Consider the following 115343-nt stretch of genomic DNA (forward strand, 5'->3'; position numbering starts at 1 on the left):
TTAAACAAAGCGGTGAGCAAAGTCAGCAAATCGTTTCTACATTGACTCAATCCATCACAAGCATGGAAGGACAGTGGGAAGGTATGACGAAACAACGCTTCTTCCAGGAATTCCAGGAAGCCAGCAAACAAATGCAATCTTTCGTCCAAACGCTGAATAGCATCAGTGCGGAACTGACGGCTATTGCCAACAAATTCCGTACGGCAGACCAAGCTCGCTAATCTGCGATACATAGTTCGGGCAAGTTCCATATCCGAATTCGCCCAGAATCAAATGCAGGAAGCAAGCTGAAGATTTACAACTACAGCAAAAACCGGGCGTTTTCACAACACCCGGTTTTTGTTGCACTATGACAGAATGACAGAGAGAGGGATGAGCATGTCTTTTCAACCAAATCCCGGGGATGAAGTGGTGATTAACGACATTGCCTATATCATTGGGCAGCATCCGGCTGCACCTGGTCTGGCTTACGCCCAAGCTGGAAGGCAGGGTATCGTCTATCAGTTGTTACCCCGTAACGGTTCCATAAGTGGGGCCAAAGCACTAAAAGTATTTTTCCCTAAATTCCGTATCCCGGCTATGGTGTATCAGTCTGAGCATATGGATTCTTATAGTGAACTGCCAGGTTTGCAGGTATGCAAGCGTGATGTGCTCACTCCGGAAAGAAACGGAGCGCTCATTGGAGAACATCCTGATCTGTTGTATGCGGTATTGATGCCGTGGGTACATGGTCTGACCTGGTTCGATGTAATCAGCGATCAGAAGCAGCTGACAGCAGAGGAAAGTCTGAAGCTGGCGAGAGCTCTGGCCGGGATCGGCTCGGCTATGGAACAGCGTGGACTGGCTCATTGTGATTTGTCCGCACCCAATGTGATGATTCCGTTTTTTTCCGAAGTGGAGAACCTGAGAGGGGTTTCAGCAGTTGAACTGGTAGATGTTGAGCAGATGTATGGTTCCAGAATGGATCGTCCGGATGCGTTGCTTGCCGGTTCACCGGGGTATGCGGCCCATCGGACAGTGCACAGCGGTTTGTGGAGTGCTTATGCCGATCGTTTTGCCGGAGCAGTGATCATTGCTGAAATGTTAAGTTGGTCTGATGCAGCGATTGTGGAGAAAGCATGGGGAGAAAGTTATTTTGACCAGCACGAAATGCAGACGGTAAATGAACGTTATTATGCCATGAGAGAGTCGCTCCAGAAGCGCTGGGGCTCCAAGGTGTCCGATCTGTTTATTCGTGCCTGGGAGAGTCATGATCTCAGCAGCTGCCCTACGTTTGGCGAATGGTTTGTGGCGCTGGCTGCTGTGGACATCCATCTGGTAAGTGCAGCTTCAGTTGAAGAATCTGAAGTCAAGGCTTCAGACCAAACAAATGCAGTAGAGACGAACCAAATTAAAGGGACAGGAGCAGCAAGCGGTATATCGGATAAGCAGGGAAATACGGAGCAGAACGTGCCGGCTGTGGAACCTTCTCCTGGTCAGGAAGCGGTAGTCAATCGTCTCTTCCTTCAGGCGAGAGCATTGGAGAATGAAGGCAAACCGGCTGCGGCGCTCGAAGTGTATCGTTCACTCCATCATTTCATTCCGGATAACAGTGCGATGCAGATGGAAGTTGAGGCTGCGATTCAAGAGCTGGACGCGAAGCTAAATCCCAAGCATGATGATGCAGCTCAGCCAGCCAAGACACCTTTTTACCGATCCAAAAGGTTTATGATTTCTTCGGCGGTGTTAATTGTTCTGCTGGCTGGAAGCGTGCCAACGGTTAAAATTTTGGCCGATCAGGCTGAGGTCAAACAGAAGGAGCAGGAGGCGGCTGTCAAACAGGCCGAACTAAAGGCTGCGGAAAAGGCCGAAGCTGCGAGGGTGGCTGCGCTGAAGCAGCAGGAAGAAGAAAAGAAACAAAAAGCGGCAGATGCGGCGAAACTTGATGCAGATGAAAAGAAAAAGCTGGCTGAAGCGGAGAAAAAGCAGGCAGAGGCCAAGAAGAAGGAAGAAGAGCGCAAAGCACTTCAGGCCAAGTATGATAAGCAAGCGAAATATGAGGCTTATCTGGCCAAGCAGAAACAACAGAAGCTTGAAGCAGCCAAGAAGGCTGAACAGGAAAAGTACGACAAACAGGCGAAATATGAGGCTTATCTAGTCTGGAAAAAAGAAAATGACGCTAAAATTGCGAAGCAGGAAGCCGAGCGTAAGGCAGCAGCCGAGGCTCAGCGCAAACAGGAGGCAGCTCAGAAAGCTGCGCTCAAGAAAAAACGTGCCCAGAATGTCGTCACACTGATAGCGCATTACAATAAAACGTATAATGCGCAAAAAGGCAGAAAAATTGAGAATGCCGAATCATACGCGCGTGATTTCAAAAATCTGTACAACACCGACGCGTCCTATTTCAAAGGTGTCGGTAAAGTGGCTGCACGAATGAATGCAATCAATAAATTTCTGAGCAATACGGATTATACATTACCCAACTTGTAAAATAACGTGAACGACGGAGGTGACACATCCCAGATGAACTACACAATTCAAGCATCCCAGCGCACTCCCGCACTGATTATCTATTTAATTGATATTAGCGCCTCCATGAATATGGTTTTGGACAACCGTCGGCGGATTGATATCGTCTATGATGCCTTATCTCTGGCTATTCGCCAAATGGTGTTTCGTTCGACCAAGGGGAACCGACTGACACCCCGCTACAGGATCGCGATTCTGGCATACAGTGACGATGTATACGATCTGTTGAACGGGGTTAAGGGGATTGACGAAATCGCTGCTGAGGGTTCCTTGCCCGACTTAACGCCAAAAAGATTCTCGGATTCAGCGAAGGCTTTCCTGCAGGCCGAAAAAATTCTACAAGCTGAAATTCCCAATATGCAGGATTGTCCTGCACCGCTTGTATGTCATATGACCGATGGGATAGCTACAGGCGAAGATCCGGAGCCCATTGCCAAAAGAATTATGGGTATGAGTGTGCCTGATGGCAATGTACTCGTCGAAAATATTTTTATATCCGATCATCTGCTGGAAGGCCCCATTCCGGAGCCGCGAAGATGGAAGGGAATATCCCAGGAGACGGTCCTTCAGGATGAACACGGGGAGAAGCTGCGCAATATGTCCTCGGTTCTGCCGGAAAGTTATCGTGAAATGCTGGTTGAGGCGGATTATTTGCTTTCACCTGGTGCATTGATGATGCTTCCTGGTACTTGTGCAGAACTGGTATCCATCGGGTTTCAGATGTCCGCTGCTACGCCTGTGAGATAGGAGGGGAATCATGAAAACATTGTCTGCTGGAGATAAGGGAAGCCGTGTGGAGCATCATCAGGGCAACTTTCGCTATGTGAGTGTCCAGACAGGGGAACAGCCGCTGACCCGTTATCAAGGTACATTCAAGTGCAGGTATGGTTATGGAAGAGCGGCAGAGACCGTTAATCAGGGAGACACCGGACAGGATTTTGCTGCTGTTCGCATGAATGGTAATGTGTGTACTTTCGTATTATGTGATGGGGTAGGCATGAGTTACCTTGGTGATTTTGCTGCACGCTTTCTGGGGAACGCCTTGCTGGAATGGCTGGAAACGACTGATCATCCTTCTTTGGAGGCTATGGAAAGTTTGCTTCATGATTTGACCCGTCCAGCATCCGAACAGCTGGAGAAGCTGCAGCCTTTGGAAAACTCGCCTGTACTGCTGCGGGAAGTGCTGATGGAGAAGCGGAGCAAGGGAAGTCAGGCCATGTATGTGTGTGGACGCATCGAGCTCTCGGCAGGCAATCGAAAATGCAAAGTATGGCTAGCCTGGCAAGGGGACTCCCGCATCCGTCTTTGGCGTAACGGTCAAGAACAATCGGCTGCATTTCAGATGAACTGCCGTACGAATGAACGTTGGTCTACACTGGAGGGACCAGTGGGTGGCCAACCGCATATCTATGAGGCAAAAATGCCTGCTAATGAAGCGATACGTCTGCAAATGTACACGGACGGTCTCAATGACCTGGATGCGATCCAGGCTTATATTCCGGATGAGCACATCCAGGTGCTGCTGGATGCAAGGCATACGGGCGGGCTTGAAGATGATGCCGCTTTCATTGAGTTGGAATGGTGAGGTCGGGTGAAGCATAACTGGAGGACCTAATCATGCTGCTGAAAAGGGTGAGTATCACCTACGAAAAAACTTGTCCATGTTGATTTAAAAGACACTCTTTTTGGGTAATCTTGTGAAGAATCTACTTACAGATAGGCATGAACGTACATTCTTACATAATTACTGAGCGAGAAGGAGTGGAATGGATAATGACACAACATAACGGCAAGTCACGGTTCGAAGGTAAAGTCGCCATTATTACAGGTGCTGGTTCGGGGATTGGTAAAGCGGCAGCGCTGAAACTGGCGAGTGAGGGAGCATATGTTGCTTTGCTCGATCTGGTTAATGATCGGATTTCGGAGACGGAAGCCGAAATTAACAAGCTGCGTGCAGGTGCGGCAAGAGCATTCGATGTAGATATTTCCGATCCTGCCCGGGTGGAAAAAGCAGTTCTGGAGACTATCGAATTGTTCGGCGGTCTGGATATCGTTTTTGCCAACGCAGGTATTAATGGTGTATCGGCACCGATTGAGGAAATTCAGGTTGAGGATTGGCAGCAGATTATTACGACCAATTTGAACGGTACTTTTTTTACGATCAAGTATGCACTGCCTCATATGAAGAAACGTGGTGGGGGCAGTATCATTATCACGAGCTCCATTAATGGTAATCAGCGCTTCTCCAGCTTCGGCATGTCGGCGTACAGTACGTCCAAGGCGGGGCAGGTTGCTTTTGCGAAGATGGCTGCGCTGGAACTGGCCAAGTTCAAAATTCGTGTCAATGTCATCTGTCCTGGAGCGATTGCGACGAATATTGACCAAAGTACGGTTAAAACGGATGAGTTGCAGCAAATTGTCATTCCGATGGAATTCCCGGAAGGCCAGCAACCGCTTGCGGATGGGCCGGGTCAGCCAGAGCATGTCGCTGATCTGGTAGCTTTCCTGGCTTCTACGGAGTCCAGACACATTACAGGTGCGGAAATTGTCATTGACGGTGCAGAGTCGCTGCTGAGCTAACTGGATGTATCAGTGATGAGCCTGTACCGGAAGTGATCTCTCTTATGGGTCAACATGCTAAGGAACCACCTACATCTTAAAAAGTGAATTGTTGAGGATTGTAAAATGTAACGAATCTCAGTCACGCTATTCCTTTATACCAATGGCGTAAGTATCTAAAAGCGACCCAAACGACGAAATAACGTCTTTGTGATTCGTTACATTTCAGACCTGTGCCAATAGGAGCTACTAGCATGTGCTCGGTTCATTAGAACGACATAACGTTAACTGGAGCTATCCCCCGTCATGTTTATGACTTCTGGGAGAGCTCTTTTTTTGTTATAATGCTAACATTCGGAAAGACACGTGAAGCATCAATTAGGAGAGATGAGATGAAGACGGATTTACCGATACAACCAATTATTCCTGAGCTGAGGCGGTTATTTCAGGAGAAGGATACAGGTGTGTTAATTGCGGAGCCGGGTGCGGGTAAAACGACCGTAGTACCGCTGGCACTTTTAGAGGAGCCATGGGTTGCCGGACGGAAAATCATGATGCTGGAGCCCCGCAGACTCGCTGCTCGCTCGGCAGCTGCACGAATGGCAGCTTCACTTGGTGAAAAAGCGGGACAGACCGTAGGATATCGGGTGCGGATGGATACGCGTGTAAGTCCGTCCACTCGCATAGAAGTGGTGACGGAGGGTGTATTGACCCGGATGTTTCAACAGGACCAGGGCCTGGAAGACACGGCGATGATTATCTTTGATGAATTTCATGAGCGGCATCTGCAGGGTGACCTAGGTTTGGCGCTTGCGCTTGAATCCCGGGCCATGCTGCGTCCTGATCTGAAATTGCTGGTGATGTCGGCTACGCTGGACCCAGCTCCTGTCTGTGCCTTGCTTGGCGAGGGAACCAGCTGGATTGACTGCCCTGGACGAACATTTCCGGTGGAAACCCGATATATATCCAGACCGGCATCCGAGCAGATCGAGACTTTTACAGCTCAGGCCGTCGTTAAGGCATTGGCAGAACAGGAAGGGGATGTGCTGGTTTTCCTACCGGGTGCAAAAGAAATCCATCGCACAGAGCGAGAGCTGTCAAACCTCATGCTTCCTGCTTACGTTCAGGTACATACTCTATATGGCAGCATGCCTGTAGAACGGCAGGATGAAGCTGTGCGACCCGCAGATGAAGGTAAACGGAAGGTTGTGCTGTCCACGTCCATTGCCGAATCCAGTCTTACCTTGGCTGGAGTTAAAGTCGTGGTGGATGCAGGGCTGAGCCGTGCGTCTGTATTCTCGCCGCGGACCGGCATGAGTCGGCTCGTCACCCTGCCGGTGTCCAAGGCGTCAGCCGATCAGCGGCGGGGCCGCGCGGGGCGAATTGCCCCGGGCGTGTGTTACCGGCTATGGAGCGAAGAGGCCCATGGCGTGCTGCCTGAGGCAGCAAAGCCGGAGATTGCCTCCGCGGACCTTGCGCCGCTGGCGCTGGAGCTTGCCGCCTGGGGTGTCCAGTCCCCTGCAGAGCTGCAGTGGCTGGACACCCCGCCTGCCGCAGCCTACGGCCAGGCACAGGCGCTGCTGCGCCAGCTGGGCGGCCTGGATGACGCAGGCCGCATCACGCCCTTCGGGCGGCGGATGAACACGCTTGGCGTGCATCCGCGACTGGCCAGCATGCTGCTCCGCGCGGCGGAGCTTGGGCTGGCCAGCTACGCCAGCATGCTGGCGGCACTGCTGCAGGAGCCTGCCGGCCTCCGCAGCAGTGGCAGTGCAGGCGCGGCGGGCACCGATCTGCGCCCGCGCGTGGAAGCGCTGCTGACTGCGGACAGCAGCGGCATGCCGCAAGCGGCAGCGTCTGTCGCAGACGGTGCTGCCGTGCGGCGCATGCTCCAGGAGAGCCGCCAGCTGCGCTCGGCGCTCGGCCCGGCGGCCGATCCGGTACGGCCGGATGAGGACAGCTGCGGATGGCTGCTGTCCTTCGCTTATCCGGACCGGATCGGGCAACGCCGGGAGGACGGCCGCTATCTGCTGAGCAGCGGCCGTGGGGTACGGCTCGCAGCGACAGAATCGCTGAGCCGTTCAGCCTATCTGGTCGCAGCCGAAGCCGACGACCAGGGCGCGGATGCGCGCATCCTGCTGGCTGCGCCAGTGCAGGAGAAGAGATTGCTGGACTTTGGTCCACATCTGCTGCATGAAGAGGTTCAGGTCGCCTGGGACCGAAACACCCGCAGTGTGCGGGCACATCGAAGGCTGCGAATTGGAGCCATTACGTTGAAAGAGAGCGGCATTGCACAGCCACCCGAAGATCAGGTGCTCGAAGCATTACTCTCGGGAATACGTATCGAAGGGCTGGATTGTTTGCCTTGGACAAAATCATCACGACAGCTGGCGGACAGGATGCGCTTTTTACATCATCATTTGCCAGAATGGCCTGATCTCATCGAAGATCATCTGACCGAAGAACTGGCAGAACATCTCAGCCCTTTTCTGACAGGCATGAGATCTGCTGCGGATCTTAAGAAATTGTCGATGCAGGATGTGCTGCTCGGCGGACTCAGCTGGGAACAGCGACAGCAATTGGATCGTGAAGCTCCTACACATATTCAGGTGCCTAGTGGTTCGCGCATTCCGGTGGACTATAGCCGACCTGAAGATCCTGCGCTCGCGGTGAGACTGCAGGAGATGTTTGGACAGCAGGAGACCCCGCGTATTGGCGGTGGTCGAGTACCACTGACCATACATTTGCTTTCCCCGGCGCAGCGGCCTGTACAGGTCACACGAGATCTGGCCAACTTTTGGCGGGAGACTTATTTTGAGGTCAAGAAAGACTTGAAAGGTCGTTATCCCAAGCATTATTGGCCGGATGACCCGCTGGAAGCGATTGCTACTAACCGAGCTAAACCACGAGTTTAGCTAGAATGTGTTTGCCAGCCTCGGTCTGAAAGTTGGGTCTGAGCGTGCTCTGAATGGGCGAGTATGCGATCGGCGGATTAGGCGTTTTGAGCACTAACGAACCACGTGCAGGCCCTAGCGCGGTGACTCGCTGCATATCAATGGTCGGCCATCCTCCTAGGCCTTCAAGGATAAGATATTGCGGTCGAAGCGTTTGAAAGAAAACAAGGCGGGTAATAACATAGCGAACCACTCAATTAGATGAGGAGGGATTCACTATGCAGAAGAAAATCGTAGGTGTGTTTAATACAGAACGTGAGGCATCATCCGCAATCGAGGGACTGAAAGCGCAAGGATTTACTTCAGATGAAATCTCGGTCGTCACACAAGATCGGGATGAACTGAAAGCTATTCGCGAAGAGACGGGTACAAAAGCGCCCGAAGGTGTTGCTGCAGGTGCGGCAACAGGCGGAGTGCTAGGTGGAGTCGCTGGATTGCTCGCTGGTATTGGCGCATTGGCGATTCCGGGCATCGGTCCTATTCTGGCCGCAGGCCCTATTGCCGCAGCCTTTACGGGTGCCGCTGTAGGTGCGGGAGCAGGTGGACTTGTAGGTGGGCTCGTGGGTCTCGGCATTCCGGAAGAGGACGCCAGACAGTATGAGGAATACGTGCAAGGTGGTAAAATCCTGCTACTCGTGGACTCTACGGATCGGGATACTGATGTGTATGACGTGTTCAGCAGTAACAGTTATGTGAACCGGGACAGTATCGATGTCTATCGAGAAGATGTGCCTACTGAGCGCACGGATCTCGATATGGAAGAGCGCAGACAGGAAGCTCGGGATAAGGCCGCTCGATTTGGCAACAATACTTTTCTATAAATTCGGATCATTAAAGACAGGATTCTTCAACTGGAATGATATATGTAAACCACCAGGTGGTCATTAGCCGGTTTCCTTAGAGGAAGCCGGCTTTTGTACCTGTGTATGATGCATCAATGAAAGTCAGAGGTTCAGGTGTTAAACCTGCCAGGCAGGGAATAACAATACATACAGTAATACGGCCAGGGCCAATCCAATCACCAGCAACATCAGTGTCAGGAACCGAATCAATTTCGTGGATGCCTGGAATGTTTGTGAATTAATCTGATTGCGTTTTCGATGGTAAGCAGCTGCCGAACACAGGATGACCAGAATACCGCTGACCAACGAAGTAATACCAATGATGATTGCCGCGATATGGGCCATCCGATCATAGGCCGTTGAACTGAAACCGAAGCCGGCTGCAAGAAAGCCAATGCCAACCATGGCAATGCCGGTACGAACCCAGGCCAGAAAGGTCCGCTCGTTAGCCAGATGCTGTTGTACATATTTAGAATCAATGGTAGTTATGTCTTGGTCTGTATCTGAGATGTGAATCACCCCGTTCATCCATATATGGCTTCATTGTACGTCGTTTTCATGGCAAAACCAAGAAAGGAGGCTGTCTGTTATGCCTCGTAAAGAACGAATTACAGAAATTGAGAGTCTGAGGGGAATTGCTTTTGCGGCAGTCGTCCTTCAGCACTCCATAGCACATTATTCCGTGGTCCCGGAAGCGGGACTGGAAGACGGCGTGTTGCTCGCCATCCTGCTGATGCTATCCAAATTTGCAGTACCTCTATTTATTTTTATCACAGGTATGGTGCTTTTCTATAATACAGGAGACAAGTTGAATTATGGACGTTTCATGCAAAAGCGATTAACCGATGTAATCGTCCCCTATATGATTTGGTCACTGATCTACTTCACACTCGCGCCTCGCGGCTGGAACGGATTTGGTTGGCAGGATATTCCTGACCTTGGTTTGAAATTAATCACGGGTAAAACGACCTCGCATTTTTGGTACATTATTATGCTTATTCAGTTTTATCTGTTATTTCCCCTGTTTTTGCGAGCAATCCGTTATGTCTATAATCGATATGAGGCGAAGGGGCGCACCCTAGCTCTTCTGATCTCTGGTGTGGTGTACCTAGTGCTCGCGGATCAATTGCGAAATATCGCCAGGTTCATGGAATGGTTGAATGTCCCGGTGCTGACCGATGCCTTTACAACCTATGCCGATCGAAATTTCCTGTATTTCTTTTTTTATTTTGTACTTGGAGCGGCAGCCGGGCTTTCGGTTCAACGCTGGAATGAGTGGATTCAACGTTTGCGCTGGGGATATTGGTCCTTGTTTATTGTCCTTGGTCTTCGGTTTATATATAAGTTAATGCAGGAGTTCCAGAAGCCGGAGGGCATACAAATTACCTTCTATACCGTCAGTCTCATCCGGCCGGATATGATCTTATTGCTCATTGCTTCCATCATGGTGATGTACCAACTGGCTGGCAAGCTCCACAATATCAGAGTAACACGATTGCTGGTATGGATTGGCGGGGTTTCATACGGGGGCTACCTGATGCACATGCTGATGTTGCGCTACAGCTACATTCCGGATGAACAGTTGTATGTGACATGGGGTTTAAACCCCGTAGTACGCATGATCATCACCTGGTTGCTGGCGCTTACGTTATCCTGTGTACTTACATGGCTCATCTCTCGCGCAAGCTGGGGCAAGTGGATTGTGGGAACTGTACCGAAGTCCAAACCCGATTAACAGGTGAATACATCATTATATGAAAAATTCAGAACAATAGTGAGTTGAGGGCCGATAAAAATGAAGGCAACAACCTGAAAAAAAAGTGACGCCAATACCACGACGAACACTTTTGAAGTGAATTTTAAAATTTCATTACATGAAAAATTCATAATAGAAAACCTCAAATCCCGCTCTACCTTACGTCCTGCCTATCCATCATTTCTCCTTCTTGCTTTCCAACGCCCATGGATTAAAGGGAGAAGGACGGATAAAGATGGCAGAAGGGGAACATAAGTTTTATAATACTAGATATATAGAGCTGACAGGAGGGGAATGAACGTGGCTTTTATGATTGCGCAGCGGGCATTTATTAAGCTGTATCTGATTACGATGGTTGAACAGCATAGGGGATACGGCTATGAAATGCTGGAGGCCATGAAGCAGGAATTCAAAGCCTACGGTTATGTACCACCCCAGAGCGAGATATACCGGGCGCTGCATGAATTAGTTCAACAGGGTGTCTTTTATCGGACAAAGAAGCTGAAGGGCAGTGATCCCAAAGTCGATTTTCAGGAAATCGTTTTATATCACTTCACGGATGATGGTGCGGAGAAAGCTGAATTATATAAAAAACAGGTTAAGGCCGATCTCGATCGTTGTCTCGGCATGTTACACAAGGCAGAAGAGGACAATTACGGAGTGAAAGGAAGATAAGCATGGACAGACACTTACAATGGGGAGTACTTGGTACATCCACAATCGCGAAAAATGCAGTCATTCCGGCGATTCAACAATCCGAACGTGGTGAGGTCTTGGCGATAGCCAGCCGCAGCAAGGAGAAGGCGGAAGCTCTTGCGAATGAACTCGACATTGCCAGAGCGTATGGCAGCTATGATGAACTCATTGCGGACCCGGATATTGATGCTGTGTATATTCCTCTGCCGAACCACATGCATAAGGAGTGGACGATTAAGGCTGCTCAGGCTGGAAAACATGTATTATGTGAGAAACCGGCTGCTCTGAATTCAGAAGAAGCGGCGGAAATGATTGAGGTTTGTCAACAGCACGGCGTGCTGTTTGCAGAAGCCATCATGTATCGATACCATCCCAAGCATAGACGTGTGCAAGAGATAGTAGCCAGTGGGGAGATTGGTACGGTCAGAGCCCTCCATGGCAATTTCACCTGTAACACCGCTAACGACAAAGACAATGTAAGGTTCAAAAGGGAGATGGGCGGAGGATCATTATTTGATCTTGGCGTATATCCAATCTCGGCAGCCCGCATGTATCTGGGGCAGGAGCCGGAAGCGGTAACGGTACACGCTCTTTTTTCGCAAGAGCATGATGGCGTCGACATGATGGCTTCGGGACTTGTGGAGTTTCCCAATTCAGTAGCATTAACGTTTGACTGCGGCATGTGGGCCTCGGGACGAGCCGAGATGGAGATTCTCGGTACCGATGGGCGGATTGAACTGCCCAAGGTGTTCGGCTGGGAGAACAGTGATATTCCACCACAGATTATCGTGCACACCGATTCCGTCAGCCGTGAGGAACGTGTATCGGTATCCAACTCCTATGTTTTGCAGGTGGAGACTTTTGCAGCCGCAGTGCTTGAAGGAAAAGCGCTACCGTTCAGTCCGCAAAATACCATTCAGAATATGCGTGTCATTGATGCATGCCTGGAATCGGCGCGAACCCGTCAACGGGTGCAGTTAGTGGATTAAAGCAGGAGCTAACATGCTAGCATGTTAGATGATAGGAAATGATCGAAATGGCAGACTCCATCCCCCGGGATGTGAGTCTTTTTTTATATTTAAATGTTATATTTATATATTTTTACAAAAATTGCAGTTGAATTTGATCTTTCCTCCAAAATGATGTGATATAAATAGTAAATAGATGGCTTGTTCACTATAATCTAGCAGAACGTACATCCTGGTAGATTTCACATCTCATATCACTTACATAGTGGCAACGTTCATCCATTTTAAATCATTGGGAGGCTGGATTTATGAAAAAGTTTTTGTCTACAGCTTTGCTCGCGGTAATGTTAACGATTGTCTTTTTCACCGGTTCACAGATCGCTCCAGTTGGACAGCAGAAGGCTTCAGCAGCAACGTGTACTATCATCAATACGTTTACGGGTGTAGCCAACTACCTCAGCGCCAATGGGCAACTGCCATGCAACTACATTACCAAAGCGCAAGCAACGGCCCTGGGCTGGGTATCGTCCCAAGGCAACCTCGCTACGGTTGCTCCGGGCAAAAGTATCGGCGGAGATGTGTTTAGCAACCGGGAAGGCTTGCTTCCAGCAGCGAGTGGCCGCACTTGGCGTGAAGCGGACATCAACTACACTTCCGGTTTCCGTAATTCTGACCGCATTTTGTACTCTAATGACGGCTTGATATACAAAACGACAGACCACTATGCATCATTTACTCGCTTGAAATAAGGAAGGACAGGACAGACATGAAGAGGGTAGTACTTAACGGTGAGGACTTTTCCAGCACAACAGAGCTGCATGAGCTATTGAAGCAAAAGCTTGAACTGCCAGACTTTTATGGTGCAAATCTGGACGCCTTGTGGGACTGCCTTACAGGCATGATTGAGCTGCCGCTTGAATTAACCTGGACGAACTACCAGATCAGCAAGGAACGGCTGGGTAGTGAGGCAGAGATGGTATACAAGTTGATGCTGGAGGCAGAAGAAGAGAGTATCGGATTTCAATTCAAGACTGAGGACTAGTACATGAATTACGAATCATAGCAGCAAATATTGGTGCAAAGAGAACAGACCCTTCGGTCTGTTTTTTTTGTATTTTATAGGGATATACACAACGTTAAAAATATTTTCACGAAAGGGTTGATTTTCGCATATCATACGTTAAAATAAAATTAACATTAAAAATATTTTCACGTTGAGAGGCGGAGTAATCATGAGCGAAGGTACAGTCGCACACAAACAAGGGATCGGGGAATTAATTCGGATTAAACCATATGTGCAGTTTATGGTGAGCAAGGTAGTATCCAGATTCGGCGATTCGATTGATTCCATTGCCTATAGCTGGATGGTGTACATTCTTACAGGTTCAAAGCTGCTAATGGGAACACTGCTGGCTGTTAACTTTTTGCCGAGTATCTTTCTGGGGTTGTTTGTCGGCGCACTGGTTGATCGCATGTCGCCCAAAAAGGTGATTGTGCTCACGAATACGGGTCGAGGATTATTTGTTGGCATTACAGCACTATTGTTTGGTCTGGGTGAGCTGCAAGTGTGGCATCTGTTCGTCATCACCATTTTGAATTCCCTTCTGGAATGTTTCACGTCACCCGCAGAGGTATCCACTGTACCGCGATTACTTCCCAAATCAATGCTGCTGTCTGGTAATGCCATGGCCTCATCTGCAACCCGGGTTGCAGAGCTCGGAGGACTCGCAGTGGCGGGAACGTTAATTGCAACGGCAGGGATTACATGGACGATATTAATCGATGCGGGCTTGTTTGCTTTAAGTGCACTCCTGATGAGCCGTGTGGGGTACCCAAAAACTCAAACATCATCTAACAATGGAAATAAAACATTAGAGTCATCTGATTCTCCTCCAGCAAGAAAAAGTATATTTTCTGAAATGACAGAAGCCTTTCATTTTATGCGTAAACATGTGTTGTTACTGATCGTTTCCATTCTGTTTGCCTTCGTTAACTTTTGTCTGATGCCATTCAATGTTCTTCGCACGCCATATGTCATTGAAACGTTGCACGCCGGAGCAGGAGGATTAAGTCTACTCAGTGGGCTGATTGTGGCAGGCATGGTACTGAGTGGCTTGTGGCTGTCTCATCGAGGATCGAATTACCGTAAAAGTGTGCTGGTCATTGTAGGCATTGTCATGTTGGGGCTCAGTTATGCCATGACTGCACTCCCGGCTTACATGACGTCCTACCAGCTGCCTGTTGCTGCTGTCTTTTGTCTGATGATGGGCATGGGAATTCCACTCGCTACTACACCCCTTGCATCCTATCTGATGGAAGTTACGCCTTCCGATATGCTTGGGAGGGTGTATGCTCTTCAAAGTATGCTCGTCGTCAGTGTTGCTCCTTTAGGGAGCTTGGTTTCAGGAGCCCTTGCCGATTGGGTGGCATTGCCGATTCTGTTTATTGTGTTTGGTGTTATACTTGCCATGTCAGCCGCACTGGTGCTTCTGAGCAAGACTTTCCGCACGGTTCTATAATAAGGCTTCCTCAAACGTGTTATCGCTAGCCTGTTTTGACCGAAACCCTGTCCGGACGGTATAATATACACATGATGGGCAACAGGTACCCCGGAAATGAGGATACAGGTATGCAGCGCAAAGTACTTTCAACGATTGAAGAAATCAAGGTCTACTCCGATCCGTATCGGATACAGATTATGAATATGTTTAATAAACAGGGCAGACCCTCTACGGTTAAAGAGATCGCAGACCAGATGGGCGAAGTACCAGCCAAGGTACATTATCATGTGAAAAAACTGGAGAAAATCGGTCTGCTCACCATCGTATCCACTCGTGAAATTAATGGAATCATCGCTAAATATTATGAGCCCTTCAAGGGAGAAATCCAGCTCCGTAACGGAGATGAAGAGAATTCACCTTTGAAGGAGGTATTTCGTTCCGAAACCTTCAAATTGTTAAATGAAATGTATGATCAGAGCCGTAGGCGATTTATGAATCAGGCGGAAAACGGGGACCGTATGTTCATCTCGGATATGACGTTGTATGCTAGCCGGGAAGAAGTAGAGCAGCTGTACAACGACATTACGAAGATGTGTGAACCCTATTTAACGAAAGATAAGCATAATGCAGACCAGGAAGTCTTTCATTTATTCAGTTCCCTATCCAAAGATACGGTGAATAAGCCTGCTTCGGAAACCGCTGGGAAAATGAAAAAGAAGGCTACACCCGATAAGGGCAAGCCCGCTGCAAAAACGTCAAGACCTGCTAAAAAGCAGAAGGAATCCTCGTCTGGTGGTCAGGCGGAAGAGTAATTGAAGCATATTTATCGGCTTTATTGAAGTTTCGTTTGTGTAAAGATGATATGCTGGACCAAGAAAAAAGCCGCCATTGGCGGCTTTTTCATGCGTAATTTGGCATGATGGAAGACATGAATCTATTACTGCGAAAACGCCTTAATTCGTTCATAAACTACATGTTTTCATCATAATCTTTCACGTCACGTTTGGCTGCTGTTGCGGGGGAGTTCGATGTGCCATATTCCTCGACGGCTTCCCAGGCGTCAGCGTTATCGAACTTGCCAGCATTGCGCTGTCTGACTTCTCCGGCACCGCTCGGCGGCATCGTCATGACTTCCTCTTCGACCGGCCGTTCGTTGCTTAACTCGCGGTTAGGCGTATCATCGATACAGTAGGCTGTGTAAGGGATCGCTTCGAGTCGCTCAAAGGGAATATCCTTACCACAGGTCACACAGGTTCCATACGTTCCTTGTTTGATTCGCTCCAACGCTTCATTCACTTGATTGAACTCGTCGGTTAACGTATCATCTATCGCCAAGTCACGGCTTCGCTCAAACGTCTCCGTACCGGCATCTGCCGGGTGATTATCGTATGATGACAGCTCGCCAGTTGAATCTTTCAGGGACTCGGCTGGAGCACCGTCTTCCATGCTGGATTCAAAATGGCGCTGTAGGTTTTCGCGTTGCTGCAAAAGAGCGTTTTTCAGCTCTTGAAGTTGATCTTTGGTTAATGTACTCATAAGGACAGCTCCTTTCCCGCAATGGGGTTGTAGTCAGTCCTTACCCGAATTTCATAAGAAGCAATCAGTTTTGCGTGTAAAGAGGGTCGTTCGATTTTCTATCTGACGGATAATGTGTTATAAAAAATATAGAGAGAAAATGCGGCGGTATCAAAGATAAAAGATATTCTTGTGCTTACCGCGGCGCTTTTTGATAATGGAGGGTTGTCAATATGGATGAGCATATGAAACGAAGATTGGACAAACAAAGACAATTGTTCAAACAGTTGGGCGTGCAGCTCGACGCTTTATCGATTCATGAAAAACAATTCAATTATAAACTTCGTGGTTATGATCCGGATGAGGTGGATGCCTATCTTGATTTAGTTATTAAAGATTACGAACGTTTCTATGCCAATATAGCGGATTTGATGGACAAGTGGCAAGAACAGCAGTTAACGATTCGGGACCTGAAGTCATCGGCGAAGCCAGTGGAGGATCCAACGAAGATTGATCGCAAACAGCTGGATGATATTGTGAAGCAATTGGAATACAGCGTTCGGCAGTTGAAAATCCGGGCACGCCCTGAACAGGACCTGTTCTCCGAATAAGCCTGCACAACTGGGATGATATAAAATCAGCATTTTAATGCTCAACTAAAAGGTGGTTAATCATGAGTACTCATTTTTCGGTCAGTGTGCATTGTTTGTTGTTGTTGTCTCTCAGCGCGCCTGAACGAATCACTTCGGCACTGATTGCAGGCAGTGTGAATACCAACCCTGTCGTGGTCAGACGAATTCTGGGCGGGTTGAAAAAGGCAGGACTTGTGGACTCCTCACCAGGAACGAGAGGATTTTACCTTGCCAAGCCGTCAAGCGAAATCACATTAGCCATGATCTATCAGGCTGCCAAGGATGAAGGTCCATTGTTTCCGATTCACGGTAACTGTAATCCGAATTGTGATGTTGGCCTTCGTATTGATGGCCTTTTGACCAATTTGTATCAGGTTGCCGAAGCAAAGGTAGAACAGTTTTTCGCATCCATTACCCTTGAAGATATGGAGCGTTCCTGTTCCCAACTTGAAGTTCTTCCAACACATGCCGAATAAAGCGTAATGTAAGGGAAAGGGAAGGTGTGCTGTACTATGAAAATTATTGTCATCTCGGACACTCATTTACCTCGAAGAGCACGTAAATTACCCGATCCCTTGGTTGAGGCGCTATCAGATGCCGATCTGATTCTCCATGCGGGGGACTGGTCAGACTGGAGTGTATACAAGCTGCTCAGCGCTTATGCACCCGTTGAAGGTGTCGCAGGTAATACGGACCCGCCTGAAATAGGTCAAAAACTCGGGTTTTCCCGCATCGTTGAGGCGGACGGTTTGCGTCTTGGTCTTGTACATGGTCATCTGGGATCGAAGTCTACCGAGCAGAATGCGATCCATACCTTTGCAGGGCAGCAGGTGGATGCCGTGATTTTTGGACATTCGCACATTCCAGTGATGTATACGGTCAATGATGTGCTGATATTTAATCCGGGCTCTCCTACGGATCGGCGCTTTCAGCCCCAGTATTCTTTTGGTATCATGACTACAAATTTAGGGGAATTGCAGGCGGAACATGTTTTTTATGATGTAAAATAGAAGTTGCAAATCAGGCATCTCGAATCAGAAGGCTCTTCTGTTATTCGGGGTGCTTTTTGCTATGTATGCATTCAAAAGGGAGCTTGCAAGTTATCTCTGAATGGGGAATATGGTCTGCTGTTTATCTGTCATTCATCTCTTCTCGTTGTCCCCTATGGAGGCCTTCGTATGAATGATACAATGCGTTTACAACACTAAATTGAATGCGTTTACATAAGGAGATGAGAGATGATGAGATTATCTGTATTCACTGTTGCCACACCGGACTTGACGGCAGAAGAATTGGCTTCTGCTGCAGCCGCAGCCGGCATTGAAGGGATCGAATGGCGATATCGCGGAATTCCGGCAGATGCTTTGTCCGAAGAACCTTCTTATTGGAGACATAATCGTTGTTCAATAGATCCAGGCCAATGGGAGGAACAGGTGCCTGCATTTCGTGAAGCGGCAAAAAAGCATAACAGACAGTCGATTGCATTGGTGCCGTATCTGAGCTGTGGAGATCTGCTTGCTACAGAGCAGGCATTTCAAGCTGCTCAAGGCTTGGGAGCATCCATGATGCGTGTTGGGGTTCCGGGTTATGATCGCACAACCAGCTATCCTGAATTATACAAGCAAGCAGTGCATTATCTGAATGAGGTTCAAGAGATGGCCCAACAGTATAAGGTAAAAGCTGTAGTAGAAACCCATCACCAAACGATTGCCCCCACTGCATCACTAGCTTATCGGCTCGTGCAATCGCTGGATCCACAGCATGTAGGGGTATTGTATGATCCAGGTAACATGGTCCATGAAGGATATGAGAACCATCGTATGGGACTGGAATTACTGGGACCTTATCTGGCACATGTGCATGTGAAGAATGCAGCTTGGTTCAAGGATGCATCAAACAAGAATTCGAATTCCAGTGTGAAAGAACCAAACACAGAAATCTCGCTAACATCAGACTGGCATTGTCAGTGGGCCCCCTTGACTGAGGGCGTGGTGAACTGGTTGCAAGTATTCCGTGACCTCAAATCCGTTGGATATGATGGATATTACGGGATTGAGGATTTTAGCGGAGTTTTGGAATCGAAGGCGATGTTACAGCATTTTGCAGATGTTTTTGCCGAAATTGAACGTCGTGTGGACGAGGAGGTACAGGTATGAGTTTGGTTCGAGTAGCCGTTATTGGAATTGGAAATATGGGTGCAGCCCATGCCAGAACGTTGGTAGCAGGAGAAGTACCGGGTGCAGAACTGGTGGCTGTGTGTGATGTGAGACAAGAAATGGAGAGCTGGGTATCCAGCAACCTTCCGGCTTCAGTCACTTATTGGCAGGATGCGGAGCAGATGATGTCATCAGGGACGATTGATGCGGTAATTATAGCGACCCCGCATTATGACCATCCCGAAAAGGCCATTCAGGCTTTTCAGTATGGCCTGCATGTCATGATCGAGAAGCCTGCCGGAGTATATACCAAACAGGTACGCAAGATGAATGAAGCGGCGGCTGCCAGCGGCAAAGTGTTTTCAATGATGTATAACCAGCGAACCAACCCTTTATATATCAAACTTAAAGATCTGATTGCCTCGGGAGAACTGGGTGAGGTACGGCGCACCAACTGGATTATTACGAACTGGTATCGCTCTCAGAGCTATTATGATTCAGGCGGCTGGCGGGCAACGTGGGCTGGTGAAGGGGGCGGTGTCCTGATCAATCAGGACCCTCATCAACTGGACCTATGGCAATGGACCATCGGCATGATGCCGGTGCGTATGCGTGCCTTCTGTTCATTCGGCAAATACCGGAACATTGAAGTAGAAGATGATGTAACGGCATATGTCGAGTATGAGAATGGAGCAACAGGTGTATTTGTGACCACGACAGGTGAAGCACCAGGCACCAACCGGTTCGAGGTCAATGGGGATCGCGGCAAAATTGTCATTGAAGAGGGTCAGTTGACTTTCTGGCGTCTTCGTGAACCCGAGCCTGAATTCAATCAAAGATTTACCGGAGGATTTGGACAGCCTGAATGCTGGAAATGCGAGGTGCCAATTACGGGTGTGGAGACCGGACATCCTGGTCTGATTCGCAACTGGATCGATGCCATCCTGAACGGGACTCCGCTCATTGCTCCGGGAGAAGAGGGTATCCATGGTTTAACCTTGTCTAATGCCATGCTATTGTCAACCTGGACCGATAACTGGGTGGATCTGCCGATTGATGAGGAATTGTTCTATGAGCATTTGCAGCAGCGGATTGCCAGTTCAAATACAAAGAAAGACAAGGCAGGCAGCAGCAGTCAACCTGCTGATCTGTCACAGACATTTAAATAAATGGAGCTTATACACCAAGCTGAACTCAAGGCGTGCAAGAGGATAACGGAATCGATAAACGGAAAATCCAATTGAAAAGGTGGAGAAGGTATGGCTAAAGACGGTATGTTTTATGCACCTAAAAGTGTAAAAAAAGAGGTAGTATGCAGTCCGGGTGAGTTTACCATTGCTGCTGTGGCGTTGGACCATGGACATATTTACGGTATGGTTGGTGGACTGGTGGAGGCTGGGGCAACGCTCAAATGGGTATACGATCCTGACCCAGCTAAAGTTGAGGCTTTTCGGAAACAATTTCCTCAGGCACAGATTGCGGCATCTGAAGCGGATGTACTTGCCGACGATGAAGTGCAGCTCGTGGCCGGAGCTGCCATACCATCGGAACGTGCGCCACTCGGCATGAGAGTTATGGCCGCAGGCAAGGATTATTTTACGGACAAAGCCCCCTTTACCACACTGGATCAACTAGCCCTTGCGCGTGAAGAGGTTAAACGCACTGGGAAGAAGTATATGGTCTATTACAGTGAACGTCTGCATGTGGAAAGTGCAGTCTATGCTGGACAACTGATCGAACAGGGAGCCATCGGGAAGGTTGTACAGGTTATGGGGACGGGGCCGCATCGATTGAATGCGGGTGGTCGGCCTGAATGGTTCTTCCAGCATGAAAAGTATGGCGGCATCCTCTGTGATATTGGGAGTCATCAGATCGAGCAGTTTCTGACCTTTGCTTCATGTACGGATGCAGAAGTAGCGTTCAGTCGGGTGAATAACTTCAATCATCCACAATTCCCGGAACTAGAAGACTTTGGGGAAGCATCACTGATCGGCAACAACGGGTCTTCCGGTTACTTCCGCGTAGACTGGTTTACACCGGATGGTCTGGGTACGTGGGGCGATGGACGAACGGTTATTTTGGGAACAGACGGATACATTGAGCTGCGTAAGTATATCGACGTGGCCAGAGAGCCTGAGGGCGATCAAGTTTATTTGGTTAACCATGAAGGGGAATACCGTTATAGCGTCAAAGGACAGGTCGGCTATCCGTTCTTCGGTGAACTGATCCGGGACTGTCTGGATCGAACAGAGAATGCGATGACACAGGAGCATGCGTTTAAAGCGGCAGAACTCTGCTTGATTGCGCAGCATAAGGCAATGAGCGATAGAGTGGTATGGAGCAGTGGTGCGAAGTAAAGGGTTTTATCTGAAGTAGTAATAGAATATGTAGGGGAGAGCGGCTGATACAATGGCCGCTCTTTTGTTTGTTGTAGTACCTTCGCAAATGGAACAATATGGTTTATTATGTATGTAGTTCAGAAATTGAGCTGAATGTGTGGTGTTTACAAAGTACATAGATTAGATGTTAGATGAAAGAACTGCAAATCTATTAGAAGGGAATATAAACCATGAAATTCGCTAAATTATTTGATTGCTCACCGGTTTTCGAAACACATCGTTTGACTTTACGAAGGTTAAAAATAGAGGATGCTAGTGATTATTTTACGTTTGCATCTAATCCTCTAGTTACAACATTTACTTGGTGGGATTATCATAAGTCAATAGAAGATTCATTAAAATATATAAACTACGTTATTGAAAAATATGAATCCAAAGGAGCATATCATTGGGGAATAGTTTACAAAGACACAAACAAGTTAATTGGAAGAACTGGATTCGTAAGTATCGATGAATTTCATAAAAAAACTGAAATTGGATTTGCGTTGTCAAATGACTTTTGGAAGATGGGAATTATTACGGAAGCGACAAAACCGATAATAAGGTATGGATTTGAAGAATTAGAATTAAATCGGATTGAAGGTCGCTGTAATTTTGAGAATTTTGGATCAGAAAAAGTAATGAATAAATTAGGAATGACATTTGAAGGAACATTAAGAGAACAATTAAATATAAAGGGAAAATATACAGACCAGAAGATGTTTTCAATACTTAGAAGAGAATATGTCAGTTCTTTTGAAGAAGGCAGTTCCATCAGCTAACACTGTGTTCCCACTGCTCGGCTTACGCCCCTTGGTCTGCAAGTGGGATTTCAGGGAAGCATATTCAGCAGACACACCTGCACCGACTATCCGCGTCGCGGCAAGCCCTTCGGGCTTTAAGTCGGTGAGGCGTCGGGAACACAACAACGTTATAAGAAATTGGGAAAAGGATATAAAAACAACTCAAAGGAGTAATGTATATGGCGAAGACCTCTTTGGAAATGGTAGAAGAATTCAAAACGTTTATTGATTTTGTACGAGAGTTAAAGACTATAGATGAAGAACATTGGAATAGTCCAATTTCAGAAGGGAAATGGTCATTGAAAGATGTTATAAGTCATATCATGCTTTGGGACAAATATTTTTATGAGGAAGGCATAGAGAAGATCAAGCTTGGTCAGTTCGTGACTGTAAGGCATTTGAACTTTGATGAATTCAACGCTAATGCAAGGGAATATGCAAAGACTCAAACAAGAGATTCTGTCGTTAACCAATTCATTGAATACAGAAACAAGATCATTGATGATATCACCGGATTACCAGAGGAAGATTATATAAAGGAATATACAGACGGAGACAGAAAAAAGTTTTCGATTAGGGGATATTTAAGAGGATTTATTCCCCACGATAAACACCATAAAAAACAAATTGAAAAGTACGTAAAGTCAATACAAAAAGTGTAAGCGAATTCAGGGATGCCCCAACATCTTATAACACTATGTTCCAGCTTCGCGTCTGTCGCCACTCGGTCTGCCTGAAGAATTTCAAGGAAGCAGATTCAGGCAGATACATCAATTCCCATAAGATAAGAGCTATCTAAGGGGAATCGACGTCAGGAACAAAACAACGTTAGATGAAATTACGATGCAAGTTCTTATCAAAATCAAAAACTATGAGGTGCATAATGCCAAGACTAATTACATTGGCTGATGGAAGATCAGTAGAAGTTGAATGTGTAAGCTGCGCATTGACAAGTGGTTTGATTTCTTCAACAGGTGGAGTGATTTTTGAATCAAGCAACTTTCATGTCCATCAAGATATTGCTTACCCAATTAAAGGGTTAGTTATATTAGCTTCAAAGAGGCATTTTTACTGCATGGATGAATTAACAGATGAAGAGCGATTAGAATTTATTTCGTTAATCCATAAGCTCAGAAGTGAACAAAGAAAACGATTGGGAATTGATAAGGTCTATTATTTTTATAATGAAGATACAACACATCACTTTCATTTATGGATGGTTCCTAGATATGAATGGATGTACCAATTTGGAAATTCAGTAGAATCATTAAGACCGGCATTATTACATGCAAGGAATAATATGAATGACGACGAGAATATGAAGAGTGTAGAAGAAGCGGTTAGCATGCTAAGAGAGGGCATGAGGGATTTTGTGAGTAGCTCAAGGTAACCTTATCTAACACTGTTTTCAATCATCGGGCTGACGCCCTCGGTCTGGCAGAGGAGTAATCGTGGAAGTGGATGCAACCAGACAATCCTGCGAGGCTAAGTCTTCGACCCGGCTCCCGTTGGTCGCATTAAGCCTCTCGGGTTCGTGAACACAAGAACGTTATCTGCAATTACTTACAAGTCTAATGGGGAGGGATATTTCTATAGATGATTTCAGTTATTATATCAATATTAATGTATCAATCTCCCACCGTTGTTTTTACTAAGGAAGAGATTGACAAATATGAAGAGTTATCAAAATCAGTTAATGAAGGACGATTAATTGATTATTCTTTACAATACCCCAAGCACCGTTTTCTACATTATTTATCATTGAATGGAAAATACGTGTTTCACGGTTCTAATGATGGCAATATTGAAAGATTTGAACCACGTAAGCAGACGTTGTACAACAATGAACTAACGACAGCTGTGTTTGCAACGACAGAACCATTATGGTCTATTTTCTATGCAGTATTTAATCGAAGTGCATTAATTGGGAGTTTTCGAAATGGATGTATTATAGGGCGAAACAAAAAGTACCATTATTATTCGATAAATGACTCTACAATTAATAACAATCCTTGGACGGATGGCATGCTGTACATACTACCTAGAGATAAATTTCATATGTCTGGACATGGGAAAGTGCAATTTGATGAGTGGATTTGCAATGAATTTGTAACCCCAATAGCCAAGATAAGCGTATCCTTATCAGATTTTCTTTTCTTGAATAAAGTAGCAGTTCACAAAGATAAAGAGTCATTGACTAGTACTTGGATATTTTATAAAGCACGAACTTTATTGGCGAATTCGAAGAGGGCAAGTGACAGCACATAACACGATATCTACGCCGTGTCGCATTGCTCCTTGGTTGCCAAAGAATTTTCGAAGAAGGGAATCAATTGAAGATGAATGTATTAGGGGGGAAGGATGATGAATAATGGTATGGCATCATGGCAAGAACTGAAAATAGATTATGAAATTAATCAAATATCTCCCAATATATCAACTAGACTAGAAGATATTGAACGAATCCCTACGGGGCTTGGAATAAAAATACTTACTATCCTTATTGAATGGGCTTGCCAGCCACAAAATACCCACCCAATTGAAATAGCGAGGAAAAAGATTAAAACAATTCCTTCTGATTGGCTAATAGAACATCTTCCTAATGTAGCTAAAACAGCAATTTGTCTTGACGATGAATGGGAGTATCGTAGATTGTTAGAGCTACTTTCAGAGGCAGTTCCAAAATTACTAGATTGGGGAATTGAATTGGGAATTAATTCTAAAAATGAAGAAATTAAAGAGGCAGCAAATGACTATAAAGAAAAATAACAGTTTTGTAGAGTGCAATGAAATGAGAATGTAGATGTGGATCGAAGAAGTCGGAACAACATATTCACGCATCGTGCCATTCGGCCCTCGGTTCGCCCGAGGGACTTCAGAGAAGTGGGGTTCAGGCGAACAACACTGCAAAACTAACCGCATCGTGGTCGTCTATTGACGGAGCTTTAAGTCGGTGGGACGTCGTGAACACGGTAACGTTAATTGAAAGATATTCAGATCTAAATCAGAAGGGAAGTCAAACATAATGATCAGAGTCGATGTAGCTTATTCCTTAATTACTGATCCAACCAATTCCAAAATATTAATGGTAAGGAATGTAGATGATTCTAGTGACCGATGGTCACTTCCAGGCGGGGCTGTTGAAAGAGAAGAATCATTAGACCAAGCAGCGATAAGGGAAGCTAAAGAAGAAACTGGACTAGATATTAAAGTTCATGGAATAGTGGCAGTAAATGAATGTAAATTTCCGAAAAAAGAAGAACATGTAATATTTATAACATTTAAAGGTGAGGTAATCGGTGGGAATGAAGAAATAGTTAGACCTAATGAAATTTCTGAAATAGCTTGGATTGATATAGAGAAGGCTGAACAATTAATGCCTTACTATAAAGATGGATTAAGAAGATTAATAGATGGATATGAAATAACATATTTTAACGAAGGCAATAAGTGATTTTGTGAATTGTTCGAGACGGCATATCCTTCATATAACAAAAAATTCACCTGCGGGCCATTCGTCCCTTGATCTGTGCCAGGAGTGTTTTCGAGAAAGAAGAATCGGGCAGATACATCCATTCCCTTAAGGTAAGAGCTATCTAAGGGGGAATGGACGTCGTGAATACAGAAACATTAGCTGAAATCTTCATAAAAACTTTATTTTTGGGGGCATCTCGAGGATGAGTAAAAAAACAATAATTATTGAAGATTACAACAATGAATGGCCTGAAATGTTTTCTGATCTGAAATCCATCATAGAACATAGACTCGGGGATCTAGTACTTAGAATCGAGCACGTTGGTAGTACAGCAGTACCTGGACTAGCGGCAAAACCTATTTTAGATATTGATGTAGTAATTGATTCTATGGATGTGCTTCCAGATGTAATTCAAGGATTAGAAAGTTTAGGTTACTATCATGAAGGGAATTTGGGTGTTGAGCACAGAGAAGCTTTTGCAAGAAAAGATGCAAATGTTCCCTATAGTATAGTGAAAATACAGAAACCTGAACATCATTTATATGTTTGTAATAAAGAGAGCAAAGAGTTATTAAGACATATATCTTTCAGAGATGCATTAATTAGCAATCCCGAATTTGTAGTCGAATATGCCAATCTTAAGAAAGAACTGGTTATTAGATATAGAGAAAATCGCCAGTCTTATACGGATGGGAAGACCGAATTTGTAAATAAAGTACTTAATGAATGTGGAAAGACTTTGTAGGGAGCTCAAGGGGGCGAAAACATCGGATAACATTGTATACGCACTGTGGAGATAACTCCCCTTGGATTGCCAGAGGTATTTCGATTGATGGCAAGAGCTTCAGCTAGACCCAACAATTAGGGTGGATTTCACGGATATGACTCCATTTCATACATGAACACTCCAAAAAAGACTTATATTTTCATTGTACAACCCCATTTTGAAACATTCAATCATAGTGATTTCGAAGGAGAGCCAACCAGCGTATACCTTTTCCTGCTGCGTCGTTTTCGCTCAGATTTGGGATAAAGAGTTGAATCGAATATATATAAAGCTTCTTTCTAAGTTGGATAGAGAACCAAGAGCAGCACTAATCGAATCGCAGAAAGAATGGTTACATTATCACTTAAAGGAAACAAAATTTGTAGAGAAGACATTTATTAATAATGGTTACGTTGGATCAAAAGGATCGGTAAGCCTAGGCGCGGTTATACGGGAGAGAATTAGGGAAAGAACAATGCAATTATTTGAATATCGATATTTGCTCGATGGTGAAGTTGAGTTTTTATACCAAAGTAAAAAATAGAGTTGGAATCTTGATCAAAGGTTAATAGGTGATGATTCGAAGATAGTAACGGCACATAACAATGTATTCATGTTGCGGGGCTACCACCCCTTGGTTGTCAGATATATAATCATGGAAGAACACTCAGACAACAAACGAGCCAGCCTAAGATAAGAGCTATCTAAGGGGAATGGAACTCGCGAATACGAAACGTTATATAAAATTGGCCTAAAGATAATAAGCGCACTGGAGGCGATATTATGGTAGTACACAAAATTGAGTTATCCCAAGAAACACTAATGGGTTCATTTACTAAAGAAGTAACTCCTATCCTTTCGGTGTCATCTGGTGATACCATACGTTTTGAAACATTAGACGCTGGTTGGGGTACTGGGAGAAGTAATAGTGAGAGACGGAAACCATTTTCAAGAAAAGAAAAAATGGATGGAGGTCACGCTTTGTTGGGACCCATTTATATTGAAGGTGCTAAGAAAGGGATGACTTTAGAGGTTGAGTTTAATGATATTATACCTGGTCAATATGGTTTTACTGCTGCAGGTCAATATCCTAATTGGCAAAACCAGAAGTTACATTTGACTGAATATAAGGAAATTAGCCTTGATTGGAAACTCGATAATAAATCCATGGTGGGAGTATGTGAAATCAATGGCAATTCCTTCTCAGTTTCATTACGACCGTTCATGGGCGTGATTGGAATGCCTCCAGATGACATAGGAATTCACTCTACTTGGCCACCTCGATATTGTGGTGGGAATATGGATTGTAAAGAGCTTGTGAAAGGCAGTAAATTGTATCTTCCTATTTCTGTCGATGGGGGTTACCTTGCTATAGGTGATGGCCATGCTTTGCAAGGGGATGGAGAAATCAGTTGCCAAGCTATTGAATGTCCGATGGAAGTTGTTGATATAACTGTAAATTTGATTGAAGGGATAGATTTGTTGAACCCCCGAGCTAATACTCCCGCAGGTTGGATTACTTTTGGGTTTCATGAAGATCTAAATGAAGCAACCGTTCAAGCTTTAGATGGAATGCTTACCTTGATGGGGGAGTTGTATGGTTTAAATCGTGTTGAAGCTATTGCTTTAGGGAGTTCAGTTGTTGATCTACGTATAACGCAAATTGTAAATGGGGTTAAAGGGGTACATGCCTGTCTACCACATGGAATTTTAAAGTGATTCGAATGTAACTCAGTACCTAAAATAAAGAAAACATATATGAATATCTTTCATGATTACAATGTTTATGATCTCAATTTATTATTAATGAGAATAGAGCAAAAACGTACGATTAGTCATACGATTGTGCAATGAATAGGAATAAAAAGAAAGGTGGGGGTTCGCTTGTTTGCTGTAGAATTATTCTTCAATAAAGAATTTGACGAGTACGTCAGAAAAGCATGGATGCACTTTGACAAAGCGGGAATCAGTCATTTTATGAATAGATTTGAAAATTTAAGTCCCCATATAACGCTTGCCGTATATACGGATATTTCCGATTTGGAAGGATTTAAAGAACAACTGAGAATCTATTTTGATAATGTCTCTCCTCTTCGTTTACGATTTGATATCGTAGCTACCTTTCCGACCTCGGGAACGATATTTTTAGCTCCAACCATGACGGAAGAGCTTCAACGTATACATAAGGGTTTTTATAAAAAGTTAGACAAATATAATAATCAAGCGAGTATACATTATAGCCCAAATCAATGGAATCCACATTGTACCCTGGGAACACAATTAAGTAGAGAAGTGATCGCTAAGGGAATTCATGATGTAGTAAAGGAATTTGAACCTATGGATGGAATCATAGAAAGAATGAGTTTAGTGAAGATTGAGCTGTCAGAAGAAGGGAACAGGAATATAACCCTATTTGAACAATCTTTTTTAAGTTAATACAAAGAGTTCAGTTACTGCGTATAACATTATATTCACGCTGCGGGTATTCGCCCTGGTTCCGAAAGGAGTCGGAGCAAACGCTGGGTAGTGAATACAAGGGGAACTGACGTCGATTATATTAACTTTATATGAAATCATAGTGTGATATTTAATGAAAGCATCTAAAGGAGGCTTGTATGAAGACAATTATCTATATGGTTAGGCATGGAGAATCACCATACAACGAAGGAAATGAAAGAACAAGAGGGCTTACCCCAAAAGGAAAGATCGATATTGAAAAAGTAACGAAGTTACTTATAGGTGAAGGAATAGACATGATTATATCAAGTCCTTATACTCGAGCAATTCTGAGTGTTGAAGGATTGGCCAAGCTCTTAAAGTTAGATATTAAAGCATTTGAAGGTCTTAGAGAACGACATTTTGCATCTTATCATATTGAAAATGCAGAGTTAATGTCTAGTATCAGAGAGAGTTTTAATGATTTTGATTATACCTTGCCGGGTGGAGAGTCCAACGCTGATTGTCAGAAAAGAGCAATCTCAGTTCTAAAACCTTTATTAAAAGAGAATAAAGGGAAGAAAATAGCCATCGGAACTCATGGTCTTGTAATGACTTTGATGATGAATCATTTTGATTCAGCTTTTGGTTTGGAGTTTTTGAATCAATTAAAGAAACCAGATATTTATAAAATGCAATTCGAGGACTTAGAATTAGAAGAAGTAACAAGAATGTGGAATGATTAGATTCCTAAGGTCATCAAGGAGGAATGTGATATCACTTGATAGCGTATTCACGCTACGGGGAAAAGCTCCTTTGGTCTACCCAAAGCAATTCGGTGATTTATGATCAGGCAGACACCCCTGCGAGGCCAAGTGGCGATCCAATCAGTCGCATACGCGGAGGAAGGAGAAATAATTGAAGTGGACACAAACAAGCAGTATCCCATTGGACAATTTAGTCCACGTCATAACCTAACTTGTAAAGAACGATCAAACATGATTAATCAGATTCCAATAGTTACAAATACTTTAAAAGAAATATACAAGAGCCTTGACTCTGATCAACTAAATACACCTTATCGTCCTGATGGGTGGACTATCAATCAAATTATTCATCATCTAGCTGATAATGATATGAATGCCTATATCAGGTTTAAGAGGGCATTAACTGAAGATGAGCCCCTAGCTAATTCATATCGAGAAGACCTATGGGCAGAACTCATAGATTACAGGAATATACCAATTAAAAATTCAATTCGATTGCTAGAAATACTCCACGAACGCTTTATTATTCTTCTCAATAATCTAACTCCTGATGACTTTCAGAGGAAGCTAAGAACTCAAGTTCTAGGCGTAATAACATTAGACATAGCACTTCAAAGGTTTATATGGCATAACCGCCATCACACTGCACAAATTGAATCACTCGTAATATCAAAAGGTTGGTAAAGTGGAATTTTGTAAGTTTCAAAGAACACAACAACTACGCCTAACATCAGCGGCTCTTGGTCAACGAGAAGTCAACCGGCTGTGCATCGAATTTAGCAAATACCTCTGAACAAGACTAACGGCATCGCGGCCGATTCTTGACGGAGCCTAAGTGGTTAGGATGTCATGACCAGCAAGCTGAACGAAGTATATGTAATTCTAAATCTAGTGAAAATCTATAAATATTATAGAGTAGATTGAGTCTTCAATTTTAGAAAAAGGTGGTGATCCTTGTGTCGAACAACAGACAACTTACAAGATCTCAGATCGCAGCAATTGAATATATAAGTATTTGCGTGAGATCCCAAAAAAGAGAAGCTCAAGCATCACTCAAAGAAATTTTTCAGTTATCGAATATTCCTTGGAATACCTTTGAAGAAGTAGTTCAAATGATTAAATCCCATGCAAGGGTGGCTTTGCATTTTCATCCGGATCGTCCGGTTTTAGATATGAAAAGTGTAGCTCAATCTTTATTAGAGCAGGGAATCTATAAAAGTCAGTTCGAGACTTTCATATCTAATGGGAGCGTATCTGCATACGTAGGTGGTGCAAGAGATCTTTGCGAGGAAAAACTATTTGGCCGAGCATATCAGTTAGAAGGTGCAACCAACTTTGAACGGCCAAAGTATGGTAAATCGATTGCTGATCAGAGTAATTGATTTTTACTGGAAATACTGGTTGAATCAGTGAAGGCGGAGTTCGGAAGTACATTTTTAGTGGGGATCATAAGAATCATAGATACTTTAAATATAACTCGCGCAAAGGAAGATGAGAAAATGGATAAAGGGAAAATTATATTTCTGAATGGCGTAACTAGTTCAGGTAAAACTTCAATCGTAGAAGCGATGCAAAATTACACTGAACCCTTTTTTTATGTTGTGGCCAATGATCTTTTTGAAAATACGATTGGTGATAAACATTTGCAAACAGACTACTGGAAGTATTTAAGTGAAGCGATCATTCTAATGTATCATACAGCAAAGTTATTTTCGGATCATGGAAAGAATGTTTTAATCGATGGGATACTTGTTGAAAGACCGGAATTAAAGCCGCACTATGATAAAGTCCAAGATATATTTGATGGATATCCTTTGGATATCGTTGAGGTTTACTGTCCGTTAGATCTTTGTCGTAAGCGAAATATAGAACGTGGTGACAGAACAGAAGATCAATCCGATGAGCAAAATAAAATAATGTCGAAACACATTCGCTATAGCTTTTCAGTCGATACGAGTTTGAACACGCCGGAAGAATGTGCAGAAATGATTATCACATCAGTATTCCAAAAATAATTTAATAATTGAAAATATCAGTTCAAGGAAGCAGAATCAGGTAAAAAGACTTCAAACTTTCATTGAAGGGAGGAAGAAGTATGGGTTCAAGAATAATGCATCTGATTGTGGCGAATAGAATTGCAGATTCCTTATCTATTGTAGATAAGACGCCGTTTTTACTTGGGAATATTGCACCGGATGCTGTTACAACAAAAGATTCATCACATTTTTTTGCTGGTGAAATTCAGGATTATTCAAGGAACGTAGACTATAAAGGATTTTTACATAAGTATCGATCACAGGCAGAGGACCTTTATGTTCTGGGTTATTTCACACATTTAATTGCAGATGATATATGGTTGAAAGGTTTTAATTTACCTTGGTTAAGGAACAGAATGGAAGCTAATGAGAGATTATATAAGCAGTATCATAATGACTTTAGATTATTGAATGGGAAGTTGCTTGAACATTATGGATATAAAGAGGAATTAAGAAACAGGCTCAATTACATTCCAACAATACCGGATTTAGAGGAAGTTAAATCTACAGATGTCGAAAAGTTTGTGCCATATATATTTGACGATTTGAATTATGACAAAGAAATTTTGATTGAAGCCCTTAATGTTTTTACTTTTGAGCAGATCATTGGTTACTTAGAGACATCAGTCGATATGGGAATATTGAATATGAATTATATAAAGATAAAGTACAATTTGCAAGTAATTTTGTGAAGTCTGAGGTGTCCCTTATCAATGCATCCACGTAGCGCAACAGCCTCTTAGCTGCTCGCTCTAAAGACATGAGAAAAAGTCAATCGCAATGTCATGTGGCTCGAAGTTTTAAATTTAATAATTTATGTTGAACCTGTATGTACAATTCCGGAGTATCGGCGTAAGGGGCTTGGAAAAGCAGTAGTTTTAGAAGCCTTAAAAAGAGGCAACTCCTTAGGTGCTGAAAAAGCATATGTTATTTCGGATAGTTCTTTTTATAAATCAATAGGCTTTCAACAGCACTCTCATTATACGTTCTATTGGCATAACATCTGATACTTTGAAAGGATGAACGCATGAATATTCAGGACCTCCCAATTGAAATAATAGAACAAATCGGAAAAGTTCAGAGAATTACTTTTCCCAGGCAAGGTCATACTTCTATCGTGGCTATTTTGGATACACCCGATAAAAAGTACGTGATCAAAAAGACAGAAAGAGATCTCTATAATAAATGGTTGTCAGAAGAATACAAGGTGCTTCGATCTCTTTATCATACGGGATTACCAGTTCCGCAAACATATTTATATCATGTCGAGAATGAATCGAGATGGCTTTTAATGGATTATATTGATGGAATAAGTTTGAGAGAATTTCTATCTATAGAGCCCGATCTCAAAGATAAAGAGAAAGCTATTTTTAACTTTGGACTTAGTTTAAAGAAAATACATGAATGTTCTTGCCCTATTGAATTATTGAACAATGATAGTCCTTGGTTAGATACAATGCTGAATAAAGCAGAATATAATCTAACCCACTTTGCAGTAGACGGATCAGAAGAACGACTTAAGCGATTGAAAAAAGTAAGACCTAAACCAATAGATAACACTTTGATTCATGGCGATTTTACAATAGATAATGTATTAGTTAATAAATGTAATATAGTCGGAGTTATTGATTGGTCAGGAGCTGCGTACGGGGATCCAAGATATGATGTAGCATTGGCAATTAGACCAAAATATAATGCTTTCGATAATGATAGAGATAAAGAAATATTTTTTAACGGATATGGTAAGTTAAGAATAACGGATGAAGAGTATAGCTACTTTGAAGACGGGTTATATAGCTTTTTTTAGTATTGCTTCAAAAAGTGTTCCGATGCAGCCTTCTTAATATAAAAATCTAAAGGGTGAGCAAGATGAAACAATTGAGACTTTTACTTCTGTCTAGCTGTTTATTTTACTTAGCTTCTTTCGCTTATGTAGTAATGGCAATAATTCAAAAGGAGAAGGTATTGTGGATTTCATTATTTGTTGTTTTCATTAGCTTGGGTTCGTTATATTTAAGTTTATACGCTAAAAAGAGAGCAGGGAATAAATAGTAATTAGCGCATTCAAATTGGAGTTTAACAATCCTAGCTAACTGTTTTGGATCATAAATTAAACGTTCTAATCGAATGTTGGCAAGAAGGACTATATCTTCAAGGGATAATCCATGACATGTCTAAATTCTCTCCTCACTAATTTTTTCCATATGCACGTAAATTCTATGCAAATAAGAAGGACGAGAATACCGAGCTGAGGTGAAAGAATGTTTGGCTGAAGAATGATGACATCTGGAAGTACAATACTACACTACACCCAAAGACAAGGGAAGAACTTGGAAATTTCATGAAGAAAAAACAACAATACTAAATATAGTGAAGAAGGTGCACACTTTCATTGCTTAACCTAAAAATATCAAATAATAAAGCATTCATTGAACTGAATGAGTATGTTTCACAGGTAAAGAATAAAATATCTGCTACCGCTGCTGCGACATATATTATTCATAATGATCATATCGTGAATGAATGGTACTCAGGAGTACATGACAATTCTAAACATAGTCGATTAGTTGATGAGGAATCACAATTTAATGTTGCTTCAGTGCGAAAAACATTTTTAGGATTTGCTATTAGTCTTGCATTACTTGAAGATAAGGTCAGAAGTATAGATGATCTTGTTGTGGACTACTTAAATGAGGTAGATAGGGACGCATTAAGGCATATAACAATACGACATTTGTTAACCCATACTCATGGTTTAAGTGATCTGCATAATAGATTGTTTCTTCAAGGAACCGACTGGAAGTACAATAATACTGGTGTTAATCTGCTTACTGAGATTATTCGGAAAGTATATAAAATCCCTTTATCACAATTACTCGAAGAGCGTTTATTCTCACCTATGGGCTTTAGCCAAACAGGATGGAGAAAGGAAAATAATGAAAAATTAGTATGGCTTAATGAACAATATAAGGATGATCTAGGTAACCAAGCCAACTTATTTATGAGCACAAAGGAACTGGCATTTTGGGGTTATCTGCATTTGAATAAGGGAGCTATAAATGGGAAGCAGATACTTCCTAAAGAAATATTTGAGCAAACAACCACTATTATTAGTCCTCCTGATCTGGAACAACAATTGCCGAGAAACGGTTTTTTTTGGTTTGTGCAAGATGAGCCACGGGCTAATACAGAATTAGGTGATAAACTTCCACACGGTTCTTTTCAGTCTCTGGGTGCCACTGGATGTGCCTGTCTTGTCATTCCTAAGTGTAAAACTGTAGCGGTAAGAATGTATAATCAGACTGGACAAAATCCGTTAGGGTACGACTATCTTGAGGATATTAAAACATTTGGGGATTTGGTCTGTAAGTACATAGAAGATCTATAAACCGTGAACTTGGCTTAAATGATAATGATAAATTTTTACTGGATAAGAATATATGTTCTGATATAATTGAACTGAGAATAGTAAATCTCTTCCTCTAAATTTGGTTACAAATAAAAACAGTGAGGTGAGTGACAAGATGGAACAAAGGAATGCGCCAGAGGTAAGAATTGAACTATGGGACGAAGGAGATCTAGGTTTGCTTCGCCAATTAAATTCGCCTGAGATGACAGTACACTTCGGAGGACCAGAGATTGAGGAGAAAATCTTAGCTCGTCATAAGCGCTATTATGAAATTGCACAAAATGGAACCGGGAAAATGTTTAAAATCCTCTTGCTTCCGCATCTTGAAGTCGTGGGTAGTGTAGGGTATTGGGATCAGACCTGGAAAGAAGAATCTATTTACGAGATAGGTTGGAGTGTTTTATCTGAATATCAAGGTAGAGGAATAGCGACAGAAGCAACAGCGAAGGCCATAGCTTCTATCCGTTCTGAAAAGAAGAAACATAAATTCATTCATGCTTTTCCTAAAACCAAGAATCCCGCTTCGAATGCCATTTGTCGCAAGCTGGGCTTTTCGTATATTGGTGAGTGTGATTTTGAATACCCTGTGGGGTCGACCATACGATGTAACGACTGGAGATTGGCAGTGGGGGAAAATGAATAATAGCTGTGGCTTATCTTAGCAGAGGTATCTGTCATTGATATCCAACGTTTAACGCATATAATAATTATCGAATATTTGATGGACAGAGAGGAGAGAAGATCGATGGTTAAAAAATCGGTGACAACGCTTTTCTCCATCTTAATTGTAGTGGTGTTAACCGGCTGTTTAGGGCAACCCAACGTTGAACCATCGTTGAATTCTTCGTCTCAGGAATTGGTTGTCAAGGAGAAGATTGAAGAAAGCGAGGCAGGTGCATTTAAACCTTCTGACATTATCACGGAAGAAGAAAAAGAAGAAGAACTTACGCATATGCCGGATGCTCACACAATTGAAGGGGTGGAGTTATCGATTTTGGTCGGGGATGAAGTCAAATTGGAAACCTCATTGGAGCACGAAAAGGTGACGGTTGATGGGATGGAATACTCGATTAAGCCATATGGTGTGACCTTTGGTTTGCGGAAGGATATGGGCGAACCTGTAGTTAAGGATGAGAAAATTGTTTTTACAACAGATTTATCCGGAGAAGCAATAATATCCTATGAAGTAATAGAGAATACGACTTTGAATGAAGCAGTGGAGAGGGAGCTTCAAGATCGAGAGGGCTCTTTCTATGGTGAGTTTATTGAGACTAACTCGAATGGCGGCCTGAAGGGCAAACACAACCAATATAAAGATGATTCTGTCTTTTCCGGTGTCTTTTATTATGAGTTCGATCGGCATGTTCTTCGGATTGAGTATCGTTGTGTGATCGCCTCCGTCGACGTAATGGTTCGAATCATAAATGAAACCGTGGATTCAGTAAAGAAGAGTGAATGGTAGAGACGCAAATTGAAACTACTTAAACCATTAAGGAGAACTAAAATGTCGCAGTTTCCCAAGTTAGAAACAAAAAGACTTGTATTAAGAGAGCTATCACAGAATGATTCCCCTCATTGGATATAAACTCACACCAGAATATTGGCATCAAGGTATTATGACTGAGGTAGTTGAAAAGGTAATTGAATATGGCTTCAATAATCTTGGCTTAAACCGAATTGAAGCATTTGTAGAACCAGAGAATGTGGGATCAAGAAAGGTTCTTGAGAAAATCGGCTTCAGAGAAGAAGGCATATTGAAGGGGAATTATTATTGGAAGAATTGTTGATAATGCCATTTATGCATTTCTTAAGCAAGATTTTAAAGTTCATTAATTAATATCGAAAGAAGGATAACCAGATGATTACAATTCGATTTGTTTCAAATGAGGATATCCCACACATTCAATCCATAGCTCATGAAACATGGAATTATACTTATAAAGGCATATACTCTGAAGCTTACATTCAAAACTTTCTAACTAGAGCATATTCAATTGAGAATTTAAGTCGAACAGTCGAGAGAGATCTTCAAAGTGCCAAACGGAGTTTTTTAATAGCTGAATATAATGGCGAAGTCGTTGGATATGCTCAAACAAGACAAGTGAATGAAGAAGAATACGAATTGCTAAGAATCTATATACGACCTGAATATCACAAAATGGGAATAGGTAAAGAGTTTATTAAGAGATTCATTCAAATTTTAAAGCCGATAAATAAAATGTTTGCCTGGGTAGGGAAAGAGAATCATAGAGGAAGGACATTTTATGAGAAAAGTGGATTTAAAGAAATAGAAGAAATGATCGAAACCATAGAAGGGCACAGTAAAACGCAAGTTAAATATGAATTGGAAATCTCCAAGGGAAAGGTGGTTTCATAGATGTTTTTTCTTCAAATGTCGGGATTTCCTGGTTCCGGTAAGTCAACTCTTTCAAGAAGGATCGCTAAAATTACGGGTGCCATAATTATTGATCATGATATCTCGAAGTCTTCCATATTAAAATCCATTGGGGATAGTAATTTAGAATTAAAAGTTTTAGGTATGACTTCATATAATATTGATTGGGCCCTGATAGAGTTTTATCTCTCCCAAAGCTATGACGTAATATTCGATACTCCATGCTTTTATTCTGAGATGATTGAAAGAGGTTCGTCATTAAGTAAGAAGTATAATGCTAATTATAAGTACGTTGAATGTTACCTGAATGACTATCAGGAAATAAGTAAAAGATTACAACATCGAGAACGGATGATAAGTCAGATTTCGGATACATCTGAAGAAGAGTTTAAAAATAATGTTGATGAAAGTAAGAGACCTAACCATATTCAATGTTTGCGTGTTGATTCGTCACAACCTATAGAGAAGTATTTAAATAACGTTTTAAATTATATTAATAAAGAATAAGTGATGTCTCGTGAAATCGAAGATTCAATGAGAAAAAATGCAAACGCTTTAAAACACTTCCAACAATCGTGACTCAAGAATAAAGAAAGAAGGCTGAATTTGAAGGTGCTTGACATCTTATTACATTTGAATATTCCAGAATGTATATGGTTCAATCGTGAATACATTATTTTTAGCAAAACCGATTGGTGGAGAAATTAAATATTGTTTAAGGCCGGACAAAATATGTGAAGAACTGAGTCGCTTAAACTTTACGATTTTTTCAATATATAACTACATAAAGAATAATGGAGAGCTAATGGATAATCACTATGAACAACTAATTGCGGGGATCCCTTGTATATGGATTAGGCCTAACTGTCAATCTAGAGGGATACTCATTTTATATCATGGATGGGTTTCAAACATTAAGGATTACATTTTCTTTGGTTCATTGATTTCTGATTGGGGATACACGGTTATCATACCTGAAATTTCATATCACGGTACCAGAGGGGAACTTAACTATTTTGATCCTAAAGTAATACAAAAATATTTTTGGGAAGTCGTTATTCAGACAGTTGAAGAGGCTGGAGATTTTATTTCTGAATTAACCTTACATGACAAGATAGTGGGAGTGGTCGGTAATTCTACTGGCGGTTTTGCAGCTGCAGGTGTTTATGCAAATAACATAAGTATTAAATCTGCAATAATAATGAACGGTTCGTGCGCTTGGGAAAGGTTTGAAGAACACATCTGTGAAAGAGATATAAGAACACCTTGGACTTCAATAGATAGGGATAGAATCTTAAAGCTAGATCCGGCTAAATTAACAAGGAATATGAAGAATAAAGCGATGCTTATTTTGCATGGAACAGAAGATACAACTATTCCAATTGATAGTCAGAAGTATTTTATGAAGGTTATTGAACAGAACAATATACTAAATAATTCAGTGCATTTTGTTGAGTACTCCAAAGTAAATCATCAAATTACTTTAAGCATGTTAGAAGAATCTAAGAGATGGTTAGATGAGCGAACACATATTTAAAATCCTGAAAATACTAGTAGCTGCTTATAATAAAATAGTCCCTTATAAGGGCATTTGCACCTCCAGGTCTGGCAGGAGTTTGAGGAATATTAGAAGAACTAATTGGCAGTGGTTGTAGATTAGATCAAAATTATAGACTGGAGTGTCCTCATGGTCCTCATGGAAATTGAATTAGAAGTAATTCAGAGTATGTTAGTGAAATTTATATCTGAAAGAAAATGGACTCTCCAAGCCATCTCACAATTATCAGAAGAAGATATCACATGGTCACCAAATCAAGAAAGTAATAGTATTGCAAATCTCGTTGCACATATAAGAGGTTGTGTTCACTCAAGAATTGAAACGATATTTTATGATATTGCTGATTCAAGAGACAGGGATAAGGAATTTGAATTAGGACTTAAAATGTCGATAGAAGAAGCCTATAACATGACCAAGGAATCATTCGATATTATCATTCAATATCTCGAACACCTCAGTTTCAACCCAAACTTGTTGTTATCTCAACCTTTCATTAATCGTCCCCCTCTTACATTCAGTCAAGTAAATAATGAAACAACGGTTTTGAATCTAATGATCGCAATGGTAAGAGAAATTCACTATCACACGGGTCAAATCATATATGCAGCCAAAACAAGGAAAGGAGAGCTAGTTTGGCAATACGATTGATATCAACAGAACGCAATAGAAAACGTCTAATCCAAAAAAGGAGATGGCACCTATCTATTCTTGTAGATCTCTAATGAATGAAGACTTAAAAAGTATAAGTTCTTTTCCTCAGTCAAAGGAAGAATTGTTTTATATTAGTCCTCGGTTTAAATATCCTTTAACACCAGATCAAATATTAAAGCTTCTTGAGAATCGATACGAACCAACAGTTATTGTTGATGAGGAGTCAGGTCAAGTTGTAGCTTATGCCAATTTATATGACTATAAAGATGATGTATGTTGTTTAGGTAACGTCATTGTATCGAAGGATTTTAGAGGAAAAGGTGCTGCTAATTATTATTTGTTGAAAACGATGATAATGAAGGCGAAATCGATTTATAAAGTTAAACACTTATTATTATCATGTCATAGTACGAATTCAAGAGGTCTAGCATTTTATCACAAGCAAGGATTAAACCCATTGATATGCGAATAACGGAATTAGAAGAACAAAAAATATTAACTGTACTAATGAAGTTAGAAATTTAGAATGCATTCAAGAAGAACGAAACCGCATATTATACGTGTAATGTTGGGAACTAACATAGAAGCAAAACATTAAATTAGCTTCAATAACGGAGGATGATATGAAATGGAAGTCTCATTATCCAAAGCAGGTCTTAAAGAAGCTTCAATCATTCACGAAATGCAAATAAAAGCATTCATGCCTCTATTAAATAAATATAAAGACTATGAAACAAGCCCAGCAAATCAAACGGTAGAACAAATAGAAGATCGAATAAATCAAAGCTATACAGATTATTACCTAATAAGAGAAGCAAATATTCCTGTGGGGGCCATTAGAATAGTAAAAAAGGAGAATAAAATCTATCGAGTAAGCCCTGTATTTATTTTACCCGACTACCAAGGGAGAGGGATTGCACAAAAAGTATTTTCAATGATTGAAGATAGATATAGCGATGCGAGAATATGGGAGTTGGCTACAATCTCAGAAGAGCAGAGGAATTGTTACCTTTATGAGAAATTAGGATATAGACAGAAGGGAGATACGAAACAAATTAACGACAAGATGACAATTGTGATTTATGAAAAATGCATGATTTAGGTAATCAAGAAAAAGGTCAAAACATTGAAACTGATGAGCAGTTGAGATTTATTTATGGAGAATTCATTAGATTTTTCTGATGTTGATCGTGCTGGAATTAAGTATTACTTGAATCATCAAGGGTTTTGAGAGGAGCTGGGATTGATGGATTTTATATATGGAGAATACCTTATCAGTGATAACAAAGAACTTATGGACATTCATGCGGTGAAGGGTTTCTTATCTAGAAGCTATTGGGCCAATAAGAGATCCAATGAAAAAATTGAAAAGTCCATTCATTCTTCAATATGTTTTGGGATTTATAAAGAAGAAGTTCAAGTTGGTTTTGCAAGGGTTGTCACAGATGATGCGACAATGTATTGGCTTTGTGATGTTTTTATTCATGAGGAATATAGGGGCCAAGGACTTGGTAAGAAACTAATTGAAGTGATTACACAATCGGATCGCTTTAAAGATTTAATGGGGTTACTCGGAACATTGGATGCACATGAATTATATGAACAATATCAATTTAATAGAAATAGTGAACGATTTATGATAAGACTTCCTGATTATTTGAGGGCGTGATGACTATGAAGAAAGCTATTTTTTTTCTTTCTTTGATCATTGGAATCGTTTTTATAGCCCTTGGGGTACTACCAGTTATTTTTGACCATCCATACAATGATGAACCAAACTCCGGGCCGGCAAGCTTTTGGGAAATGATTCTAATCATTAGTTACGAACAATGGATATTGTTTCTGATTGTTGGTCTGATATTAAGTCTGTTCCCTGCGTTAAAGCTACGGAAGACATGAAGGGGGATTTTATCAATGTACAAACTTAAAACAAAAGAAACAGACAACAGTGTCATTGAATTTATTGAAAGTGTTGATAGTCCCAAAAAACGTGAAGACGCGTATCAACTATTGGATATTTTCACTGAAACAACAGGGCATAAAGCAAAGATGTGGGGACCGAGTATTATTGGATTCGGCGCCTATCATTATAAATATGGTCACGAAGGAGATGCACCACTGGTGGGCTTTTCTCCTCGAAAAGCAAAAATCAGTTTGTATTTTGCTACAGGTGATGCCGAGCGAGAGAATCTATTAAAAGACTTTGGAAAACATACGACAGGAAAAGCATGTGTATACGTCAATAAAGTTGCAGATATCAATCTAGATGTATTACAAGCATTGATCAACCAATCCATCAGGTTTTTGAAAGAAACCTATCCGGATCATTAATTCCTGTTCACTGTTATTATTGGAGGTTACGTGATGAAAGAAGAGAACATTCATATACGTTGGGCGAACGAAAATGATGCAGAGGACCTTCTTAAGCTCAATGATGCTTTTAATGGAGTAGGTACATCTGTAGAAGAAGTAATAGATAGCCTTGCTTTATCTAATGAGTTGATTGCTCTAGCTGTGATTGACGATCAGGCAGTTGGATTCGCCTGTGCTCAATATTTTAAATCTTTTTGTTATCGTGCACTCCAGGGAGAAATCACAGAAATGTATATTGCCGAAGTTGCCCGGAGAAGAGGATTGGCTACGATGCTAATTGCTTTTATAGAGGAGGAACTTAGAGAACGAGGTGTTACCCGTGTAAAGATTCTGACAGGCCCAAGAAATGAAATGGCTATAAAGACATACGCAAAATCAAACTATGCGAGAACGGAAGAAGTATTGCTACAAAAGAAACTATGAACCACAAAGATCTTGGATGATCCAGATGAAATTTAAATGGGGACTAGATATGGGGCTATGAAATCTAAATCTTGAGAAGGGGGACTTTAAATGAAATTTATTGTGTCTGCAAGTGTGATTGTCCTTAATGAGAACAATGAAATCTTACTTATGAAGGGACGGAGAGGCTGGGAAATGCCTCAAGGTTGTGTGGAAGAAGGAGAGACCATCACACAAGCTGCTATACGAGAGGTGAAGGAAGAGACTGGCATTGATATTGAACTTATTAAGTTTTGTGGCCTATATCAGAATACTACGCGGGGAGTATGTAACCATATATTCACTGGAAAACCAATTGGAGGAACTCTAACTACAAGTATTGAAAGTGATGAGGTTGGTTTCTTTACATTAGAACAAGCCAATGAAATGATTACCTGGGGGAATTTCAAGGAGAGAATTCACAAAGCATTGGATGAGAGCACTCACCCCATTTTAGTTGAGTTCTCTGAATAACATATGGGTGAAGGTATCTTGGAAAACAACATCGTTGTTGTGGTTAAGGGAGTCATTGAAAATAAAGGCAGGGTACTGATATTAAAACGTTCAGCTGCAGATGAAGTTGCCGCTGGGAGCTGGGAAACCGTTGGTGGAAAAGTATATGTGGGCAACCCGATCAGAGTTATATGACTATTTACCACAAACTATTTTAAATGATTTTAAAAAATACAACGTAATAGACAAAATTGGAATGATAGATTGATTATATAAATTTTGTTATTTTTTTAACTTCTTCAATACAATAAGATTTGTAAACTGAGAAATTATTTAAATGGTTTTGAAGGTGCAATGATCCATTTTAATAAAAAAGGTGGGATAGTATGGTGTACGACGATCTCAATAAAACGATGACCACAGAGCGGTTACTGTTAAGATTATTTACGGAATCAGATGCTGAAACCGTTACCAGACTATGTAATGACTACAACATATATAAAAGCACACTCACATTACCCTACCCATATACATTAGATTGTGCAGTGTCTTGGATAGAGCAACATAAAGAAAATTTTAATGCGGATAAATGTTATGAATTTGCTATTTGTGATCGGAAAACAGGTGATTTATACGGGGCAATAGCATTATCTAATCAACAACGTTACGATAACGGGGAGTTATCTTATTGGGTGGGTCAGCCGTTTTGGGGAAAAGGGTATGCAACGGAAGCTGCTAAAGCCATGTTAGAGTTCGCTTTTGATGTGAAAAAATATCATAAGGTATATGCGCGACATTTTGCTTCTAACCCGGCATCCGGACAAGTTATACAGAAGATTGGCATGATAAAAGAAGGTGTATTAGTGGATCATGTCAAGAAAGAAGACCGGTATGAGGATCTGATTTACTACGGAGTAGTGAGAGATAAAGTGAAAGAATAAAGTTCAAACCCAACGTGGAGGAATACATATTGATAATTAAACCGGGTAAAAAAGTTTTACTTTCGTGGATGGATTGTTATGTACCGGAAAAAGATTTGTTTTTCCTATCAAAAGAACATCTTGATTATGAATTTGACTGTACCGATGTACTATTAATGCCAAAAGAGGAGTTCTATAACCACAGCACTTATAGGCAAGTGAATTATGTGAATGGTTACGAGTACTGGAATATAAAGAACGTTGATTATGTAATCATTGCGGATAAAGAATGGATAGAAACTATTCCTGAAGATAAGAAACGATTTTTGTTAAATGCACAAGTGCAAAGTGGAAGAGGGCTTGTTTTCCCCGTTACATTTGTACATGATTTGGCGGAAATACCTGCAAGCTATTTGATGGATGGACATGTTATCCTTCAGCGCTTTATGTGGGAAAGTCTGAACAAATCATGTAAAGAACAGATACTTACGACATTGGTTTACGAATGGTGGGATAAAGGGGAATGTGAGAAGCCACCTGAGTCGCTACCTGATTTTCTAAAACCATATGCCAATTCGTTTGCTAGTTCCCAAGGTGCAAATTGCCTCGCAGCAGTTTTGTTTGCAATCTCCAAAGGGAAACCAGAATGGTTTATCTATGAATGGGTACATCAAAAAACGTTTCTTGAGAAATTAAAACAGTATCATTATGAAGAGTTAATAACTGACGAACTACATCAAGGGGACGTTGTCCTATGGACAGATGAGAATGGGATCATTCAACATGCAGCATATCATTTGGGAGAAGAACTATATTTCAATAAAGATGGGCAAACGATATTCAACCCGTGGAAGATACTCTCTAAAGAGCAGTTGTATAGGGAGTGGGAGCATCTAACTATTGTAAAGTATAGGCAATGTAATGAAGTATTTTGATGGGAAATAAAACGGAGTTCCCGTACTTTTATTTGGAGGTAAGATATGAATACACTAATTCCATCTTTAGATTTGATTAAAGAAGTTGAAATCTCGGAAATCGATTATATGACAGATCGCATGCTTGCTATACAGAGTAGGGACAACAATCCGGAAGGAATTGAGATTCAGCAATTTGGAAATGCCATCTGCTTCTACAGTAAGACCATGGCATGGCCCACTTTCAATACGGTGAAGGGTTTAACAAATAATGATTTGGAACACATGGATGCCATCATTGATTTTTATAGACAGCGAGATCGAAAGGTTCAGTTCGAAGTCATTCCATCTGTGGTGGATCAGAACTTCTTGAAACGATTAACCGACTTAGGTATGTATGCATCGGGATTTCATTCATCCCTGATCATCAAACCGGAAGACAAAAAGAATCACTCAGATCATATCCGAATTCAAGAACTTGAAGAGGATCAATTCGAGCTATACGCGACCATTCATTGCAGGGGAACCGGTTTGTCGGATGACGGTATCCCTTACGTCGCCCAGAATAATCAGGTTCTTTATCACCGTCCAGGTTGGAAATTTTACATCGCATATGTCAATGCCATCCCTGCAGCGGTAAGTGTTCTGTTTATTAAAAATCAAAAGGCATCCTTAACCTTTGCAGCAACATTACCTGAGTTTAGAAATCAGGGTGTACATCAGCAGCTTTTGAATAGAAGAATAACAGAAGCCATGAATACGGAATGTAGTCTGGTGGTAGGGCAATGTTCATTTTTATCTCAAAGTCATCGCAATATGGAGCATGTTGGCATGAAGCTGGGATATATCCGAACAGCATGGACTGAAAGATAAGAACCAGATTTAAATAGGAGGCAGCTCATGAACAATACAAATAGAATCTTGGGTGCGGTTCTCATGATTAGTAGTATATTCATTTCAACTTTAGATAGAATCTCGGTGAGAATATCCACAGCCATAGTGGAAGCGGGTTACGCTTCAGGTGGGAAGACACGCGAGATAATCCCAGCAAACGATAATGGTTTCACGGGGGTTCTCGTATATTTCTTATTTTTCGTCGGATTTGTGCTGTTGGTTGCTGGATTCCCGGGGAATTCCAGAAAGGATAAAACAAATAGGTATTCACAACACCGATCATAGGGTGAGTTGTTTTCCGGAAGGATGGTTTATACCTAGTCAGATTCAACGAATTCGAACGGATTCACATGAAATATAGTACCTTATATTCAAAAATATGTTATTATTTTTACAGCAAAAGGTTGTTTTCTTACTTGAATATTCCTGCAATTGCATAAGGATTTTCTGGTGAGAGAATGACCTTGCTACGTTTCTATCCGTCATGGGAACTGGCAGATAGGAGTTAATTTACTGATTACGACCCACAATAGAGGGGAGGCATGGGAGTAGAGTATCAATGGTTTTATCTGTTCATGGTAAATGTTCTGCTTGTTGCACGACCAATAATATAAGCGGAGGTTTGGACATGCTCATGAAAATGAAGAAATACGGTGTTTGCAGTTTAGCTCTGGTTTTGCTGGCAACAGTGGTTTTTACCGGTTGGAACAGTCGTGCATCTGCAGCAACGCCCATCACATCGGATTTTAGGTCACTACAGGATTCGCAGATTATTCCGGAAATGGGTGCCGGATGGAACTTGGGCAATCAGCTTGAGGCTACGGTGAATGGTACGCCAAGTGAGACGGCTTGGGGCAATCCTGTCGTTACTCCCGAGTTAATAAAAAAAGTGAAAGCAGCAGGCTTCAAGACGATTCGGATTCCGGTATCTTATTTAAATCATATTGGAAGCGCTCCCAATTATACTGTGAACACAGCATGGCTGGACCGAGTAAAAACGGTCGTTGATTATGCTTATAACGAAGGCCTGTATGTTGTTATTAACATTCATGGGGATGGTTATAACACCGTTCAGGGTGGATGGTTGCTGGTGAATAGTAGTAACCAAGCTGCCATTAAGGATAAATACCAACGGGTGTGGCAGCAAATCGCCAATAAATTTGTCAATTATAATGAGCGGCTTATTTTTGAATCGATGAACGAAGTTTTTGATGGCAATTATGGGAATCCGAATTCCGCATACTACGCCAACCTTAACGCATACAACCAAATCTTCGTGGATACGGTTCGAAAAACGGGAGGGAACAACAGTGCCAGATGGTTACTCATTCCGGGCTGGAACACAAATATTGACTACACTGTTGGCAATTATGGTTTCGTTCTTCCAACAGACACGTACAGATCCTCTACAATCCCTAGTTCACAGAAACGCATTATGATCTCGGCTCACTACTACTCTCCTTGGGATTTTGCAGGTGAAGAAAACGGAAATATAACGCAATGGGGAGCCACTGCCACCAATCCTGCCAAGAAGTCAACTTGGGGGCAAGAGGATTATCTGGAATCGCAGTTTAAATCCATGTACGATAAATTTGTAACTCAAGGTTATCCTGTCGTAATCGGCGAATTTGGCGCGATTGACAAAACAGCATATGATTCCACAAACAACGTGTACCGTGCCGCATTTGCGAAAGCGATTTCAGCAAAAGCCAAAGCGTACAAAATGGTTCCTGTATACTGGGATAATGGTTACAATGGCCAGCATGGATTTGGCTTGTTCAACCGATCCAACAACACGGTAACTCAGCAAGGCATTATTAATGCAATTATGCAAGGGATACAATAAGGGCTTCCTTGCCAAGTGGATTGGAGCGCCTTATTTTGGAAAAGGTTATAACCAGCGGGGCGAAGAAAGCCTTTTTCGCTATCAAGCGATAAATGATTTGGAACAGGTCTATGACACGAACGACGAAATATATGCCCCTTGGTATGCCAAAGAATAGCTGGAGAGTAGTTTTATGGCTGTACGATCCATCTCCATAAGGTCGGAGGTATCCAGGGGGAAGAATGGCGTGAATAAATAGAATAATATGGATTAAATTCAATTTACTTTAAGTGCCTACATCGTTTATACTGGATTCACCTGGAAGAAAGTGCTCTCATACTACCTAAAAGGAAAATAGCAAACATGTTTATGAAAGCGCTTTTTTGAGGGTGGAAAATAGAAAGAGAGGAGGCTACATTCAAATTCCCTAATGTAGTTGAGAGAGTTGAAGCGGCTGGGAGTGCCGTGGACAACGATACTGGCATGATATTGAAGAGGAGGTATTTATAATGTTCAAAGCAAAACTTGTAAAGGCAGTAATGTCTGTTGCCCTCTTGAGTACGTTGTTCACCATCCCGACCCTGCCTTCCGCCAGCGCGGCCGATGCCAGTTGTCCGAACGGTTATGTAGGTTTGACGTTCGATGATGGTCCAAGCAATAACACAACAAACGTGCTCAATGCACTGAAGCAGGCGGGTTTGCGTGCAACGATGTTCAATGTGGGACAAAACGCGCAAAACAATCAATCTCTGGTTAGTGCGCAGGTGGCCGCGGGCATGTGGATTGGCAACCATTCCTACACGCATCCTAATATGACAACATTGAGCAGCTCCCAGATGTCTTCGGAAATTACTCGGACACAGCAGACGATCCAGTCGATTACCGGAACTTCACCGAAGCTGTTCAGACCGCCTTACGGCGCGACCAACGCAACTTTGAAATCCGTTATCAGTCAGAACGGTCTTACCGAAGTGCTGTGGAACGTGGATTCCCAGGACTGGAATGGCGCCACCACCGCCCAGATCGTAGCCGCAGTGAACAGGATGCAAAGTGGTGACGTTATTCTGATGCATGATCAATACCAGACGACACTGCAAGCGATTCCGCAGATTGCGCAAAATCTGAAGAGCCGCGGCCTTTGCTCCGGCATGATCTCTTCGAGTACGGGACGGGCGGTTGCCCCTGATGGAGGCACGACTAATCCTCCAAGCACCGGAACCAAAGTGGAAGCCGAGAATATGACTAAAGGCGGCCAGTATACCGGCAATATCAGCTCGCCATTTAACGGAGTTGTTCTGTATGCTAATAATGATTTGGTCAAATACACGCAGAATTTTGCGAGTGGCACACACAATTTCTCTCTCCGCGGGGCTTCGAGTAATTCAAACATGGCCAGAGTGGATTTGAAGATCGGCGGCCAGACGAAAGGAACCTTTTACTTCGGCGGAAGCAGTCCTGCGGTCTACACCCTTAACAATATCAGTCATGGGACCGGAAACCAAGAGATTCAACTTGTTGTGACGGCAGATGACGGGACATGGGATATTTACCTTGATTATTTGGAGATAAATTAAAAAACCGAAGTGGTCATTTGAATGTTATGAATGGTTTGAATGAAACGATGTCAATTCTTTAGAAAGAAATCCCGTCGAGTCTTATCTTGGCGGGATTTTTATGCAGGAATAGGGAGATGGAAATCGAAAAAGTTATCCATGATGATGTTTTATTTGAAGCCCAGATATTAACTTTAAAGGCCAAGCTAGAATGGATACAGATTACCGATCAAGGAGGTGTACATTTGTCAGAACATGAGGAACTTTTAGCTGGAGGCAATGTGAACAAGGTTACGAAAGTTGGAAATACAGTTCGCCGGGATGCTAAACCGAATTCATATGTACATGCATTGCTTAAACATCTTGAACAGGTTGGCTATCCCAATTCCCCGAAATACTTGGGACGCGATGAGCAGGGGAGAGAAATTCTGTCTTATATCGAAGGCGTAGTTTCCGGAAATGAGTATCCAGAAATTGAACGCTACATGTGGTCGGATGAGACGTTAACCGAACTCGCCAAACTCTTGAGAAGTTATCATGATGCAACGGTAGGTTTTACATCTTTTTCGCCTTCATCCAACGCGTATTCAGATAGTACTCAGCATGAAGTTGTGTGTCATAATGATTTTGCATTGTATAATGTTGTATTTAAAGATCGGCTTCCTGTTGGAATCATTGATTTTGACATGGCGGGGCCTGGTCCACGTCTATGGGATATCGTTTATACGTTGTATACAGCCGTCCCCCTTGCAGGCTTTTCACCGGGTAAAGATGAAAGAGAAGTCGTTCCATATCATAAACAGGATCATGCATCTGAGCGGAACAGACGTATAGCATTATTTTTTAAAGCTTATGGTATGGATGTGCCAACAGATCTGAAGGAGTGGGTAATTTCTCGAATTCATTTCATGTGCACCACACTATCTAATCGGGCATCGTCTGGAGAAATAGCTTTTATCAAAATGATTGAAGAGGGGCATTTGGCTCATTATGAGAAGGAAGTAAGGTTCCTTGAGAAGCATTTCGATGATTGGAGTTAATCCAAATAAAAAATGAAATGAAACGAGTGATATTATTTTGATCAGATTAATACCTACTACAAGAGAGAACTGGAAAGAGGCATTAAATTTACAAGTTCAAGCCAATCAAAATCATAATGTTCCATCAGTAGCTGTGTCCCTAGCGAAAGTACACATTCGTCCAGACGGTGATGAGTACAGGTATCTGCCATTTTGCATATATAATACGGAGCATTGCTTAGTCGGTTTTGTCATGATCACAGCCGATGAGACAACAGCTTGGTCCTATTGGTTGAATGGTTTTATGATCGATGGAAGTTATCAGGGTAAGGGATATGGAAGAGCAACGATAGATTCGGTAATTAACTATATAAAAGAGAACTATGTCCACAGCAAGTGTTTGAATTTAACTGTATGCGTAGAGAATGAAGTTGCCAGAAAGCTTTATGAAAAAATGGGGTTTTCAGAGACCGGAGACGTATATGATGATGAAATTGTTTACCGGTTCGTTTTTTAAAAGCATTTTAAGTTAACTCCTATTTCTGCTTAACCAGTACAACACCGATGATAATGACCACAAGCCCAATCCACGTTTTCCAGGAAGGGATCTCCTTCATAAACCAGTATCCCATCCATATGGAGATGAGCACTTCTATGCATTTGGCAATGACCAGAACATAGCCCAGTTGGCTGACCGCTTTCATTCCAAATTTGATGCCGTATCCTACGCTTAGATTAGCAGCGAGAAATAAAGGCAGCATCCAAAGATGGAATTTAAACGTAGACCAGAATTGAGGGTCGATATGCTTGCTTTGATATGAAAAAATAATGTTGATACAGGCTAAGCCAGCAAACATGAGCACAAAGCTGATAAGGTACAGCATAACAACATCACTCCCAGGGATAAGTAGTATAAATAATGTTTCCTCGAACCAAAAAAATTATCCATGGGCATGAAATGCTGTTAGCGAATTTGTTTTTGATCAACGAAAGGAGTTGGCCTGGTAATCGAGAATAAATGAATGAAGCAAACATCGTACTGAGTGGTATGACCAAGTTCCTTGCAAAAAAAACACTTTGAAAAGAGGAGTTGAAGGCATGGATATTAAAAACAAAAGTGGAGATGTAATTGGGAAAATTCAGTTTCAGACTAATGAAGATGAGGGTATGGTACATCAAGTTATTATGGATCTGAAGCCAGGTGATGGAAAAGGCATTTATATCTCTAACGCCGAGGACAACAAATTTTCTCAACAAACGAATTATGCAGCCAGAGATTGGGAGGGGGATTTTGGCGCCTTGAGAGAAAAGCTGCACCCTTGGCAACCCCGTTTTCCAACGTGCTCGGTTGTGCAAGATATTAAAGTATTTCACGGCTTCGATAACCTGTCCAACCAAGAAATAAATGAAATGATTGAAGAAAGCGAAAGGACCGGAAGCAATGTCGTGATAAGAGATTTAAAACCTAATCATGTTATTACAGGCATCAATATCACATATCAATCGGATCGGGGAGTATTTATGCTTCACGTTTTTGGCACTACCAAGAGCCGAATTCATGTACCGGATACGGAATCATTCAAAATCGAGAAACTGGATGTGCGCGGTCATGAGGCGTATTATATTTCGAATGCTGAGAACAGACAATTGATCTGGATTGAAGAAGATGCGGGTGGTAAGGCGTTGCAATATGAGATCGTAGGAAGCGATATGTCGCAAGAATGGGTACTGAATATCGCTGAATCCATGATCGAATGACAAATTCAGTTGGGTAGATGGAATTGAATGTCAAACCTGAAACGATCAAGCAGCAAGCGGATTCTGTCCTTATTCTGTCCTTAGTTGGCATGTTAATTTCTTTGAGCTATATGGCAAAAAAAGATGTGTTTATGCATGTAATCTGGAAAATATTTCTATGATGGATTTTACATAAAAGCAATGCAGAATTCATTAAATTCCACACGTCCTTTTATATACTTAGTTTGTTTGACTCAGCGAACTAAAAGGACTAGGTGGTTGTTTAAATGTTGAAAAAACGAGACTTGCATGAATGCCACACACTGCATGATTTAATGGTGGACCCCGCTGTTTTTCCATACGTTCGTCATAAGTGCCGATCTTATGAAGAATATTTATTTGCAACCAAACAGGTGATCGATGAAGAAGAGCAAAACACATGTATTTCCAGAACGATCCTTAATGAGCTGGGACATCCCATCGGAACCATTGATTTATATCACATGGAACATAAGACAGGTTTTCTTGCGACATGGATTGGAGCCCCTTATTTTGGAAAAGGGTACAATCAACGAGCAAAGGAAACCTTTTTCGCTGAGTTGTTTCTTCAACGTGAAATTGAAACAGTATTTCTTAAAATTCGAAAACAAAACATTCGATCCAAGAAAGCGGTTGGAAAATTGCCTTATGTCAAATTAGCAAGTGACGTATACCACGAAGTCTATAAGTTGATAAACCATACGGAACAAATCTATGATTTGTATTACGTGAATCGTTCTGACTTTATGGCAAGTGCAGAGATGAAGCATGTGGTTGCTACGTAACAACTAAAAACGTCTTTCGATATCTATTCAAACGAAATCCCGCCAGGTTTGTCCTGTCGGGATTTGGAAATTAAGGTCGAAAGAAGAGATATAACCAAGAAGGAATCAACGTTATAAGCAAGTCGCAAAGTATTTTAATGCTGGGGTGAAGTAATGGAGATCAAGAAAATACAGAATCTATCCAATGATGATTGGCTTCAACTTGGAAGCTTTGGTTATAAATCCACTCAAAAATATGAGCTTACCAAACAGGAGACACAAGGTTCCTTTAATATGCATTTAACGTTAATAAATCTGGATGAAATATACGAAAAAGAAGAAATGAACAGTATAGATGATTTGGAACGATATGAAGGAATCATACAACTGGGATTTTCTTATGGAATATATATAGATGGGAAAATCATAGCGCTCGCCATTTCTGAACCACAAACTTGGAATAATACGCTGATGATATGGCATCTTCAGGTGAATGAAAAATACATAAGAAAAGGATATGGGAGACTGTTGATCAATAAAGTCAGTGAGATTGCCCAGGAACGGGGCTTCAGAGCGATCACGTTAGAAACCCAGAATATAAACGTTCCAGCCATTCATTTTTACATGCAATGTGGTTATCAAATTGAAGGAATTGATGTATCACTATATTCAAATAATCATAGCCAAAATGAAGAAATAGCTTTGTATATGAGAAAGAAGATCTAATAAGAATGAACCTGGTTATTATCTTGAAACCGCTTAAATCTATGATGTTTGGTGAGGAGAGAGTCTGCATGATAACGCTCAGAAAAATAACACTGGATAACCGACGTTCTATATTTAACCTGGAAGTTTCAGAAGAGCAGCGACAATATGTTGCATCAAACCTTTCAAGTGTAGCCTCGTGTTATGTTCTTGCAACCAATGGCGGCTCACCCTTTCCACTAGCCATTTACGCAGATGAGCAGCCTGTAGGTTTTGTAATGATAACTTACGGAATCACGGGTTATGATCTTCCTGTCATTGCTGACAATAACTATTGTATTTTGCGACTGATGATTGACAAGCAGCATCAGAGCATGGGCTATGGCCGGGAGGCGTTAAAGAAAATATTGGAGTTTATTCGAACTTTCCCAGCTGGACCTGCACGTTATTGTTGGATTCCATATAGTCCTGATAACTTGGCTGCCAAAAAGCTATATGAGAGCTTTGGATTCCATGAAAATGGTGAAGTGTGCCACGACGAACTCATAACAGTATTGGAACTGTGACTTCTACTTTTAGATGGGATGTTATAACAAAGTTTCAAACTCAGTCTAAAAGCTCTTGCTTCCCTATGTCATAAAGTAAAATTTCGATAGTTGTATTTTTTTACCATACATGATAACGTGATATTAAAACCAACTATTTTAGTTGGAAATGTATTTTGGAGGTATGATCATGACTAATATTGGAGAACGATATTTATCAACAGACCTTTATCCAGAAGCATAAGATGAAATTATTAAGCCGCCCTCACCACTTATGCGTTGTGGTGACGGAAAAATAGTATAAGGGTGAATACAATGACTGTTGGAAGAAAGGTTTTTGTTATAAAGGATGAATCGCGTATTGATCCAATAAGTAAGGAAGCCAGAGAAGTGCTCATTAGTATATACTATCCTTCCAATCCAGTGGAGCATGAGTCGAAGTATATTTCGTTATTTGAACCTAATATCTCTTCCTCTATTGATATGCTCTCTAGTATGGGAGTGGATAAGGATTATATTTGTAATCTGGATACAAAAATACATAATGATGAGAGTGTTGATATTACTGCTAAAAACTGTCCCGTTATTTTTATAGCTCCGGCTTTTGGTGTAGTTAGAGATATGTATTCCTTTTGTGTAGAACATTTAGTGGAGTGCGGATTTGTTGTCATTACCATAGGTGCCACTCATGAATCTATATTTTCCATTTTTCCTGACGGTCGCTTTGTCCAGCAATCCAATGAGATATCCGAAATAGACAGTTTAGATATTCATTCTTGGAAACCATTATTGAAGCTTAGAGTTGAAGATATGAGTTGGGTTTTGAAAAATGTAGATGAGGTCTTGGATTCAGATCAGGATCTTAGGAGCATAGTCGATGTGAATGAAATGGGGATCATTGGCCATTCATTAGGTGGGGCTGCTGCTTATGAATTGCTTAAAAGAGAAAAGAGAATGAAGGCCAGCATTCTATTAGATCCTAGTTTTCATTTAATGACGACGAGCAAGGTAGAGGGAGTATCTGTTCCGTTATTGGTAGCTCGGCAAGAAAAATGCTCGTTTGAAGAACTGGAAAATGAAATCTCTCCAGACCTATTACCTTTGTTACTGAGTGGGTATGAGTCTTTGTTTAACTCGAGTGATCTGAATAGTTCATTTATTAAACTAAACGGTGCTCATCATATGACTTTTAGCGATATTCCAATACATTACAACGAAGATGGGATAGAACTCAAGCATTCCACGATTAATAAGTATATTACTGCTTTCCTTGAGGAGCATTTAAAGAAGGAAGAAAATAAATTTCATGAGCTGCTGAAAAATAAGATTAAAGATGGAATTGATCAAGTAAATAGTAAAGGACATGTTATTTAAGGAGGGGACTAGAAATGTTTAGATAACACATGCCTTAAATATTTTATAGGTAGTTAGCATGGATGAGGAGGAATGACATATGGAATTAAATCATTGGTCCGAGGAACTTAATTCTTATAATTTATCAAATGAATATTCCATTCAAAAGGCTGAGCCCGAAGAATGGGGACTGTATTGTTCTGTCTATTATAATATGGCCTATACTGGATTTTTTAGAGAGGAAGGCTACTTCAATGTTTCGCGGAATAACTCTTTTTGGATTTATAAAGGAGAGTCGAAAATCGGTGGGGTAAGGATGGCTCCCAATACGTTATATCATCTATTCTTTATGCCCCCCTTCAATGATTCATTTGAGGTACTGAAGCTTCTTAAAAGAATACTCATCAAATGGTCTGATCCAACTCAACGTATCAAGATATATGAAATTCTCCCCGATCAAGTACATTTATTTACGAGGGCTGGATTCTGGCCAGATGAGTTCAGATGTCGCTGGATGCAGCGCCCGACAGATCATTTCAATGTGCGTTGGGATCATGATTTTATAATTAAGAGCCCCGAAATTATTGAGAATGAAACGGGTGCTAAGCAATACATGAATGAAGATGAAATCGCTCAGTGTGACTTTGACAGCTTTGTAGGGGGTTTCGAAGCCTTACGCAGAAAGAAAACATCTTTGGAAGACTTTATCCCGAACGAAGAAGTCCATTATACCAATGAGGACCTAACTCAAGCTTCTACACTTGTATATGATAAGGTTACTGGACAGCTCATAGCCAACTGTCGCCTTTGTTTGCAGGATAATCAAGCAGCAGTATATAGCATCGGAGTCAACCCCGCTTACAGAGGAAAAGGACTTGCTACACGCATGCTGCAAAGAGCCCTGACTGAACTTAAAGGCAAGTATCCAGTTCTAAGGTTATATGTCATGGAAGGCAATGATGCCGAATCAGTTTATTTTAATCTTGGATTTGTTCCTGGCGTTCAAGAGATACAAACGATGTATGTTCCTGTACATGAGTAGTCACGGTTAAATTAATTAATTAACAAACCCGAGAGAATCTTTTGGAGGGGGCAGCTTCGCTCTTTTTAATCTCTCGGGTTTCTGTTGCTTGAGGAAAGGAAGGTTATTATTGGGACTATATTAATGTTGGTATTGTCTTTGTTTCTTGGTATTTTTGTTGTGAAAATCGGAATGGATAATTCCAAGAGTAACCAGTACACCAAAGAAATACTGCAAGAATTAAGAGAGATCAAGGAGATTCTAAGGGAAAAACGATGAGGATAATATGGAGGAGGCGTTAGGGGGCTTTATGATTTAAAAGGCGAAGCCAAAATTGACCGCGTGATAGCCTATGGGCTGGATAGCGGTTTTTTTGTTTCCATCTTCGAATTCCTATAAAATCCTTTCTAATCATTTTCAACAATTGTGATCAACAATACAGCAATATTGTGCGGATTCAATCGAAATAACTGTGATACAATTCATTGTAAAGCGCTATCATTGTAAATTATTAAACTATATTGCTTTTTATATTCTGAGAAGGGAGATCTTTATTGATGTTAACCATACACACCCCGACGAATATTGCTTTGCAGGAAAATGAAGTTTATGTGCGATCAGAAGCAGATAATTTTCAGGATGAATGGCCTGTTCATACGCATAATGGGTATGAGATACATTATTTTATTCAAGGAGATGCGACCTTTTTAATCGGTGATCGAATATATAAACCGCAACCCGGAGATATGTTTATATTCAGAGGGGGCGTGCCCCACCGGATTAATCCTTCAAGAGAAATGGTGTACAAGCGAAGTTTCGTCAATTTCACGGAATTATTGCTTTTGGACATGCTTGCTGTCAGTCAGTTGGAGAATCTGATGTCCATATTCCGTCATCCCAATGGGTTATTGGTGCATTGGCCCCCGGAGGAGCGTGAGCATATCACAGCTATATTTAAGGGGATCAAGGAGGAGATGGGGGCAGGAAATACAGGGTACAAAACAATGGTCAAATTAAGTCTTACCCAATTGCTACTGCGGATTTACAGGAAAACAACTAGTGAGCAATCTGCCAATCCTATTTTATTTTCTTCCCAAAAGCAGACAAGCGTAAGCCGGGTTCTTCATTATTTAAACCAGAACTACACGGAGAATGTATCTTTGGATGAACTGTCCAAAACACTCCACTTGAATAAGTACTACATTTGTCATTCTTTCAAAGAGACGACGGGATATACGATAAGCAATTATGTAATACGGAAAAGAGTTGCAGAGGCCAAAAAATTGTTGCTGTCTACGGATGCACCGATCTTGTCCATATCAGAGACATTGGGATTTAACACACCTGTATATTTTAGCAGGGCCTTTAAACAATATGTAGGTGTATCACCACAGTTATTCCGTAAAAATGAATTGCTTAACGAGGCCAAAATTCATTAATCCCATTCAAGGAGATGTTGATATGACAAGAAGAACAACGTTTAAGCTCGGCACCAATCTGGTATTGATCGTGTTGCTCATCGTACTGACTGCTTGCGGAAATTCAGGTAGCAATGCTGGTTCAAAACAAGCAACTCTAGATTTCTTGTGGTTCTCTGACGGAAAAGAAGGAGAAGTCATCAAGGAAATCATCAAAGATTATGAGAAGACCAATACCAAGGTTAAGATCAATCTCATTGAAGTAGGCTTTAAGGATATCCAAACCAAATTAAAAACGATGTTATCTGGCGGAAAGCCGCCCGCCCTGAGCCGGGTCACGGATACGGGATCATTTGCTAATCAAGCCGTTGATCTTACACCTTACGTGGACAATGCTGATCAATTCACAGATCAATTTATCGACTCTCTGAAACCTTATTATGTTATTAATGACAAGCTGGTAGCTGCGCCTATGGATGTCACAGCGAATGGGCTTATTTATAACAAAACCTTATTTGATAAAGCGGGCGTCAAAGTACCGACCTCTCCTGATCAGGTATGGACGTGGGATGAATACACTGCTGCGTTAAAAGAGGTTATGGACAAAGGCGGAGCACGATATGGCATGGTATGGGATGTCACTCCGCATCGATGGTCCACTCTTTTGTATCAGTATGGCGGAAGCATCTTAACAGAGGATGGCACTGAGGCAGCGATTAACAGTGAAGCTGGAATCCGTTCCATGGAGAAGTTCAAGCAGCTTCATGAAGAAGGGATCATGCCCGAATCGGTATGGCTCGGAGGTGAAAATCCGAACAACCTGTTCCGTTCCGGGACGGTGGCTACCCACTGGGCTGGCAACTGGATGATCAGCAATTACAAGGATATCACCGATTTTGAATGGGGAGTCACCTACATGCCAAAAGGAACACAACGTTCTTCCGTACCAGGCGGGAAGTTTCTGATGGCTTTCAAAGGCAGCGGATATGAGCAGGAGGCGGCAGAATTTATTGAATACTTAACGTCCAAAGAAGTGAATTCAAAATATAATCAGGAATCATTGTTTATGAGTCCACGGAAGGACAGCTCTGTATTGAATTATGAATATGGCAAGGAGATGTTTGAAATTTTCGCGGATGAACTGAAGAACAGTTCGCCTCTTGCAGCTAATGACTGGTCCAGACAGACGATTATATCCAAAATTTCAACGGACCTGAAAAATAATATTGTTGAGGTTCTATCCGATAAGGCAACTCCGCAGGAGGCTTTGGATCGAACAGCCAAGCTGATTAACGAGGCTATTGGCAGTCAATAAACGTAAAGTCATTTGGTTAATTCGCATACGGGGGCTTACCGATTCCTGTGAAGCCTCCCTTTCGATTAACGCATAAGGAAGGGGCAAGCAGATGAGTGAAGGACAACGATTAAACAGGAATACGCTGGCAAAACAGAACAGGAAGCTCGTTATTGCTCCTTATCTGTTTATACTTCCCAACCTCCTGATCTTTGGCACTTTTATCGTATTTCCCTCTTTATTGGGCCTCTATTATTCCTTTCATGTCTATGATGGATTGAACCCAATGAAGTTCAACGGGCTGGACAATTATATCAAAATTATAGGGGATCGGGAATTTTGGTCGACCATCGGACGAACGGGGATTTATGCAGCAATTGTTGTCCCGCTAATTTATGCAGCAGCATTAGGCATTGCCTTGCTGCTTGCACGCGAGATTAGAATGCGCGGCTTCTTCAGAGCCGTATTTTACTGGCCGACCATGATTTCTTACATTATCGTAGGATTGACCTGGAAGTGGATTTTTGGAGATTCATTTGGCATTTTGAATCATCTGCTAACCATGGTTGGTGTGGAACCTGTCGGCTTTTTAACCTCTTCCTTTTGGGCAAATACGGCTGTAATCATTGCGACAGTATGGTCACGTGCAGGCTTTTTCATGGTCATTTTTATCGCGGGTTTGCAGGCCATACCTACGGATTATTATGAGGCTGCGCGCTTGGACGGGGCAACGGGAATGAAGGTGTTTCGCTATATTACGCTCCCGCTTTTGAAGCCCACAAGCTTGCTTGTTGTTATGCTGACTCTGATTGACGCGTTCAAAGCATTCCCACTTATGTTTGCGCTTACAGGTGGTGGGCCGGGCAAAGATACTACCTATATTGTTCAATATATTTATGAGATTGGTTTTAACAGACAGGAGCTTGGTCTGGCCAGTGCCATGTCGGTGATACTGTTTATCCTTATTGGTGGATTCTCGGCTCTGCAATTCCGTCTATCGAAAGGAGGGGCTACGTAATGGTAATGAAGCCTATGGTCAAAATCTTCATCTACAGTCTGTTAAGTGTTGCCGCAGTGGTGTGGCTCCTGCCTGTCCTGTGGGTCGTGATTTCTGCTTTGAAAACGAATAGCGATCTGTACAGCTTCCCTCCCAAGTTATGGCCGCAGCCAATCACCTTCGAGCATTTCAAGGAGGCATTCAGTAAAGGCGATTTTGGCTTGTATTTTATGAATAGTACGATCGTAACTGTAAGCTCAACGCTGCTACTGTTATTGATTAACTCCATGGCAGGCTTTGCACTCGCGAAGTACCGCTTCCGCGGAAGCTCGATCATATTAATCGCTTTTATCTCAACACTCATGATTCCGATTGAGGTAATCATGATTCCCATATTCAAGGTACTGAGCGCACTGGGGTTGTATAATAGCCTGCTCGCGATCATTATCCCGCCAGCCGCAACCCCGACAGGTGTGTTCCTTATGAGGCAGTATTTATTGAGCGTACCGGACGAGCTGCTGGAAGCTGCCCGGATGGATGGAGCGGGCGAATGGAAAATTTACTGGAGCATTATTCTTCCGATAGCGAAGCCGATTCTTGCGGTGCTCGCAATCTTCTCCTTCATGTGGAGATGGGATGATTTTGTATGGCCGTTAATTGCGATTAGTGATCCATCGAAATATACGATTCAGCTTGCGCTCTCTAATTTTATTGGTGAATACAACGTGGATTGGGGCAGCCTCCTGGCCATGTCCGTAATCACGATGCTTCCGGTACTGATTGTTTTTATGGTTTTCCAGCGTTATTTTGTCAGCGGTATGATTACTTCAGGAATGAAAGGATGAGTTGAATGTCAGATACCACCCGTGTTGGGATGGATACCTTGAATTATAAACCGATGAAATTAGGTCACCATCAGGTCATTAATCATTGGATGATCAGTGGCATATATACGAAGCCTGTTGACTTTGTTCCAACAACGATGGAGGGAGATATTAATGATTGGCTTATCGATGGTTTTGCCATTCATGAGAATCCATGCAGAAAAGAATTTGTAGAACATAGGAGAACGCAGCCTCTGAACCGATTTTTTGATCAATGGAGCGAGTTTCCTAGCCCGGGAGACAACTTCGTTGGAGAAGAGAACGGAATGCCTTGGGCACTGTATTCTCCTTGGAATAATCCACGTGTGGAGCAATCAGGATTTTGGTTTGTACCGACACATCTGCGCAGTTACGCGGCGACAAGACTCCTTTCTCCGACTGCTCATACCGCCTCTTTGCGGATTAAGACCTATGGCAGTCTGACGTTGTGGGTGAATGGGGAAATGGTAACGGATTTTGCGCCACTCATGCGTAACAAGGAGCAGGAAATCGTTATTAAAGCTGAACTTGTAGCTGGAATCAATGAGATCTATGCCTGCTGGGAGGATCTGGCTGAGCGGGATACGATGTATGCTTTTGCGGTGGAATATCTGGGAGACGAGGAATTGGTGATTTCCCTGCCTATTGCTCCTCATTTGGCGGAGTCTGTAAAATCCGCAGAGGAAGCTCTCGAACAGGCTTATTTTCCTTCGGATCTCTTCAGAGGTGAGCAGATTAAGCTCAAGCTGCCGCTTCCCTTGCCGGATATCGTTAGAGAGGTTGATATTCAGTATGGCAATTTTTTTGACGGTACCGAAAACAAGACGATACACCTAGCCGAGCAGGAAACGGACCTGGTCCTGGCACATACCAATCAACTCGGTCATCATTACGTATACTTCACGCTGGATATTTCAGTTTCAAATGTTGTGCTAACCAAGAAGTTCGGCTGTCAATCCTATGATACCAGCTATGATGAGGCAGCTCAGCAAGCTGCGGATATTGAAGCCCGCAAATCCCTGGCTCTGCAATGCATTGCCGAGAAGGGCAGTCCCAATATTCATAAGGCCATCGCCATGCTCAAAACAGGCGGTAATCTGCAAGAAGCAGAGAACATTTTGCTTGAAGGTGTGGAAGGGATTGAGCAACGGAAGGATTGCAGTGACTTCTATCTAGTGGGGCTGTTTCGTCTTTGGAGAGATGAACGAAATAGCGGTCTGTTCAGCGAATTGTTCTGGGATCGGGTGAAAGCAAGTATTCTGGGCTATCGATATTGGATTGATGAACCTGGCGATGATGTAATGTGGTTCTTCAGTGAGAACCATGCCTTGTTGTTCCATACCAATGAGCTGCTAGCCGGACAGTTGTTTGGGGATGAAACGTTTAGCAACAGTGGTGAATCCGGTGAAGTACACCGTCAAAAAGCAGAGCAGAGGCTTGCCTTGTGGTTCGAGCGCTTTTTGGATGAAGGATTGGCCGAATGGAATTCAAGTGCATACATTCCTATTGATGCGGTTGGGTTGTTGCATATCTATGAATTTGCCCATAGTGAACAGCTCAGGCAGCAAGCCAAAAAGGCAATGGACCTGTTATTCTATTATATTACCGTTCAGATGCATCAAGGAGTCTTGTCCACAACGTTTGGGCGCAGCTATGAGAAGGAATTGCTGGGTAGTTATGCAGCGGGAACGACTTCCATGTGCTGGATCGCTTATGGCGTTGGCAATGTAAACAATTATTCAATCAGCAATGTTGCCTTGAGTTTATCGGATTACAGTCCTCCAGCAGCATACCAGGAGCATCTGTTGTTAGGGGAAAATCAGCAATTGGTGTTCGCTAATCAGCAGGGTAAGGGAGGTTACGCCAAGCTCTATCACTTTCGGACAAATGAATACTCCTTATCATCAATCATTCGCTTTCGTCCAGGCAAGCCAGGTTATCAAGAGCATGTCCAGCATTTATCTCTGTCACCTGAGGCGCAGATTTGGGTGAATCATCCGGCAGAAATATACAAGCATGGGGATGGTCGGCCTTGCTTCTGGGCCGGGAATGGGATATTGCCCGACGTTGTTCAGCATGAAGGGATCGCTTTGATGATGTTTGATATTCCTGCGGATCACACCTCTGACTGGACACATGCTTATTTTCCTACCCACTCCTTCACGGAATGGGTGAGGCATGAGAACTGGCATTTTGCTCGCTTGGATAAGGGGTATGCAGCCATATATGCGGCCAACGGGACGAGTATGGAGAGCAACGGAGTAACGAGAGAGCGTGAGCTTATTTCCCCTGGTTTACGAAACGCCTGGATTATAAGAGCAGGAAGCGAACAGCAATTCGGGTCATTTGACGCTTTTATCAACCAAGTTCGTTCTGCAAGCCCGCAATTCGACAGTCAAGCTTTAACACTCACTCTAACAGATCCGGTATATGGTCCAATTCAATGGGGAATGAACAAGCCTTTTCATATTCAAGAAAAGGAAATTGCACACGAAGGTTATGGAGTGAAGGGACAACTGAAGTTACTGGACATGGAGCGCTGAATCGTGTGCAAGAAACCAAGGGAGTGAACATCAACATGTCGAATCAAATGATGTTACAGGAGAGAATAAGCAAGGTATCCCATGCGATGGAGTCAATGAAAAACACAAGCATCAATGAACAGTTTCCCATCGGACTAATCGACATACATCTATGGGAATGGCCGCAAGGTGTCGGTCTGTATGGCTTGCTTCAGCTCTATGAGGCAACGAAAGATCCCCAAGTGCTGGAATTTCTCGAATCATGGTACAATGCAAGGCTGATAGAAGGATTACCCGAAAAAAATGTGAATACCTGTGCTCCGCTCCTTACTTTGATCTCACTATGCGAGCTGACCGGAAACAAGGAATACGAACATGTCTGTGAGGAATGGAGCAGTTGGATCATGGATGGACTGCTGCGAACCGGAGACGGTGCGTTTCAGCATATGATCACGGGAGATGCCAATGATGGTCAAATTCTGATTGATACCCTTTTTATGACCGTGCTATTTTTGGCCAAAGCAGGGGTATACTTCAAGAAACCCGACATGGTGGAAGAAGCCAAACGACAGTTCCTTGTGCATATTAAATATCTATACAATAAGAAAACCGGATTGTTCTATCATGGCTGGGATTTCAACGAAAATCATAACTATGGTGCTGTTCATTGGGGGAGAGGAAATGCATGGTATACGGCGGGAGTTATGGATTTCCTGAATATCGTTCCGATTGAAGACGGGCTGAAGGCCTATCTATTGGATACAGCAACCGCTCAAGTCAGAGCGCTGAGCAAGCTTCAGGGTGAAGATGGCATGTGGCACACGGTGCTGGATGATCCAACCTCTTACAAAGAAACCTCGGCAACAGCAGCGATTGGATACGGCATTCTCAAGGGAATCCGGTATGGACACCTGGATGAATCCTATCGCCAGAATGGTTTGAGAGCACTTGAAGCAGTGTTGAAACAAATTGATGATCACGGAGTCGTACAGCAGGTGTCCTATGGTACTCCTGTGGGTCAGGATGCTCAGTTTTATAAAGATATAGCAATTAGTCCGATGGGTTATGGACAAGCACTTACGTTGTTTATCTTGATTGAGGGTTTGCGGATTTCAGACGCCTAATAAAATAAGACGGACTTGTGTGGAGGATAGGGGAATACAGCTTCCTGTCCTCCTTTTTGTGTGGAATTCAATTGCATTATATCTATTCTACTATTTTTAGTTGAAATATTGTAATATAAAGGAAAAATACTAACGACTTTTGCAAGACAAGTTAAACTAACGCATGGTAGCTTGTAGAGGGTTAATATATGCTATCCATGAGAAGAACAAAGGAGGTGATTCCATTGGTAAACAAATAAAATGAGAAAATCTAAATGTGGATTTAAATAAGCATGCAGATTTTCTCTCTTATGAATCAAGAATTTATTATAGAGGAGAATGAACATGCTAAATCAATTAAGTGAAACGATCTATTATCTATCTAACCAAAATGATAAAGAAAGACCGACATTGGGGTTAGTTTGCGGTGATAAATACAGCCTCGTCGTTGACGCTGGAAATTCGGTGCAACATGCCAGGGATTTTTTACATGAAATAGAGAAGTTAAACGTTCCACCCGTTAAATATGTGGTCATCACTCATGCCCATTGGGATCATTTTTTAGGAATGAATGAATACGGAGCTACGATTATTATGAATAGTCTAACTAACCAAAAGATGAAGGATTGGCGGAACTATTCTTATGATGACCGCTCTCTTCAGGAGTATGTGGATTCCAAGAAGATGAACACACTGTGCATGGAAACGATACAACATGAAATACCGGACAGAGAAACCTTTCAATTAAGCCAGCCGGATATTATTTTTGAAAAGTCTCTCCATCTGGACTTGGGCAATAAAGTTTGTGTGCTTGAAACCATTCGAAGTACGCATACGGATGATTCAACCATTGTATATATTCCGGATGAAAAGGTCATTTTTCTGGGGGATAGTGCTTACAACACAACTACAAATTCGCTATATCATATTAAGCAAGACAAGTTATTGCCTATGATTGAGGACATTCAGCAATATGATGCCGTTCATTTCTTGCTTGGTCATGAGTCGATCTGTGACGTGGAGGAAATGGATACGTTTTGGAGAGAGCTCCTCTCAGCCAATGATGCTGTGAAATCCACGTCATTAGAAGAAGCGATCGGGCGATTTGAGGCAGCCAATAATCGAACGGCAAATGACAATGAGCTTTTCTTCTTACAAGGATTCGTGAATGATCAGATATTACAATCAAAAGCAGCGGAATAAAAGAGTACCGTCGACACACAAGAAGGTTATTGCCTGTTCACAACCAGGGATGTAATCACAGCATTACCAATACAGAATCGCTGGAGAAGTTCATTCTCTCCGTTCGTAAATAAGGTTATATTAAGTAAAGGGTTGCCTGCAAAGGCGGCCTTTTTTGCTTATGCTTTCATTCCTCAAGGATACTCAGAAATCATTGGAAAAAGAGGTTGATCATTGTTAACATGTAATCATACGGTGTGTAAATGGAGAAGAGGTAGGAAATTGGAAATCAAAGATCGTCCAAAGATAACAATCCCCAAAACGTTACTGGAAAAAACTTTAGATATCACAACCATCATTTTATTTATTATTGGCATGATCTACTGCTTGCAACAATGGATGACCTTACCGGATCAGATAGCGATTCATTTTAATATGAAGGGGGAGCCTGATGGCTGGGGAGGAAAGTGGGGAGTATGGCTGCCCTTAGTCATTGGCCTTATTTTATGGATTGGGCTTTCGCAGCTGGAGAAGTATCCTCATACGTATAATTACCTCAATTTGAATATGGAGAATGCGGAGAGACAATATAAAAATGCACGGCTCATGATTAATCTGATGAAGACGGAGATATCCATATTTTTTATGTATATCAGTTGGATGATCATTGAGTTTTCGAGTGCGGATAAAGTCACTCATCATAATTGGTTGCCCGTTGTCATATTCATTATCGTTTTATTTAGTTCCATAGGTTTCTTTATCTACAGATCATTTAAGCTTAAATAATGATTAGTTTACGTTCCGATTCAGAACAGTAAGTGAAAAAGGATTATGAAACTCACAAAGGAGAAATGATATGACCGTTGTTGGAATCTTGGGGACAATTCATAATCAAGAATTAAGAGAGAAATATAATAGTTCACTTACCCTGTATGAGGATTTGATTACAGAATTCAATCCGGATATTATCTGCGGTGAAGTGCATCCCCATAGTTGGAAGAAGTATATCAAGGATAAACAGGATAAGGGATATTGGGGAGAGCCAGCCAGTGAGTATTGGGAGCTTATCTTTCCATTATGCGAAGACCGGAATATAGAGTTTGTGCCTATTGACTGGTTTGAGTTAGATGTATGGAATGATTTTGATCCATTTAACGGCTTCTCTGAAGAGCAGCGTAAATCGTTGGAGAAGATCGATGATGAATGGTTTGCTAAACAAATGAATACACATGACGTTGGAGCGATTCCCTTTAACTCGGATGCGTTTGATAACATGACCAAACAAAAATATGAATGGTTGGATCAGATTAATCCAAAAGCACATAACTTTAGATGGATCGTACGAAATCAGATCATGATTCAACGTGTGAAGAACACGTATCATTCGAATCCGGGTAAGAAAATTTTATGTGTTGTGGGAGCAGATCATAATTATATTTTCAAAGAGGAATTGATCAATGAACCTATTGAATTGGTATATCCATTACGATAGTTCAATTAATAGACTATAACTTTCAGGAGGCTTGTTCCATGATCAGATTGTGCAACAGTATGGACGCAGATGCAATGGTTGAGATCATTAATGATGCAGCAAAGGCATACCAGGGTGTAATTCCTGAGGATCGTTATCATGAACCCTATATGCCATTGCAAGAATTGAATCAGGAAATCCGTGATGGCGTCGTATTCTGGGGCTTTGAAGAAAATAATAGATTATGGGGCGTGATGGGAATTCAGGATAAAGGTGATGTTGCTTTAATCAGGCACGCATATGTAAGAACTCACCAACGGGGAAGTGGAATAGGCACAAAGCTGTTGGCTCATCTGGTGGCATCAACCGACAAACCGATATTAATAGGAACCTGGGATTCAGCGGAATGGGCTATAAAATTCTATTTGAAAAATGGTTTTACCCTAGTTTCATCGGATGAGAAGAAGCAGTTATTAACTCGATACTGGAACGTTCCTGAAAGACAAATCGAAACCTCTGTCGTTTTATGTGACGGGAAGTGGGGCGCCTGAATGCTTTATCATTTTAGCGAGGATTCAGATATCCAGGTTTTTATTCCAAGAGAGAAACAAAACAGAGCTGAATTTCCAGCAGTGGTGTGGGCTATTGATGAAGAACATGAATATTCATATTACTTTCCAAGAGATTGCCCGAGAATCATTTGTAAAAAGACAGACACTTTAAGTGATGAAAATAATGATAAGTTTTTCAAACATTCTAATGCAGATATCATCGTTACGGTTGAAAGTTCATGGTATCCGAGAATTATGAATCAGGCCCTGTACAGGTACCATTTCGATGACACCCATTTTGAACGCTTTGATCCAACGGCGGGATACTACATTTCTTATCAGGTTACAAAGCCTCTACATATAGACCGTATGGATTGTTTAATGGAGAGATTATTTAAGAAAGGAATTGAACTCAGATTTACTCCAAATCTGTACCCACTGAGAGAGGCGATACTGACATCGGATTTCAAAGATTTTGGAATACATCGATTCAATAACGCAACGAAAGTTTAGAGTGATTACTTTTCGCAATGATGTGATGGTACGAAATTATAAGGCGCTTACGACATGTTGTAACAGGAGGGGATCATTTATGGAAGCTAAAGTTGTGACTTTGCCTGCTTTTCAGGTAGTAGGGTACAAAATTGAAGCCACGGTTGCAGCGTTTGAGTCGGGTCTTGGCAAGATCCATCATGAACAACTGCTCAAAAGAAAAGAGGAGATTCAGCATCGGAAAAATGACAATGTCATATTGATGCAGATTTATCCTATGGACGCAGATTTTAATCCCAAGGAGGATGTGTTTACACATCTGATTGGTTATGAGGTGGCCGTAGACAGCTTTGTCCCACTTGACATGATCCTTCACTCAGTCAAGGAAAGCCAATATGTGACTTGCACACACAAAGGGCTTGAATCGGAGCTTGATCCTACATATGATTATTTATACGGTCAATGGATTGGTGAAAAGGGATATGAACTGAAGGACTATAATTTTGAAATTTGGGATGAACGATATCAACCTGAACATCCCGATAATGAGATTGATTTGTTCGTAGCGTTGCAGTAGTTATAGGCTTTTTTACGATACAGAATCTTCTATTTCGTATATAATACATCTATGACTTTAGCGTAACCAAAACGAGTGGAGAACGTTTCCCGCTCTATCAATACGAAGGAAAACCTGTACTGATCGTGAATACAGCGAGCAAGTGTAAGTACACACATCAGTTCGACGATATGCAGAAGCTTTATGATCGATATAAAGAGCAAGGGCTTCAGATCATTGGTTTCCCTTGTAATCAGTTTGCGGAGCAAGAGCCGGGAAGCAGTGAAGAGGCGGAGTCCTTTTGTCAGATTAACTATGGCGTGAAATTCCCCATGTTCTCCAAAATGGATGTCAATGGAGAGGCGGCGCATCCGCTGTATGATTTTTTGAAGAAATCGGGACCTTTTGCAGGTTTTGATGAGTCAGATGTGCAAGCGAAACTGCTAAAGCTGATGGTGGCGGACAAAGCACCGGAATGGTTGCATGGTGATGCGATCAAGTGGAACTTTACGAAGTTTCTGATTGATGCCGAAGGGCATGTGGTTAAACGTTTTGAGCCTGTTGATTCGATTGACGAGATCCAGGCGAGTATTGAACAGCTTCTGTAAGTTATCTTTCCCAATCTCCCAAAAGGGCCATGACACGTACCGTGCAAACAAACGGATATGTGCATGGCCTTCTATATTTCAAAAGTCTGTCCGGTACTATCCGACATGATGTGAAACGGGTAAAATGGTAAGAAACCTCTCCAGAACAGGAGGTACTTGAACGTGCCAAGTGTAATGCAATTTAGTGGTCCATTGGAATATAGCTATCGCTCCACCAGCACGTACGACCCTGGAGCATCGGACGGATTTCATTCGCATCCTCAATATGAGGTGTACTATTTTCATGATGGCGAATGCACCTATCTCATTGGAGATCGAGTCTACAACCTTGAACCGGGTGACCTGGTCCTGATGCATGGCATGACCCTTCATCGGCCACATCCAATGCCAGGCAAACCTTATGTGCGAACGACGCTGCACTTTGATCCCTCGGCCATCCGCAGCAGTCTGCACCCGGACCGGGTGAGCGAGGTGTTAAAGCCGTTCGAAGAACTGAGAAACTGCCGGATCAATCTGACAGGCAATATTCGCTCCGAATTCGAAGCCTTGCTGTTGAGTCTGCATCAGCTTACCGTGAATTCGGGGGATTTCAAAGAGGAACGCATGAACGTTCGTTTATGTGACCTGCTGTATGTTATAGCTGGAATCTGCCGAGGCAGGGTCGAGGACCACCTTCCCTCTTCCGAGAAGGAGCGGCATGTACAGCATATCATTGCTTATGTCGAAACTCATTATATGGAGGACATTGGGCTGGATGATCTGGCAAGTGAGCTTCATCTGTCCAAGCCTTATCTGGCCGGATTGTTTAAAGAAATGACGGGTAGTACCATATTTAAATATGTGTATGACCGTCGCATTAATCAGGCCAAGCTGTTATTCCAGTTCCAGCCGGATATCAGTGTGACAGAGGCCAGCCGGTTGGCAGGGTTCAAACGTTTATCCCATTTCAGTCGAATGTTCAAACAAAGTGTAGGGTGTGCACCAGATCTGTACCGTAGTCGATTACATCGTTCGTTTGATTAATGTAGCGTTACGGATCAAAAATTTTACATGCTGCACAGCCTGAGGAGGTTACTGAATGCAATCAGAACAACCATTCAAGCTTGATTACCGAATTGGATCAGCCGATGCCGATTACAGATCACAATGTCGTCCATCTGCTTTACTGGAGCATATGCAGTTGGCAGCAGACCGCGATTTAGCAGGTATGGGAGTTACCGTATCGCAGATGCTGGATCAGGGATTGGGCTGGATGCTGTTAACGACAGATGTCACGATCATACGCCCAGCCCGATTGGAAGAAGAAGTATCCTTGCAGACGTGGCATAAAGAAAATAAAGGTGTGACATGGTTAAGGGACTATATCCTTACAGATCGAGAGGGAACACATTTGGCTGAGGCTCGTACGGCTTGGGCATTGGTCGATCTGAAGAAACGCAGAGTCGTCAGACCATCAGCTCTGCCTTTTGAAGTGAAATCGCATCCCGATTTATCCTTAGGTGAACCCCCTGCTAAAGTGACCGTCCCCTCTGAACTTAGCTTGCAGGAACAATATCGTCTAACTGTACAATACAGCAGCACAGACAGTAATGGTCATATGAACAACGCCCGGTATGCAGACGTCTGTTGTGATGCATTAACACTGGATGAACTGGATGCAGGTGTGACCCGCCTGCAAATTTCATATCATCGTGAGATACGTATGCAGGAGCAAATGATTGTTGAGCGTTCAGAGGTTACAGAGGGAGCTGTGTGGATTCGAGGGAGATTGGCTGAAGAGAATGAGAGTATTATTTTTGAAGCCAAATTGAGCCTCGGAGACACCACCGCTTCGCACATTAATCAATAAAATGGAATTGAATACAACTAGATAAAGTCAACCAGCCTGTTTTGGTTGGCTTTTTGCTATTTTACCTCCTGAAGCAGACATAGATGCACCTGTTACGTTCATCTCATAATACCCGCCGTGTTTAGAAGCCAGACAGAAAAGGTAAAAGAAGGGTAAATGAAAAAAATGAAAACTGAGGAGGAATCACGAATGAAAGAGTGCACACCGGATCAAAATAACAAGGATGCACATCAGGATCGTTCCCATGACAATCCGGAGCAGTATGCAACAGAGCAGGAAAGTTTGCTTGACCGATATGAAGAAGAGCAGACGGCGGACCCCATTCCGATGGAAGATCTGAATATGGAGAAGCAGGAGGAGAAGAATAAGGATCAGACCAAGAGCAATTCGTCATCGGAAGAGAAATATCGAGCAGATTATCGCGAATCGCAGTGATCCGAATCAATTCAATTGCGGTTAAAAATGAGTACTTAATTCCCCCTATTCAGAAGGGAATGACTAGATGTACATTTAGTGAAAATAAAATAGTTTGTTGACTAATGTATGTTACTATATTATAGTTACTGTGTTGGCAATTTAGGAAATACCATTTTGGGAGGCGAATATTTATGTCTACATCTTTCTTTGAAGCGTTGAAAAACAGAAGATCTTATTATGGAATCAGCAAGGAATCCACAATCTCGGATGCTAAAATCCAGGAAATCGTGGAAGAAGCGGTAAAATACACTCCGACTTCATTCAACTCACAAACATCTCGTGCCGTAGTATTGCTCGGTGAACAACACGACAAACTGTGGAATCACACGGAAGAAATTTTGCGTGAAGTGGTTGGCAATGCAGAAGCTTTCCAATCCACAGCTGAGAAAATGGCTGGATTCCGCAGCGGATACGGTACAGTACTCTTTTTCGAAGACAACAATGTGATTGCGCAGCTACAACAAAATTTTGCAGCTTATGCGGATAACTTCCCGATCTGGGCGAACCAATCCAACGGTATGTTGCAACTGGTGATCTGGACTGCTTTGGAGCAAGAAGGTTTGGGAGCTTCCCTGCAGCACTATAACCCGCTGATTGACGAGAAGGTCAAACAGGAATGGAACATTCCCGAGAACTGGAGACTGATCGCTCAAATGCCATTCGGCAAACCAACAGCAACACCAGGCGAGAAAGAATTCCAACCGGTTGAACAACGTGTAAAAGTACACAAGTAAGACTTTTGCTTGAATCGAACGTTGACCTTAATTGAAAAGATTGAGGTGCCTCGTTTCAGCGAATTTCCCAATATTTAACCACATACGGCCTCGCTTCAATTTGATACGATGATGTAGATCGTACTCCAATGAAGCGAGGCTTTTTGATGTGAATAATAAAATATACAAACGTACCCGGCGAAAGCTATGGAATGCTATTTTGTGCGGCGTACTGGCGATAGGATCAATCTCCATCGGTGAATCCACAGCTCAGGCAGCAGCGTCTCAGCAGGTGTTCAAGGATACAACCTCCAGTTATGCCAAGGATGCCATTGCACATCTGGTCAAGGCAGGAATTGCTGCCGGAACCACTGAGAATACGTTTGAACCCAAAAAGGCAGTCACTCGTGCTGAATTTGCAACATTTGCCGTGAGATTGCTAGGTTTGAAACCTGTTAAAAACAATATTAATCCCTATAACGATGTCAGCATGAACGCATGGTATTACGGCAACGTTGCAGCCATGACCAATCTTTCCATTCTTGAGGGCAAGAGTCAGGGCGTGTTCCAGCCAAACGCCTCCATTACTCGGGAAGAAGCGGCTGCACTGCTGGTAAGGATGCTGAAACAATCCTCCAAATCAACGAACCTTCTGTCATCCACGTATGACGATGCAGCTGAGATATCCGACTGGGCGCGTCCTTATGTGCAGACCGTATATCAGCTAGGCTTGATGCGCGGCAGTGATGGCAAGTTTCGCCCGCATGACGAAGTGACCAGAGAAGAGGCAGCAGTGATGCTGGATGCCATTTTGCAAAAGAAAACCTGGTCAGATCAGCTGAAAGGCGAGGATCAGCTCGGTATTCAGTTGGGATGGCAATATAACGCCTCTACTGCTGAGTTCAAGAAACAGATCGAACAATCGGAAGCCAACACGCTGGTTCCCCGTTGGTTCTTCCTGAATAGCAGCATGAAAGTCACGGATCTCACGGACACATCGTTATTATCCTGGGCATCTGCTACAGACAGGCAGGTATGGCCGTTGCTTGGCAATCGTTCGAACCCAGACCTTACCCACCAGATGTTATCGAGCTCAGCCAACCGGGCGTCGGTGATCTCACAGGTCACCTCTTTGGTGAAAACATATAAACTGGATGGCATTAACGTGGATTTCGAGAACGTACTGCCAGCTGATCGCGAAGGAATGACCGCATTTATTACCTCGCTGACAACGGCTTTGCACGCTCTGGGCGCTGTTGTGTCTGTAGATGTATCACCCGATCTGGGGACAGATTGGACCGATGCATTTGATTATGCGCAATTAGGCGCTGTATCGGATTACATGGTACTGATGGGATATGAGGAACATTGGAACGGCGATCCGCAAGCAGGGTCTGTGGCATCTCTTCCTTGGGTTGAAAGGGCTTTGGATACGATGCTCGCTGAGGTCGTTCGCGCCAAAACAATTCAGGCTCTACCCTTATATACACGGGATTGGTCTTCCGTTAATCCGGCAGCCAGTTCATGGGATATCACCCTGGCAGAACAGGGAACTCGTGCACGAGCTTCAGGTTCCGTGAGACGATGGGATGCAGATCTGGTCCAATATGTCATCGGCTATAACAGTAACGGTTCGCCGAGATATATATGGGCAGAGGACAGTCGTTCATTATCGGCGAAAGTAATGATGAGCGGAGAGCGTAATATTGCCGGATTGGCCTACTGGTATATGGGCGGAGAGACGGCAGATGTATGGAATGCCATTTCGAACGCTTCACGATTTGAATCATACATTTTCTAAATTCCCGAAATTATAATTCTTTCTTAAACCAACCCAAACACACCGTTATTCAGACGGATGGTTTGGGTTATTTTATTTTGGTAAAAGCTAAGTTGTAATGAATCACGTTTGATTTTGGTTGAACGGTGTAAATGGATAGAAGGATAGTGAACTGTCCAATAACATATAAGAGATAGAAGCATAGGAGGGAGATGGAGCATGCGAGAGTATGATTGCATCATAGTAGGTGGAGGACTCGCAGGACTTCAGGCAGCCATTCAGATGGGGCGTTACTCTTCCCACCGGGTATTGGTGGTGGACGCAGGAGAAGGCAGATCAACGTTATGCCGAACCTATCATAATATTCTCGGTTTCCCCGATGGAGTATCTGGTGAAGAGCTGCGCTCCAAAGGCAGAATGCAGGCAGAGCAGACAGGGGTAGTTTTTGAAAAAGACCGTATCATTAAGGCAGGACGCCGGGGAGAACAAATTCAATTGTTCGGCTCTTCCGGCTCTGAATATATGGCAAAAACAGTCTTACTGGCAACCGGACTAACGGACAGAATACCCGCTATTCCGGGATTAAGGCCTACGTTGGGACGAACAGTATATGTGTGCCCGGATTGCGATGGATATGAGATTCAGGATCAGCGCACGATATTGCTTGGTTCAGGCGAAGCCGGTGCAAACATGGCTATGGTTTTGATTCAACGTACCAATGAGTTGTTGTACATCAACCATGAGCAGTCGCCAATCTCTGCTGAGCTTCATCGAAGCATGAAAGAGGCAGGAGTTCGTTACCTTGAGGCGGCCGTCCAAGAAGTGCAACAGATGGAGGATGGCCATATTACGGGTGTGCTGACGGAAGATGGACAGATATATGAGTCGGAGCGTGGATTTGTCGCGTTTGGAGGCAATCGTGTGCATTATGAACTGGCAGAGCAGCTTGGAGCCGTCATCGCGGATAATAAACACGTGGAAGCTAACCCGCGCAGCATGCAGGCCGCGCCTAATGTATGGATTGCCGGGGATCTGGGTCTGCACGCGGAACAAGCTACGGTTGCCATGGGCGAAGGTTCAATTGCAGCGATCTGGATTCACAAGGCATTGCAACAGATGGAAAAGGAAAATAAGGTGAAGCAGATTTAAACGCAAATTAAAAAGCCGATTAAAATGCAGATGGAGAACAGCCCCGTTCATAGAAAAAACAGTTTAAAAAGTCCCCCGACCGTTGTGACTAAGGTTGGAGGACTTTTTGCGTTGCACGTAAACCTCTTGCATAAGGATGGTCAGAATTTATTTGCTGTTTGTATTGCGGATTTCGGTTGTTTGGGCTTTGTGAGGATGAGTGATGTTGTCCACGATTTCTCCTACGGCTTCTTCAATCATGTCCGTTGGGCCGGGATTGTCCGGGTCGGGTTGAATAATTGTATTCACACCAGGCTGTAGATCTTTGTTTTTTCGTTCTTTTTTATGTTCGTTCATGGAAAATTCCTCCTTATTCAGGTATGTTTAAGGTGTTCCTTAACATATCCAATCCTTGTGATGTATATGTAAACGATTAACCAATCAAATCAAATTGAAACGATATGTGTTAAGGGAGGAAGAGTTCATCTGTTCAAAAAAACGAGCATGCTCCTGTTACTTCTGATTTTATGTGTGTGGACATATTGGAGAACGGATAGCGATGATCAGAATCCATATCTGATTACCGACTACAGCCGCCTTCATCCGGTTAAGGTTGAACGTGTGGTCGAAGGTCATGAAGAGCAGCAGCTCGTTGAACTGCTGAAGGAAGCCCGAGAGCGGAACTTGACGATATCGATTGCCGGGCAGCGCCATAGTCAGGGAGGACACACTTATTATAAAGACGGCATTGTCATAGACATGACCTCGTATAACAAAGTGCTGGAAGTCAATACCGATGCCAAAAAGGTGCGTGTGCAGGCTGGGGCGACCTGGGCTGACGTACAGCGAGCCATTAACCCATATGGACTGGCGGTCAAAAATATGCAGTCCCAGAATATTTTCACCATAGGCGGATCTATCAGTGTAAATGCACATGGTCGAGAGCTTCAGCAGGGTTCCTTGATTGAAAGTGTCGATTCCTTTCATCTCTTGACGGCAGATGGTCAGATTCGGCAAGTGAGTCGCACGGAGAATGCAGAGCTTTTCCCGCTTGTACTTGGGGGTTACGGACTGTTTGGGGTGATCCTGGACGTTACGTTGACGTTAACGGATGATGAAGTCTATCGTCTCACAACGGAGCAGGTGCAGGTCGAGGACTACCCGTCTTATTTTCAAAAGAATATCCTGGGAGACTCGATGATGCGTATGCATCTGGCCCGAATTTCAGTTCACTCCGGTGAAGGCTACTTTCGCGAGATGTACGCATTGAATTATGCCTCTGATCCAACGGCTTCACTGGATGATTATAATCATCTGGATGAACGTGAAAGGGGCGTACTTCCCAGCAAACTCCTGTTCAACCTGAACCGTGAATTCGAATGGGGGCGGGCCTGGTTTTGGCCGCTGCAGCAGCGGTACTTCGAGTCACAGGATGGCAAGAGGCTCAGCCGCAACAATGCGATGGCTTCTGCGTCTGCCTTCATGGAGTATCACCAGCCCGGTGAAAATGATCTGTTGCAGGAATATTTTATTCCGGTGGATGCCTTCCCCGCATTTGTTCAGGAGATGGGTGAGATTGTATCCCAGGAGCAATTGGATCTGCTTAACATTACAGTCAGGTATGCGAAACATGATGAAGAAGCTGTGCTTTCCTATGCAACGCAGGATATGTTCGGACTCGTCTGTTTATTTCACGCTTCATTGTCCGAGGAAGAACAAGGGAAGTTCAAGGACGGTATGCAGCAGCTGATAGATGCCGTCCTTCGATATAACGGAACATATTATCTGCCCTATGCAGGTTATGCAACTTCAGAGCAATTCGAACAGGCCTATCCACGAAAGAATGAGTTTTTTGCAGCCAAAGAAAAGGTGGATCCGAATCATTTATTTATGAACTATTTTATGGAGCAGTATGGAGGAAATCATCCATGAATATCAAGTGGCTTGTTCGATCTCAAAGTATTGTTACGCTCGCTTCGGGCATGATTTATCCGTATTATCTTTTGTTTCTCAAAAATCTGGGTAACAGCTTCTCCAAATATGGGCTTGCTTTTGCCGTATTTACAATCAGTTCGGCTGCTGCTTCGCAATGGCTCGCTCCCCGGATGGATCGACACGCCAAGCAGTGGCTCATTGTAAGTTCGGTGGGGATGGCCGCAGCCATGATTGCATTTCCGTGGGTCATTTCCTACATCTGGGTGCTGCTGCTGCAAATGATGATGGGGACATGCAATGCGATGCAGCGAATGAGTGAACGGGTGCTGCTCGCCGATTATACGGTGGCTGGGCAACGGGGCCCAGCTGTAGGTAACTATCATTTCTGGACATCCGCCGCGTCAGGATTTGCGGTTATTGTTGGCGGTGTGCTGATTGATTGGCTGACAATCGATGTATTATTTTATCTGAGTGCCATGCTGTATATGTGGGGAGCTCTGGCAGTATGGCGATTACGAAGCATTTCTGATGAAGCAATAGATGGCTAAAGGATAGAAATGGTCTGATTAATCTCCAGCGAGAAGTTTATATTATAGATAACCTGGTATGATTAAGCATTTTGCTTACATTCCACAAAGCGAGTATTCTCAAGGAGGTTTTTCAGATGAATGAACAAAATCATGTTATCCATAAAGATGGACAAGTTTCAACCGACAAGGTAGACAATGCGATTGATAAGATTGCGCCGGAGGAACGGGAACAGATTTTACAGAACTTTGATACCTTTAAAGGATATCTGGGCAAACGAATTGCAATGGGAGAATCGATTGGACTGGGTGAGGAGCAGATGGCCAAAATCGCCGAGAAAGTAGCCGACTATTTGGCAGCCCGGGAAGAGCCGCGTAACCGTGAAGAGAAGTTGCTGCAAGAACTATGGAATGTCGGGAAAGAGGAAGAGCGCCATATGCTGGCTCATATGCTAGTGCGTCTGGCACAAGGTTCAACCCCGAATCATTAGGATCGAACTGAAACTAAAAGCTATGCCAATAGAGACTCTGGATGCCGAGGCATTCAGGGTTTCTTTTTTTATGACACCTATTGTAACTATTTTTCATCTGGCTGATACTTTTACAGCGGGTACACCCGGTATGATAGGGAGAGTAAAAGAAAGATTAAATATTCATATGAGCGTTTGAAGGAAAAGCCTTCCGGTTAAGGAATAGTAACGTTCATAATAAGGAGAGATGCTGCCTATGAAGAACGCGGCGAAACAATGGAAATTACGAATGCTTGGTGCTGCTGTTGCATTGCTTGGCATGATTGTGCTTGCTACATATTTGCTTACACCAGCGAACGCTGAGGAGAGCACAGACTCTGTACAGGCTTTTGCGAAAGAAGCACAGGCTGCAAACTCCGAGATGTTTACAGCGTATGTGGATGACATACAGCATGAGAATGGTAAATCGTACTTGATTGTAGACAAGATTGGCTGGTATCAAGGGGCAGAGGCCGATAAAGTTTTTGATCAACGCAATCCGGACTCTGGTATAGACGGTGCTCCTGATGGTTATTATATTGTCAATGACAGCAAAGAGCAGGAAAAGGTAGAAGTAAGTGCGAATGCTGAAGTGTTGATGCAGTTGTATGATCGCGATGGTACAGTATCGGGCACCACGATTCAATGGAATGAGTCAGTAGCGCTCAGCAAATTCGAATCCTTGTATGACAATACCAATATTCTTGATCTGTCCGTATTCCCTTATCACCTCACTGTGCAGGACGGAAAAGTGATCAAAATTGTACAGCAGTACATTCCATAAAATTAGATTAAATGCAACGGTTAAGCATTCCTCTGGTTCCATTGAACCGGCAGGGATGCTTTTTGGTTATGACAAATTCATGAAGGAGATTGTAATTGTTGGTATGTACATGTATCATTATAGGAATGGTGTTTTTACATAGTTCAGGAGGCTTCTCATGCTTAAAGACATGATTGCATTAACGAAACCCGGACTTTTGCGGCTGAATGTGTTTGCGGTAGCGGTAGGGTTCTGGGTCGCTTCGAAATGGGATATTTCGTGGATATCTCTGCTCATGGTGTTGATTGGATCAACCTTGGTCATCGCTTCGGCTTGTGTCATTAACAACTACTGGGATCGTGAGTTGGATCAGAAGATGGAGCGCACCAAAAAACGGATGGATTACATCAATCATCTTAAACCCAAGTTTGTATTGGGGTATGGAATTGTTCTTGGTGTAGTTGGTTTTGTGCTGCTGTACTTCCTGGTCAATCCGTTATCCGGTTGGATGGCACTGCTTGGATGGTTTGCTTATATCGTGATCTACACGATGTGGCTCAAACGCAGCTCGACCTGGAGTACATCATTGGGTGGAATTGCGGGGGCGATGCCGCCTGTAATCGGTTATTGTGCGGTAACCAATCAGATTGATGCAGGTGCCTGGTTGCTGTTTGCGCTATTATTTCTGTGGCAGCCACCTCACTTCTGGTCACTCGGGATTCGCAGAGTGGAAGAATATCGTGCAGCCGGTTTCCCACTGTTGCCGGTAGTCAAAGGTGTGAAGCGCACAAAGGTGCAGATGATTCCTTACGTGTTTCTATTGCTTCCTGCTGTATTTCTGTTGTATTACTACAACTACGTTGGACTTGTGTTTCTGCTTGTATCCGTCATTGGTGGTTTGATCTGGTTTGTCCATACACTAAGCGGATTGAAAACTCAGGATAATGAGAAGTGGGCCAAGGTTAACTTTCTGATCTCCGTCAATTATCTCATGGTTGTATTCATTGTCATGGTGGCAAACACAACCTGGTCCTGAGCGAAACATCACTTTTGTAAAATATTCGAATATGAAGATGCCAAGTTAGCTGGCACCTTACGAAAAAGCACGCTGTAGAATAGGCTTGGACAACCTGTGGTTGTTCCGGCGTACTTCTCGGGGTGTTTTTTTGCTATAATTATACTTTGGAAAATGATTTTGGAAGAATGGGAAGTGGAGTAGATGAATGATTTACAGCAGGCTATCCTCTTGAGGACGGAGGGGAAAATGCATGAGGCGATAGAGCTGCTGCAGGAACTGGCATTACAGGAACCGGACAATGCGCAGGTTTGGTACCAGTTGGCTTGGGCTCATGATTCACTTGGACTGGAGCGGGCAGCGGTACCGCATTATGAGAAGGCTCTAAGCCTGGGGCTTCCGGCTGAGGACAGGACAGGTGCCATACTTGGACTTGGCAGCACGTATCGGACTCTGGGGCAATATGAGCAGGCGAAGGCCTGGTTTGAAAAGGGACTAAGTGAATTCCCGGAGAACCGGGAATTTGAAGTTTTTCTGGCCATGGTGCTCTATAATCTGGGCGAGCATGCGGAGGCAATGAAGCGGCTGCTGGTACAACTGGCCGATACATCAAAGGATAAGGGAATAACCGACTACAGCAGAGCTATCCGTTTCTATGCAGATCAGCTGGATCGGGTATGGGACTAAGTGAGTCATGGAGGACAGGTTAGAACGATGGAGTTAGCCATTCCTGTACCGCTTTGATAAAACGACGTGAAGCAGGGGACAGATTGGTGAGAGACGGGCATGCGATGCCAATGGTACGAAAAGGATCTCCAGTGAGAGGAACAAGAGCGAGCTCGTTCGTATGGTGTTGAAGAACCATTTCAGGCAAGAGACTGATGCCCAGACCGTTTCGAACCATCGCCATGATGGCCTGATCTTCGGCGACCTCATAGACCACATTCAGCTTGGCTGCATGCTGCCGGATCAACCGTTCGATCTCGTTATCACCACCCCATTTAGGCAAAATAAAGGGCTGTTCCAGCAGTACATCAAATGAAACAGACTTCTCCGTAGCGAGTGGATGTTCCAGAGGCAGGATGCACATCATCCTGTCTTTTTGTAATAGAATCGTCTCAAAAGGCGAAGAATCGCCAAGGGACAGAAAACCAAGATCGATGGCACCTCCAGCCAGCCAGCCTTCAATTTCAGCATAGTCCCCCTCCCACAGCTTAATTTCGATGCCGGGATGACCGAGGCGAAATTGCTTCAGGATGCCAGGCAGCCACTGCGTGGATACACTGGCGAATGTGCCAATACGCACGGTTCCAATCTCGGCGCCGCGAATTAATGAAATTTCCTGGTTCATCAGTTCCGTCCACCGCAGAATTTCACGAGTATAGCCCAGAATGCGTTCCCCTTCGGCAGTTAGTCGTACACCGGAGCGGCCTCGATTCAGCAGTGAAAAACCACACTCGGTCTCCAGACTGGCGATGGCATGACTGACGGCAGATTGGGTAATATTCAATGCTTCTGCTGCTTTGGTGAGGCTGCCGTATTCCACTACCGCATTCAAAATTTCGTATTTGACCAATGACATGAAAGATTCCGTTCCTCTCTTTATTTAATACATGAGTTTATTTCATATTAACTATTATAAATATTCATTTTTATAATGCAAAGAGATCGTTTATACTTGCCAAGGCGAGTTAGTTCGACAGAGCCTTGGTCAGATTACAATACATAGAATGAAGGTAGAAGCAAGATGAACGGAGTACGTGCACCACAAGGTCAGGCATCAAGAAGAGCGGATTTGCAGATGCTGCTCGCAACGGTAATATGGGGATCATCCTATCTGTTTATGAAATCAGGATTGGAGTCCATGCAGGAGTTGAATTTGGTCGCTTTCCGGTTTGGAATTGCCTTTATCGCGGCGGCTGTCCTTTTCCATCGGCGACTCTTCCAAATGGACCGCAGAACACTTGCAGCAGGGGCTATTATGGGAACAGCGTTATTTGCGGCCTTTGTATTTATCACGTATGGAGTACAGCGCACAACGGCTTCCCAGGCAGGTTTTTTGATCAGTTTGGCAGTGATCTTTGTGCCCATCCTGACGACAATTCTGCACCGGCGAATGCCAGACTTGCGGTTAACGATAAGTATTCTCGTGGCGGTAACCGGGCTTGCATTGTTGACACTTCAACATGAGCTTAGTCTGCATATGGGGGATATCCTTTGCATTCTCGCAGCATTAGTGTATGCGATCTACATTATGATTGCTGGCAAGTATACGCCAAAGCATGATCCACTAACGCTGGGAACGGTTCAACTAGGCGTTGCGGCCCTGTGGGGGCTGGCAGCTACATTTCTGCTGGAGACACCACGTTTACCTGACACACCTCAATCTTGGGCGGCCATTCTGGGTCTGGGAGTACTGTGCAGCGGCATTGGCTACATTTTGCAGACTCTTGCCCAGCGGCATGCATCACCAACGAGAACGAGTCTGATCTTTTCGCTCGAACCACTGTTTGCAGCAGCATTTGCATTTACCTTTCAAGGGGAGTCCCTTACACTGCAAGGGTATGCGGGTGCAGCACTGATGCTCATTGGTGTCCTGATTACGGAGATCAAAGTCCCTTATCCGGTATTCTGGCGCAGAAAGCGGACAACATTGCAGACCGAACTGGGAGATCAGGGAGCACCGGGAGTATAATTTAGAAATAAAGCAAGAGTTCTTCCATCATCTTCCTAGTGAAGGTGTTGGTGGAACTTTTTTTGTTATTTATCCGAGATCGTTTCAGAATTCCTAGAAAATAATTAACCTAACAAAATGAAGTTTTTCATAACTTGTTTTGTTGAATTCCTTCTTTTATGCTACACTAAATGAAAAATAAAGGAAAAACGGGTGAGAAGGATGGCCAAAAGAGTAACCATGCAGCAAATTGCCGATGCTGCGGGGGTATCCAAATTCGCAGTCTCTCGAGCGTTGACCGGCAAACCTGGTGTCAGTGAACATACCCGGGAGATGATTGTCAGGACGGCAGGACAGCTCGGATATTTCAAAGCTGAACCGAAGCGTTATCTGGTGGAAACCCCTGCTGAACCGGAGATGAAGATGGACAGGCAGGGGACTATTCTGATCTTGTTTCCTAACATTCGTTCACAGAATCGCTCCTCCCTGTACTGGGGTCCCATCTTTGACGGAATATCTGCACGCCTGAATGAGAAGGGCATGGATATCCTAACCTTGACGGAACCTTCCTCGGATCGCATGTTTTCGGTGCTTAATCCTGAAGCCATCAGCGGAATTATTACCGTCGGTTCCATCTCCACATCCGTATTGCTCGAGATTTATCGACTGCATATTCCACTTGTGATGGTTGATCATGAAGACCCGGCAATTCATGGAGACACGATATTTACAGATAACATGAAATGCATGCAGGAACTGGTGCTGATGCTCGTTGGAAAAGGCTACAGACGGCTGCAGTTTGCTGGCCAATTGCCTGATGCAGCCAGTTTCAGAGAGCGATGGCTCGGTTATCGTTCGGTAGTGGAAGAGATGCAGCTGCAGGTTTCACAGCAAGCAGATTTGCTGGGACCTGATCTGGATCACATTCGGGAATCGATTGTGGGTATGAAGATGGAGGATATCCCCGAAGTGATGGTATGTGCCAACGACCACATGGCCGCTGTTGTGATTGGTGCACTTCAAAGCAGAGGCATTGAGGTGCCGGAGCGCTGTGCAGTGACCGGATTCGATAATACCCGTACAGCAGAGCCTATTCTTGCTACGGTGCATATCGATAAGGAAAATCTGGGCAGACGTGCGGTGGACCAGTTATTATGGCGTATGGAGCATCCGGACGGGCCTTTTGAAAGAAAGCTGATCTATTCGGAATTAATCATTCGTGATGAGTACAATGCTATTTTACCGTGAAGCTAACGAACGTGAATCGGTAATGAGAAAAATAACACACGCCAATGCGCTATAAACTTGGGGTGAAAAGACATGGAGACATTGGGCTTCATGTCTTTTTTTGTTTATCGGATATATTTTTTAGAAATAATCCACAAAACAGATTGACTGAATTGAGCATATCATGTTAATTTTGTTTTGTAAGTTATTCGTTTTTATGATAACAAAACCTAACAAATTGTTTTTCAAACTACTTCATTAATGATAACGGAGGCTGTCATGAGCAAAATACAATCGCAGACTTTTCAGAATTGGACGTTCAAGGCTTGTGAAGATCAGGAATGGTTGCCGGCTCACGTACCCGGCTGTGTGCATACGGATTTGCTGAAACTGGGTAAAATTCCGGACCCTTTCTATGGAACTAACGAAAAAGAAGTTCAATGGGTCGATAAGAAAGACTGGGAATATCGTACCGAATTTGATGTGAATGAAGCACTGCTGTCGCAGCAGCATCTGGAGCTGGTTTTTGATGGTCTGGATACATATGCAGATGTGTATGTAAATGAACAACATGTATTGTCAGCAGACAATATGTTCCGGGTGTGGACAGTCGATGTGAAATCTGTTGTAAAGGCAAATGGCAACATTTTACGAATACGCTTTCGTTCTCCGATCCATGAAGATCTGCCGAAGCTGGAGAAGCTCGGATATGCCCTGCCTGCATCGAATGATCAATCCGACGTGGGGGGACTAGGCGACAAAAGAGTGAGTATTTTTGCACGGAAAGCCCCGTATCACTACGGTTGGGATTGGGGTCCACGTTTTGTAACCAGCGGAATCTGGCGTGAAGCACGCCTTGAAGGCTGGACGGACGTACGAATTAATGATGTATTCATTCAGCAAAATGAAGTAACCGCTCCTTCCGCTTCGCTCACTGCGGTCGTGGAAGTAGAAACTTCGCAATCCATTGAAGCGATCATTCGAGTAGGAACGGATGAACAGAGTTGGGCGCAGGCTGTAACCCTGAAACCGGGCGTCCAAACTGTGGAGGTCCCAATCTCTATGGTTGAGCCGAAGCTGTGGTGGAGCCGCGGATTGGGTGACCCGCATATGTATTCTTTCCATACGGAAGTGATTCAGGGCGAACAGGCTGTGGCTGAGTCTACAGTCAAAACGGGTATTCGGTCCATTCGTCTGGTTCGTGACAAAGATGAAGCGGGAGCATCATTTTATTTTGAGTTAAATGGAGTTGCTGTCTTTGCCAAAGGGGCGAACCACATTCCCAATGACAGCTTCATAACTGAAGTGACGCGTGAGCGTTATCTGCATGAGATTGTATCTGCTGCCGAGTCGAACATGAATATGCTCCGTGTATGGGGTGGTGGCTTCTATGAAGAAGACGTGTTCTACGAGTTGTGTGACGAATATGGGTTGCTCGTTTGGCAGGACTTTATGTTTGCTTGCAGCATGTATCCTGGAGACGAGGCTTTCCTGAACAGTGTGAAGCATGAGGCGATTGATAATGTGAAACGTCTGCGTAATCATCCAAGCATTGTGCTGTGGTGTGGTAATAACGAGATTGATTCAGCGTGGGCACATTACATTGAGGATGGCGGCTGGGGCTGGAAAAAAGATTACAACGCCGAGCAAAGAGAACGCATTTGGGCGGATTACGAAGCTATTTTTCATGATCTTTTGCCAGAAGTGGTGGAAACCTATGCTCCTGATGTGGATTATTGGCCTTCTTCACCACTGGTATCCCTGTCGGGCGACGACAAGCAGCATGCTCACCCCTCCACATCGGAAGGGGATATCCACTATTGGGGTGTGTGGCATAATGTGGAGCCCTTTGAGAACTACAACGTTCATGTTGGCCGCTTCATGAGTGAGTATGGCTTCCAGTCCTTCCCTGAATATGATTCGGTTCGCAAGTATGCGGAGGAAGAGGATCTGGCGCTGGAGTCTGAAGTCATGCTGGCGCATCAGAAGAACGGGGCAGGTAATCGTCTGATCAAGCAATACATGGATATGTACATGCATGAACCGAAGGATTTCCCATCCTTCCTCTATATGAGCCAAGTGCTTCAGGCTGAGGCGATGAAAACAGCCATTGAGGCTCACCGTCGCCGCAAGCCGTTCTGTATGGGAACGCTCTACTGGCAGATGAATGATTGCTGGCCGGTGGCTTCCTGGGCGGGAATGGATTACTTTGGACGCTGGAAAGCATTGCAATATTACGCGAAACGCAGCTTCAGCGATATCTTGGTATCGGTAGATGGTACGAAGGAAGATGTGACGGATATTTATCTCATCTCGGATCAGCTTGAACCTGTGAAAGGCAAACTCCTGTTACGCCTGATTGACTTTGATGGTACAGTTTATCGTGAGGAAGAGCATGAAGTCGCTTTGGCATCCAACTCTGGTCAACAGGTGCTGTCATTGAGCCAGGCGGAATGGCTGGAAGGCCGCGATGCTGCAACAACATTGCTGCGTATTGATCTGAAGCAGGATGGGGCAGCCGACATCACACAGGAACATTATTTTGCACCTTCAAAGGATATTGCATTGCAACCAGCGCAAATTAAGGTAACCGAAGTTACCGAGAATGATGGCGTACATCTGGTCCTGGAAAGTAATGTGCTTGCAAAACAAGTATGGATTTCTACTGAGGCAGAATGGGTGTTCTCGGACAATTTCTTCGACCTCATTCCGGGTATTCCTGTGAAAGTCAAGTTCACCTCCAGAGGGGAATTACAGGGATCTGATGGTACTGTCTCCAAGGCGGGGGCCATCCAGGTTCGTTCCATGGCTGACTTTATCAAATTGTAATCAAGTAAGATTGGTTTATGTTGTTAACGCCCAATTCTTTAAGGCCCGGATGCACTTGATGTGCATACCCGGGCCTTTTCATGGTTCATTTTGTTTTAAGCGCAGAGATGTTACATATTATTGAATCTCCAAGATTTCGATATCATACGGCTCCAGTTCCAATCGAGGTCCTTTCATAGTTCCATTCAATGCACTTTTGTATGATGCTTGCAACGGAATGGAGACAGATTCAGGACTTAGATTCAGGATGAAACGAAACGTTCCATTCGGTCCTGAGCGGGTTGTCACCTGGACACCGTCTGGCAGGGTTTGAATCCCGGATAGGCCACATTGTTCAGCGATGTTTTGCAGTAACTGGCTCAGATAAGCTTCATCCGGCTGGGTCGCTACATAATAGACAGCACCTTTACCCCAGTTGTTTTGGGTGACAGCCGCACTTTCGGCATAAAATTGATCCGCATAAACCGCAATCGCCTGTGCCGTGTCCAGTTCCAACACATCAGCCCATTGTGAAGCAGCATATGTATTGCCCTTCTCATCCCGAATCTGAATTTGGTCACCACCAATGGGGTCATATTCGGTAACACGCACGCCCGAGCAAGCAGATAACATACCTGGAAGTGGCTCCATGACACAGACGTTGTTATCGTTTTTGACACCGGTGCGATGCGTTAAGACCAATATGCCACCATCCGCTGCAAAAGCTTGCAGACGTTCCGTGGTGCTCTCGTCCAGCAGATACAAGTGCGGTGCGATGATGATTTTGTAGCCATCGAGCGCTTCCGAGGAATGGATAACATCTGTACTAATTCCCCATTTGGTTAGGGCACGATGCCATACTTTTATATTTTCGTAGTACTCCAGTCCTTCCGCCTGTGGCTGAATTCGTAGAGCGTTTAACTGATCATGCGAATGCAGGATGGCGACTTCGTTCTGCAATGTTGAGCCTTGCAGACGTTCACCCAGACTGTTCACTTCGGTACACAGTTGCTGAAACTCCTTGAACCGTCGCCCTGGAACATTGCTGTGATCAATCAGTCCGTGCCAGAACTGTTCTGCTCCACTAGTGGCACTGCGCCAGCGGAAATGCACGACCGCATCCGCTCCACGGGCAATAGTCTGCCATGAGTAAGCACGCAAGAAGCCGGGCTGGGGTGTACGCCACATCGGAAACCAGCATCCTGGAGGTCCGCTAAGCTGCTCCATAATCCAGAAATTTCGGCGTTTGATGCCACGTGTTAGATCTAGCGACAAAGCGCCACTGTAAGGTGCGGTGTCCGTTTTGTTAGGTGAAGGGTTGGGATAGTAATCAAAAGAAGCGAAATCCAGATCCTGACCGATTTTATATTGATCTGCCTTTTGCGGATAGCTATGAAAATTATGAGTGACAAAATGATCGGGACAGTTATGCCGAATGATCTCGATTTGGATGCTTTGAAAAGCCACAATGGAATCCGACTGAAAACGGGAGTAGTCCAGCAGGAACGAAGGATTCTGAAACGGAGAGCCGCAATATGGTGGCGTCACCTGTTCCCAATCGCTGTATTCTCCACTCCAGACAACAGTACCCCAAGCCTGGTTGAGCTGCCCTAGTGAAATGTAACGGGCTCGAACCCACTCGCGAAAAGCCTCTGAACAAGCAGTACACTGACAATCCGTGAAACTGAATTCATTATCAGTCTGCCAGCCAATCACAGCCGGATGTCCTGCATATCGCTCGCTCAGCTTCTGAACAATTCGTGCACTGTACGTCCGCATGCTCGAACTGTTATAACAGCGGTGGCCGCGGACTCCTTCATGGTACAACTGTCCACTTGGCAGCACCGGCAGAATATCAGGACATTTTTTGGTGAGCCACCGTGGTGGTGTCATCGTTGGTGTACCGATCACCACCTGGAGCCCATTGCGATGAAGGGTATCGAGCGCCTGATCAAGCCATGTCCAATCGAATTGTCCATCGGCAGGCTCCATTCGACTCCAGGCAAATTCACCCACACGTACAATACGTACACCACTATCGGCCATTAATCGGGCATCCTGCTCCCACAGATTAGGGTCCCAATGTTCAGGATAATAATCAACACCCATTTGAATAGGTCGGTTTTGGTTCATGTATGCTAATCTCCTTTGGTCTGGAACATAATGATTTTCATGCACGCTCAAGCCAGTGCTTAATGACTCCACTATCATCATCTTGTGGAAGAGTGTCGAGTCTATTTCATTTTATAATGGATAATGAGAGGGGAATATAATAACATGTTGCGATAGGGTATCATGATCTTGCTATTTTTGGGAGGAAGAACACATGCGAAACCATTGGTTTATGCCGGAGCCCGGGCATGCAGGGTATGCATGTTATCCAGTAGCCTACGGAAGATATCTCGATCCAGAGCACAGGGAACATCGTCCGCACGGAATACGAGAGTATAATTTGCATCTGGTTTTCAACGGACGGGGTGAAGTGAGAACCGAGCAGGGCAGCGTCCCATTAACGGCTGGACAAGGTTTTCTATATGCGCCGGGACAGGCGCAACAGTATTATGCCGATCCATCTGATCCCTGGGATATCAGATGGATTCATCTGCAAGCCCACGATCTGGAGCGCCTGCTAGGCTTGCGGAATCCGGACAAAGTGTGGCTCTTTTCATTCTCTGGAGAGGACCGTTTCGAGGAACTGCATGAACAATTATGCCAGCTCGGTGCATTTTATGAGAGTGTGCATGAACCGAAGATGTCGGCGGTACTGTATGAGTTGCTAGTTGAACTGGCACGGAATTCGGAGTCAATTGAAGGAACGTCTTTACTGAACCATCAGGATACAATCCGCTCAACAGCCGATTATATTCGTCGTCACTGCACACAACCGCTAAGTCTTGCTGAAATGGCGGATACTGCGGGGTACAGCGTGTATTATTTTAATCGCATGTTCAAGAGCATCATGGGGGTTCCTCCAGGCAAGTATCTGCTGGATTGCCGCATTCTGGCCGCAAAGAGAATGCTCGTAGACTCGGAACTATCGGTGAAACAAATTGCTTCTCAGTGCGGATTTACACACAGCAGTTATTTTATTCGCATGTTTCGGACCTATAACGGGACGACCCCTCAGCAATTCAGATCATTGTACAGTTTGGGAAGCAGGGGATAAGAGGATAAGTGAGACATGAATAAATATCACATTAACTATGATCTCAACAAATATAGTAAATAAGTTATCACGTACCACACAGGCATAGACTACCATCAATACTTAAAAAAACGTGCTGCCCAGTTTCTACTGAGCGGCACGTTTTTGCTATATGACTGAACAGTAGGAGGGGGGATAGGTTCATAGGTGCATGCCAAACGAGGTTATTTGCTCTGATCTTCGCTTTGGATTTCCTGCAGCTCATCAATGCTTAATTTGAGATCATTCTCTGGATTAGCGCTCACAATAACGTCGGACTTCGATTGCTGCTCACCCGGTTGAGTCGATTTGGCTGCGGGTTTGATCACATACAAGCTTTGCACGGAATTCAACAGGCTGGCGGGGGTGTCCTCATACGTTTCCAGGAAGAGCACATAATCTTTGGTGGGAATGAATTTGATATTGTCATCGTTAATAATCTCGGTATTGCCCAGCTGTCCGCCAAGCTGTTTTACTTCAATGATGTCTCCGGCAGCATGATTTCCCTTGAAGGATTCAGCAACCTTAATGGTATAAATCGTATAGATTTTATCAAAAGGAACAATATCCTCACCGCCCGGGTTCGTTTGCTCATCCAGAGCACTTTCATTTACAGCAGGGGCTTGTACCATGTCATTCAATGCTTCAACCCGTGTTTGGATGACACTGCCTCTAACGATCGTGTTTGCTCTCTCGGAGAGATCGTGGATACTTGAGTAACTCGGAAAGTCCTCGGTAGCAATCATTGTAATTGGTTCATCTTTGGTGGCGGCCGTATTTGTCGTTGTTGAAGAGCAGCCTAGGGCAGATAAAATGAAAATGGAAGAGGCAAGCATCGTCAATACTCGAATTTTTTTCATGGGTAGGAGTCCTCCTTGGATTTAGGGGTTTGAAAATAGTGGATTAGTACTTGGATCTGACATTGTTGATGTCGAAGGTTTGAGGCTGTGTCATTGTGTTCCGGTTACGGGAGTAGAGCATGATGGAAGGGCTGGTGGTGGAGGGATTGTCCCCGAGCCAAACGGAGTGTCCGAGCTCATGAACGAATACGCTTTGAATAAAGTTGGACAAGTTGGTTGCGTCAGCCGTAATGGTGGTTGCATTCAATTCAATGCGGAAGCTTACGACCTGACTGCCAGACACCGAGGCGTAATTGACACCATAGGCTGTGTTATTGAAGTTTCCGGCCGTAATGGTGTTGGGGGAACTGCTCGTTTTGGTGAACTGTACTTTGGCACCGGCATTGTTCCAGTTGCTGAGGGAGGCATCCATCGGGGTTTGCCACGCGGAGGCGTAGTTGTAAGTACGAATCGGGATGGTGGAGCTCGGGTAGCCGTAGGTTAGAAATGTTGCCGCATAGATGGTACTGCCGAACATCGCGATGGCTGAAAACAACATGATGCTCATAAGTAACTTCCTTTTCATACTTAAAACCTCCAATAATTGTATTTTTTCTCTATTATAGTAACAAGGAATAGAGCGATTGAAATGAGTCTTAAGTCTTTGTTTTCGTGTTAAAAACATAGGATTTTGCTGGATTAGACCTTCTTTTCGTCTGAAAAAGTCGATTGCTGTCCGTATATGCATGCATAATTTCCCTGCAATAACAAACAATACATTCAAATTCACGCAGAGAAGGAAGTGCCTGAGCATGTGTAACCGTTTTTCATTGGCAGCCGATTTGGATGAGGTCAGGGATCATTTTAAGATTGAACGGGTGATGTATTATTACAAAAACCGTTACAATATCAGCCCAACCCAGCATACACCGATTATTTTGCATCAGGATGGTGAGCGGGTATTGGACGAATTTCGATGGGGATTCATTCCGTTCTGGGGACGCGATGCAGTCAACGCCAACCTCATGACAGTGCATGAGAATCCAGCCTACTATAAGCTGGTAGAGACGAAGCGTTGTGTGATCCCATGCAATGGTTTGTATTACTGGCGTCAAGAAGGCAAGAAAAGCTATGCGGTGCGTGTCGTTATGCCCGATCGCGGATTGTTTGGGATTGCGGGATTATACGAAGTATGGAAAGATACGCGCAAACAGCCACTGCGTACCTGCACGATGCTGATGGCGGGAGCGAACATGGTTACACGGGAGTTTGGCAGCAAAATGCCGGCGATTCTGTCCGAAGAAGAGATCAATACCTGGCTGGACCCGGCGAACACACGCGTGACACAGCTGCTCCCGTTATTGAAATCCTACAACAGTACAGAAATGAATCTGTATCCGGTTACTCCGATGGTGGCCAATGATGAGCATGACTGTTATGAATGTGTGGAAGAGATGGACCAGAAGCTGGCATACGTACGCAGTTTCTAAGCTGAGCAAGCAGTTTTATGAGGCGGAGAGTCGTAGGACACTCCGTCTTTTTGGGTTGAGAAAGAAGAAATTAGTGTAATGGACAAAAGGCGGGAAGTGAATGGAGCAGAGAGCTTTTAAACATGCAATGGAGATGGGGTGAAAAATGAAAAGTTGCAATGTGTGTGAAACGTAACTATAATCATTACAGTAAGTGAACGCATATATTCATATATCTATTAAAAGAGATATTTAATCAGGAGGGAACCACGAATGAATCCAAAGTATAGCCCAATGTTTGAACAAGTTTCACTGCCAAGCGGCATTACGCTGAAAAACCGGATCGTGCTTGCTCCCATGACTCATATGTCCTCGAATCCAGATGGTACGGTATCAGACGCTGAACTTGCTTATTATGCTCGTCGTACCGGCGGTGCTGGTATGTCTGTTACAGCGGTAACTCATGTAACTGCGAATGGAATTGGTTTTCCGGCTCAATTTGGCAGTTATGACGATAGCTTTATTCCCGGTCTGAAACGTCTGGCCGATACCATTAAGCAGCAAGGCTCCAAAGCTGTACTGCAAATTTTCCATGCAGGTCGTCTTACGCCAGAACAAGCGGTACCAGCAGGTCAAGTCGCTGCGCCAAGCGCTGTTGCCAGTGAGCGTCCAGGATCTTCTGTACCAAGAGAGCTGTCTGATGACGAAATTACGTCCATCATCAAGGACTTTGGGGAAGCAACCCGCCGTGCCATTGAAGCTGGCTTCGACGGTGTTGAGATTCATGGTGCGAACGGTTATTTGATCCAGCAGTTCTTCTCCCCGCATTCCAACCGACGTGAAGATCGTTGGGGCGGAAGCATCGAGAAACGTCTCACATTCCCACTCGCTGTGGTGGATGAAGTCCAGAAGGTGGTAGCAACACATACGAAACTGCCGTTTATCGTTGGATACCGATTCTCACCAGAAGAGCCGGAAACACCGGGACTGACCATGAAAGAGACGTATGCACTGGTGGATGCGCTGAAAGATAAAAATCTGGATTACCTGCATGTATCCGTCAACGAGTTCTGGTCCAAGCCAAGACGAGGTGAAGTAGATACGCGCTCCAGAATTGAATTTATCCTTGACCGCGTGGACGGTAAACTGCCTGTCATTGGCGTAGGTGCCATCCATACCGCAGACGAGGCAATTGAAGCTCTTCAGAGCGGTGTGCCATTGCTTGCGATTGGCCGTGAGTTGATTATCGAGCCTGATTGGGTTGAGAAAATCGAAAGCGGACGTGAGGAAGATATCGAGACGATTCTCACCAAATCAGATCAGGAACGTCTGGTTATCCCCGACGGTCTGTGGAATGCAATCATTCACACACCGGGCTGGTTCCCTATGGCTGACGATAAATAAGACACAATTTCATTCGAGATGGAGGGAGCGAAAGCTCCCTCTTTTTTGCACCTTTGGTACCCGCTTCTCTTTGCGCCTTCAATGAAATTTTCCTTCAGTGTGCACTGTGGTATGATGGGATGAACAGGATTCATCTTGGATAATCAACGGTTTGGAGTGAATGAAGATGCTCGTGGCTGAACGTTATGAGAAAATTGTGGAATGGGTAGATGCACAGGGAAGTATGCGTGTAACCGAGCTTAGTGAGCGCTGCGGCGTAACGGAAGAGACAATCCGTCGTGATCTGGACAAGCTGGAGCAGGCGGGAAGGCTCAGACGTTCCCATGGCGGGGCTGTCAGCGTAAAATATAAAGAAGAGGGGCAGTCGGAAATCCCTTATCCGGAGCGGGCTGTAACTCATGCAGAAGAGAAACGTAGAATTGCGGACGAAGCGGTGAAAATGGTAGAGCCTGGTGACCGGATCGCGCTGGATGCCAGTACAACGGCGTGGTATATGGCAGCAGGTCTGCCAAACATACCACTCACTGTGTTAACCAACTCCATTAAGGTCGCGGCGGAGCTGAGTACCAAGGAACAGATCCGTGTAATTGCGACAGGTGGGCAGCTTGCTTCGAAGTCCCTATCGTTTGTAGGGCCGCTTGCTGAACGTTCGCTTGATGCGTATCATGTGGATAAAGTTTTCTTATCCTGCAAAGGTGTACATCTGACCAAGGGCATCAGTGAGTCGAATGAATTGCAGGCGCTGGTGAAGCAGAAGATGATCAGCATCGCTGATGAAGTTATATTGCTGGCGGATTCGAGCAAGTTTGGCGTGCAGGCTTTTACAAGAGTGGCTGAACTCAGCAGTGTGGCAAAAGTAATAACGGATCTGGGCTTAGAGGAAGAGCAGGTTAGCGTACTGAATGAACAATCCATAGCATGTGTCCGTGTCTAATTAGAAAGGAATGAATATAATGAAACATCCTTTTCACCTGAAAGCTACTTGGAATGGTGGACGTAACAGTGAGGGGCATATTGATGCAGGCGGATTAAAAACAGTCATTTCGATTCCACAGGAGATGGGTGGTCCGGGTACTGGAACTAATCCTGATGAAATGCTGCTGGGTGCGGCGTCCACCTGTTATTTGATTACACTGGCAGCAATGCTGGAGCGATCGGATATTACACCAGATGAACTGACACTGGAGTCTGAAGCGACGGTGGATGTTACCAATAACGTATTTACGTACGAATGGATCACACACAGACCTCGCATTGTGCTCAAAGCGGATGCATCTGATGCTGATGTAACGAAGGCGGAGCGCTTGGCACATAAAGCAGAAGAGTCCTGCATGATCTCCAGAGCGGTAGCAGGTAACGTCGCCATTGAGACACAGCCAGTGATTATAACAGCAGGCGTTAACGCGGTATGATATACTGAAGAGTAGGCGGCTTGAGCCGTCATTTGTGTAAGATAAGGGGAAGTTCGGTATGAACCTACAGAAAAGCAAAAACTCACGTTTTGCGCGTTTAACACGTGCTTTGAAGCTTAATTTTCTCAAATTGTTACGTGCTCCAGGCGGGGCACATAAAGTATCTACCGGATTTGCTTTGGGTTTTGGTCTGGAACTGATCGTCATTTCGACAGCATCACTGATATATCTCGTGTTCTATCCGATTGTACGTTTGTCCGGTGGTTCACTGCCAGCGGCTATTGTGGGCAATGTGGTCGGCAAGCTAACTTTCCTGCCCATCATATTGATGCCGCTTGCCAAGCAAATTGGTTCCTGGATATTGCCGGCGCACAGCATGGGGCAGGGACTTGTTCATGAGAGTGCCTTTATGGAGCTGTTTCGCGGCAACTGGTCCGCGCTAAGTGAACTATTGCGGGGTGGCCTGGATATTCTGGCAGGTATGTCCGTCTTTGGAGTCATCCTGGGTGTGATTTCTTACTTTGTCGTCAAGTTCTTCTATGTCAGAGCACTCAAACGTCGCTTTGAACGTCGGTTGGAGAAACGCAAGCAGGCAGCGATGTCTCCAACTTCAGCTTCCGTGCTGATCAGGAAGACATCACAATCATGATCGGCAGAATGACCATGGACGCAGCGGTTGTCCACAGAATACAGCGGGACACAAACTGCGGAGACGCATTGAATTGCTCGGCCAAAATGACGGCGTTCACTGCGGTCGGCATGGACGCTAGGATCAGCAGCACACTGAATAACGTTCCTTCAATCTGAAGTGCAGTCAGGATTAGATATGAGAGTACTGGCGCTGCAGCAAGCCGTACTATAAGTCCAGTCCAGAACGCTTTGCGGACGTTGGGTTTCCAAGGTTCGACGGAACCACGCGCTCTGAGCATCTGTGCACCGAGAATGGCCAGTACGACAGGGGAGTAACCGGCTGCGAGCATGGAGATGCCTCCATCCAGTGCCACTGGCAAGCTCAGATTGGATGCACGCAGGATGATGGCTATCGAAGCAGCATAGATGGAAGGCATACGGAAGACGGACAGAATCGCATTTTTGACCGTGAATTCGGATCTGGCAGCAAAAAAGATACCTACCGTGTTTACAATGATCATCTGTCCGATGACATATACCGAAGCCTTATCCAATCCAAGCTGTCCAAAGGCAAGCAACACAAGCGGGAGCCCATAATTCACGCAGTTCGTAAACGTGGAGACAAGGGTGAGTCCCGCTTTTTCGCTTGCCCCAAGATGGAATACTCGGCTCAGCAGTTCAGCCAGTGCCCACAAGGCGATCAGATTGATGATGGAGAACCAGAATTTGCCGGTTACGTCTGTCCATGTAATATCAGCATGCAGCAGTGTATCAAAGATAAGCGCAGGGCTCAGAATAAAGAGGGAAAAGGTCGATAGCGACCGAGTATCCCAATGTTTGAACCGTTTTAACAATATGCCTCCGATCACAGGAAGCGATATGGGCAGAAATACATGATATAACGTGAGTAGAAATGAATTAAACAATCGAAATTCAGTCCTTTCTGGATGAAAAACCTATTTTATCATAGCAGAAGTTGACCTTTGTCGGGAATGGATTTTGGTATTGACTTGCGTAATGAGCATATGTTTGAGGCCACTTCTTTGATGGCTGCACAGGGGCGGTGGATTGCTATTTTGATATGGCAGATTTATTATAGAAGAGGTGCAACCAGATTACATACACATAGAGGAGGAAACTGTAATGAGTGAATCAAAACGCTTGCTCGTATTGGTCGGCTCTTATGCCGAAGCGGAAAATGAGGGCATTTACGCATATGAATTGAATGAGGATACAGGTAACCTCTCCAAGCTTGACGGCATCGCGGGCGTGAAAAATCCAACGTTTGTAAACGTAGATGCTGAAGGTAATAAACTGTATGCGATCGGTGAGACGGCGTCTGCCGAAGGTAATAAAATGTCTGAAGCTGTAGCTCTGAGCATTGATCCTTCAACAGGAAAATTGTCATTGCTGAATCGTCATGACTCCATTTCGGCTCCACCATGTCATATCCAACGTGATCCTTCCGGACGTTACTTGATCCTTTCCAGCTACCACGGTGGTCTGGTGGGTCTGCAAGCCCTGACGGATAACGGTGAAGTTGGCGTGCTTCTGGATGAGAAGAAACATGAAGGCAAAGGTGCGCATCCTGAACGTCAGGACAAGCCACATGTGCATTCCGCGTTCTTTAGCCCGGATGGCAAATACATGATGGTACAGGATCTGGGTGCGGACAAAATCGCAATCTACTCCATTGATGCAGAGAAGAACGAACTCGTACTGCACAGTGAAACCAAAACACATCCGGGTGCAGGACCTCGTCACTTGGCATTCCATCCGAATGGTCAATTCGCCTATGTTATTAACGAAGTGGATTCTTCCATTACGACTTTCCGTTATGATGCAGCAGCAGGCACGTTGACAGAAGTTTCCACCGTGTCCACATTGCCTGACGGCTATGACGGCAGTGAAAACACAACAGCTGAAATCGCCGTATCCAACGATGGTCGTTTCGTATACGGTTCGAACCGCGGGCATGACAGCATCGTGGTATTTGCAGTAGACGCTGAAACAGGACATTTGAAACTGGTTGAGCATGTATCTGCTGAGGGTGAACACCCACGTCACTTTGCTTTGACTCCGAATGGCAAACTGTTGATTGCAGCTAACCGAGATACCAACAATATTGTTTCCTTTACAGTGGATCAGGAGAGCGGGCGTCTGAAATACACAGGTCACAGCACAGGTGTATCGAAGCCGGTATGCGTGAAACCTGTATATCTGTAAACCCAGGATTTGCGATTATTAGCTTGGGGCTCACATTGATTTCAGGATTAATATGGACCATCTTGCTGACTTGAAAAATGGAAAAAGACCCTGCCTTGTATCTTGGGGCAGGGTCTTCATGCTGAGATGTAAAAAGGGCTAATGAACCTGGCACACGTTATTTGCCCCCATTAGCATCGTTCTGAGATGTAACGAATTTCATAGACGTTATTTCATCGATTACGTCGTTTTTGAGGCTCGGAAGCCGTTTTTTCACCGAGATAACATCACTGAAGTTCGTTAGAATTTGCAACCCTTGGGAATCCGCCATTTAGCGTTCGGTAGATTCCTTAGCCCTTGCAAGTTTGGTGCATCAGGGTGACCGATCTCTGGTCGCTTACCGAAATGGGAAGCCGTTTCGAGGCAGTTTTTAACTTCATATAACAACTTGTTTTATTCAATAGTATCGTGCAAGTAACTACCTGACTTCAAAGTGCGTACTTCCTTAATGGATAGTCAGGTTCTACAATGAATGAGTAGCCATGACAAACATTGCATGCATCTGAACTGGCTGAACGGTGCAGGCTAAATATTTTAACATCCTTTACAGGATATACTCATACTCGAACAACAAAAGGAGAAATGAATCGTGAAATTGCAATTGGCATTGGACTTGGTAAACATCCCTGAAGGTATTGCACTTGTTAAAGAAGTTGAACAATATATCGATATCGTTGAGATTGGTACGCCAATCGTTATAAATGAAGGTCTGCACGCGGTAAAAGCGATGAAAGAAGCATTCCCTAATCTGCAAGTTCTTGCAGATCTTAAAATTATGGATGCTGGTGGTTATGAAATCATGAAAGCAGCTGAAGCTGGTGCGGATCTGATCACTGTGCTTGGGGCAACCAATGACAGTACGATCAAAGGTGCAGTAGCAGAAGCGAAGAAACAAAACAAACAAGTTCTTGTGGACATGATCAACGTGCCTAACCTTGAACAGCGTGCTCGTGAAGTTGATTCGCTTGGCGTAGATTACATCTGTGTACACACAGGTTATGACCTGCAAGCTGAAGGACAAAGCCCGTTCGAAGATCTGCAAACGATCAAAGCTGCTGTGAAAAACGCTAAAACGGCTGTCGCTGGTGGCATCAAGCTAGAAACATTGCCTGAAGTGATCAAAGCACAACCGGATCTGGTCATTGTAGGTGGCGGGATCACCGGCCAAGCAGACAAAGCCAAAGTAGCAGCTGAGATGCAACGTCTGGTTCAACAAGGGTAAGACAGATGAGCACAGGGCAATACGCAGTGGACATCTTGAAGGAACTGGAGCGTACGCTAAGCCAGATCGACGACTCGGAGATGAAGGCCATGGCGGAACATATTCTGGCTGCCGAACAGATTTTTGTGGCAGGCGCAGGCCGGTCCGGTCTGATGGGCAAGGCTTTTGCCATGAGATTGATGCAGATGGGGCTTCGGGTATATGTAGTTGGTGAGACCGTTACGCCAGGGATCAGTGCGAAGGACTTCCTCTTGTTATGCTCAGGCTCAGGGGAAACTGGTAGCCTGGCAGCAATGGCTCAGAAGGCCAATAAAGCAGGTGCTTCTGTGGGTCTGATCACAATTAAACCAGAGTCCACCATTGGACAGCTGTCCGATACCGTGGTTCGTCTTCCTGCCTCCGCCAAAGAGGATACAGCGACCGCCGGAGCAGCCGTAACCATTCAGCCGATGGGCTCTCTGTTTGAACAGGGGCTGCTGCTGAGCATGGATGCACTGGTGCTCACCATGATGGACATGAAGAGTATGACTGGAGCAGATATGTTTGGGCGTCATGCCAACCTGGAATAGTCCAAGTGTCATAAACTTTATAAAATAGAATAGATAAGTTGAACTAAACATTTACAAAATAACGTAGAGGACAGAAATAAGCTGGAGAAGCGGAGCGTTCGCCTTTATGACCAGATTTTCACTTTTGATAAATAGGATGAAAAAAATCTGGGCATAACAGCGATCGGAAGATTGTTCTGTCATCGGAGTGGCTAGTGTAAATATTCATTAGTTCAACTTATATAGATGGAAGACCGGAATTTCCTTGAAAAGAGGGAGTTCCGGTCTTTTCTGTTATCGTTGTTTGTGGTCTGATTCGGGGTTTGCTTAACATCGGGGTCGTGCTGTAGTAAAATGTATACAAGCTGTATCGAACCAATGAACCCGTATTTGATACAAGGGAGCGGCAAGTTCTCCTGCTGCGGAGTGTTCTTGTGATATGCGAATTGCATTTTAGCGATATAAGATCGAATGGAAGAGAAGGGGGGCTCGGTGCCATGGCGTCCGAAGTGAAGGAACGGATCAACTTGAAAGAGATTAACTGTGAGAAAGAATTGACCCTTGCGGTGATCGGAGGCAAATGGAAACTGATTATTCTATGGCATCTGGGTCTTGAAGGCACCAAACGTTTCAGTGAATTGAAGCGATTGATTCCTCATATTACTCAAAAAATGCTGACCAACCAGTTGCGTGAGCTGGAGGAAGACAAACTAATTGAGCGCAAAGTGTATGCAGAAGTACCTCCTCGTGTGGAATATACGATGACGGATCACGGACAGAGCCTGATGCCCGTGCTGCATGCGATGTATAACTGGGGTAAAAACTATGGTGAAAATGTAATTTGGAAATCAGAATAAGTTATAGTCAGACGAACCGCCGGGTAAATGGATACTTCCATTACCCGGCGGTTTTTCTTTTCTTCTAATTCACTGACAGTTTTAAAAAAGTTTTCTTGAAACGTAGAAGGCAGAAATAGCCTGAAGAAGCGAAGCGTTCGCCTAAAAGCTTTCAGAAAGAAAGCTGCATCGGAAGCATATGCTTATCCCCGGATTTCCCCCTTCAAAAAAGGAACAAAAAATCTGGGGATAACAGCGATCGTAAGGTTATTCTGCCAGCGGAGTGGTAAGTGTGAATATCCTGTAAGGTATAAATGCTCCGAATATGATACGATGAGAGATATTGGAAATGCAAGGAGGATGACATATAACGATGGGAAAAATACGTACACGCGATGAAGTAAGCCAAGAGACGACCTGGGACTTGCGAGACTTGTTTGGGACTGACGAAGAGTGGGAGCAGGAGCTTAGATCACTGCCTGAAGCTGCTGCCCATATCGAAACATTCAAAGGACATCTGGGCGAAGGCGCTGAGCAGCTGCTGGCCTGTCTGGATGCCCGCGAAGCTTTGCAGGAACGCATTAGCAAAACGGCTTCATATGCCCGGCTGAAACAGTCGGAGGACAGTACCAATTCCGTGAATATTGAGAATTCAGCCAAGGCGGGAGACATCTTATCGAATTTGTCGTCGTCCTTGTCTTTTGTGAATTCCGAGATCGTGAATCTTCCGGATGGAACGGTTAAACGTTATATTGAAGAACTTCCGGGTTTGCAGCCGTATGCCCGCAGTTTGAATCGTCTAATTCAGGAAAAGGCACATCGTCTTTCGCCCGAAACGGAGAAGGTACTCGCTGCCCTTGGGGAAGTACTGGATTCGCCATATCGGATCTATCTGCGTGGTAAACTGGCAGACATGACGTTTGACGATGCACTTGATGGCGATGACAATAACCGCCCGCTGTCCTGGTCATTCTATGAGAATAATTATGAAATGTCATCGGATACGAAGCTGCGCCGCTCTGCGTATGCTGCATTCAGCTCCAAGCTGAATGATTACAAAAATACGTTTGCTGAAGGTTACGCCACCGAAGTGAAGAAACAGGTCGTCATGTCCAGGCTGCGTGGATATGATGATGTAACGGATATGCTGCTCAGCCCGCAGCAGGTAAGCAAAGAGATGTATAACAATGTACTGGATATCATCCAGCAGGAACTTGCACCTCATATGCGCAGACTGGCAGCTCTCAAGAAACGTGAGTTAGGTCTGGACAAGTTGATGTTCTGTGATTTGAAAGCACCACTGGACCCTGAATTCAGCCCTGCCATTACATATGAGGAAGCCTGCACGCTCATTCGTGAAGCTCTTGCCGTGATGGGACCGGAATATGGCGACATTGTGGAACGTGCATTTAGTGAGCGCTGGGTAGATTACGCAGATAATGCGGGCAAATCGACAGGAGCTTTTTGTTCGTCCATATATGGTTCTCATTCCTATATCCTCATCTCATGGGCAAACAATATGCGCGGAGCATTTACACTTGCCCATGAAGTGGGACATGCCGGACATTTCATGCTTGCCGGGCATTACCAACGACTTACGAATACACGACCGTCCCTCTATTTCATAGAGGCGCCTTCGACAATGAATGAAATGCTGCTGGCAGATCATTTGTTGAAACGTTCTGATCATCCGAGAATGCGTCGTTGGGTCATTTTGCAATTGCTCAATACGTATTACCATAACTTTGTTACGCATCTGCTTGAAGGTGAGTTGCAGCGTCAGGTGTACGCACTCGCAACCAAGGATGAACCGATCACAGCGAAGACATTAAGTCAGCTGAAAGGCAACATCCTCTCCGAGTTCTGGGGGCCTGATTTGGTGATTGACGAAGGGGCCAAACTGACCTGGATGAGACAGCCTCATTATTATATGGGATTGTATCCATATACCTATGCAGCAGGTCTGACGGCATCTACCGCTGCTGCACAGCTGATTCGGGAAGAGGGGCAGCCTGCCGTAGACCGCTGGCTTGACGCCTTGAAAGCGGGAGGAAGCCTTGATCCGCAAGAGCTGATGAAGCTTGCGGGTGTGGACATGTCCGGGCCTGAGCCGATTCGTGCTGCCGTGGCCTATGTTGGCAGTCTGGTCGAGGAACTTGAACGTCTGTATTCGTAATCAGGTTCATATAGTATACGGACAAGGCTTGTAGGGTTGTCTGCGTGCACCGTCTCCTTGGCAGGGGGCGGTGCATCTTAATTTGCAGGGAGAAGGGAATGATGATGAATGACGTCATTGAGCATATCTTCATCACTGGGCTGGTTAAGCATGGATGGCTTCGGTATTTTTGATGACATGAATGATGTTCCGGGATTTGAGGGCAATCAGAGTGGTTTTTTTGCTGGTTTCAATGAGTTTGGTGCAATGAGTGCGTTTGGATCAATCTTTATCGGGGGCATATTTCTCATCATTGCGGGTGTCATTGTTTATGCCATTATTTCCGGGGTACGCACATGGTCTTCGAACAATGCATCAGCTCTGTTAACCTTGCATTCAACAATTGTGGCCAAACGAACGAGAGTTAGCGGGGGATCAGGGGACAGCAGTGCTTCCACCTACTATTACATTACATTTGAGCTGGACAACGGTGAACGGGTAGAACTGAACGTCGGTGGAAATGAGTATGGTATGCTTGTAGAAAATGACCGAGGCATGCTGACGTATCAGGGGACAAGGTTTAAGCATTTTGAAAGAGATGTGCAGCCCCAGTCCGGTGTTAGTAAAAACAGCTTTTATACGTGAAATAACAGTGAAGCGGCTCCTCCCGAGTGGAGAGAGTAGTTTTTGGTATGGGTAAAAGAAACCAATCACAGGGTATTCAAACGCTTACAATGATGATATACTCGTAAAATAAAGCTAAACAGTATAAAACAAAAATAAACAAACAAAAAATAAAGAATAAAGTGCAGAGCAGCTATGATTGAAATCAAGGAATATTCAAGAGCGAAAATATAGTATGGGATGAAGGGCTGGTGAAGAGCGGTGAGTGTGCTGGCGTATGATTTGGGTGCTGGAAGCGGGAGAGCACTGCTGGGTCATCTGAATGATCGGGGAATGGAAACGATGGAGATCCATCGGTTCAAGAATGAACCGGTAAAAGCGGGGGAGCGGCTGCACTGGGATATATTGAGGCTGCACCATGAATTGCTGGAAGGGCTGAACCTTGTTAAACAAAAGGGAGAGCAGCCTGAAAGTCTGGGGATTGATTCCTGGGCGGTTGATTTTGGACTGCTTGGAAGTCATGGTGAATTGTTGGGTAATCCGTATCATTACCGTGATACACAATTTAACGGCATGATGGATCAGGTGCGTAAGGAATTGACCTCTCAGCGAATTTTCGAACGCACAGGCATCCAGTTTCTTAGCTTTAACACACTGTACCAGTTGGCTACGCTTAAGCGAAGTGGCTCCCCACTGCTTAACGAAGCGGAGCGTTTTCTCATGATCCCCGATCTGCTTCGTTACTTTCTGACCGGTGAAGCGGTGAATGAGTTTACCAACGCCACCACAACACAGCTGTACAACCCAACCACAGGGCATTGGGACGGTGAACTGCTTGCACATATCGGTATTTCGGAGACGCTGTTTGGAGATGTGGTCATGCCAGGTACTCATGTAGGACAACTGCGTAGCAGCATTTGCAGTGATCTGGGCCTATCTGCCATTCCGGTTATTGCGGTTGCAGAGCATGACACCGGTTCAGCGGTCGTGGCTGTTCCGGCAACAGAGCGTTCATTTGCTTACCTAAGCTGCGGAACCTGGTCACTTATGGGCACGGAGATTGATCACCCCGCCATCAGTTCCCAGAGTTTGGCGCTCAACTTTACGAATGAGGGCGGGGCAGGCGGTACGTTCCGTTTGCTTAAGAACATCATGGGCCTGTGGATTTTGCAGGAATGCATGCGTGAATGGGAACGGAAGGGACAGGGAATCAGCTATGCGGAGTTACTGAGCAGGGCGGAACTTGCTCCTCCATTTACGAGTCTGTTTGATCCCGATGATGAGCGGTTTATGCCAGCAGGGGATATGACCTCTCGCATACAACAATATTGCCGTGATACAGGGCAGGCTGAGCCGCAAGACCAGGGGGCCATTGCCCGTTCTATTCTGGAGAGCCTTGCACTGAAGTATCGGAGAGTGCTGGAATGGACAGAACAACTGTCCAGACAGTCTTTTAATGGATTGCATATGGTCGGTGGTGGCATTCAGAATCGCCTGTTATGTCAGTGGACAGCCAATTCCATCTGCAAACCGGTATGGGCGGGGCCAGCAGAAGGTAGTGCGATCGGGAACATGGCTGTACAGTGGATGGCAAGTGGAGCCTTTAAGGATATATGGGAAGCCCGCAAGGTCATTCGTGATTCATTCCCAGTTACTGATTATGAACCAAAGGACAGACCCATCTGGGAAGAGGCCTATGGTAGATTCCTAAGGTTGACGGCTTCTCCCAAATCACAAGCCGGGAGCGAGGTGTAACATGCTGGCAGCAGAGCGCTATGACCGGATTGTGGAGATGGTTAATGTTAAGGGCAGTATGCGTGTATCCGAGCTTAGTGAGCACTGCCGGGTAACAGAAGAGACCATTCGGCGTGATCTGGACCGGCTGGAGCAAGCAGGGCGACTGCGCCGTTCCCATGGCGGCGCTGTCAGCGTGAAGGAAGAGCAGCCGGAGATCCCTTACCGGGTAAGGGAAACAACACATGCAGAGGAAAAGAAAAGAATTGCCCAATCGGCTCTATCCATGATTCGTCCGGGTGATCGAATTCTACTGGATGCCAGCACGACAGCAGGGTATATGGCGGCCAATATGCCGGATATGCCACTGACCGTATTGACCAACTCCATACAGGTAGCCACCGAACTGAGCAGCAGGGACAAGATTGAAGTCATCTCGACTGGAGGCCAGCTGGCCCAGAGATCGTTGTCTTTTGTTGGACCGCTCGCCGAACGTTCTCTAGAGACATATCATGTCGATAAATTGTTTCTGTCTTGTAAAGGTGTGCATCTGGAAGGTGGCGGAATCAGTGAATCCAATGAGCTTCAGGCACGGTTGAAGCAGAAAATGGTCGGTATATCCGACCAGGTCATTTTGCTTGCGGATACGAGCAAGTTTGGAGTTCGTGCATTTGCCCGGGTAACCGGGTTAAATGCGGTTCATGCGGTGATCACGGATCAGTCGCTTGATGATGATTTGATAGAACGACTGAACAGCTATGATATCTCAATCACAAGGGTATAAAAACGATAAACGATACGATATTCGATACGTATATGCGTTATAACAACAATTCATCAGTTATAGGAGCGTGTAATCATGAAGGTCTCCTTATTCATTACCTGCCTCAGCGATGCCATATATCCCCGTGTGGGGGAGGCGATGGTGAGATTGCTCGCCGCTCATGGCGTTCGGTTGGATTTCCCGCCCGTGCAGACCTGCTGCGGTCAGCCTTCCTACAACAGCGGGTATTGGGATGAGACACGGGTAGCCGCCAAAACGATTCTGGAAGCCTTTGATGATAGTGATTTTGTCGTCTGTCCCTCGGGCTCCTGTACGTACATGATTCATCATTATCCCGAGCTGTTTGTCGATGAACCTGTATGGCTGGAGAAGGCTAAACGTTTGGAAGCCAAAGCCTACGAGTTCACACAGTTCCTCGTTCAGGTGCTTGGCATCACGGATTTGGGTGCACATTTTCCGCATAAGGTTACATATCATCCCTCCTGTCATGGCAGCCGTTTGTTAGGCGTAAAGGATGAGCCTATGGCATTACTTTCGGCAGTAAAAGGTTTGGAATTTGTTCCCCTTCCTTACGGAGAGGATTGCTGCGGCTTTGGTGGTACCTTTGCTATCAAAATGCCGGATATATCTGGTGCCATGGTCACAGAAAAAGTTGATCACATCAAAGAGACGGAAGCCGAAGTATTGGTAGGACTGGATATGGCCTGTCTGATGAATATCGCAGGTAATCTGCGGTATCGGAATGAACCAGTACGTGTGATGCATTTGGCCGAACTGCTATATGAGGGGGTGCAAACAGGATGAGTCAACCCGGTGTAATGGATGTTACCGTCAAAGAACGTGCAGAACTGGCTTTGAATGATGACTTCCTGCGGAAAGCCGTCAAGTTTACGACAGAGCGATTGCGTAATGGCAAGAAGTCTGCATCCGAAGAACATGGGAACTGGGAAGAATGGCGTGAACGTGGACGTCAGATTCGTCTGCATACGATCGCACATCTGGATTATTATCTGAATGAATTCGTCAATAATGCACGTGCCAATGGGGTTCATATTCATTTTGCCGATACTTCGGTAGAGGCAGCAACGATTGCACTGGATATTGCGGCTCACAAGCAGGCTTCTACGGTGGTGAAATCCAAGTCGATGGTGTCCGAGGAAGTACATCTCAACCATGTATTGGAATCCGCAGGTATTGAAGCGATAGAGACCGATCTGGGTGAATACATCATTCAATTGGCGGGTGAAGCTCCATCTCATATCGTCATTCCGGCAATTCACAAGAACCGTTACCAGATTGCGGACCTGTTATCCAAGGAAGCGGGTGAAACTCTGGAACCGGACACCACCGTACTTGCTGGATTTGTACGCAAAAAGCTGCGTGAGAAGTTTCTTGAAGCCGATATTGGCATGACCGGCTGCAATTTTGCCATTGCAGAGACGGGTTCCATGGTCCTATTTGAAAATGAAGGCAATGCCCGCATGGTATCCACCGTGCCAAAAACACAGATTACCTTAATGGGCATGGAGCGTATCATTCCATCCTGGACGGATCTCGAGGTGATGGCAACCCTGCTGCCACGCTCCGCGACAGGTCAAAAATTGACGATGTATATGTCAGGCATAACCGGTCCTCGTCGAACAGAAGATGGGGACGGACCAGATGAAATGCACATTATTATCGTGGATAATGGACGTTCACTCCAGTTGGGTGATCCCGAATTCCAGGAGTTGTTGAACTGTATTCGCTGCGGGGCCTGTCTGAACGCTTGTCCGGTATATCGTCATATCGGCGGGCATGCCTATGGTGGAACCTACAGCGGACCGATCGGAGCGGTGCTTACGCCTGCACTCAATGGCAATATTGATGAATGGAACGACATTGCGGGTGCTTCCAGTCTGTGCGGAGCCTGTTATGAAGCCTGTCCGGTCAAAATTCCGCTGCATGATATGCTCGTATATTTACGCAGACGCAAGGTGGAAGAGGGCCATGGCAACAAGCTTGAGAGCGCTGGCATGAAAGGTTTTGCAGCGGTTGTATCCAATTCTAAACGCTTCGGTGCGGCTATTCGACTGGGACAGATTGGTCAGAAAGCCATTGTGCGGAATAACGGAATTTCACTTAAACTTGGGCCCCTCAAAGGCTGGAACAGCTATCGGGTTGCGCCAAGCCTCGCGAAGCGTTCCTTCCGGCAGCAATGGAACAAGCTGGATCAGGAGCTGAATCAGGAGAAGAAAGAGATGGATTCTTCCGTTCGGGACCGAATGGAACAGATTCTTCGTGAGCGTGAGGGGGGCGGTGGTCAACATGAACACTGAACATCAGGAATGGCTGGAGCAAATGGAGAAGAAGTCCCGTGCAAAGCAGGAACACTTTATGAACGATATTGCGTCCAAATTGAGAAGACCACGGCAGACACATGCTCCGACTCAACCTTTTCGCGGTGCACCCGCATTCTGGACGGATCTGGATTGGGACATAGATAAGCGCATACAGGCATTTACCGATAATTTTGTGAGTGTAGGTGCTCATATTGCGCGGGTAAGAGACATTGGCGAAGCCTCGGATTTCATCGCTAACAAATCTCATGAATTAAGTGCCAAATACATCATACGTCAGAATGAACAGGCGCTGACCGAACTTGGATTGGAAGAGCAACTCCCCGATGTGCAGATTTCTGTATGGAACAGCCAAGCAGAGGAGAACTGGAAGGCACGGGCAGCCGAGGCAGATATCGGTGTAGTCATGGCGGATTATGCTACAGCATATACGGGTTCCATCACGGTGCTTTCTTCGCCAGAAAAAGGGCGTTCTGTGAGTCTATTGCCCACCGTACTCATCATTATTATTCCGATTGAACGGCTCTACACCAGGCTTGGTGAAACGCTTGATCGCTTCGATGAAGCGGGAAGAGAAAATCTTCCGGCAGGCATTCATTTTATTTCCGGTCCCAGTCGTTCTTCCGATATTGAAAATGATTTGACCATTGGGGTACATGGACCGGGGATTGTATATGGTCTTATTATGGGATAACACCATTTCTAAATGCATAACCTCACGAATGACTGTCCAAAAGCAGCTTTTTGTCTGCGAAGGGCAGTTTTTTCTATGTCTAGTATGTCCATTATGAAAGGGATAATGAGCCATTCAATCATATGGCAGTAGATAAAAATATTCTATAGATAAAAACTATTAATATTATAATTATTATATATTTAACCTATCAAGGGAAGCGGCGTATAATCCATTTCAAGAGAGGGTTCATGTGAGACCCGACCAAGGAGGCGTTATGAATGAGCATATTTTCTTATCAAGTTCCATTTATGTATGGACACGCGGGTGATTTATCTGTTTATGAGGGGAAAGTGCTACTTATTGTGAATACAGCCAGCAAGTGCAGTTACTCTCGACAATTTACGGAGCTTCAGCACCTGTATGAGCAGTATCGTGATCAAGGGCTGGAGATCCTGGCGTTTCCCTGTGATCAATTTAATCACAAGGAGCCGGGCAGCAGTGATGAGATAGCTCAGTATTGCAGGAATCATTTTCATATATCCTTTCCGATTTTTGAGAAGATCGAGGTTACCGGACAATCCATACACTCTGTGTTTCGCTATCTGGTCGAAGCTGCCCCATTTGAAGGTTATGATATGGAGTCGGAAGAAGGTCGGTGGATGGATCAATTCGTCAAGGAGAAACATCCCGATTTATACCGGGGAGACGGGATCAAATGGAATTTCACCAAATTTCTGATTGACCGAACCGGGAAAGTGAGTGGCCGCTATGAGACTACAGTGGCACCAATAGAGATGGAGTCCGCAATTCGGAACCTGCTGAGACAGGCTTAGTTTGAGTTTGAGCGAGCGGTGTATCTTCAAAATTCTAGTATTCGTATACAGCAAAATAATCTCTATATGGAGGGAGCAAAGGGAATTTTACTCATGCCAATTCGGATGGATACCCATTGGTCCTACGACTTTGAGACTGTTGAAGATTAGGACTGGAAATGTTAGGGTAAAAGAGAGATAACGAAGGAACCCATTTTTTTTATTCTAAAATGACTAATATACTATTTCGGTCAGTTGGTTCCGGTGTGATTTTCAGGTTATCTGGATGAAATATGAAAATTTGCAGAAAATGAAGGCATGTCTGTTGATCTGAAGTCGTAATTGAACGAAGGTATTATTTCTTAGTCGAACGTATTACTTGGAAGAGGAGTGAGTATTATGGCGCAAAATTCAGTTCCCCAACCCAAAACTTTTGGGCCTTTAGGAAACTTACCACAGTTAAATACCGATGAGCCTGTACAATCCCTGGTAAAACTCGCTGAAGAGTATGGACCCATTTTTCGAATGGATTATCCTGGACGAAGTGAATTGTATATTTCAGGTCACGAACTGGTGGCCGAGGTAAGCGACGAATCCAAATTTGATAAACGGGTATGGGCACCGCTGGAGAAGGTACGTGCATTTGCCGGAGATGGCCTGTTTACGAGTTGGACTCAAGAACCGAATTGGAAAAAAGCTCACAATGTGCTGCTACCTAGCTTCAGCCAGCGTGCGATGCAGGGATATCACAATAAAATGATTGATCTCGCTGTACAGCTCGTGCAGAAGTGGTCCAGATTGAACCCGGATGAGACGGTTAACGTACCCGATGATATGACTCGTCTCACCCTGGATACGATTGGACTGTGTGGGTTCAACTACCGATTTAACAGCTTTTATCGGGAAGAGCCGCATCCTTTCATTACAAGCATGGTGCGAGCACTAGACGAATCGATGAGTTCGTTGCAGCGTTTGCGTCTGCAAGACAAGCTGATGATCACCAAAAAGAAACAGTTTGAGCAGGATATCCGTTCGATGTACTCTCTGGTGGATCATATTATTGCGGAGCGCAAGGAGCAGCCCCAGGAAGGGGCGGACGATCTGTTGTCCCATATGCTTAGTGGCAAGGACCCGGAAACCGGGGAAACGCTGGACGATGAAAATATCCGTTACCAGATCATCACCTTCCTGATTGCTGGACATGAGACGACGAGTGGCCTGTTGTCCTTTGCCATCTATTATTTAATGAAAAACCCGGATACCCTTGCCAAGGCTCAAGCTGAAGCAGATCAGATTCTGAAAGATCCGGTTCCGACATACAATCAGGTCCGCAATCTGAAATATGTTCGTATGGTTTTGAACGAAGCATTGCGGTTGTGGCCTACGGCTCCGGCATTCTCCTTATACGCGAAGAAAGATCTTGTTCTGGACGGGAAATATCCTTTGCAAAAAGGGGATAGTGTCAGTGTACTCATTCCCAAGCTGCACCGGGACCGCGACGCGTGGGGAGACGATGTGGAGGAATTCCGTCCGGAACGGTTCGAAGATCCGAGCAAGGTGCCACATGACGCCTATAAACCATTTGGTAATGGTCAGCGGGCCTGCATTGGTCAGCAATTCGCCCTTCAGGAAGCAACACTTGTGCTGGGCATGGTTTTGAAGCATTTTGATTTCATCGATCATGCAGACTATCAGTTGAAAGTAAAAGAAACGTTGACACTCAAACCCGATAACTTCACAATCCGTGTTCGTGCACGTGGGGGTCAGCCGGTCATGGCTGTTCCGGGTGTTGCCGTGGAGGAACCGACTCAGGTTGCCAAACGACAAGAGCCGGATACAGCAAATGCCCATCACACCCCGATGCTTGTCCTATATGGATCTAATCTTGGGACTGCGGAAGGCATTGCGCGTGAAATCGCAGATACAGCAAGATATCAGGGCTTCCGCAGCGAGGTGGCTACCCTGGATGATCGTGTAGGCAAACTTCCGAAGGAAGGCGTCGTCATCATTGTGAGCGCATCCTACAATGGTCAGCCACCAAGCAATGCCAAGGATTTCGTCGAGTGGATTGAACATGCGGATGCAGGGGAATTCCAAGGCGTTCGATTCTCCGTTCTCGGATGTGGGGATCACAACTGGGCCAGCACGTACCAGCGTATCCCGCGTTTGATTGATGAGCAGTTATCTTCCAAAGGAGCAGAACGATTATCACCGATCGGAGAAAGTGATGCCAGCGGGGACTTTGAGAAACAGGTTGGAGACTGGACCGAGCAGCTATGGCCGGATCTGGCACGAACTCTGGGCCTCAAGTTGAATACAAGCTCAGGTAGTGAGCGCAGTTCCTTGTCAGTACAGTTTGTCAGCGGACTGGCGGTAACTCCGCTCGCGGATACGTATGATGCACATGTTGCTGAAGTGCTTGAGAATCGGGAACTTCATGATGCGGGCAGTGAACGAAGCACACGTCATCTGGAGATTAAACTGCCTGAAGGCGCAACCTATAAGGAAGGCGACCACCTGGGCATTTTACCGCAAAACTCGTCTGAGCTCGTAGAACGAGTACTGAAACGATATGGATTCACAGGTACGGAACATCTGGTTCTGGATGCCTCTGGTCGCAGCGCAGCTCATCTGCCATTGCACCAACCGGTTAATCTGGTCGATCTGCTCAGTCACAGTGTGGAGCTTCAGGAAGCGGCAACTCGGGCCCAACTGAGGGAGCTGGCGGCGTACACGGTGTGCCCACCGCATAAGAAGGAGCTCGAAGCGCTTCTTGATGAGTCTGTTTACATGGAAGAAGTGCGTAAGAAACGCATATCCATGCTGGATTATTTGGTGAAATACGAAGCATGTGAGCTGCCTTTCGAACGGTTTTTGGAACTGCTGCCTTCCCTGAAAGCCCGATATTATTCAATCTCCAGTTCACCGCGAGTGCAGCCTGAGCAGGCCAGCATAACCGTCAGCGTAGTGCGTGCTCCGGCGTGGAGTGGTCAGGGAGAATATAAAGGTATAGCGTCCAACTATCTGGCGAACTTGAAGCCGGGTGAAGAGGTTGTCATGTTCATACGCACGCCTGAGTCCGGGTTCGAACTGCCAGAAACTGCAGAGGCTCCGATCATTATGGTTGGTCCGGGGACGGGCGTAGCTCCATTCCGTGGTTTCCTGCAGGCAAGACGTGTACAGAAGGAACAGGGTGAGAAGGTTGGCGAGGCGCATCTGTATTTTGGATGTCGCAACCCTGAACATGATTATTTATATAAAAATGAACTCGAAACTGCGGAGCAAGAGGGCCTTGTCCAGCTTCATACCGCCTTCTCCCGCGTGGACGGGGAAGAGAAATGTTACGTGCAGCATCTAATGAGAGATGATGCCCACAAACTGATTCCTCTGCTCGAACAGGGTGGACATCTGTATGTTTGCGGCGATGGCAGCAAGATGGCACCTGATATTGAAGCAACACTCAAGAAAGCGTACGCTGATGTCAGCGGCAACTCCACAGAGGAAGCCGATGCGTGGTTAGAACGTTTGCAGCAGGAAGGTCGTTATGCCAAAGATGTGTGGACAGGTATCTGAATGATACGTTCCTGATTCCAATGATGGATAGGCATCTGCGCGGTGAGACACAGAAGGGTTCTGTGCTCACCGCTTTTTGCTATGGCACAATAACCGAGCAGACCAATGCAGGTATGAGTTATACTAGGGAAGAGAAATATGCATATCTTGACATGGGATAGACCCAAGATTTGAATCGTATCTCTAACCGGGCGATTGCAGGCACAGGTATGAATTCAGCGATGTCTGGTCTCATTATTTCTTCTTTTTATTCGTTGGACGATAGATCGATTCGACCTGAGTTAGCGGAAAGAGAATACGTGAGGAGAATTTACCTTTTCCCTGCAGCTCGATGTAATCCAGTCCAACACCAACAAGTCGGATATTGTTAAATGCGTTTCCGGATGGGAATACCGTGCGGATGCCTACCCGTATGCCTCGCCGTGCTCGGGGTACATCAAATACACGAATGGAAAACAAACTGAGTGGAATAAATAACTGCCGATTGACTTTAATGAAATTGCGCGGAAATACTTTTCTAATTATTCCAGGTTCCAGACCGGACAATGGAGCATTCAATTCTGCCAGATGTCCCTGGAACTCGGCCAGACGCTGCTGAAGTGTTTTTCCTGTATGAAGTTGGTGCCAATTCATAAGCAATCCTCCGTTCGCCATTTATACCTACTATATGAATGGACGAGGGCAAGAGGTGAGCGAAATGGCGCCCATGTTACTCATGATAAGGTACAACTTAAGATATAGGGAGTGATTCAAATGGACGTGGAAATGTATAAAGACCTCATTCGGGATGAACGTGGCAACTATTATATTGCCGTACAGATGGAGGGTAATGAGCTTACGCTAGTCAACGCATTTGTTGAAGCATCGTTTACACCGGAACTGATCTATAATGAAGAATTTCGAAATAAACATAAAGAGATGGAAGGCGGTTTTGTAGGCAAAATCGCAATGGACCTTCTCCGGCATGATGTAGTCATGGGTTTGAAACAAATGGACAGAAAGCTGATTGAGCTGTCGGAAGTTGAGCAGAAGTACACGGTGAACTATATAGACACGATTGAGTTCTATCGCCACCCTGCGTGGGAGCGGAAAGCATAAACGAAAAATTTATTTTCGTGGATAGTCCATTAGGATAGTAAAATCGTAAAAGCAAAAGCGCAAGTACAGGGGAGTTGCCCTTGCCACTTGCGTTTTTGGCGTTGCAACTATTCATCGGGAATGGGCTTGTTATTGTTCCTGTGGGCTGCACATGATCGTGGATCGATATCTGGCGCAGCTTGAGGAGAAGCCGGAATCTTATTTTTTCGGATGCAGTCGCTGTTGAAGACAAGAGAGGCTACATCATAGATCTGCATTTGAACCATATCGACATAGGAACCGTATTCCTCATCTTCTCAAGAGCAGAGGGTTCAATGACGAAGAGCATAACGATAAAGGCGATGAGGCGGCTTTTTAATGAGAAAAACATAGATTCCTCCTTAAGCGAATAGACATCAAGGCTGTCGTCAAAATGGGAAAAAAGACTGCGTATTATCCGCAGTCTTTGAATTAAAAGTGGTTGGAGCGGCCTTGCGTTCCTAGAAACGAACCAGATTGTTGATGCGAACAGGTAAACCAGTTGCGATAGCGCGATTGGCTGCAATTCCGGTGAGGATGGATCTTGCTCCGTCGAATTGGTTGGCAGCGCGGTGGTAGGGATCTTCCGCTGGCTCTCCAAACAGATCATTCAGAAGTACAGGATCACCTCCGCCATGGCCGCCTTCTTTTTCCTCGACCTGAACCTCGTATGGGGCATCGAACATGGGAAGGACTCGCAGTGTTTTCCCAATCAATGCACCTTCAAGATTTTTGTCACCCAGCGAGTTAACATAGGATTGTTCCACAATATTCATTTCGATCCGGCCTTTGGTGCCGTTAATGGCGATGCGATAACCTTCCCACGGCTGGTATGCAACCAGTGAATAGGTCAATATGGCTTTATTCTGATACTGGACAAGAACGCCCATCGTATCCTCGATGTTGATGCCATCTCCGAATACGCTTTGATCCCGCTGGTAGCCG

The 115343-nt window shown here is 44.2% G+C and carries 125 protein-coding genes and 2 pseudogenes (2 of these 127 running past the window's edge); 115 read left to right on the top strand and 12 right to left on the bottom strand.

Features of this window, described 5'->3' with window-relative positions; genetic code table 11:
* The 6 genes from BMW94_RS01055 to hrpB all read left to right on the top strand — a co-directional run.
* Positions 1 to 221, top strand: the 3' portion of a protein-coding gene (locus BMW94_RS01055; protein WP_017689071.1) for a WXG100 family type VII secretion target. 55 nt of this gene lie to the left of the window's left edge; 221 of the gene's 276 nt are visible here — the last part of the coding sequence; the start codon falls outside the window, past its left edge; its stop codon occupies positions 219 to 221.
* A gap of 157 nt (positions 222 to 378) precedes the next feature.
* Positions 379 to 2469 (top strand): serine/threonine-protein kinase, encoded by a 2091-nt coding sequence (locus BMW94_RS01060; protein WP_090993623.1) that lies wholly within the window; start codon positions 379 to 381, stop codon positions 2467 to 2469.
* Between the two features lie 33 nt (positions 2470 to 2502).
* Entirely contained in the window at positions 2503 to 3255 is a 753-nt protein-coding gene (locus BMW94_RS01065) for a vWA domain-containing protein (RefSeq protein WP_090993625.1), read from the top strand.
* A gap of 10 nt (positions 3256 to 3265) precedes the next feature.
* Positions 3266 to 4093, top strand: a complete 828-nt coding sequence (locus tag BMW94_RS01070) for a protein phosphatase 2C domain-containing protein (protein WP_090993627.1) — start codon at positions 3266 to 3268, stop codon at positions 4091 to 4093.
* A gap of 188 nt (positions 4094 to 4281) precedes the next feature.
* Complete coding sequence (locus BMW94_RS01075) at positions 4282 to 5088, top strand: SDR family oxidoreductase (protein ID WP_090993629.1); 807 nt, start codon at positions 4282 to 4284, stop codon at positions 5086 to 5088.
* Between the two features lie 371 nt (positions 5089 to 5459).
* Positions 5460 to 7979 (top strand): ATP-dependent helicase HrpB, encoded by a 2520-nt coding sequence (gene hrpB / locus BMW94_RS01080; RefSeq protein ID WP_090993631.1) that lies wholly within the window; start codon positions 5460 to 5462, stop codon positions 7977 to 7979.
* Here hrpB and BMW94_RS30345 read toward each other — a convergent pair.
* Complete coding sequence (locus tag BMW94_RS30345) at positions 7963 to 8115, bottom strand: hypothetical protein (protein ID WP_175480541.1); 153 nt, start codon at positions 8113 to 8115, stop codon at positions 7963 to 7965. The two genes, hrpB and BMW94_RS30345, sit on opposite strands and share 17 nt — an antisense overlap.
* A 121-nt stretch (positions 8116 to 8236) precedes the next feature.
* Here BMW94_RS30345 and BMW94_RS01085 point away from each other — a divergent pair, with 121 nt between their 5' ends.
* Entirely contained in the window at positions 8237 to 8839 is a 603-nt protein-coding gene (locus BMW94_RS01085; protein ID WP_090993633.1) for a general stress protein, read from the top strand.
* 138 nt (positions 8840 to 8977) lie between these two features.
* Here BMW94_RS01085 and BMW94_RS01090 read toward each other — a convergent pair whose 3' ends face one another.
* Positions 8978 to 9379 carry a YidH family protein gene (locus tag BMW94_RS01090; protein WP_254790064.1) on the bottom strand — a complete coding sequence of 134 codons (402 nt, stop codon included), beginning with the start codon at positions 9377 to 9379 and terminating at the stop codon, positions 8978 to 8980.
* Positions 9380 to 9449: 70 nt separating this feature from the next.
* Between BMW94_RS01090 and BMW94_RS01095 the strand changes: the two genes are divergently transcribed.
* The 7 genes and pseudogenes from BMW94_RS01095 to BMW94_RS01125 all read left to right on the top strand — a co-directional run bounded on the left by BMW94_RS01095 (position 9450) and on the right by BMW94_RS01125 (position 15593).
* Positions 9450 to 10595 carry an acyltransferase gene (locus BMW94_RS01095; RefSeq protein WP_090993637.1) on the top strand — a complete coding sequence of 382 codons (1146 nt, stop codon included), beginning with the start codon at positions 9450 to 9452 and terminating at the stop codon, positions 10593 to 10595.
* Positions 10596 to 10916: 321 nt separating this feature from the next.
* Complete coding sequence (locus tag BMW94_RS01100) at positions 10917 to 11291, top strand: replication termination protein (protein WP_063563231.1); 375 nt, start codon at positions 10917 to 10919, stop codon at positions 11289 to 11291.
* Between the two features lie 2 nt (positions 11292 to 11293).
* A complete protein-coding gene (locus BMW94_RS01105) occupies positions 11294 to 12301 on the top strand; it encodes a Gfo/Idh/MocA family protein (protein WP_090993639.1) in 1008 nt (335 codons plus the stop codon).
* 401 nt (positions 12302 to 12702) lie between these two features.
* Positions 12703 to 13029, top strand: a pseudogene (locus BMW94_RS01110) (ribonuclease); the annotation flags it as partial.
* Between the two features lie 17 nt (positions 13030 to 13046).
* Complete coding sequence (locus tag BMW94_RS01115; protein ID WP_090993642.1) at positions 13047 to 13322, top strand: barstar family protein; 276 nt, start codon at positions 13047 to 13049, stop codon at positions 13320 to 13322.
* 190 nt (positions 13323 to 13512) lie between these two features.
* Complete coding sequence (locus tag BMW94_RS01120) at positions 13513 to 14799, top strand: MFS transporter (RefSeq protein ID WP_090993644.1); 1287 nt, start codon at positions 13513 to 13515, stop codon at positions 14797 to 14799.
* 110 nt (positions 14800 to 14909) lie between these two features.
* Positions 14910 to 15593 carry an ArsR/SmtB family transcription factor gene (locus tag BMW94_RS01125; protein ID WP_090993645.1) on the top strand — a complete coding sequence of 228 codons (684 nt, stop codon included), beginning with the start codon at positions 14910 to 14912 and terminating at the stop codon, positions 15591 to 15593.
* Positions 15594 to 15750: 157 nt separating this feature from the next.
* Here BMW94_RS01125 and BMW94_RS01130 read toward each other — a convergent pair whose 3' ends face one another.
* Positions 15751 to 16317 carry a TraR/DksA C4-type zinc finger protein gene (locus BMW94_RS01130; protein ID WP_090993647.1) on the bottom strand — a complete coding sequence of 189 codons (567 nt, stop codon included), beginning with the start codon at positions 16315 to 16317 and terminating at the stop codon, positions 15751 to 15753.
* Between the two features lie 212 nt (positions 16318 to 16529).
* Between BMW94_RS01130 and BMW94_RS01135 the strand changes: the two genes are divergently transcribed.
* The 47 genes and pseudogenes from BMW94_RS01135 (at position 16530) to BMW94_RS01365 (ending at position 50667) form a co-directional block, all read left to right on the top strand.
* The gene (locus tag BMW94_RS01135) at positions 16530 to 16907 is read left to right on the top strand and encodes a DivIVA domain-containing protein (protein WP_024630343.1); all 378 of its coding nucleotides are present in this window, start codon (positions 16530 to 16532) and stop codon (positions 16905 to 16907) included.
* A gap of 62 nt (positions 16908 to 16969) precedes the next feature.
* Positions 16970 to 17404: an Rrf2 family transcriptional regulator gene (locus BMW94_RS01140; protein WP_090993649.1), complete on the top strand. Its 435-nt coding sequence runs from the start codon at positions 16970 to 16972 to the stop codon at positions 17402 to 17404.
* A gap of 36 nt (positions 17405 to 17440) precedes the next feature.
* Entirely contained in the window at positions 17441 to 17938 is a 498-nt protein-coding gene (locus BMW94_RS01145; protein ID WP_090993651.1) for a metallophosphoesterase family protein, read from the top strand.
* Positions 17939 to 18169: 231 nt separating this feature from the next.
* Positions 18170 to 19084 carry a sugar phosphate isomerase/epimerase family protein gene (locus BMW94_RS01150; protein WP_090993653.1) on the top strand — a complete coding sequence of 305 codons (915 nt, stop codon included), beginning with the start codon at positions 18170 to 18172 and terminating at the stop codon, positions 19082 to 19084.
* Complete coding sequence (locus tag BMW94_RS01155) at positions 19081 to 20253, top strand: Gfo/Idh/MocA family protein (RefSeq protein WP_090993655.1); 1173 nt, start codon at positions 19081 to 19083, stop codon at positions 20251 to 20253. Before BMW94_RS01150 ends, BMW94_RS01155 begins: the two co-directional genes overlap by 4 nt.
* Before the next feature lie 90 nt (positions 20254 to 20343).
* Complete coding sequence (locus BMW94_RS01160) at positions 20344 to 21441, top strand: Gfo/Idh/MocA family protein (RefSeq protein WP_090993658.1); 1098 nt, start codon at positions 20344 to 20346, stop codon at positions 21439 to 21441.
* A 212-nt stretch (positions 21442 to 21653) separates the two neighbouring features.
* Complete coding sequence (locus tag BMW94_RS01165; protein ID WP_090993659.1) at positions 21654 to 22244, top strand: GNAT family N-acetyltransferase; 591 nt, start codon at positions 21654 to 21656, stop codon at positions 22242 to 22244.
* A gap of 200 nt (positions 22245 to 22444) precedes the next feature.
* Positions 22445 to 22927, top strand: coding sequence for a DinB family protein (locus BMW94_RS01170; protein WP_175480542.1), 483 nt, complete (start codon positions 22445 to 22447; stop codon positions 22925 to 22927).
* A 221-nt stretch (positions 22928 to 23148) separates the two neighbouring features.
* Complete coding sequence (locus BMW94_RS01175) at positions 23149 to 23655, top strand: HIT family protein (RefSeq protein WP_090993663.1); 507 nt, start codon at positions 23149 to 23151, stop codon at positions 23653 to 23655.
* Between the two features lie 206 nt (positions 23656 to 23861).
* The gene (locus tag BMW94_RS01180; protein WP_090993665.1) at positions 23862 to 24533 is read left to right on the top strand and encodes a hypothetical protein; all 672 of its coding nucleotides are present in this window, start codon (positions 23862 to 23864) and stop codon (positions 24531 to 24533) included.
* Between the two features lie 93 nt (positions 24534 to 24626).
* On the top strand, positions 24627 to 25034 hold the full coding sequence (locus BMW94_RS01185) for a hypothetical protein (RefSeq protein ID WP_175480543.1): 408 nt from the start codon (positions 24627 to 24629) through the stop codon (positions 25032 to 25034).
* Between the two features lie 256 nt (positions 25035 to 25290).
* A complete protein-coding gene (locus BMW94_RS01190; protein ID WP_090993669.1) occupies positions 25291 to 25719 on the top strand; it encodes an NUDIX hydrolase in 429 nt (142 codons plus the stop codon).
* A gap of 223 nt (positions 25720 to 25942) precedes the next feature.
* Positions 25943 to 26485, top strand: a complete 543-nt coding sequence (locus BMW94_RS01195) for a GrpB family protein (RefSeq protein WP_090993671.1) — start codon at positions 25943 to 25945, stop codon at positions 26483 to 26485.
* 214 nt (positions 26486 to 26699) lie between these two features.
* Positions 26700 to 27050: a lysozyme inhibitor LprI family protein gene (locus BMW94_RS01200; RefSeq protein ID WP_368086887.1), complete on the top strand. Its 351-nt coding sequence runs from the start codon at positions 26700 to 26702 to the stop codon at positions 27048 to 27050.
* A 239-nt stretch (positions 27051 to 27289) separates the two neighbouring features.
* Positions 27290 to 28225, top strand: coding sequence for an acetamidase/formamidase family protein (locus BMW94_RS01205; protein WP_090993673.1), 936 nt, complete (start codon positions 27290 to 27292; stop codon positions 28223 to 28225).
* A gap of 165 nt (positions 28226 to 28390) precedes the next feature.
* Positions 28391 to 28942 carry a 2'-5' RNA ligase family protein gene (locus BMW94_RS01210; RefSeq protein ID WP_090993675.1) on the top strand — a complete coding sequence of 184 codons (552 nt, stop codon included), beginning with the start codon at positions 28391 to 28393 and terminating at the stop codon, positions 28940 to 28942.
* A 179-nt stretch (positions 28943 to 29121) separates the two neighbouring features.
* The gene (locus BMW94_RS01215) at positions 29122 to 29688 is read left to right on the top strand and encodes a histidine phosphatase family protein (RefSeq protein WP_090993677.1); all 567 of its coding nucleotides are present in this window, start codon (positions 29122 to 29124) and stop codon (positions 29686 to 29688) included.
* 177 nt (positions 29689 to 29865) lie between these two features.
* The gene (locus tag BMW94_RS01220; RefSeq protein ID WP_254790065.1) at positions 29866 to 30393 is read left to right on the top strand and encodes a YfiT family bacillithiol transferase; all 528 of its coding nucleotides are present in this window, start codon (positions 29866 to 29868) and stop codon (positions 30391 to 30393) included.
* A 266-nt stretch (positions 30394 to 30659) separates the two neighbouring features.
* Positions 30660 to 31064 (top strand): annotated as a pseudogene (locus BMW94_RS01225) (DUF3626 domain-containing protein); the annotation flags it as partial.
* A gap of 144 nt (positions 31065 to 31208) precedes the next feature.
* Complete coding sequence (locus BMW94_RS01230) at positions 31209 to 31724, top strand: phosphotransferase-like protein (protein WP_090993681.1); 516 nt, start codon at positions 31209 to 31211, stop codon at positions 31722 to 31724.
* A gap of 80 nt (positions 31725 to 31804) precedes the next feature.
* Positions 31805 to 32437 carry a zinc dependent phospholipase C family protein gene (locus BMW94_RS01235; protein WP_090993683.1) on the top strand — a complete coding sequence of 211 codons (633 nt, stop codon included), beginning with the start codon at positions 31805 to 31807 and terminating at the stop codon, positions 32435 to 32437.
* Positions 32438 to 32530: 93 nt separating this feature from the next.
* Positions 32531 to 32752 carry a GNAT family N-acetyltransferase gene (locus BMW94_RS01240; RefSeq protein WP_254790066.1) on the top strand — a complete coding sequence of 74 codons (222 nt, stop codon included), beginning with the start codon at positions 32531 to 32533 and terminating at the stop codon, positions 32750 to 32752.
* A gap of 20 nt (positions 32753 to 32772) precedes the next feature.
* A complete protein-coding gene (locus tag BMW94_RS01245; RefSeq protein ID WP_090993685.1) occupies positions 32773 to 33552 on the top strand; it encodes a phosphotransferase family protein in 780 nt (259 codons plus the stop codon).
* 291 nt (positions 33553 to 33843) lie between these two features.
* Positions 33844 to 33939, top strand: coding sequence for a hypothetical protein (locus BMW94_RS31210; protein ID WP_368086883.1), 96 nt, complete (start codon positions 33844 to 33846; stop codon positions 33937 to 33939).
* A gap of 198 nt (positions 33940 to 34137) precedes the next feature.
* Positions 34138 to 35133 carry a serine hydrolase domain-containing protein gene (locus BMW94_RS01250; protein WP_090993687.1) on the top strand — a complete coding sequence of 332 codons (996 nt, stop codon included), beginning with the start codon at positions 34138 to 34140 and terminating at the stop codon, positions 35131 to 35133.
* 136 nt (positions 35134 to 35269) lie between these two features.
* Positions 35270 to 35797, top strand: a complete 528-nt coding sequence (locus BMW94_RS01255; protein WP_090993689.1) for a GNAT family N-acetyltransferase — start codon at positions 35270 to 35272, stop codon at positions 35795 to 35797.
* Positions 35798 to 35899: 102 nt separating this feature from the next.
* Positions 35900 to 36616: a hypothetical protein gene (locus BMW94_RS01260; protein ID WP_090993691.1), complete on the top strand. Its 717-nt coding sequence runs from the start codon at positions 35900 to 35902 to the stop codon at positions 36614 to 36616.
* Positions 36617 to 36716: 100 nt separating this feature from the next.
* A complete protein-coding gene (locus BMW94_RS01265) occupies positions 36717 to 36941 on the top strand; it encodes a GNAT family N-acetyltransferase (protein ID WP_254790067.1) in 225 nt (74 codons plus the stop codon).
* A gap of 71 nt (positions 36942 to 37012) precedes the next feature.
* On the top strand, positions 37013 to 37531 hold the full coding sequence (locus tag BMW94_RS01270) for a GNAT family N-acetyltransferase (RefSeq protein ID WP_090993693.1): 519 nt from the start codon (positions 37013 to 37015) through the stop codon (positions 37529 to 37531).
* Positions 37532 to 38056 (top strand): P-loop nucleotide/nucleoside kinase family protein, encoded by a 525-nt coding sequence (locus BMW94_RS01275; protein ID WP_090993695.1) that lies wholly within the window; start codon positions 37532 to 37534, stop codon positions 38054 to 38056.
* A gap of 157 nt (positions 38057 to 38213) precedes the next feature.
* Positions 38214 to 39086 (top strand): alpha/beta hydrolase family protein, encoded by an 873-nt coding sequence (locus tag BMW94_RS01280; RefSeq protein WP_139209282.1) that lies wholly within the window; start codon positions 38214 to 38216, stop codon positions 39084 to 39086.
* A gap of 150 nt (positions 39087 to 39236) precedes the next feature.
* Positions 39237 to 39755, top strand: coding sequence for a DUF1572 family protein (locus BMW94_RS01285; RefSeq protein WP_090993700.1), 519 nt, complete (start codon positions 39237 to 39239; stop codon positions 39753 to 39755).
* 73 nt (positions 39756 to 39828) lie between these two features.
* The gene (locus BMW94_RS01290) at positions 39829 to 40230 is read left to right on the top strand and encodes a GNAT family N-acetyltransferase (RefSeq protein ID WP_254790068.1); all 402 of its coding nucleotides are present in this window, start codon (positions 39829 to 39831) and stop codon (positions 40228 to 40230) included.
* A gap of 156 nt (positions 40231 to 40386) precedes the next feature.
* Positions 40387 to 40860 carry a GNAT family N-acetyltransferase gene (locus tag BMW94_RS01295; protein ID WP_090993701.1) on the top strand — a complete coding sequence of 158 codons (474 nt, stop codon included), beginning with the start codon at positions 40387 to 40389 and terminating at the stop codon, positions 40858 to 40860.
* Between the two features lie 144 nt (positions 40861 to 41004).
* On the top strand, positions 41005 to 41427 hold the full coding sequence (locus tag BMW94_RS01300) for a GNAT family N-acetyltransferase (protein ID WP_090993704.1): 423 nt from the start codon (positions 41005 to 41007) through the stop codon (positions 41425 to 41427).
* A gap of 245 nt (positions 41428 to 41672) precedes the next feature.
* Positions 41673 to 42089 (top strand): DUF1801 domain-containing protein, encoded by a 417-nt coding sequence (locus BMW94_RS01310; protein WP_090993708.1) that lies wholly within the window; start codon positions 41673 to 41675, stop codon positions 42087 to 42089.
* Between the two features lie 33 nt (positions 42090 to 42122).
* Entirely contained in the window at positions 42123 to 42554 is a 432-nt protein-coding gene (locus tag BMW94_RS01315; protein WP_090993710.1) for a GNAT family N-acetyltransferase, read from the top strand.
* 90 nt (positions 42555 to 42644) lie between these two features.
* Positions 42645 to 43046 carry an NUDIX hydrolase gene (locus BMW94_RS01320; RefSeq protein WP_090993712.1) on the top strand — a complete coding sequence of 134 codons (402 nt, stop codon included), beginning with the start codon at positions 42645 to 42647 and terminating at the stop codon, positions 43044 to 43046.
* 18 nt (positions 43047 to 43064) lie between these two features.
* The gene (locus BMW94_RS30790; RefSeq protein ID WP_254790069.1) at positions 43065 to 43220 is read left to right on the top strand and encodes an NUDIX hydrolase; all 156 of its coding nucleotides are present in this window, start codon (positions 43065 to 43067) and stop codon (positions 43218 to 43220) included.
* A 191-nt stretch (positions 43221 to 43411) separates the two neighbouring features.
* Positions 43412 to 43966 carry a GNAT family N-acetyltransferase gene (locus BMW94_RS01325; RefSeq protein ID WP_090993715.1) on the top strand — a complete coding sequence of 185 codons (555 nt, stop codon included), beginning with the start codon at positions 43412 to 43414 and terminating at the stop codon, positions 43964 to 43966.
* A 29-nt stretch (positions 43967 to 43995) separates the two neighbouring features.
* The gene (locus BMW94_RS01330) at positions 43996 to 44880 is read left to right on the top strand and encodes a hypothetical protein (RefSeq protein WP_090993717.1); all 885 of its coding nucleotides are present in this window, start codon (positions 43996 to 43998) and stop codon (positions 44878 to 44880) included.
* A gap of 45 nt (positions 44881 to 44925) precedes the next feature.
* Positions 44926 to 45732 (top strand): GNAT family N-acetyltransferase, encoded by an 807-nt coding sequence (locus BMW94_RS01335; RefSeq protein ID WP_090993718.1) that lies wholly within the window; start codon positions 44926 to 44928, stop codon positions 45730 to 45732.
* 27 nt (positions 45733 to 45759) lie between these two features.
* On the top strand, positions 45760 to 46038 hold the full coding sequence (locus tag BMW94_RS01340) for a hypothetical protein (RefSeq protein ID WP_090993720.1): 279 nt from the start codon (positions 45760 to 45762) through the stop codon (positions 46036 to 46038).
* A 343-nt stretch (positions 46039 to 46381) separates the two neighbouring features.
* The gene (locus tag BMW94_RS01345; RefSeq protein WP_090993722.1) at positions 46382 to 47599 is read left to right on the top strand and encodes a glycoside hydrolase family 5 protein; all 1218 of its coding nucleotides are present in this window, start codon (positions 46382 to 46384) and stop codon (positions 47597 to 47599) included.
* A 488-nt stretch (positions 47600 to 48087) separates the two neighbouring features.
* On the top strand, positions 48088 to 49152 hold the full coding sequence (locus tag BMW94_RS01355) for a polysaccharide deacetylase family protein (RefSeq protein ID WP_090993726.1): 1065 nt from the start codon (positions 48088 to 48090) through the stop codon (positions 49150 to 49152).
* A gap of 116 nt (positions 49153 to 49268) precedes the next feature.
* Positions 49269 to 50171 (top strand): aminoglycoside phosphotransferase family protein, encoded by a 903-nt coding sequence (locus tag BMW94_RS01360; protein WP_368086884.1) that lies wholly within the window; start codon positions 49269 to 49271, stop codon positions 50169 to 50171.
* 37 nt (positions 50172 to 50208) lie between these two features.
* Entirely contained in the window at positions 50209 to 50667 is a 459-nt protein-coding gene (locus tag BMW94_RS01365) for a GNAT family N-acetyltransferase (protein ID WP_368086885.1), read from the top strand.
* 19 nt (positions 50668 to 50686) lie between these two features.
* Here the strand turns inward: BMW94_RS01365 and BMW94_RS01370 are convergent, their stop codons facing one another.
* On the bottom strand, positions 50687 to 51034 hold the full coding sequence (locus BMW94_RS01370) for a hypothetical protein (RefSeq protein ID WP_090993730.1): 348 nt from the start codon (positions 51032 to 51034) through the stop codon (positions 50687 to 50689).
* Between the two features lie 214 nt (positions 51035 to 51248).
* Here BMW94_RS01370 and BMW94_RS01375 point away from each other — a divergent pair, with 214 nt between their 5' ends.
* The 25 genes from BMW94_RS01375 to BMW94_RS01495 all read left to right on the top strand — a co-directional run bounded on the left by BMW94_RS01375 (position 51249) and on the right by BMW94_RS01495 (position 75339).
* Positions 51249 to 51908 carry a DUF4367 domain-containing protein gene (locus BMW94_RS01375; protein WP_090993732.1) on the top strand — a complete coding sequence of 220 codons (660 nt, stop codon included), beginning with the start codon at positions 51249 to 51251 and terminating at the stop codon, positions 51906 to 51908.
* A gap of 266 nt (positions 51909 to 52174) precedes the next feature.
* A complete protein-coding gene (locus BMW94_RS01380) occupies positions 52175 to 52711 on the top strand; it encodes a GNAT family N-acetyltransferase (RefSeq protein ID WP_090993734.1) in 537 nt (178 codons plus the stop codon).
* 153 nt (positions 52712 to 52864) lie between these two features.
* The gene (locus tag BMW94_RS01385) at positions 52865 to 53416 is read left to right on the top strand and encodes a GNAT family N-acetyltransferase (RefSeq protein ID WP_090993736.1); all 552 of its coding nucleotides are present in this window, start codon (positions 52865 to 52867) and stop codon (positions 53414 to 53416) included.
* 68 nt (positions 53417 to 53484) lie between these two features.
* Positions 53485 to 53961 carry a GNAT family N-acetyltransferase gene (locus BMW94_RS01390; RefSeq protein WP_090993739.1) on the top strand — a complete coding sequence of 159 codons (477 nt, stop codon included), beginning with the start codon at positions 53485 to 53487 and terminating at the stop codon, positions 53959 to 53961.
* Positions 53962 to 54255: 294 nt separating this feature from the next.
* The gene (locus tag BMW94_RS01395; RefSeq protein WP_090993741.1) at positions 54256 to 55314 is read left to right on the top strand and encodes an alpha/beta hydrolase; all 1059 of its coding nucleotides are present in this window, start codon (positions 54256 to 54258) and stop codon (positions 55312 to 55314) included.
* Positions 55315 to 55393: 79 nt separating this feature from the next.
* Positions 55394 to 56335 carry a GNAT family N-acetyltransferase gene (locus BMW94_RS01400; RefSeq protein ID WP_090993743.1) on the top strand — a complete coding sequence of 314 codons (942 nt, stop codon included), beginning with the start codon at positions 55394 to 55396 and terminating at the stop codon, positions 56333 to 56335.
* Positions 56336 to 56871: 536 nt separating this feature from the next.
* On the top strand, positions 56872 to 57753 hold the full coding sequence (locus tag BMW94_RS01405; protein WP_090993745.1) for an AraC family transcriptional regulator: 882 nt from the start codon (positions 56872 to 56874) through the stop codon (positions 57751 to 57753).
* Between the two features lie 22 nt (positions 57754 to 57775).
* Positions 57776 to 59047, top strand: coding sequence for an ABC transporter substrate-binding protein (locus tag BMW94_RS01410; protein WP_090993749.1), 1272 nt, complete (start codon positions 57776 to 57778; stop codon positions 59045 to 59047).
* Positions 59048 to 59138: 91 nt separating this feature from the next.
* On the top strand, positions 59139 to 60044 hold the full coding sequence (locus BMW94_RS01415) for a carbohydrate ABC transporter permease (RefSeq protein ID WP_090993751.1): 906 nt from the start codon (positions 59139 to 59141) through the stop codon (positions 60042 to 60044).
* A complete protein-coding gene (locus BMW94_RS01420; protein ID WP_090993753.1) occupies positions 60044 to 60868 on the top strand; it encodes a carbohydrate ABC transporter permease in 825 nt (274 codons plus the stop codon). The genes BMW94_RS01415 and BMW94_RS01420 overlap by 1 nt, the downstream gene beginning before the upstream one ends.
* A gap of 5 nt (positions 60869 to 60873) precedes the next feature.
* Positions 60874 to 63429, top strand: a complete 2556-nt coding sequence (locus BMW94_RS01425; RefSeq protein WP_090993755.1) for a hypothetical protein — start codon at positions 60874 to 60876, stop codon at positions 63427 to 63429.
* Positions 63430 to 63464: 35 nt separating this feature from the next.
* Positions 63465 to 64532, top strand: a complete 1068-nt coding sequence (locus tag BMW94_RS01430) for a beta-galactosidase BglB (RefSeq protein WP_090994224.1) — start codon at positions 63465 to 63467, stop codon at positions 64530 to 64532.
* A 324-nt stretch (positions 64533 to 64856) separates the two neighbouring features.
* The gene (locus BMW94_RS01435; protein ID WP_090993757.1) at positions 64857 to 65714 is read left to right on the top strand and encodes an MBL fold metallo-hydrolase; all 858 of its coding nucleotides are present in this window, start codon (positions 64857 to 64859) and stop codon (positions 65712 to 65714) included.
* 261 nt (positions 65715 to 65975) lie between these two features.
* Positions 65976 to 66479, top strand: a complete 504-nt coding sequence (locus BMW94_RS01440) for a DUF1648 domain-containing protein (RefSeq protein ID WP_090993759.1) — start codon at positions 65976 to 65978, stop codon at positions 66477 to 66479.
* A gap of 70 nt (positions 66480 to 66549) precedes the next feature.
* A complete protein-coding gene (locus tag BMW94_RS01445) occupies positions 66550 to 67185 on the top strand; it encodes a hypothetical protein (RefSeq protein WP_090993761.1) in 636 nt (211 codons plus the stop codon).
* 38 nt (positions 67186 to 67223) lie between these two features.
* Positions 67224 to 67715, top strand: a complete 492-nt coding sequence (locus BMW94_RS01450) for a GNAT family N-acetyltransferase (protein ID WP_090805594.1) — start codon at positions 67224 to 67226, stop codon at positions 67713 to 67715.
* Positions 67716 to 68228 (top strand): DUF6886 family protein, encoded by a 513-nt coding sequence (locus tag BMW94_RS01455; protein ID WP_090993762.1) that lies wholly within the window; start codon positions 67716 to 67718, stop codon positions 68226 to 68228. It begins immediately after the preceding gene.
* Between the two features lie 79 nt (positions 68229 to 68307).
* Positions 68308 to 68784 carry a GyrI-like domain-containing protein gene (locus BMW94_RS01460; protein WP_090993764.1) on the top strand — a complete coding sequence of 159 codons (477 nt, stop codon included), beginning with the start codon at positions 68308 to 68310 and terminating at the stop codon, positions 68782 to 68784.
* 47 nt (positions 68785 to 68831) lie between these two features.
* Positions 68832 to 69371, top strand: coding sequence for a glutathione peroxidase (locus BMW94_RS01465; protein WP_090993766.1), 540 nt, complete (start codon positions 68832 to 68834; stop codon positions 69369 to 69371).
* Between the two features lie 162 nt (positions 69372 to 69533).
* Positions 69534 to 70394 carry an AraC family transcriptional regulator gene (locus tag BMW94_RS01470; RefSeq protein WP_082935132.1) on the top strand — a complete coding sequence of 287 codons (861 nt, stop codon included), beginning with the start codon at positions 69534 to 69536 and terminating at the stop codon, positions 70392 to 70394.
* A 55-nt stretch (positions 70395 to 70449) separates the two neighbouring features.
* Positions 70450 to 71220 carry an acyl-[acyl-carrier-protein] thioesterase gene (locus BMW94_RS01475; protein ID WP_090993769.1) on the top strand — a complete coding sequence of 257 codons (771 nt, stop codon included), beginning with the start codon at positions 70450 to 70452 and terminating at the stop codon, positions 71218 to 71220.
* Between the two features lie 189 nt (positions 71221 to 71409).
* Positions 71410 to 71655, top strand: a complete 246-nt coding sequence (locus tag BMW94_RS01480) for a hypothetical protein (protein ID WP_090993771.1) — start codon at positions 71410 to 71412, stop codon at positions 71653 to 71655.
* Between the two features lie 173 nt (positions 71656 to 71828).
* On the top strand, positions 71829 to 72431 hold the full coding sequence (locus tag BMW94_RS01485; RefSeq protein ID WP_090993773.1) for a nitroreductase family protein: 603 nt from the start codon (positions 71829 to 71831) through the stop codon (positions 72429 to 72431).
* A gap of 148 nt (positions 72432 to 72579) precedes the next feature.
* Positions 72580 to 74211 (top strand): S-layer homology domain-containing protein, encoded by a 1632-nt coding sequence (locus tag BMW94_RS01490; RefSeq protein WP_254790070.1) that lies wholly within the window; start codon positions 72580 to 72582, stop codon positions 74209 to 74211.
* Positions 74212 to 74409: 198 nt separating this feature from the next.
* A complete protein-coding gene (locus BMW94_RS01495) occupies positions 74410 to 75339 on the top strand; it encodes an NAD(P)/FAD-dependent oxidoreductase (RefSeq protein WP_090949287.1) in 930 nt (309 codons plus the stop codon).
* Between the two features lie 147 nt (positions 75340 to 75486).
* Here BMW94_RS01495 and BMW94_RS01500 read toward each other — a convergent pair whose 3' ends face one another.
* Complete coding sequence (locus BMW94_RS01500) at positions 75487 to 75675, bottom strand: hypothetical protein (protein ID WP_090993775.1); 189 nt, start codon at positions 75673 to 75675, stop codon at positions 75487 to 75489.
* A gap of 147 nt (positions 75676 to 75822) precedes the next feature.
* On the opposite strand from BMW94_RS01500, the gene BMW94_RS01505 reads away from it, so the two are divergent.
* From BMW94_RS01505 to BMW94_RS01530, 6 genes are all read left to right on the top strand, one after another.
* The gene (locus BMW94_RS01505; protein WP_090993777.1) at positions 75823 to 77250 is read left to right on the top strand and encodes an FAD-binding oxidoreductase; all 1428 of its coding nucleotides are present in this window, start codon (positions 75823 to 75825) and stop codon (positions 77248 to 77250) included.
* Positions 77247 to 77801 (top strand): MFS transporter, encoded by a 555-nt coding sequence (locus tag BMW94_RS01510; protein ID WP_090993779.1) that lies wholly within the window; start codon positions 77247 to 77249, stop codon positions 77799 to 77801. The genes BMW94_RS01505 and BMW94_RS01510 overlap by 4 nt, the downstream gene beginning before the upstream one ends.
* A 116-nt stretch (positions 77802 to 77917) precedes the next feature.
* Positions 77918 to 78271: a DUF3243 domain-containing protein gene (locus BMW94_RS01515; protein ID WP_090896516.1), complete on the top strand. Its 354-nt coding sequence runs from the start codon at positions 77918 to 77920 to the stop codon at positions 78269 to 78271.
* Positions 78272 to 78506: 235 nt separating this feature from the next.
* Complete coding sequence (locus BMW94_RS01520) at positions 78507 to 79073, top strand: hypothetical protein (protein WP_175480544.1); 567 nt, start codon at positions 78507 to 78509, stop codon at positions 79071 to 79073.
* A 157-nt stretch (positions 79074 to 79230) separates the two neighbouring features.
* Positions 79231 to 80088: a heme o synthase gene (gene cyoE / locus BMW94_RS01525; protein WP_090993781.1), complete on the top strand. Its 858-nt coding sequence runs from the start codon at positions 79231 to 79233 to the stop codon at positions 80086 to 80088.
* Positions 80089 to 80271: 183 nt separating this feature from the next.
* On the top strand, positions 80272 to 80754 hold the full coding sequence (locus BMW94_RS01530; protein WP_090993783.1) for a tetratricopeptide repeat protein: 483 nt from the start codon (positions 80272 to 80274) through the stop codon (positions 80752 to 80754).
* Between the two features lie 19 nt (positions 80755 to 80773).
* Here BMW94_RS01530 and BMW94_RS01535 read toward each other — a convergent pair whose 3' ends face one another.
* The gene (locus BMW94_RS01535) at positions 80774 to 81649 is read right to left on the bottom strand and encodes a LysR family transcriptional regulator (protein ID WP_090993785.1); all 876 of its coding nucleotides are present in this window, start codon (positions 81647 to 81649) and stop codon (positions 80774 to 80776) included.
* Positions 81650 to 81814: 165 nt separating this feature from the next.
* Here BMW94_RS01535 and BMW94_RS01540 point away from each other — a divergent pair, with 165 nt between their 5' ends.
* From BMW94_RS01540 to BMW94_RS01550, 3 genes are all read left to right on the top strand, one after another.
* Positions 81815 to 82762, top strand: coding sequence for a DMT family transporter (locus BMW94_RS01540; protein ID WP_090993787.1), 948 nt, complete (start codon positions 81815 to 81817; stop codon positions 82760 to 82762).
* A gap of 201 nt (positions 82763 to 82963) precedes the next feature.
* Positions 82964 to 83989: a LacI family DNA-binding transcriptional regulator gene (locus tag BMW94_RS01545; protein WP_090993789.1), complete on the top strand. Its 1026-nt coding sequence runs from the start codon at positions 82964 to 82966 to the stop codon at positions 83987 to 83989.
* 258 nt (positions 83990 to 84247) lie between these two features.
* On the top strand, positions 84248 to 86797 hold the full coding sequence (locus BMW94_RS01550; RefSeq protein ID WP_090993791.1) for a beta-mannosidase: 2550 nt from the start codon (positions 84248 to 84250) through the stop codon (positions 86795 to 86797).
* 117 nt (positions 86798 to 86914) lie between these two features.
* On the opposite strand, the gene BMW94_RS01555 is transcribed toward BMW94_RS01550, so the two are convergent.
* A complete protein-coding gene (locus tag BMW94_RS01555) occupies positions 86915 to 88909 on the bottom strand; it encodes a beta-galactosidase (protein ID WP_090993793.1) in 1995 nt (664 codons plus the stop codon).
* Positions 88910 to 89102: 193 nt separating this feature from the next.
* On the opposite strand from BMW94_RS01555, the gene BMW94_RS01560 reads away from it, so the two are divergent.
* The gene (locus tag BMW94_RS01560; protein ID WP_090993795.1) at positions 89103 to 89942 is read left to right on the top strand and encodes a helix-turn-helix transcriptional regulator; all 840 of its coding nucleotides are present in this window, start codon (positions 89103 to 89105) and stop codon (positions 89940 to 89942) included.
* A gap of 203 nt (positions 89943 to 90145) precedes the next feature.
* Here BMW94_RS01560 and BMW94_RS01565 read toward each other — a convergent pair whose 3' ends face one another.
* Both BMW94_RS01565 and BMW94_RS01570 read right to left on the bottom strand, forming a co-directional pair.
* Positions 90146 to 90820 carry a hypothetical protein gene (locus tag BMW94_RS01565; RefSeq protein ID WP_090993797.1) on the bottom strand — a complete coding sequence of 225 codons (675 nt, stop codon included), beginning with the start codon at positions 90818 to 90820 and terminating at the stop codon, positions 90146 to 90148.
* 43 nt (positions 90821 to 90863) lie between these two features.
* A complete protein-coding gene (locus BMW94_RS01570; RefSeq protein ID WP_090993799.1) occupies positions 90864 to 91385 on the bottom strand; it encodes a zinc metalloprotease in 522 nt (173 codons plus the stop codon).
* Between the two features lie 226 nt (positions 91386 to 91611).
* Between BMW94_RS01570 and BMW94_RS01575 the strand changes: the two genes are divergently transcribed.
* From BMW94_RS01575 to BMW94_RS01595, 5 genes are all read left to right on the top strand, one after another.
* Positions 91612 to 92289: an SOS response-associated peptidase gene (locus BMW94_RS01575; protein WP_024632055.1), complete on the top strand. Its 678-nt coding sequence runs from the start codon at positions 91612 to 91614 to the stop codon at positions 92287 to 92289.
* Between the two features lie 252 nt (positions 92290 to 92541).
* Positions 92542 to 93672 carry an NADH-dependent flavin oxidoreductase gene (locus BMW94_RS01580; RefSeq protein WP_090993801.1) on the top strand — a complete coding sequence of 377 codons (1131 nt, stop codon included), beginning with the start codon at positions 92542 to 92544 and terminating at the stop codon, positions 93670 to 93672.
* Positions 93673 to 93838: 166 nt separating this feature from the next.
* On the top strand, positions 93839 to 94606 hold the full coding sequence (locus tag BMW94_RS01585) for a DeoR/GlpR family DNA-binding transcription regulator (RefSeq protein ID WP_090993803.1): 768 nt from the start codon (positions 93839 to 93841) through the stop codon (positions 94604 to 94606).
* A gap of 19 nt (positions 94607 to 94625) precedes the next feature.
* Complete coding sequence (locus BMW94_RS01590) at positions 94626 to 95084, top strand: OsmC family protein (RefSeq protein WP_090993805.1); 459 nt, start codon at positions 94626 to 94628, stop codon at positions 95082 to 95084.
* 58 nt (positions 95085 to 95142) lie between these two features.
* Positions 95143 to 95733 carry a DUF2062 domain-containing protein gene (locus BMW94_RS01595; RefSeq protein ID WP_090993808.1) on the top strand — a complete coding sequence of 197 codons (591 nt, stop codon included), beginning with the start codon at positions 95143 to 95145 and terminating at the stop codon, positions 95731 to 95733.
* Here BMW94_RS01595 and BMW94_RS01600 read toward each other — a convergent pair.
* Positions 95711 to 96640, bottom strand: coding sequence for an AEC family transporter (locus tag BMW94_RS01600; protein WP_090993809.1), 930 nt, complete (start codon positions 96638 to 96640; stop codon positions 95711 to 95713). The two genes, BMW94_RS01595 and BMW94_RS01600, sit on opposite strands and share 23 nt — an antisense overlap.
* Before the next feature lie 217 nt (positions 96641 to 96857).
* Between BMW94_RS01600 and BMW94_RS01605 the strand changes: the two genes are divergently transcribed.
* The 13 genes from BMW94_RS01605 (at position 96858) to BMW94_RS01665 (ending at position 113282) form a co-directional block, all read left to right on the top strand.
* Positions 96858 to 97940, top strand: coding sequence for a lactonase family protein (locus tag BMW94_RS01605; protein WP_090993811.1), 1083 nt, complete (start codon positions 96858 to 96860; stop codon positions 97938 to 97940).
* Positions 97941 to 98568: 628 nt separating this feature from the next.
* The gene (gene hxlA, locus BMW94_RS01610; RefSeq protein WP_090993813.1) at positions 98569 to 99201 is read left to right on the top strand and encodes a 3-hexulose-6-phosphate synthase; all 633 of its coding nucleotides are present in this window, start codon (positions 98569 to 98571) and stop codon (positions 99199 to 99201) included.
* Positions 99202 to 99206: 5 nt separating this feature from the next.
* On the top strand, positions 99207 to 99770 hold the full coding sequence (gene hxlB / locus BMW94_RS01615) for a 6-phospho-3-hexuloisomerase (RefSeq protein WP_090993814.1): 564 nt from the start codon (positions 99207 to 99209) through the stop codon (positions 99768 to 99770).
* Positions 99771 to 100246: 476 nt separating this feature from the next.
* Entirely contained in the window at positions 100247 to 100606 is a 360-nt protein-coding gene (locus BMW94_RS01620; RefSeq protein ID WP_090993816.1) for a winged helix-turn-helix transcriptional regulator, read from the top strand.
* A 352-nt stretch (positions 100607 to 100958) separates the two neighbouring features.
* The gene (pepF, locus tag BMW94_RS01625) at positions 100959 to 102761 is read left to right on the top strand and encodes an oligoendopeptidase F (RefSeq protein WP_090993818.1); all 1803 of its coding nucleotides are present in this window, start codon (positions 100959 to 100961) and stop codon (positions 102759 to 102761) included.
* Positions 102762 to 102869: 108 nt separating this feature from the next.
* The gene (locus tag BMW94_RS01630; RefSeq protein WP_368086886.1) at positions 102870 to 103385 is read left to right on the top strand and encodes a DUF2500 domain-containing protein; all 516 of its coding nucleotides are present in this window, start codon (positions 102870 to 102872) and stop codon (positions 103383 to 103385) included.
* Between the two features lie 240 nt (positions 103386 to 103625).
* Complete coding sequence (locus tag BMW94_RS01635; RefSeq protein WP_090993820.1) at positions 103626 to 105119, top strand: rhamnulokinase; 1494 nt, start codon at positions 103626 to 103628, stop codon at positions 105117 to 105119.
* A 1-nt stretch (position 105120) separates the two neighbouring features.
* Positions 105121 to 105882 (top strand): DeoR/GlpR family DNA-binding transcription regulator, encoded by a 762-nt coding sequence (locus BMW94_RS01640; RefSeq protein ID WP_072732506.1) that lies wholly within the window; start codon positions 105121 to 105123, stop codon positions 105880 to 105882.
* 75 nt (positions 105883 to 105957) lie between these two features.
* The gene (locus BMW94_RS01645) at positions 105958 to 106686 is read left to right on the top strand and encodes a (Fe-S)-binding protein (RefSeq protein ID WP_063563333.1); all 729 of its coding nucleotides are present in this window, start codon (positions 105958 to 105960) and stop codon (positions 106684 to 106686) included.
* A complete protein-coding gene (locus tag BMW94_RS01650; RefSeq protein WP_090993822.1) occupies positions 106683 to 108200 on the top strand; it encodes a LutB/LldF family L-lactate oxidation iron-sulfur protein in 1518 nt (505 codons plus the stop codon). Before BMW94_RS01645 ends, BMW94_RS01650 begins: the two co-directional genes overlap by 4 nt.
* Positions 108190 to 108915 carry a LutC/YkgG family protein gene (locus BMW94_RS01655; protein WP_090993824.1) on the top strand — a complete coding sequence of 242 codons (726 nt, stop codon included), beginning with the start codon at positions 108190 to 108192 and terminating at the stop codon, positions 108913 to 108915. The genes BMW94_RS01650 and BMW94_RS01655 overlap by 11 nt, the downstream gene beginning before the upstream one ends.
* Before the next feature lie 260 nt (positions 108916 to 109175).
* Positions 109176 to 109730, top strand: coding sequence for a glutathione peroxidase (locus BMW94_RS01660; protein WP_090993826.1), 555 nt, complete (start codon positions 109176 to 109178; stop codon positions 109728 to 109730).
* Positions 109731 to 110108: 378 nt separating this feature from the next.
* Positions 110109 to 113282, top strand: a complete 3174-nt coding sequence (locus tag BMW94_RS01665) for a bifunctional cytochrome P450/NADPH--P450 reductase (RefSeq protein WP_090993828.1) — start codon at positions 110109 to 110111, stop codon at positions 113280 to 113282.
* Between the two features lie 234 nt (positions 113283 to 113516).
* On the opposite strand, the gene BMW94_RS01670 is transcribed toward BMW94_RS01665, so the two are convergent.
* Positions 113517 to 113915: a hypothetical protein gene (locus BMW94_RS01670; protein ID WP_064638911.1), complete on the bottom strand. Its 399-nt coding sequence runs from the start codon at positions 113913 to 113915 to the stop codon at positions 113517 to 113519.
* 120 nt (positions 113916 to 114035) lie between these two features.
* Here BMW94_RS01670 and BMW94_RS01675 point away from each other — a divergent pair, with 120 nt between their 5' ends.
* Positions 114036 to 114380 carry a hypothetical protein gene (locus BMW94_RS01675; protein WP_090993830.1) on the top strand — a complete coding sequence of 115 codons (345 nt, stop codon included), beginning with the start codon at positions 114036 to 114038 and terminating at the stop codon, positions 114378 to 114380.
* 479 nt (positions 114381 to 114859) lie between these two features.
* Here BMW94_RS01675 and BMW94_RS01680 read toward each other — a convergent pair whose 3' ends face one another.
* Positions 114860 to 115343, bottom strand: the 3' portion of a protein-coding gene (locus BMW94_RS01680) for a Gfo/Idh/MocA family oxidoreductase (RefSeq protein WP_090993832.1). Its footprint extends 806 nt past the window's final position; only the last 484 of its 1290 coding nucleotides appear in the window; its start codon lies beyond the right edge, outside the window; it ends in the stop codon at positions 114860 to 114862.

The sequence above is a fragment of the Paenibacillus sp. OK003 genome (assembly GCF_900109515.1).
Lineage (GTDB): Bacteria > Bacillota > Bacilli > Paenibacillales > Paenibacillaceae > Paenibacillus > Paenibacillus marchantiae.

What these genes read in the sequence shown, in the direction of transcription:
- BMW94_RS01060 (WP_090993623.1), top strand. Translation starts at nt 379, where the DNA reads ATGTCTTTTCAACCAAATCCCGGGGATGAAGTGGTGATTAACGACATT.
- BMW94_RS01065 (WP_090993625.1), top strand. Translation starts at nt 2,503, where the DNA reads ATGAACTACACAATTCAAGCATCCCAGCGCACTCCCGCACTGATTATC.
- BMW94_RS01070 (WP_090993627.1), top strand. Translation starts at nt 3,266, where the DNA reads ATGAAAACATTGTCTGCTGGAGATAAGGGAAGCCGTGTGGAGCATCAT.
- BMW94_RS01075 (WP_090993629.1), top strand. Translation starts at nt 4,282, where the DNA reads ATGACACAACATAACGGCAAGTCACGGTTCGAAGGTAAAGTCGCCATT.
- hrpB (WP_090993631.1), top strand. Translation starts at nt 5,460, where the DNA reads ATGAAGACGGATTTACCGATACAACCAATTATTCCTGAGCTGAGGCGG.
- BMW94_RS30345 (WP_175480541.1), bottom strand. Translation starts at nt 8,115, where the DNA reads ATGCAGCGAGTCACCGCGCTAGGGCCTGCACGTGGTTCGTTAGTGCTC.
- BMW94_RS01085 (WP_090993633.1), top strand. Translation starts at nt 8,237, where the DNA reads ATGCAGAAGAAAATCGTAGGTGTGTTTAATACAGAACGTGAGGCATCA.
- BMW94_RS01095 (WP_090993637.1), top strand. Translation starts at nt 9,450, where the DNA reads ATGCCTCGTAAAGAACGAATTACAGAAATTGAGAGTCTGAGGGGAATT.
- BMW94_RS01105 (WP_090993639.1), top strand. Translation starts at nt 11,294, where the DNA reads ATGGACAGACACTTACAATGGGGAGTACTTGGTACATCCACAATCGCG.
- BMW94_RS01115 (WP_090993642.1), top strand. Translation starts at nt 13,047, where the DNA reads ATGAAGAGGGTAGTACTTAACGGTGAGGACTTTTCCAGCACAACAGAG.
- BMW94_RS01120 (WP_090993644.1), top strand. Translation starts at nt 13,513, where the DNA reads ATGAGCGAAGGTACAGTCGCACACAAACAAGGGATCGGGGAATTAATT.
- BMW94_RS01125 (WP_090993645.1), top strand. Translation starts at nt 14,910, where the DNA reads ATGCAGCGCAAAGTACTTTCAACGATTGAAGAAATCAAGGTCTACTCC.
- BMW94_RS01130 (WP_090993647.1), bottom strand. Translation starts at nt 16,317, where the DNA reads ATGAGTACATTAACCAAAGATCAACTTCAAGAGCTGAAAAACGCTCTT.
- BMW94_RS01135 (WP_024630343.1), top strand. Translation starts at nt 16,530, where the DNA reads ATGGATGAGCATATGAAACGAAGATTGGACAAACAAAGACAATTGTTC.
- BMW94_RS01140 (WP_090993649.1), top strand. Translation starts at nt 16,970, where the DNA reads ATGAGTACTCATTTTTCGGTCAGTGTGCATTGTTTGTTGTTGTTGTCT.
- BMW94_RS01145 (WP_090993651.1), top strand. Translation starts at nt 17,441, where the DNA reads ATGAAAATTATTGTCATCTCGGACACTCATTTACCTCGAAGAGCACGT.
- BMW94_RS01150 (WP_090993653.1), top strand. Translation starts at nt 18,170, where the DNA reads ATGAGATTATCTGTATTCACTGTTGCCACACCGGACTTGACGGCAGAA.
- BMW94_RS01155 (WP_090993655.1), top strand. Translation starts at nt 19,081, where the DNA reads ATGAGTTTGGTTCGAGTAGCCGTTATTGGAATTGGAAATATGGGTGCA.
- BMW94_RS01160 (WP_090993658.1), top strand. Translation starts at nt 20,344, where the DNA reads ATGGCTAAAGACGGTATGTTTTATGCACCTAAAAGTGTAAAAAAAGAG.
- BMW94_RS01165 (WP_090993659.1), top strand. Translation starts at nt 21,654, where the DNA reads ATGAAATTCGCTAAATTATTTGATTGCTCACCGGTTTTCGAAACACAT.
- BMW94_RS01170 (WP_175480542.1), top strand. Translation starts at nt 22,445, where the DNA reads ATGGCGAAGACCTCTTTGGAAATGGTAGAAGAATTCAAAACGTTTATT.
- BMW94_RS01175 (WP_090993663.1), top strand. Translation starts at nt 23,149, where the DNA reads ATGCCAAGACTAATTACATTGGCTGATGGAAGATCAGTAGAAGTTGAA.
- BMW94_RS01180 (WP_090993665.1), top strand. Translation starts at nt 23,862, where the DNA reads ATGATTTCAGTTATTATATCAATATTAATGTATCAATCTCCCACCGTT.
- BMW94_RS01185 (WP_175480543.1), top strand. Translation starts at nt 24,627, where the DNA reads ATGATGAATAATGGTATGGCATCATGGCAAGAACTGAAAATAGATTAT.
- BMW94_RS01190 (WP_090993669.1), top strand. Translation starts at nt 25,291, where the DNA reads ATGATCAGAGTCGATGTAGCTTATTCCTTAATTACTGATCCAACCAAT.
- BMW94_RS01195 (WP_090993671.1), top strand. Translation starts at nt 25,943, where the DNA reads ATGAGTAAAAAAACAATAATTATTGAAGATTACAACAATGAATGGCCT.
- BMW94_RS01205 (WP_090993673.1), top strand. Translation starts at nt 27,290, where the DNA reads ATGGTAGTACACAAAATTGAGTTATCCCAAGAAACACTAATGGGTTCA.
- BMW94_RS01215 (WP_090993677.1), top strand. Translation starts at nt 29,122, where the DNA reads ATGAAGACAATTATCTATATGGTTAGGCATGGAGAATCACCATACAAC.
- BMW94_RS01230 (WP_090993681.1), top strand. Translation starts at nt 31,209, where the DNA reads ATGGATAAAGGGAAAATTATATTTCTGAATGGCGTAACTAGTTCAGGT.
- BMW94_RS01235 (WP_090993683.1), top strand. Translation starts at nt 31,805, where the DNA reads ATGGGTTCAAGAATAATGCATCTGATTGTGGCGAATAGAATTGCAGAT.
- BMW94_RS01240 (WP_254790066.1), top strand. Translation starts at nt 32,531, where the DNA reads ATGTGGCTCGAAGTTTTAAATTTAATAATTTATGTTGAACCTGTATGT.
- BMW94_RS01245 (WP_090993685.1), top strand. Translation starts at nt 32,773, where the DNA reads ATGAATATTCAGGACCTCCCAATTGAAATAATAGAACAAATCGGAAAA.
- BMW94_RS01255 (WP_090993689.1), top strand. Translation starts at nt 35,270, where the DNA reads ATGGAACAAAGGAATGCGCCAGAGGTAAGAATTGAACTATGGGACGAA.
- BMW94_RS01260 (WP_090993691.1), top strand. Translation starts at nt 35,900, where the DNA reads ATGGTTAAAAAATCGGTGACAACGCTTTTCTCCATCTTAATTGTAGTG.
- BMW94_RS01265 (WP_254790067.1), top strand. Translation starts at nt 36,717, where the DNA reads ATGATTCCCCTCATTGGATATAAACTCACACCAGAATATTGGCATCAA.
- BMW94_RS01270 (WP_090993693.1), top strand. Translation starts at nt 37,013, where the DNA reads ATGATTACAATTCGATTTGTTTCAAATGAGGATATCCCACACATTCAA.
- BMW94_RS01275 (WP_090993695.1), top strand. Translation starts at nt 37,532, where the DNA reads ATGTTTTTTCTTCAAATGTCGGGATTTCCTGGTTCCGGTAAGTCAACT.
- BMW94_RS01285 (WP_090993700.1), top strand. Translation starts at nt 39,237, where the DNA reads ATGGTCCTCATGGAAATTGAATTAGAAGTAATTCAGAGTATGTTAGTG.
- BMW94_RS01290 (WP_254790068.1), top strand. Translation starts at nt 39,829, where the DNA reads ATGAATGAAGACTTAAAAAGTATAAGTTCTTTTCCTCAGTCAAAGGAA.
- BMW94_RS01295 (WP_090993701.1), top strand. Translation starts at nt 40,387, where the DNA reads ATGGAAGTCTCATTATCCAAAGCAGGTCTTAAAGAAGCTTCAATCATT.
- BMW94_RS01300 (WP_090993704.1), top strand. Translation starts at nt 41,005, where the DNA reads ATGGATTTTATATATGGAGAATACCTTATCAGTGATAACAAAGAACTT.
- BMW94_RS01310 (WP_090993708.1), top strand. Translation starts at nt 41,673, where the DNA reads ATGTACAAACTTAAAACAAAAGAAACAGACAACAGTGTCATTGAATTT.
- BMW94_RS01315 (WP_090993710.1), top strand. Translation starts at nt 42,123, where the DNA reads ATGAAAGAAGAGAACATTCATATACGTTGGGCGAACGAAAATGATGCA.
- BMW94_RS01320 (WP_090993712.1), top strand. Translation starts at nt 42,645, where the DNA reads ATGAAATTTATTGTGTCTGCAAGTGTGATTGTCCTTAATGAGAACAAT.
- BMW94_RS01325 (WP_090993715.1), top strand. Translation starts at nt 43,412, where the DNA reads ATGGTGTACGACGATCTCAATAAAACGATGACCACAGAGCGGTTACTG.
- BMW94_RS01335 (WP_090993718.1), top strand. Translation starts at nt 44,926, where the DNA reads ATGAATACACTAATTCCATCTTTAGATTTGATTAAAGAAGTTGAAATC.
- BMW94_RS01340 (WP_090993720.1), top strand. Translation starts at nt 45,760, where the DNA reads ATGAACAATACAAATAGAATCTTGGGTGCGGTTCTCATGATTAGTAGT.
- BMW94_RS01345 (WP_090993722.1), top strand. Translation starts at nt 46,382, where the DNA reads ATGCTCATGAAAATGAAGAAATACGGTGTTTGCAGTTTAGCTCTGGTT.
- BMW94_RS01355 (WP_090993726.1), top strand. Translation starts at nt 48,088, where the DNA reads ATGTTCAAAGCAAAACTTGTAAAGGCAGTAATGTCTGTTGCCCTCTTG.
- BMW94_RS01360 (WP_368086884.1), top strand. Translation starts at nt 49,269, where the DNA reads ATGGAAATCGAAAAAGTTATCCATGATGATGTTTTATTTGAAGCCCAG.
- BMW94_RS01370 (WP_090993730.1), bottom strand. Translation starts at nt 51,034, where the DNA reads ATGCTGTACCTTATCAGCTTTGTGCTCATGTTTGCTGGCTTAGCCTGT.
- BMW94_RS01375 (WP_090993732.1), top strand. Translation starts at nt 51,249, where the DNA reads ATGGATATTAAAAACAAAAGTGGAGATGTAATTGGGAAAATTCAGTTT.
- BMW94_RS01380 (WP_090993734.1), top strand. Translation starts at nt 52,175, where the DNA reads ATGTTGAAAAAACGAGACTTGCATGAATGCCACACACTGCATGATTTA.
- BMW94_RS01385 (WP_090993736.1), top strand. Translation starts at nt 52,865, where the DNA reads ATGGAGATCAAGAAAATACAGAATCTATCCAATGATGATTGGCTTCAA.
- BMW94_RS01390 (WP_090993739.1), top strand. Translation starts at nt 53,485, where the DNA reads ATGATAACGCTCAGAAAAATAACACTGGATAACCGACGTTCTATATTT.
- BMW94_RS01395 (WP_090993741.1), top strand. Translation starts at nt 54,256, where the DNA reads ATGACTGTTGGAAGAAAGGTTTTTGTTATAAAGGATGAATCGCGTATT.
- BMW94_RS01400 (WP_090993743.1), top strand. Translation starts at nt 55,394, where the DNA reads ATGGAATTAAATCATTGGTCCGAGGAACTTAATTCTTATAATTTATCA.
- BMW94_RS01405 (WP_090993745.1), top strand. Translation starts at nt 56,872, where the DNA reads ATGTTAACCATACACACCCCGACGAATATTGCTTTGCAGGAAAATGAA.
- BMW94_RS01410 (WP_090993749.1), top strand. Translation starts at nt 57,776, where the DNA reads ATGACAAGAAGAACAACGTTTAAGCTCGGCACCAATCTGGTATTGATC.
- BMW94_RS01415 (WP_090993751.1), top strand. Translation starts at nt 59,139, where the DNA reads ATGAGTGAAGGACAACGATTAAACAGGAATACGCTGGCAAAACAGAAC.
- BMW94_RS01420 (WP_090993753.1), top strand. Translation starts at nt 60,044, where the DNA reads ATGGTAATGAAGCCTATGGTCAAAATCTTCATCTACAGTCTGTTAAGT.
- BMW94_RS01425 (WP_090993755.1), top strand. Translation starts at nt 60,874, where the DNA reads ATGTCAGATACCACCCGTGTTGGGATGGATACCTTGAATTATAAACCG.
- BMW94_RS01430 (WP_090994224.1), top strand. Translation starts at nt 63,465, where the DNA reads ATGTCGAATCAAATGATGTTACAGGAGAGAATAAGCAAGGTATCCCAT.
- BMW94_RS01435 (WP_090993757.1), top strand. Translation starts at nt 64,857, where the DNA reads ATGCTAAATCAATTAAGTGAAACGATCTATTATCTATCTAACCAAAAT.
- BMW94_RS01445 (WP_090993761.1), top strand. Translation starts at nt 66,550, where the DNA reads ATGACCGTTGTTGGAATCTTGGGGACAATTCATAATCAAGAATTAAGA.
- BMW94_RS01450 (WP_090805594.1), top strand. Translation starts at nt 67,224, where the DNA reads ATGATCAGATTGTGCAACAGTATGGACGCAGATGCAATGGTTGAGATC.
- BMW94_RS01455 (WP_090993762.1), top strand. Translation starts at nt 67,716, where the DNA reads ATGCTTTATCATTTTAGCGAGGATTCAGATATCCAGGTTTTTATTCCA.
- BMW94_RS01460 (WP_090993764.1), top strand. Translation starts at nt 68,308, where the DNA reads ATGGAAGCTAAAGTTGTGACTTTGCCTGCTTTTCAGGTAGTAGGGTAC.
- BMW94_RS01475 (WP_090993769.1), top strand. Translation starts at nt 70,450, where the DNA reads ATGCAATCAGAACAACCATTCAAGCTTGATTACCGAATTGGATCAGCC.
- BMW94_RS01480 (WP_090993771.1), top strand. Translation starts at nt 71,410, where the DNA reads ATGAAAGAGTGCACACCGGATCAAAATAACAAGGATGCACATCAGGAT.
- BMW94_RS01485 (WP_090993773.1), top strand. Translation starts at nt 71,829, where the DNA reads ATGTCTACATCTTTCTTTGAAGCGTTGAAAAACAGAAGATCTTATTAT.
- BMW94_RS01495 (WP_090949287.1), top strand. Translation starts at nt 74,410, where the DNA reads ATGCGAGAGTATGATTGCATCATAGTAGGTGGAGGACTCGCAGGACTT.
- BMW94_RS01500 (WP_090993775.1), bottom strand. Translation starts at nt 75,675, where the DNA reads ATGAACGAACATAAAAAAGAACGAAAAAACAAAGATCTACAGCCTGGT.
- BMW94_RS01505 (WP_090993777.1), top strand. Translation starts at nt 75,823, where the DNA reads ATGCTCCTGTTACTTCTGATTTTATGTGTGTGGACATATTGGAGAACG.
- BMW94_RS01510 (WP_090993779.1), top strand. Translation starts at nt 77,247, where the DNA reads ATGAATATCAAGTGGCTTGTTCGATCTCAAAGTATTGTTACGCTCGCT.
- BMW94_RS01515 (WP_090896516.1), top strand. Translation starts at nt 77,918, where the DNA reads ATGAATGAACAAAATCATGTTATCCATAAAGATGGACAAGTTTCAACC.
- BMW94_RS01520 (WP_175480544.1), top strand. Translation starts at nt 78,507, where the DNA reads ATGAAGAACGCGGCGAAACAATGGAAATTACGAATGCTTGGTGCTGCT.
- cyoE (WP_090993781.1), top strand. Translation starts at nt 79,231, where the DNA reads ATGCTTAAAGACATGATTGCATTAACGAAACCCGGACTTTTGCGGCTG.
- BMW94_RS01530 (WP_090993783.1), top strand. Translation starts at nt 80,272, where the DNA reads ATGAATGATTTACAGCAGGCTATCCTCTTGAGGACGGAGGGGAAAATG.
- BMW94_RS01535 (WP_090993785.1), bottom strand. Translation starts at nt 81,649, where the DNA reads ATGTCATTGGTCAAATACGAAATTTTGAATGCGGTAGTGGAATACGGC.
- BMW94_RS01540 (WP_090993787.1), top strand. Translation starts at nt 81,815, where the DNA reads ATGAACGGAGTACGTGCACCACAAGGTCAGGCATCAAGAAGAGCGGAT.
- BMW94_RS01545 (WP_090993789.1), top strand. Translation starts at nt 82,964, where the DNA reads ATGGCCAAAAGAGTAACCATGCAGCAAATTGCCGATGCTGCGGGGGTA.
- BMW94_RS01550 (WP_090993791.1), top strand. Translation starts at nt 84,248, where the DNA reads ATGAGCAAAATACAATCGCAGACTTTTCAGAATTGGACGTTCAAGGCT.
- BMW94_RS01555 (WP_090993793.1), bottom strand. Translation starts at nt 88,909, where the DNA reads ATGAACCAAAACCGACCTATTCAAATGGGTGTTGATTATTATCCTGAA.
- BMW94_RS01560 (WP_090993795.1), top strand. Translation starts at nt 89,103, where the DNA reads ATGCGAAACCATTGGTTTATGCCGGAGCCCGGGCATGCAGGGTATGCA.
- BMW94_RS01565 (WP_090993797.1), bottom strand. Translation starts at nt 90,820, where the DNA reads ATGAAAAAAATTCGAGTATTGACGATGCTTGCCTCTTCCATTTTCATT.
- BMW94_RS01570 (WP_090993799.1), bottom strand. Translation starts at nt 91,385, where the DNA reads ATGAAAAGGAAGTTACTTATGAGCATCATGTTGTTTTCAGCCATCGCG.
- BMW94_RS01575 (WP_024632055.1), top strand. Translation starts at nt 91,612, where the DNA reads ATGTGTAACCGTTTTTCATTGGCAGCCGATTTGGATGAGGTCAGGGAT.
- BMW94_RS01580 (WP_090993801.1), top strand. Translation starts at nt 92,542, where the DNA reads ATGAATCCAAAGTATAGCCCAATGTTTGAACAAGTTTCACTGCCAAGC.
- BMW94_RS01585 (WP_090993803.1), top strand. Translation starts at nt 93,839, where the DNA reads ATGCTCGTGGCTGAACGTTATGAGAAAATTGTGGAATGGGTAGATGCA.
- BMW94_RS01590 (WP_090993805.1), top strand. Translation starts at nt 94,626, where the DNA reads ATGAAACATCCTTTTCACCTGAAAGCTACTTGGAATGGTGGACGTAAC.
- BMW94_RS01595 (WP_090993808.1), top strand. Translation starts at nt 95,143, where the DNA reads ATGAACCTACAGAAAAGCAAAAACTCACGTTTTGCGCGTTTAACACGT.
- BMW94_RS01605 (WP_090993811.1), top strand. Translation starts at nt 96,858, where the DNA reads ATGAGTGAATCAAAACGCTTGCTCGTATTGGTCGGCTCTTATGCCGAA.
- hxlB (WP_090993814.1), top strand. Translation starts at nt 99,207, where the DNA reads ATGAGCACAGGGCAATACGCAGTGGACATCTTGAAGGAACTGGAGCGT.
- BMW94_RS01620 (WP_090993816.1), top strand. Translation starts at nt 100,247, where the DNA reads ATGGCGTCCGAAGTGAAGGAACGGATCAACTTGAAAGAGATTAACTGT.
- pepF (WP_090993818.1), top strand. Translation starts at nt 100,959, where the DNA reads ATGGGAAAAATACGTACACGCGATGAAGTAAGCCAAGAGACGACCTGG.
- BMW94_RS01630 (WP_368086886.1), top strand. Translation starts at nt 102,870, where the DNA reads ATGACGTCATTGAGCATATCTTCATCACTGGGCTGGTTAAGCATGGAT.
- BMW94_RS01640 (WP_072732506.1), top strand. Translation starts at nt 105,121, where the DNA reads ATGCTGGCAGCAGAGCGCTATGACCGGATTGTGGAGATGGTTAATGTT.
- BMW94_RS01645 (WP_063563333.1), top strand. Translation starts at nt 105,958, where the DNA reads ATGAAGGTCTCCTTATTCATTACCTGCCTCAGCGATGCCATATATCCC.
- BMW94_RS01650 (WP_090993822.1), top strand. Translation starts at nt 106,683, where the DNA reads ATGAGTCAACCCGGTGTAATGGATGTTACCGTCAAAGAACGTGCAGAA.
- BMW94_RS01655 (WP_090993824.1), top strand. Translation starts at nt 108,190, where the DNA reads ATGAACACTGAACATCAGGAATGGCTGGAGCAAATGGAGAAGAAGTCC.
- BMW94_RS01660 (WP_090993826.1), top strand. Translation starts at nt 109,176, where the DNA reads ATGAGCATATTTTCTTATCAAGTTCCATTTATGTATGGACACGCGGGT.
- BMW94_RS01665 (WP_090993828.1), top strand. Translation starts at nt 110,109, where the DNA reads ATGGCGCAAAATTCAGTTCCCCAACCCAAAACTTTTGGGCCTTTAGGA.
- BMW94_RS01670 (WP_064638911.1), bottom strand. Translation starts at nt 113,915, where the DNA reads ATGAATTGGCACCAACTTCATACAGGAAAAACACTTCAGCAGCGTCTG.
- BMW94_RS01675 (WP_090993830.1), top strand. Translation starts at nt 114,036, where the DNA reads ATGGACGTGGAAATGTATAAAGACCTCATTCGGGATGAACGTGGCAAC.